103 protein-coding genes and 2 pseudogenes (1 of these 105 running past the window's edge) are annotated in these 113,165 nt (G+C 72.1%); 45 read left to right on the top strand and 60 right to left on the bottom strand.

What is annotated here, in order from left to right; all coding sequences use genetic code 11:
• The 12 genes and pseudogenes from DI005_RS07080 to DI005_RS07035 form a co-directional block, all read right to left on the bottom strand.
• Window positions 1–156: pseudogene (locus tag DI005_RS07080) on the bottom strand (GNAT family N-acetyltransferase); it reaches 448 nt to the left of the window's first position.
• Window positions 157–212: 56 nt separating this feature from the next.
• Window positions 213–713 (bottom strand): DUF5994 family protein, encoded by a 501-nt coding sequence (locus DI005_RS07075; RefSeq protein WP_113641608.1) that lies wholly within the window; start codon window positions 711–713, stop codon window positions 213–215.
• 180 nt (window positions 714–893) lie between these two features.
• Entirely contained in the window at window positions 894–1,193 is a 300-nt protein-coding gene (locus DI005_RS07070; protein WP_113641607.1) for a hypothetical protein, read from the bottom strand.
• Window positions 1,194–1,324: 131 nt separating this feature from the next.
• Entirely contained in the window at window positions 1,325–1,732 is a 408-nt protein-coding gene (locus tag DI005_RS07065; RefSeq protein WP_113641606.1) for a DUF6292 family protein, read from the bottom strand.
• Window positions 1,733–1,823: 91 nt separating this feature from the next.
• Entirely contained in the window at window positions 1,824–1,982 is a 159-nt protein-coding gene (locus tag DI005_RS38500; RefSeq protein WP_170200527.1) for a DUF6307 family protein, read from the bottom strand.
• A gap of 75 nt (window positions 1,983–2,057) precedes the next feature.
• Window positions 2,058–2,741 (bottom strand): DUF5994 family protein, encoded by a 684-nt coding sequence (locus DI005_RS38495; protein WP_199542595.1) that lies wholly within the window; start codon window positions 2,739–2,741, stop codon window positions 2,058–2,060.
• A gap of 191 nt (window positions 2,742–2,932) precedes the next feature.
• Complete coding sequence (locus DI005_RS39650) at window positions 2,933–3,130, bottom strand: RGCVC family protein (RefSeq protein ID WP_199542594.1); 198 nt, start codon at window positions 3,128–3,130, stop codon at window positions 2,933–2,935.
• A 332-nt stretch (window positions 3,131–3,462) separates the two neighbouring features.
• Window positions 3,463–3,909 (bottom strand): helix-turn-helix transcriptional regulator, encoded by a 447-nt coding sequence (locus tag DI005_RS07055; protein ID WP_233520021.1) that lies wholly within the window; start codon window positions 3,907–3,909, stop codon window positions 3,463–3,465.
• 87 nt (window positions 3,910–3,996) lie between these two features.
• Entirely contained in the window at window positions 3,997–4,623 is a 627-nt protein-coding gene (locus DI005_RS07050) for a glyoxalase (RefSeq protein WP_113641604.1), read from the bottom strand.
• 126 nt (window positions 4,624–4,749) lie between these two features.
• The gene (locus DI005_RS07045) at window positions 4,750–6,612 is read right to left on the bottom strand and encodes a calcineurin-like phosphoesterase family protein (protein ID WP_199542593.1); all 1,863 of its coding nucleotides are present in this window, start codon (window positions 6,610–6,612) and stop codon (window positions 4,750–4,752) included.
• 276 nt (window positions 6,613–6,888) lie between these two features.
• Window positions 6,889–7,311 (bottom strand): hypothetical protein, encoded by a 423-nt coding sequence (locus tag DI005_RS07040; RefSeq protein ID WP_199542592.1) that lies wholly within the window; start codon window positions 7,309–7,311, stop codon window positions 6,889–6,891.
• 232 nt (window positions 7,312–7,543) lie between these two features.
• On the bottom strand, window positions 7,544–10,588 hold the full coding sequence (locus DI005_RS07035; RefSeq protein ID WP_113641603.1) for a BTAD domain-containing putative transcriptional regulator: 3,045 nt from the start codon (window positions 10,586–10,588) through the stop codon (window positions 7,544–7,546).
• A 154-nt stretch (window positions 10,589–10,742) separates the two neighbouring features.
• Between DI005_RS07035 and DI005_RS07030 the strand changes: the two genes are divergently transcribed.
• On the top strand, window positions 10,743–11,216 hold the full coding sequence (locus DI005_RS07030; RefSeq protein ID WP_113641602.1) for a MarR family winged helix-turn-helix transcriptional regulator: 474 nt from the start codon (window positions 10,743–10,745) through the stop codon (window positions 11,214–11,216).
• Between the two features lie 38 nt (window positions 11,217–11,254).
• Here the strand turns inward: DI005_RS07030 and DI005_RS07025 are convergent, their stop codons facing one another.
• The 5 genes from DI005_RS07025 to DI005_RS07005 all read right to left on the bottom strand — a co-directional run bounded on the left by DI005_RS07025 (window position 11,255) and on the right by DI005_RS07005 (window position 15,653).
• Window positions 11,255–12,400 carry an SMP-30/gluconolactonase/LRE family protein gene (locus DI005_RS07025; protein WP_113641601.1) on the bottom strand — a complete coding sequence of 382 codons (1,146 nt, stop codon included), beginning with the start codon at window positions 12,398–12,400 and terminating at the stop codon, window positions 11,255–11,257.
• Complete coding sequence (locus tag DI005_RS07020; RefSeq protein WP_137094508.1) at window positions 12,397–12,756, bottom strand: hypothetical protein; 360 nt, start codon at window positions 12,754–12,756, stop codon at window positions 12,397–12,399. The genes DI005_RS07025 and DI005_RS07020 overlap by 4 nt, the downstream gene beginning before the upstream one ends.
• Window positions 12,753–13,184, bottom strand: a complete 432-nt coding sequence (locus DI005_RS07015) for a hypothetical protein (protein ID WP_112271451.1) — start codon at window positions 13,182–13,184, stop codon at window positions 12,753–12,755. Before DI005_RS07015 ends, DI005_RS07020 begins: the two co-directional genes overlap by 4 nt.
• A gap of 114 nt (window positions 13,185–13,298) precedes the next feature.
• Complete coding sequence (locus tag DI005_RS07010) at window positions 13,299–14,072, bottom strand: hypothetical protein (protein WP_113641600.1); 774 nt, start codon at window positions 14,070–14,072, stop codon at window positions 13,299–13,301.
• A gap of 420 nt (window positions 14,073–14,492) precedes the next feature.
• Window positions 14,493–15,653: a pyridoxal phosphate-dependent aminotransferase gene (locus DI005_RS07005; protein WP_113641599.1), complete on the bottom strand. Its 1,161-nt coding sequence runs from the start codon at window positions 15,651–15,653 to the stop codon at window positions 14,493–14,495.
• A gap of 58 nt (window positions 15,654–15,711) precedes the next feature.
• On the opposite strand from DI005_RS07005, the gene DI005_RS07000 reads away from it, so the two are divergent.
• A complete protein-coding gene (locus DI005_RS07000; RefSeq protein ID WP_113641629.1) occupies window positions 15,712–16,257 on the top strand; it encodes a helix-turn-helix domain-containing protein in 546 nt (181 codons plus the stop codon).
• Between the two features lie 146 nt (window positions 16,258–16,403).
• Complete coding sequence (locus DI005_RS06995; RefSeq protein ID WP_112271459.1) at window positions 16,404–17,867, top strand: aromatic amino acid ammonia-lyase; 1,464 nt, start codon at window positions 16,404–16,406, stop codon at window positions 17,865–17,867.
• Between the two features lie 45 nt (window positions 17,868–17,912).
• On the opposite strand, the gene DI005_RS06990 is transcribed toward DI005_RS06995, so the two are convergent.
• From DI005_RS06990 to DI005_RS06970, 5 genes are all read right to left on the bottom strand, one after another.
• Complete coding sequence (locus DI005_RS06990) at window positions 17,913–18,578, bottom strand: helix-turn-helix transcriptional regulator (RefSeq protein ID WP_112271461.1); 666 nt, start codon at window positions 18,576–18,578, stop codon at window positions 17,913–17,915.
• A gap of 168 nt (window positions 18,579–18,746) precedes the next feature.
• A complete protein-coding gene (locus DI005_RS06985; protein WP_113641598.1) occupies window positions 18,747–20,399 on the bottom strand; it encodes a right-handed parallel beta-helix repeat-containing protein in 1,653 nt (550 codons plus the stop codon).
• Entirely contained in the window at window positions 20,396–21,097 is a 702-nt protein-coding gene (locus DI005_RS06980) for a LuxR C-terminal-related transcriptional regulator (RefSeq protein WP_112271465.1), read from the bottom strand. Before DI005_RS06980 ends, DI005_RS06985 begins: the two co-directional genes overlap by 4 nt.
• Window positions 21,094–22,356 (bottom strand): type VII secretion protein EccE, encoded by a 1,263-nt coding sequence (locus DI005_RS06975; protein ID WP_158559779.1) that lies wholly within the window; start codon window positions 22,354–22,356, stop codon window positions 21,094–21,096. Before DI005_RS06975 ends, DI005_RS06980 begins: the two co-directional genes overlap by 4 nt.
• A gap of 11 nt (window positions 22,357–22,367) precedes the next feature.
• Entirely contained in the window at window positions 22,368–24,086 is a 1,719-nt protein-coding gene (locus DI005_RS06970) for a BTAD domain-containing putative transcriptional regulator (protein WP_113641597.1), read from the bottom strand.
• Window positions 24,087–24,121: 35 nt separating this feature from the next.
• Between DI005_RS06970 and DI005_RS06965 the strand changes: the two genes are divergently transcribed.
• From DI005_RS06965 to DI005_RS06940, 6 genes are all read left to right on the top strand, one after another.
• A complete protein-coding gene (locus tag DI005_RS06965) occupies window positions 24,122–24,808 on the top strand; it encodes a response regulator transcription factor (protein ID WP_199542589.1) in 687 nt (228 codons plus the stop codon).
• Window positions 24,805–26,058 carry a sensor histidine kinase KdpD gene (locus tag DI005_RS06960; protein ID WP_113641596.1) on the top strand — a complete coding sequence of 418 codons (1,254 nt, stop codon included), beginning with the start codon at window positions 24,805–24,807 and terminating at the stop codon, window positions 26,056–26,058. The genes DI005_RS06965 and DI005_RS06960 overlap by 4 nt, the downstream gene beginning before the upstream one ends.
• Before the next feature lie 75 nt (window positions 26,059–26,133).
• Entirely contained in the window at window positions 26,134–28,032 is a 1,899-nt protein-coding gene (locus DI005_RS39580) for a fibronectin type III domain-containing protein (protein ID WP_304481729.1), read from the top strand.
• Window positions 28,029–28,985, top strand: coding sequence for a MoxR family ATPase (locus tag DI005_RS06950; protein WP_112271473.1), 957 nt, complete (start codon window positions 28,029–28,031; stop codon window positions 28,983–28,985). Before DI005_RS39580 ends, DI005_RS06950 begins: the two co-directional genes overlap by 4 nt.
• 6 nt (window positions 28,986–28,991) lie before the next feature.
• On the top strand, window positions 28,992–30,128 hold the full coding sequence (locus tag DI005_RS06945; RefSeq protein ID WP_113641594.1) for a DUF58 domain-containing protein: 1,137 nt from the start codon (window positions 28,992–28,994) through the stop codon (window positions 30,126–30,128).
• A complete protein-coding gene (locus DI005_RS06940; protein ID WP_113641593.1) occupies window positions 30,125–32,257 on the top strand; it encodes a transglutaminase domain-containing protein in 2,133 nt (710 codons plus the stop codon). The genes DI005_RS06945 and DI005_RS06940 overlap by 4 nt, the downstream gene beginning before the upstream one ends.
• On the opposite strand, the gene DI005_RS38485 is transcribed toward DI005_RS06940, so the two are convergent.
• Complete coding sequence (locus tag DI005_RS38485) at window positions 32,254–33,645, bottom strand: protein kinase (protein ID WP_199542587.1); 1,392 nt, start codon at window positions 33,643–33,645, stop codon at window positions 32,254–32,256. The genes DI005_RS06940 and DI005_RS38485 overlap by 4 nt on opposite strands.
• Window positions 33,646–33,802: 157 nt before the next feature.
• Here DI005_RS38485 and eccD point away from each other — a divergent pair, with 157 nt between their 5' ends.
• Together eccD and eccB are read left to right on the top strand one after the other, a co-directional pair.
• A complete protein-coding gene (eccD, locus tag DI005_RS06925) occupies window positions 33,803–35,185 on the top strand; it encodes a type VII secretion integral membrane protein EccD (protein WP_113641591.1) in 1,383 nt (460 codons plus the stop codon).
• A 4-nt stretch (window positions 35,186–35,189) separates the two neighbouring features.
• Window positions 35,190–36,593 (top strand): type VII secretion protein EccB, encoded by a 1,404-nt coding sequence (eccB, locus tag DI005_RS06920; RefSeq protein WP_113641590.1) that lies wholly within the window; start codon window positions 35,190–35,192, stop codon window positions 36,591–36,593.
• Here eccB and DI005_RS06915 read toward each other — a convergent pair.
• Entirely contained in the window at window positions 36,583–36,786 is a 204-nt protein-coding gene (locus tag DI005_RS06915; protein WP_199542574.1) for a hypothetical protein, read from the bottom strand. The genes eccB and DI005_RS06915 overlap by 11 nt on opposite strands.
• Here DI005_RS06915 and DI005_RS38480 point away from each other — a divergent pair.
• The gene (locus tag DI005_RS38480; protein WP_199542572.1) at window positions 36,766–36,933 is read left to right on the top strand and encodes a hypothetical protein; all 168 of its coding nucleotides are present in this window, start codon (window positions 36,766–36,768) and stop codon (window positions 36,931–36,933) included. The genes DI005_RS06915 and DI005_RS38480 overlap by 21 nt on opposite strands.
• A gap of 149 nt (window positions 36,934–37,082) precedes the next feature.
• Here DI005_RS38480 and DI005_RS06905 read toward each other — a convergent pair whose 3' ends face one another.
• The 11 genes from DI005_RS06905 to DI005_RS38865 all read right to left on the bottom strand — a co-directional run bounded on the left by DI005_RS06905 (window position 37,083) and on the right by DI005_RS38865 (window position 47,080).
• Complete coding sequence (locus DI005_RS06905; protein WP_112271485.1) at window positions 37,083–37,433, bottom strand: GatB/YqeY domain-containing protein; 351 nt, start codon at window positions 37,431–37,433, stop codon at window positions 37,083–37,085.
• 50 nt (window positions 37,434–37,483) lie between these two features.
• Complete coding sequence (mycP, locus tag DI005_RS06900) at window positions 37,484–38,770, bottom strand: type VII secretion-associated serine protease mycosin (RefSeq protein ID WP_113641589.1); 1,287 nt, start codon at window positions 38,768–38,770, stop codon at window positions 37,484–37,486.
• Between the two features lie 4 nt (window positions 38,771–38,774).
• Window positions 38,775–39,113: a hypothetical protein gene (locus DI005_RS06895; RefSeq protein ID WP_112271489.1), complete on the bottom strand. Its 339-nt coding sequence runs from the start codon at window positions 39,111–39,113 to the stop codon at window positions 38,775–38,777.
• On the bottom strand, window positions 39,113–39,493 hold the full coding sequence (locus DI005_RS06890) for a YbaB/EbfC family nucleoid-associated protein (RefSeq protein WP_112271491.1): 381 nt from the start codon (window positions 39,491–39,493) through the stop codon (window positions 39,113–39,115). Before DI005_RS06890 ends, DI005_RS06895 begins: the two co-directional genes overlap by 1 nt.
• Window positions 39,494–39,522: 29 nt before the next feature.
• Window positions 39,523–40,059 (bottom strand): hypothetical protein, encoded by a 537-nt coding sequence (locus DI005_RS06885; protein WP_113641588.1) that lies wholly within the window; start codon window positions 40,057–40,059, stop codon window positions 39,523–39,525.
• A gap of 12 nt (window positions 40,060–40,071) precedes the next feature.
• Window positions 40,072–41,751: a hypothetical protein gene (locus DI005_RS38475; protein WP_199542569.1), complete on the bottom strand. Its 1,680-nt coding sequence runs from the start codon at window positions 41,749–41,751 to the stop codon at window positions 40,072–40,074.
• A 147-nt stretch (window positions 41,752–41,898) separates the two neighbouring features.
• Window positions 41,899–43,380 carry a hypothetical protein gene (locus DI005_RS06875; protein ID WP_113641587.1) on the bottom strand — a complete coding sequence of 494 codons (1,482 nt, stop codon included), beginning with the start codon at window positions 43,378–43,380 and terminating at the stop codon, window positions 41,899–41,901.
• A 19-nt stretch (window positions 43,381–43,399) separates the two neighbouring features.
• Entirely contained in the window at window positions 43,400–44,020 is a 621-nt protein-coding gene (locus DI005_RS06870; protein ID WP_112271498.1) for an SMI1/KNR4 family protein, read from the bottom strand.
• Window positions 44,017–45,966 (bottom strand): hypothetical protein, encoded by a 1,950-nt coding sequence (locus tag DI005_RS06865; RefSeq protein ID WP_113641586.1) that lies wholly within the window; start codon window positions 45,964–45,966, stop codon window positions 44,017–44,019. The genes DI005_RS06870 and DI005_RS06865 overlap by 4 nt, the downstream gene beginning before the upstream one ends.
• Before the next feature lie 147 nt (window positions 45,967–46,113).
• The gene (locus DI005_RS06860; RefSeq protein WP_110341746.1) at window positions 46,114–46,407 is read right to left on the bottom strand and encodes a hypothetical protein; all 294 of its coding nucleotides are present in this window, start codon (window positions 46,405–46,407) and stop codon (window positions 46,114–46,116) included.
• Window positions 46,408–46,429: 22 nt separating this feature from the next.
• On the bottom strand, window positions 46,430–47,080 hold the full coding sequence (locus DI005_RS38865; protein ID WP_233520020.1) for a hypothetical protein: 651 nt from the start codon (window positions 47,078–47,080) through the stop codon (window positions 46,430–46,432).
• A gap of 216 nt (window positions 47,081–47,296) precedes the next feature.
• Between DI005_RS38865 and eccCa the strand changes: the two genes are divergently transcribed.
• The 4 genes from eccCa (at window position 47,297) to DI005_RS06835 (ending at window position 53,067) form a co-directional block, all read left to right on the top strand.
• Window positions 47,297–51,271, top strand: coding sequence for a type VII secretion protein EccCa (gene eccCa / locus DI005_RS06850; RefSeq protein ID WP_113641585.1), 3,975 nt, complete (start codon window positions 47,297–47,299; stop codon window positions 51,269–51,271).
• Entirely contained in the window at window positions 51,268–51,603 is a 336-nt protein-coding gene (locus DI005_RS06845; RefSeq protein WP_233520019.1) for a hypothetical protein, read from the top strand. The genes eccCa and DI005_RS06845 overlap by 4 nt, the downstream gene beginning before the upstream one ends.
• A 2-nt stretch (window positions 51,604–51,605) precedes the next feature.
• Window positions 51,606–52,826: a hypothetical protein gene (locus DI005_RS06840; RefSeq protein WP_113641583.1), complete on the top strand. Its 1,221-nt coding sequence runs from the start codon at window positions 51,606–51,608 to the stop codon at window positions 52,824–52,826.
• 61 nt (window positions 52,827–52,887) lie between these two features.
• A complete protein-coding gene (locus tag DI005_RS06835; protein ID WP_113641582.1) occupies window positions 52,888–53,067 on the top strand; it encodes a hypothetical protein in 180 nt (59 codons plus the stop codon).
• 226 nt (window positions 53,068–53,293) lie between these two features.
• Here the strand turns inward: DI005_RS06835 and DI005_RS06830 are convergent, their stop codons facing one another.
• Window positions 53,294–54,094, bottom strand: coding sequence for an SRPBCC domain-containing protein (locus tag DI005_RS06830; RefSeq protein ID WP_113641581.1), 801 nt, complete (start codon window positions 54,092–54,094; stop codon window positions 53,294–53,296).
• 679 nt (window positions 54,095–54,773) lie between these two features.
• Between DI005_RS06830 and mdo the strand changes: the two genes are divergently transcribed.
• From mdo to mftM, 4 genes are all read left to right on the top strand, one after another.
• The gene (mdo, locus tag DI005_RS06820; protein ID WP_113641580.1) at window positions 54,774–56,066 is read left to right on the top strand and encodes an NDMA-dependent methanol dehydrogenase; all 1,293 of its coding nucleotides are present in this window, start codon (window positions 54,774–54,776) and stop codon (window positions 56,064–56,066) included.
• An 82-nt stretch (window positions 56,067–56,148) separates the two neighbouring features.
• The gene (locus DI005_RS06815; protein WP_199542566.1) at window positions 56,149–57,288 is read left to right on the top strand and encodes a MoxR family ATPase; all 1,140 of its coding nucleotides are present in this window, start codon (window positions 56,149–56,151) and stop codon (window positions 57,286–57,288) included.
• A gap of 8 nt (window positions 57,289–57,296) precedes the next feature.
• On the top strand, window positions 57,297–58,790 hold the full coding sequence (locus tag DI005_RS06810; RefSeq protein ID WP_113641578.1) for a VWA domain-containing protein: 1,494 nt from the start codon (window positions 57,297–57,299) through the stop codon (window positions 58,788–58,790).
• On the top strand, window positions 58,787–59,680 hold the full coding sequence (gene mftM / locus DI005_RS06805) for a mycofactocin oligosaccharide methyltransferase MftM (protein ID WP_113641577.1): 894 nt from the start codon (window positions 58,787–58,789) through the stop codon (window positions 59,678–59,680). The genes DI005_RS06810 and mftM overlap by 4 nt, the downstream gene beginning before the upstream one ends.
• On the opposite strand, the gene DI005_RS06800 is transcribed toward mftM, so the two are convergent.
• From DI005_RS06800 to DI005_RS06790, 3 genes are read right to left on the bottom strand one after another with little or no spacing between them, the layout of a single operon-like run.
• On the bottom strand, window positions 59,677–60,345 hold the full coding sequence (locus tag DI005_RS06800; protein WP_112271517.1) for a response regulator transcription factor: 669 nt from the start codon (window positions 60,343–60,345) through the stop codon (window positions 59,677–59,679). The genes mftM and DI005_RS06800 overlap by 4 nt on opposite strands.
• Entirely contained in the window at window positions 60,342–61,703 is a 1,362-nt protein-coding gene (locus DI005_RS06795) for a sensor histidine kinase (RefSeq protein ID WP_112271518.1), read from the bottom strand. The genes DI005_RS06800 and DI005_RS06795 overlap by 4 nt, the downstream gene beginning before the upstream one ends.
• Before the next feature lie 7 nt (window positions 61,704–61,710).
• Window positions 61,711–62,901, bottom strand: a complete 1,191-nt coding sequence (locus DI005_RS06790; RefSeq protein WP_228713861.1) for an iron-containing alcohol dehydrogenase — start codon at window positions 62,899–62,901, stop codon at window positions 61,711–61,713.
• Between the two features lie 297 nt (window positions 62,902–63,198).
• Here DI005_RS06790 and DI005_RS06785 point away from each other — a divergent pair, with 297 nt between their 5' ends.
• From DI005_RS06785 to DI005_RS06775, 3 genes are all read left to right on the top strand, one after another.
• Complete coding sequence (locus tag DI005_RS06785) at window positions 63,199–63,786, top strand: hypothetical protein (RefSeq protein WP_113641575.1); 588 nt, start codon at window positions 63,199–63,201, stop codon at window positions 63,784–63,786.
• 14 nt (window positions 63,787–63,800) lie between these two features.
• The gene (locus DI005_RS06780; RefSeq protein ID WP_112271522.1) at window positions 63,801–64,232 is read left to right on the top strand and encodes a protein phosphatase; all 432 of its coding nucleotides are present in this window, start codon (window positions 63,801–63,803) and stop codon (window positions 64,230–64,232) included.
• Between the two features lie 139 nt (window positions 64,233–64,371).
• On the top strand, window positions 64,372–64,917 hold the full coding sequence (locus DI005_RS06775) for a dihydrofolate reductase family protein (protein WP_113641574.1): 546 nt from the start codon (window positions 64,372–64,374) through the stop codon (window positions 64,915–64,917).
• A 97-nt stretch (window positions 64,918–65,014) separates the two neighbouring features.
• Here the strand turns inward: DI005_RS06775 and DI005_RS06770 are convergent, their stop codons facing one another.
• From DI005_RS06770 to DI005_RS06730, 9 genes are all read right to left on the bottom strand, one after another.
• A complete protein-coding gene (locus tag DI005_RS06770; RefSeq protein WP_113641573.1) occupies window positions 65,015–66,427 on the bottom strand; it encodes a serine/threonine-protein kinase in 1,413 nt (470 codons plus the stop codon).
• Between the two features lie 86 nt (window positions 66,428–66,513).
• Window positions 66,514–67,281, bottom strand: a complete 768-nt coding sequence (locus tag DI005_RS06765) for an SDR family NAD(P)-dependent oxidoreductase (protein ID WP_113641572.1) — start codon at window positions 67,279–67,281, stop codon at window positions 66,514–66,516.
• Window positions 67,278–67,703 carry an Ohr family peroxiredoxin gene (locus tag DI005_RS06760; protein ID WP_112271530.1) on the bottom strand — a complete coding sequence of 142 codons (426 nt, stop codon included), beginning with the start codon at window positions 67,701–67,703 and terminating at the stop codon, window positions 67,278–67,280. Before DI005_RS06760 ends, DI005_RS06765 begins: the two co-directional genes overlap by 4 nt.
• 9 nt (window positions 67,704–67,712) lie before the next feature.
• A complete protein-coding gene (locus DI005_RS06755) occupies window positions 67,713–69,713 on the bottom strand; it encodes an FAD-dependent oxidoreductase (protein WP_113641571.1) in 2,001 nt (666 codons plus the stop codon).
• Window positions 69,710–71,005, bottom strand: a complete 1,296-nt coding sequence (locus tag DI005_RS06750; protein WP_112271534.1) for an MFS transporter — start codon at window positions 71,003–71,005, stop codon at window positions 69,710–69,712. The genes DI005_RS06755 and DI005_RS06750 overlap by 4 nt, the downstream gene beginning before the upstream one ends.
• 27 nt (window positions 71,006–71,032) lie before the next feature.
• Entirely contained in the window at window positions 71,033–72,433 is a 1,401-nt protein-coding gene (locus tag DI005_RS06745; protein WP_112271536.1) for an MmgE/PrpD family protein, read from the bottom strand.
• Window positions 72,430–73,251: a cyclase family protein gene (locus tag DI005_RS06740; RefSeq protein WP_112271538.1), complete on the bottom strand. Its 822-nt coding sequence runs from the start codon at window positions 73,249–73,251 to the stop codon at window positions 72,430–72,432. The genes DI005_RS06745 and DI005_RS06740 overlap by 4 nt, the downstream gene beginning before the upstream one ends.
• Window positions 73,248–74,087 carry a CoA ester lyase gene (locus DI005_RS06735; RefSeq protein ID WP_112271540.1) on the bottom strand — a complete coding sequence of 280 codons (840 nt, stop codon included), beginning with the start codon at window positions 74,085–74,087 and terminating at the stop codon, window positions 73,248–73,250. The genes DI005_RS06740 and DI005_RS06735 overlap by 4 nt, the downstream gene beginning before the upstream one ends.
• Window positions 74,084–75,271: a CaiB/BaiF CoA-transferase family protein gene (locus tag DI005_RS06730; RefSeq protein WP_113641570.1), complete on the bottom strand. Its 1,188-nt coding sequence runs from the start codon at window positions 75,269–75,271 to the stop codon at window positions 74,084–74,086. The genes DI005_RS06735 and DI005_RS06730 overlap by 4 nt, the downstream gene beginning before the upstream one ends.
• A 222-nt stretch (window positions 75,272–75,493) precedes the next feature.
• Here DI005_RS06730 and DI005_RS06725 point away from each other — a divergent pair, with 222 nt between their 5' ends.
• The gene (locus DI005_RS06725; RefSeq protein ID WP_113641569.1) at window positions 75,494–76,870 is read left to right on the top strand and encodes an FAD-binding protein; all 1,377 of its coding nucleotides are present in this window, start codon (window positions 75,494–75,496) and stop codon (window positions 76,868–76,870) included.
• Window positions 76,871–76,879: 9 nt separating this feature from the next.
• Window positions 76,880–78,349, top strand: coding sequence for a dihydroorotase family protein (locus DI005_RS06720; RefSeq protein WP_113641568.1), 1,470 nt, complete (start codon window positions 76,880–76,882; stop codon window positions 78,347–78,349).
• Between the two features lie 86 nt (window positions 78,350–78,435).
• On the opposite strand, the gene DI005_RS06715 is transcribed toward DI005_RS06720, so the two are convergent.
• Window positions 78,436–79,239: an IclR family transcriptional regulator gene (locus DI005_RS06715; RefSeq protein ID WP_233520018.1), complete on the bottom strand. Its 804-nt coding sequence runs from the start codon at window positions 79,237–79,239 to the stop codon at window positions 78,436–78,438.
• 356 nt (window positions 79,240–79,595) lie between these two features.
• Here DI005_RS06715 and DI005_RS06710 point away from each other — a divergent pair, with 356 nt between their 5' ends.
• Together DI005_RS06710 and DI005_RS06705 are read left to right on the top strand one after the other, a co-directional pair.
• The gene (locus DI005_RS06710) at window positions 79,596–80,240 is read left to right on the top strand and encodes a class I SAM-dependent methyltransferase (protein WP_112271547.1); all 645 of its coding nucleotides are present in this window, start codon (window positions 79,596–79,598) and stop codon (window positions 80,238–80,240) included.
• A 158-nt stretch (window positions 80,241–80,398) separates the two neighbouring features.
• Window positions 80,399–81,715 (top strand): diacylglycerol kinase family protein, encoded by a 1,317-nt coding sequence (locus tag DI005_RS06705; protein ID WP_113641566.1) that lies wholly within the window; start codon window positions 80,399–80,401, stop codon window positions 81,713–81,715.
• A 7-nt stretch (window positions 81,716–81,722) separates the two neighbouring features.
• Here DI005_RS06705 and DI005_RS06700 read toward each other — a convergent pair whose 3' ends face one another.
• Window positions 81,723–82,013, bottom strand: a complete 291-nt coding sequence (locus DI005_RS06700; RefSeq protein WP_158559778.1) for an amphi-Trp domain-containing protein — start codon at window positions 82,011–82,013, stop codon at window positions 81,723–81,725.
• A gap of 113 nt (window positions 82,014–82,126) precedes the next feature.
• Between DI005_RS06700 and DI005_RS06695 the strand changes: the two genes are divergently transcribed.
• Genes DI005_RS06695 through DI005_RS06685 form a run of 3 tightly spaced genes read left to right on the top strand, consistent with a single transcriptional unit; the run spans window position 82,127 to window position 84,749 of the window.
• Window positions 82,127–83,545: a DUF2252 domain-containing protein gene (locus DI005_RS06695; protein ID WP_113641565.1), complete on the top strand. Its 1,419-nt coding sequence runs from the start codon at window positions 82,127–82,129 to the stop codon at window positions 83,543–83,545.
• 54 nt (window positions 83,546–83,599) lie between these two features.
• The gene (locus DI005_RS06690) at window positions 83,600–84,064 is read left to right on the top strand and encodes an archease (protein ID WP_158559777.1); all 465 of its coding nucleotides are present in this window, start codon (window positions 83,600–83,602) and stop codon (window positions 84,062–84,064) included.
• 46 nt (window positions 84,065–84,110) lie between these two features.
• Complete coding sequence (locus tag DI005_RS06685) at window positions 84,111–84,749, top strand: LysE family translocator (RefSeq protein WP_112271553.1); 639 nt, start codon at window positions 84,111–84,113, stop codon at window positions 84,747–84,749.
• Here DI005_RS06685 and DI005_RS06680 read toward each other — a convergent pair.
• Window positions 84,746–85,363: a LysE/ArgO family amino acid transporter gene (locus DI005_RS06680; protein WP_233520017.1), complete on the bottom strand. Its 618-nt coding sequence runs from the start codon at window positions 85,361–85,363 to the stop codon at window positions 84,746–84,748. The genes DI005_RS06685 and DI005_RS06680 overlap by 4 nt on opposite strands.
• 71 nt (window positions 85,364–85,434) lie before the next feature.
• Between DI005_RS06680 and DI005_RS06675 the strand changes: the two genes are divergently transcribed.
• Entirely contained in the window at window positions 85,435–86,316 is an 882-nt protein-coding gene (locus DI005_RS06675; RefSeq protein WP_113641628.1) for a LysR family transcriptional regulator ArgP, read from the top strand.
• A 535-nt stretch (window positions 86,317–86,851) separates the two neighbouring features.
• Here the strand turns inward: DI005_RS06675 and DI005_RS37890 are convergent.
• The 3 genes from DI005_RS37890 to DI005_RS06665 form a co-directional block, all read right to left on the bottom strand.
• On the bottom strand, window positions 86,852–87,136 hold the full coding sequence (locus tag DI005_RS37890) for a hypothetical protein (RefSeq protein ID WP_137094568.1): 285 nt from the start codon (window positions 87,134–87,136) through the stop codon (window positions 86,852–86,854).
• Window positions 87,137–87,147: 11 nt separating this feature from the next.
• Window positions 87,148–88,182 (bottom strand): acyl-CoA desaturase, encoded by a 1,035-nt coding sequence (locus tag DI005_RS06670; RefSeq protein WP_112271555.1) that lies wholly within the window; start codon window positions 88,180–88,182, stop codon window positions 87,148–87,150.
• A gap of 103 nt (window positions 88,183–88,285) precedes the next feature.
• A complete protein-coding gene (locus tag DI005_RS06665) occupies window positions 88,286–88,489 on the bottom strand; it encodes a cold-shock protein (protein ID WP_110341819.1) in 204 nt (67 codons plus the stop codon).
• Between the two features lie 366 nt (window positions 88,490–88,855).
• Here DI005_RS06665 and DI005_RS06660 point away from each other — a divergent pair, with 366 nt between their 5' ends.
• A complete protein-coding gene (locus tag DI005_RS06660) occupies window positions 88,856–89,473 on the top strand; it encodes a DUF6292 family protein (protein ID WP_112271557.1) in 618 nt (205 codons plus the stop codon).
• A gap of 9 nt (window positions 89,474–89,482) precedes the next feature.
• Here the strand turns inward: DI005_RS06660 and DI005_RS06655 are convergent, their stop codons facing one another.
• Both DI005_RS06655 and DI005_RS06650 read right to left on the bottom strand, forming a co-directional pair.
• Window positions 89,483–90,133 (bottom strand): FMN-binding negative transcriptional regulator, encoded by a 651-nt coding sequence (locus tag DI005_RS06655; protein WP_158303085.1) that lies wholly within the window; start codon window positions 90,131–90,133, stop codon window positions 89,483–89,485.
• A gap of 1 nt (window position 90,134) precedes the next feature.
• Complete coding sequence (locus DI005_RS06650) at window positions 90,135–92,063, bottom strand: primary-amine oxidase (protein ID WP_113641563.1); 1,929 nt, start codon at window positions 92,061–92,063, stop codon at window positions 90,135–90,137.
• 214 nt (window positions 92,064–92,277) lie between these two features.
• On the opposite strand from DI005_RS06650, the gene DI005_RS06645 reads away from it, so the two are divergent.
• From DI005_RS06645 to DI005_RS06615, 7 genes are read left to right on the top strand one after another with little or no spacing between them, the layout of a single operon-like run.
• Complete coding sequence (locus DI005_RS06645; protein WP_158303086.1) at window positions 92,278–93,885, top strand: ABC transporter substrate-binding protein; 1,608 nt, start codon at window positions 92,278–92,280, stop codon at window positions 93,883–93,885.
• Between the two features lie 18 nt (window positions 93,886–93,903).
• Window positions 93,904–94,878 (top strand): ABC transporter permease, encoded by a 975-nt coding sequence (locus DI005_RS06640; RefSeq protein ID WP_113641561.1) that lies wholly within the window; start codon window positions 93,904–93,906, stop codon window positions 94,876–94,878.
• Entirely contained in the window at window positions 94,875–95,705 is an 831-nt protein-coding gene (locus DI005_RS06635) for an ABC transporter permease (protein ID WP_113641560.1), read from the top strand. Before DI005_RS06640 ends, DI005_RS06635 begins: the two co-directional genes overlap by 4 nt.
• Window positions 95,702–96,664 carry an ABC transporter ATP-binding protein gene (locus DI005_RS06630; RefSeq protein ID WP_113641559.1) on the top strand — a complete coding sequence of 321 codons (963 nt, stop codon included), beginning with the start codon at window positions 95,702–95,704 and terminating at the stop codon, window positions 96,662–96,664. The genes DI005_RS06635 and DI005_RS06630 overlap by 4 nt, the downstream gene beginning before the upstream one ends.
• Window positions 96,661–97,410 carry an ABC transporter ATP-binding protein gene (locus DI005_RS06625; RefSeq protein WP_113641558.1) on the top strand — a complete coding sequence of 250 codons (750 nt, stop codon included), beginning with the start codon at window positions 96,661–96,663 and terminating at the stop codon, window positions 97,408–97,410. The genes DI005_RS06630 and DI005_RS06625 overlap by 4 nt, the downstream gene beginning before the upstream one ends.
• Window positions 97,407–98,411 (top strand): P1 family peptidase, encoded by a 1,005-nt coding sequence (locus tag DI005_RS06620; RefSeq protein ID WP_112271571.1) that lies wholly within the window; start codon window positions 97,407–97,409, stop codon window positions 98,409–98,411. The genes DI005_RS06625 and DI005_RS06620 overlap by 4 nt, the downstream gene beginning before the upstream one ends.
• Entirely contained in the window at window positions 98,408–99,511 is a 1,104-nt protein-coding gene (locus tag DI005_RS06615; protein WP_113641557.1) for a C45 family peptidase, read from the top strand. Before DI005_RS06620 ends, DI005_RS06615 begins: the two co-directional genes overlap by 4 nt.
• On the opposite strand, the gene DI005_RS06610 is transcribed toward DI005_RS06615, so the two are convergent.
• Window positions 99,477–100,475 (bottom strand): LacI family DNA-binding transcriptional regulator, encoded by a 999-nt coding sequence (locus tag DI005_RS06610; RefSeq protein ID WP_112271573.1) that lies wholly within the window; start codon window positions 100,473–100,475, stop codon window positions 99,477–99,479. The two genes, DI005_RS06615 and DI005_RS06610, sit on opposite strands and share 35 nt — an antisense overlap.
• 251 nt (window positions 100,476–100,726) lie before the next feature.
• Between DI005_RS06610 and DI005_RS06605 the strand changes: the two genes are divergently transcribed.
• Window positions 100,727–101,494: a putative protein N(5)-glutamine methyltransferase gene (locus DI005_RS06605; protein WP_113641556.1), complete on the top strand. Its 768-nt coding sequence runs from the start codon at window positions 100,727–100,729 to the stop codon at window positions 101,492–101,494.
• 10 nt (window positions 101,495–101,504) lie between these two features.
• On the opposite strand, the pseudogene DI005_RS06600 reads toward DI005_RS06605, so the two are convergent.
• A pseudogene (locus DI005_RS06600) lies at window positions 101,505–102,148 on the bottom strand (dihydrofolate reductase family protein).
• A 178-nt stretch (window positions 102,149–102,326) separates the two neighbouring features.
• On the opposite strand from DI005_RS06600, the gene DI005_RS06595 reads away from it, so the two are divergent.
• The 3 genes from DI005_RS06595 (at window position 102,327) to DI005_RS06585 (ending at window position 105,334) form a co-directional block, all read left to right on the top strand.
• Complete coding sequence (locus DI005_RS06595) at window positions 102,327–102,959, top strand: NAD(P)-dependent oxidoreductase (protein WP_112270444.1); 633 nt, start codon at window positions 102,327–102,329, stop codon at window positions 102,957–102,959.
• Between the two features lie 81 nt (window positions 102,960–103,040).
• Window positions 103,041–103,928, top strand: a complete 888-nt coding sequence (locus DI005_RS06590; RefSeq protein WP_113641555.1) for a MoxR family ATPase — start codon at window positions 103,041–103,043, stop codon at window positions 103,926–103,928.
• A complete protein-coding gene (locus DI005_RS06585; protein WP_113641554.1) occupies window positions 103,925–105,334 on the top strand; it encodes a VWA domain-containing protein in 1,410 nt (469 codons plus the stop codon). Before DI005_RS06590 ends, DI005_RS06585 begins: the two co-directional genes overlap by 4 nt.
• A gap of 224 nt (window positions 105,335–105,558) precedes the next feature.
• Here DI005_RS06585 and DI005_RS06580 read toward each other — a convergent pair whose 3' ends face one another.
• Window positions 105,559–106,431: an NAD(P)-dependent oxidoreductase gene (locus DI005_RS06580; RefSeq protein WP_112270450.1), complete on the bottom strand. Its 873-nt coding sequence runs from the start codon at window positions 106,429–106,431 to the stop codon at window positions 105,559–105,561.
• A complete protein-coding gene (locus tag DI005_RS06575) occupies window positions 106,428–107,315 on the bottom strand; it encodes an NAD(P)-dependent oxidoreductase (RefSeq protein ID WP_113641553.1) in 888 nt (295 codons plus the stop codon). The genes DI005_RS06580 and DI005_RS06575 overlap by 4 nt, the downstream gene beginning before the upstream one ends.
• A gap of 88 nt (window positions 107,316–107,403) precedes the next feature.
• Between DI005_RS06575 and DI005_RS06570 the strand changes: the two genes are divergently transcribed.
• Both DI005_RS06570 and DI005_RS06565 read left to right on the top strand, forming a co-directional pair.
• Window positions 107,404–110,643: a BTAD domain-containing putative transcriptional regulator gene (locus DI005_RS06570; protein WP_113641627.1), complete on the top strand. Its 3,240-nt coding sequence runs from the start codon at window positions 107,404–107,406 to the stop codon at window positions 110,641–110,643.
• 103 nt (window positions 110,644–110,746) lie between these two features.
• Window positions 110,747–113,068, top strand: coding sequence for an MFS transporter (locus tag DI005_RS06565; protein WP_113641552.1), 2,322 nt, complete (start codon window positions 110,747–110,749; stop codon window positions 113,066–113,068).
• Window positions 113,069–113,165 lie beyond the last annotated feature (97 nt).

The raw sequence follows: 113,165 nt of genomic DNA, 5'->3' as shown, positions 1-113,165 counted from the left end.
GGTGTCCATGGCCGGGGTCAGCCAGCGGGCCACGGCTGCGTGCCCGTAGACGGCCAGGGCCGCTGGCGCGTCCTCGATCTGCCAGCCCAGCAGGATCAGTCGCGTGGTGACCAAGGGAGGGCGCGGTGTCGTCGTGATGGATTCGCTAGTGGTCATCGCCAGACCTCTCTGGTCGTGCTGATCGTCCCGAGGTCCAAACCCGCCCGGCGCAGTCAACGGAGTCGGCTGCCCCCGTCGTTCTCCCAGCTTTCGGTGGCCGCAGGCATGGGCTCCGGGACCGCAGCATCCGCGCCGAGGTCAAGAGCGTGAAGCACGTCGGTGCTGTCGACGTTGTCTCGCCGCGACGCCGTCATGAGGGCGTGGTGCCCGGCCGAAGGGGTGGCTTCGGGTGGCACCACGAGCAGGGTCAGGCGCCGCCTGCCCCTGCCGGCCACGGTCACGGTGCCGGGGTGCTGCGAACGGAAGCCCTCCAACCGGACCACCCGGCCGTCCACCGTCAGCCGGCGGGTACCCGGCTCCCACCTGGTCAGGTTGTACGTCACCCGCTCGATCGAGCCTTGCCGAGCCGCGAGCACGGCGAGCAGCTCCGGCAGCTCGGTGGCCAGGTCCCAGGATCGTGGCCACCACGCGCCGTCGACGTACCCCGAGGCCGACCCGTCCGGCTTCATGCGCAAGCGCAGCGAGCCCCGAGATGGTGCGACGACCATCGGCATCGTGGAAGTGGCAACAAGTGTTTGTGAGCTCGACGTCACGTCGGCGCTCCCGCCTCGGCCGCGACAGCGGCCGGCGTTGGCTATCGTCGAGGACGACGCAGGCTTGGCCGCTCACGTACGAGATGCTCCCGACACCTCCAATACTACGCCTCGCGCAGCCACCCAGCGGCGGCGGTCTTCCTACCTGGTCGGCCAGGCGTCGATGGCCTGCCGCAGCGCGGAGGCCACCTGCCGGAACGGCTCACCGCTGTCGTACTGCTCGACAAGAGTTTCCGCGATTCCGGCCAGCGCTCGCGTTCCTCGTTCGGATGCCTTGACCAGGGCCACGGCGACGTTGCCGGGCAGCTGGGCCGACGCCTGGGTTCCCGATGTGGCCGATTGCGTGGCCTGCCAAGCCACGTCAACCCGGTCGAGGGCCGCCAGGAGGTCCCTCCACACGGCAAGCTGACTGGTGCTCTTCTCCGGTGTGTCGCTGGGCATGCAGTCGTCCTCCAGCGGGAGTGGGTGGGGTTGTCGCGCGGCGGGAGCACGGGCTCCACAGCGCCGATTCCGTTGCCGTTTCAGGCTAGGACAGATCGCCCACGGCCGCTGATGGGCGCCGTCGACGCACCCTAGATGTACCGGGCGAGCTCGTTGGCGAGCTGATCGCGGGCGGCCGTGGTCGGGAAGTCCGGTCTCCGGGCGGCGGTTCGGCGACCCGCGAGCACGTCCGTGACAAAGCGGGCGACGACGGCCGGGTCGGGGGCTACCTGGTCACTGGCCAGATAGCCGACCACGGTGGTCGGCTCGCCGGGTTCCGTCTCGACCGCCAGCGCCCAGCCGTGTCGCTCGTTCCATACCAGCATCAGGTCGTGCCGCGGCCGCTGGCCCCACCTTCGGGACAGACCGAGGTAGGCGGACACCGTGTCGCTGATCTCGAACGACGTTGCCTCGGCAGGCACCGCCAGCGCATCGGCCACCGCGCGCAGGTAACCCGCGAGGCCCCGGCGTAGCGACGCCGTCGTGGCGTCATCACTCATGCGCACAGCGTACGTGGCGGGAGGCCTCATTGTCGTCGGCACGCCGGTCACCGGCGGCCCCCTCGCGCCTTCGGCCGCGTCGTCACCAGTGTTACCGCACCTTCTCCGGGATCGTGTCAAGAGTGTGCAGCAGTTGGACCGCGATCTCGCGGCATTCCGCGTCGGTCAGCTTCGTGTGTTGCTTCAACACCTCCTGCGCGCGCGTCACGCGGCGGTCGTAGCGGGAGATGAAAGCCGTGCTCGAGGTCATCGTTGTCTCCTGGTTCGTGCGCATAAGGACCCGCCTTGCCGGGATCGGCGGCGGATTGGAGCGATCCGGTGTCTCTCAGCGTGGCCGGGCCGCGCCCGCACCGGTGCGGGCGACCGGCACTGTCACCTCGGCGAAGCCGGAATCGGCCCCACTGCGGAACAGGATCTGCGTGGCCTGTTCAGTGTTTCCCGGGTCGGCCGCCCGTTCCAACGCTGCCGCGGCAGCACGTTCGCTCGTCTCCGGTGGAATCACCAGCAACACCATGCGATGCCAGCCGTGCCCCGAAACCAGCACGGTGTGCTCGTCCAGCGAGCGGAAGCCCTCCAGCTCGACCGGCTGTCCGTCGACGACCAGGCGACGCGGCGCCTCGGCCCAGGCGTCCGCGTTGAACGCGATCCTCGCCGCACGTCCGAGCCGCCACTCGATGCCCGCGATCATCGCGGGAAACTCGGCCACCGGTTCCCATGATCGGGGCCACCAGGCGCCGTCGACCATTCCCATCGCCGCGGCCCTCGGTTTCAGGGCCAACCGCAAAGGCTGCCGTCCGGCACCGGCCCCGCCGGTTCGGCGTGCGCGGTGATCGTGCGAGCCCAACGGCATGTCGGCGCTCCCGTCTCCAGCCGGCGAACCGGCCGACGCTGTTGTCACCGGCAACGGCATCGACGAAGCTGACGATGCGCGAGAAACTCCCGGCACCACCAACACTACGCCGTTCCACCAGCATGAGCCGATCTTCGGCGTCGCGCCGGCCGCGAACACGGTCCGAACGCCCTTCGGTCCGAGCTCGTCTGGGGGCCGGACCGATCGCGGGCTGGTCCTGTTGTTCACCCGGGACCAGCGTCCGGGGCCGGACCGGATGCCGCACCGACCGGTGGCAGCGCCAGAAAGTCCACAAGCCACAGTCGGCTCAACCCCGCCACCAGGACTGGTCCCTGTCGCGACCGGCGTGACTAACCCGCGGAAGGCGTCCGTGGTTCGTTCGCGGCGCCGCCGACGCAGACGCATCCCCGGCTCAGCCCCTGCTCAGCTGTCGCGGAACAGAACCTGAGTCCGATCGCATCGTGCGCGTCCCATCGGTGCGAGCACGCCGCACAAGTGACACCGGCAACCGGTTCGGTCATGATGACATTCGCCTCTGTCGTCGGCATGGACGTTGACTCCTTCTCCTGCGCCGGTCGTTGCGTGACTGGGGCGCGCTCGTAGCTTCGACGGCACTGCGGGCAGACCAGGCGACGACTCGACCAACACTACGCTCCGCGGCAACGATGCCCGCGCACCGCACGGCACCAGCTACCCAATGTGGACTGTTTCGCTCCCCGCCAAGGACGTGCTGGACGAACTCGGGTCGCTCAGCGGGGGACAGTCCCTTCAGCGGACGTCCCGCGGCCTGCGCCTGGCCAAAGGCGCTGTCGAGGTCGGCGCTGGCCGGCGGGATCCAGCCGTAGCTGCCCTGGCCGTCCTCAGGGCGATGGTGCGGCGCTCATCCTGGATACCCGGCAACGCGGGCAGACCGGTTTCTGACCGGCCTTGTCAGCTGTTTCACCACGCATGACGGCATCCCCGGGGTGGCGGGCGTCGTCCGGCGCCGGTAGGTGCTGGGCGGCACACCGACCAGTTCCGTGAAGCGAGTGCTGAACGTGCCCAGCGACGAGCAGCCGACCGCGAAGCAGACCTCGGTTGCGCTGAGATCACCACGGCGGAGCAGCGCCGCCGCCCGCTCGGCACGCCGGGTCAGCAGATAGGCGTACGGAGACTCCCCGTAGGCGAGCCGGAACTGGCGGCTGAGCTGCCCGGCCGACAGGTGTTCGCCGCGGGCCAGCGCCTCGACATCCAGTGGCTGCGCGTATTCCCGGTCGATCCGGTCCCGGACGCGGCGCAGGCGCGTGAGGTCGCTCAGGCGCCGCGCCGCGGTGAGTGCGTGCGCCAACGAGGGGTGACACATCCGAGGCTCCTGTGATCGATGTCCGCGGGCACGTGGCTCTGCTGTCCGTCTTCGTCGGCTGTGGACAGCAACTCAGGACAGGGATGCCATGGAGGCTGGTTCCCACGCGAAGCCGTCCGGGTCGGTGAACGGCTCGGCCGCGCCGCCGACCGCGATCCGGTGCGACCCGGTGCCCTCGGGGTCGACGCCGGCGTCCTTGGCGAGGGCGCGGCGGCGGTAGAGTCCCAGCTTCACGGAGCCGGACCCTGCGGCGAACTCGACGTACATGCGGCCGAAGCTCTTGGCCACGGTGAAGCCCCGGTCCCGGTAGAACCGCTTGCTCGCGGCGACGTCGGCGACTCCCAGCAGGAGCACGATGTCGTCGATCCGCCGGGTGGCCGGGCCGGTGTCCTTCTTCGCCGGGGTGGCGATCTTCCAGATCGTCCCGTCCGGGGCTTGTACCACTCCGCCGTATCCCCACATCGATTTCGCGGCGGGCTTGAGCGTCGTGGCACCGGCGTCGAGCGCGGCACCGATCAGGACGTCGACATCGGCGGGCTGGGAAACGATCAGGGAAAGCGTGAACCCGCGGAAGCCGGTTGTCGGCTCCTGAGCGGCCCGCAGGTTCAGGCGGTGGCCCAGCCCGAACGCGGCGGCGTAGAAACGTTCGGCGGCCGCGACGTCGGCCACCTCGAGGGTGATGGTGTCGATGGAAGTCATGCCGGTAACGCTAGGCGCGGCCCGGTCACCGGGCTTCTTGATTCCTGACCACTCCCGACGTGCCCGCCGCGCACGGGTCGGGGGCCGCCACCGTGCGGTGACGGCCCCGGACCGGCGACGACGCGGTTATCGCTGTTCGACGACCTGGAAGTCGAGGACGTCGGTGAACTGGCGGCCGTAGGAGTCGGTGGCGGTGACCACGGCGCGGTGCGCGCCCGGCGCGAGGTCCGTGGGCAGCTGGAACCGCCACAGGTGCATGGTGCGGTCTGCCAGGCTGCCGCCGTTGACGAGTTGCTGTGCGGCAGCGTGCGGGTCCGACCACTCGGGGCCGACGAGCTGGTCTTCACCTCGGAGTTGCTGGGTGCGGACCGCGTGCTGGGCACGGGCTCCGTCGATGCTGACCTTGACCGTGGAGCCGGTCGAGCCCATCCAGAAGTTCGTGGTGATCCAGGTCCGCCCGTTCAGGTCGGCCCGGGTCACCACGTGGGGGTCTGCCAGTTGCGGCGCGGCCCCGTCGCGGGTGCGGTTCCAGGCCTGCCGTGCGACGTACCACTCGCGGTAGGTCGGGCTGTTGATGCCCAGCTGTGTCTGGACCTGGTCGCTCTGACCGGTGACCGTGTAGCGCTCCTTGAAGGAGTTGCCCTTGATGTCGAGCGTGAGCACCCCGGGCCGGCCACCGTCGCGGCCGACGGCGACGGGATAGCCGTCTTCCGTGAGCGAGCCGGAGTACCAGTCACCGGAGATCGCACCCGCCGTGATGTGAGGGAATGGGAGGCCCTTGATGCCGAAGAGATCGCGCCAGCCTTTGACGAGATCGCCGGTCTTCATGTTCTCGATCGAATGGCTGTGCCCGGCGACCGCGACGGCCTTGCGGCCCTTCACCAGTTCGTGCACTTCACGGACCTGGTCGACCTGGTGGATCGGGCTTCCTTCGTCCGCGAAGTTGAGCAGGCCGACGTGACTGGCGATGACCACGAGCTTGTTGTCGTCGACCTTGGCGAGATCGCGCTCCAGCCAGGCGAGCTGGTTCTCGTCGAGGCGGCCGTTGTATCGCGGCTGGTTCACCGGATCGTCGCAGGTGGGGCGCAGGCCGTCGGCGTTGTCGAGATCAGGCGTGCAGGGGTAGCGAACCGTGTTGAGTGCCACGACGTGCACGTTGCCGATGTCGTAGGAGTAGTACGCGGGCGCGAGCTGGGCTCGGAAGGTGTCGAACGAGTGCTCAGGCGTGGTGGCGTCGAAGTCGAGATCGTGGTTGCCGGGCAGGAACCGCGCCGGTCCGTTGGTCAGGCTGGTGAGCTCCTTCACGTCGGGGTAGAGCGAAAGGTCGTCGCCGACCACGTCGCCGATGAACAGGGTGCCGCAGCCCTGGTAGTCGGTGCGCCCGGCGAGGTCGTTGATCGCTCCCTTGCGGGCGTAGCCGACCTCCTCCTTGTCGTAGGTCTGCAGGTCGCCCGCGATCACGCAGTGCTGCTCCTGAGACTGCGTGAGCCGGCTCTTCACCACCGGGAAGTTCACCTCGGCGGGGAGGGGGCCGGTAGGCGCGATGCCGCCATAGCGCAGGTCCGGCGAACCCTCTGGCAGGTGGTTGTAGTGGAACTGCGCGACGTTGGACTCGTCCACCGGCACCTGGTAGCCCGACGGCTGGGTGATGAACACCGTCATGTTGTCGAAGGCGGGCAGCCGGTAGCGCCCGTGGGAGTCGGTGGTCACGACGTCTCGGCCGTTGGACACCAGTACCCCGCCAAGGCCGCGTTCCTGTGGACCGCTGACGCTGTCGCGGTTGCGGTCCACGAAGACCTTGCCGGTCAGTACGGAACGATCGGCCTGGCGACCCTGGTCGCGGATCACCTCGACGTGGCCGCGGTAGGCGGTCTCATTCCACGTGGCCGGCTTCGGGGCAGCCGCGAGCGCGCCGGGAGCGACGACGATCGCGGCAGTGGACCCCGCGACCGCGACGGTCGCGACGGCTGCCACGGCGATGCGGAGCATGCTGCGCTCTCGTGATGGGGACCTCAACTCTGCTGACCTCCGGTGAGTTTGCCGGGGAGATGCCGGCCTCGGTGGCCGGCAGGAAGCGACTTTTCCGGACAAACCTGAACAAAGAGAGGCCCCGAAGGAGAACGGTGGGCGTCCGTGATCCGGACCGCGGGTGACTCCCGTCGAGCGGCGACCAGCCGCCACCACGCCAGAGGCGTAGGCCGCGCGCGGCCGCACGGTGAAGGACCAGCACGGCCATCAACCGGCGCGCCGTGAGCGGCCGGGGCACTAGATCGCCAGCACCCCGGCCAACACCGCGAGCGCGCCGACCGCGGGCCCCCAGTACTGCATCGGCACGAAGAACAGCTTGTGCCGGCCGCCCAGCATCACCCGTTCACCCGTCCGCTCGTCGAAACCCGGCTTGGGACGGTTCAGCCGCCGGCCAACGAACCAGATCGCCACCGCGGCCGCGGCAAGTCCCAATGCCGTACCGAAGTTGGTGGGCTCCGCGACGACACCGACGGCCAATCCGGCGAGAGTGCCCACCATCGCGCCGAGCATGGCGAACACCAGCGCAAGGATTCCCCATCCAGACCAGACGATCACCGCTTCGATTCCTCCTGCAGTCCCGTTCACCGGAGAGCCTTCGCCGAACGCGAAGGCAACCTGAAGTTCGAGTGACGATTCGCGGACGGCCCCGACCGCCGGCACCACAGCCGGCGCAGGGGCCGGACATCGTCCCTCGGGGGATCAGCTTTGCCGAGAGGGCTTGCCGGCAGCGGCGTCGTCCCGGCCGAGCTGACGGCGCTGAACCGGCAGCTCAGGGGCACCGTCGGTCGACGAGCTCCCCAGTACTACTGTTCTCGTACTGTGCTCCGGCGAGGCGGGCGCAACGGCTCGGCACCACCGGATGGAAGGCACTGCCGCTGACGGGGCCGGGTGGTCAGGGGAGCGGCGCGTGAGAAACCGGCGCGTAGGCGTAGGGGCCCAGACCGTCCACGATGGCCTGTGCTTCGACCTCGCACTCCTTGACGCCGACCTCGTCGCCGATCTCGCGTAGTGCCGCCGCCAGCGTCGCCAGCGCCTCCAGCAGGAACGCGGTGCAGTTCTCCTGGCGGTAGATCGCGCACGCTCTCCGCAGCACCGCGATCGCCTCGTCGTGCTCGCCCGCGCTCAGCAACGCCTGGCCGAATCCGCCCAACGTCTGCGCGACGCCGACCGGATCGGCCGAGCAGTCGCGTCCCAGCGCGAGGGTCGCCCGGTACGTCCCGATCGCCTCCTCGTGCATGCCCGCCAGGGCCTGTGCGTGCGCCAGGTTGTTGAGCAGCCAGGCCTCGTTGTAGACGTCACCGACCTTGCGCGCCAGTGGCAGCACCTCACGCATGTGCCGGATGGCCCGGTGGAGGTCACCGGACATGGCCACCGCGACAGCGAGGTTCAGCAAGGGGCCCAGCCGCCGACGTTCGTCACCCAGCGCGGCACGCAGGTCGCACGCCCTGGTGAGCATGTCGACGGCCTCTTCCAGGTTGCCGATCTGGCTCAGCGCGCAGCCGAGGTCGTTGAGGGTTCTCGCCTCCGCGGTGCGGTCCTCGGCGAGCCGGGCCGCGGCGAGCGCGACCCTGGCCCCGCCGATCCAGTGATCCCACTCGCTGGCCCGCTCCCAGTAGTTCCGCAGTACCGCCGGCAGCTGCGACGCCGCTTCGAGCAGCCCGTACTCCCACGCCAGTGCGGTCGTGGCGGTGAGGGCGCCCTGCTCGGCGCGGAACCAGTCGAACGCCGATGCGCTGTCGGGGAAAGCGGGTAGCCCTGGCGGCTCGCGCGCACCGGACGGCAGGACCTCCTCCTCGTTGGGCTTCCTCAGCGGCTTGTTGGCGGCGTCCGCCGCGTGGAGGTACCAGTACACGACTCTCCGGACCGCCTCCCGGCACGCTCGCTCACCGTCTCGCTCGGCGAGGTCGCGTGCGTAGTCCCGGAGAAGGTCGTGCAGCCGGTACCGGCCGGCCGGGGCGGACGTGACGAGGTGCTCGTCGGCGAGCTGATCGAGGATTCTTTCGCCTACCGCGGGGCTCACGCCGGCGAGCGCCGCGGCCGACGCGGCGGCGAAGTCCTCGCCAGGGTGCAGACCCAACAGGCGGAACATTCGTCGCGTCTCCGGGTCGAGGGCTCGGTACGACAGGTCGAACACGGCTCGGACGCGCCTGCTGCCCGCTGCCAGCTCTCCCAGCCGGTCCCCGGCCGCACGCAGCCGGGCCGCGGCGTCGGCGAACCGCCACGCCGGCCTCGCCTGGAGCCTGCGGGCCGCGAGGGTCAGCGCCAACGGCAGCCGGCCACACAACTCCACCACCATCCTGGTGGCCGCCGGGTCGTCGGCAACCCGCTGCCCGACGATCCGCCTGAGCAGAGCCTCGGCATCGGGGAGGGGGAAGCCTTCCAGCGTCACGGTACGAGAGCCATCCAGCGCGAGCGTGCGCCTGCTCGTGACCATCGCCAGGTTGGTGGGTCCGGCCGGAAGCAGCGGAAGCACCTGTTCCTCGCTCGCGGCGTTGTCCAGCAACACCACGGAATGCCTGCCGTGCAGCAGACTGCGGTAGAGCGCGGAGCGCTCGTCGAGTGTGCGTGGCACGGACTCACCGGCCACCCCGAGCAGCCGGAGGAACGAGTCCAGAACGGTCGACGGGTCCGCCGGGGGCTGGTCAGCGTGTCCACGCAGGTCGACATAGAGCTGTACGTCGGCGTAGCGGCCTTCGGCGAGCAGTTGCCGGGCGAGGTGCACCGCCAGCCGCGTCTTGCCGACACCACCCATGCCCTGCAGCACGAGGATGCCCGCGGCGGTGTCGCCTCGTGCCGGAGCCGGCAGGCCGGCACGCAACTCCGACAACTCGGCCTCCCGTCCGGTGAACTCCAGGATGTCCGGCGGCAGCTGGCGGTGCGCCGTCACCGGGTCGGCGCCGGTCGGGTCGGCCCTGACCACGTCCTGCCGCAGCACGCGCTGGTGTGCCTCGGTCAGCTCGGGACCGGGGTCGGCGCCGAGCTCCTCCCGCAGCCGGCGCCGGACCTCGTCGAACGCGTTCAGCGCGGCCGCCTGTTGCCCGCTACCGGCCAGCGCGATCATGAGCCGCGCGGTGGCCACCTCGTGCAGCGGGTCGTCCCCGACGAGCCGCCGGAGCTCCGGCAGGACCTCGTCGTAGCAGCCGATCTGGGTCGCGGTCTCGGCGTAGTCCACGACCAGCGTCTTCCACTCCTCCACCAGTGCCGTCACCAGCGGCTGCACGCGAGTGGTCTCCAGGTTCGCCAGCGGTTCGCCCCGCCACAGACTCAGTGCCTTGCGGAACAGGACACACGCGCGAGCCGCGTCGCCCGCCTTGCGCGCCTGCCTCGCCTCAGCCGCCCGGTGCCGGAACTCGAGCAGGTCGAGCTGCTCGCGCGTGACGGTGAGCCGGTAGCGACCACGGCTAGCGGTCAGCACCTTCGCCCTGTCGCTTCCCGGCTGCTTCGGCACCAGCCGCTGCCGCAGCCGCGACATACTCGTCTGCACGAGGCTGACCGTGTTGCCGTGCCTCCGCTCGCCCCAGGCGGCCTCGATCAAGGCGTCGCGGCTGACCGGCACGTTGGGAGTCAACGCGAGCAGCCCCAGCAGCGCCTGTTGCCGAGCCGGGCCAGGGTCCACCTCGACGCCGTTCACGGTGACCGCGAGCGGGCCGAGCACCCGGATCCGGAAGTGCTGTTCGGCGGGCTGCCCTCGGCGGCTCAGCTCGACGAGATCCTCGGCTTCGTCGTGGGAGAGCCCCAAGGCAGCCGCCAGCCGGCGCAGGTTGGCCGGACGGGGTGTCACCACTCTGCCCTGCTCCACATCTCGCAGACCGGCGAGGCTCAAGCCCGCGAGATCAGCAAGCTGGCGCTGGGTGAGACCGGCACGAACGCGAAGTCCGGCGACGACCTCACCCAGGCGCCGGGGCGGGCCGTCGGTATCAGTCATCTCGGCTGTCATCGTCCTGTCCGTTCTGCCCGTGCAGTGGCGTCCCGCGACTGTGGACGCGCCGCACGGCGTTCTGGTTCCGCCACCTCGGCTGCGCGCTCGTCTGCGCCGCGATGGGGATCGCCGGCTCCGGGTTCGGCCTGGGCCGAGTCATTACACTTGCACCATGACCTCGCGGGCTCGCATCGAGCACATGGACGACCACACCGGGTACCTGATCATCAAGGTGGCCGGGATGGCCGTTCCCGCCTTCGAACGCGCGCTGGTTCCGTTGGGGCTCAACACCCGGCAGGTGCGCGTTCTCGGCTTCCTGCACGGCGAGTCGTTGTCCCAGGCCGAGCTGTGTGCGCGCACCGGCCTGGACCGCACCACCATGGTCGCTGTGCTGGACGAGCTCGAGCAGCTCGGCCACGCCACCCGTGAGCGTAGTAAGTCCGATCGGCGCAAGCACGTCGTACGGATAACCAGGAACGGCAAGGCCGCGTACGCCAAGGCGACGAAGAAGCTCTTGCGGGCACAGGAAGAGCTGCTCCAGCCGCTTGCTCCAGCCGAGCGAGCGCAGCTCCACACCTTGCTCAGCCGCTTGTTCGACACCAGCCAAGCCTGTGCGCCGGAACCTGCCGCCGAAGCGGTGTCGTGATTACTGGACACAGTGGACATCCGTGATCGCCGATTCCGTCATCGTCCACTGTGGCCCGGATCCGCGATCCATCGGATGGGCTGGCCGACCAATGAGCCGAGCAACCACCCCTGCTGGTAGGGAACGATGTTGGTAGGGGCCGGGTGGATCCCCGTGACCTGGCTCAGCACGCGACCGTCCTCGGAGAGCACCAGCACGCATCCGGACAGCGGTTCCTCGCCGACCAGCACGGAGGTCGGCATCCGCACCACCGCCTGTCGCATCAACCGGCTGGGCAGCACGTAACGGTCGAGCGACGGGATGCGCTCGTACATCGGCAACAGCAACCTGCCGTCGCCGGTGCTGGTGAAGCCGTCCGATATGCCCGGCAGCCCATCGACGAGAACGTCCGCCGCTCCCGCGCGCGAACCGGAGAGCCAGTATCTGGAGATGCGGTAACGCGTGGACTCCGCCACCAGCACGGCACGCCCGTCACCGGTGAGCACGACGCCGTTCGGGAAGTACAGGTCCGTAAGCAGTTCCGTCGTTAGCCTGCTCTGCGGGTCGTATTTCAGCAGCCTCCCGAGCGGACGGCCCTCGAGAAAGTCGTACAGGGAATACGAGGGCAGGCCACCCAGAGTGGCACTGTTGTACTTGGAGTTCGAATCCGAGAAGTAGACGATGCCGGCAGAGTCGATCACCAGGTCGTTGGCCGCCAGAATGGGTTCGCCGTTGGCGCGATCGGCCAGCAGGGTGACGTTCCCGCTTGGCGAGACGGATTGGAGGCCGACACCGTGGTTGGCCACCAGCAGCCGGCCATGGTGATCGAAGGCGAGCCCGAGCGGCCTGCCACCTACCTTCGCGAAGACCTCGGCGCGGTCTCGACCCGGTTCCGTGCGCATGATCAGGCCGTCGCGCGTGCCCGTATAGACGCGCTGGCTGCCGTCGACGGCGATGTCCTCCGGACCGTTGAACGACTGCCGTCCCAGAGGGCGCAGTGTCCCGGCTGTGGCGCTGTCGATCCGGCCGGAGTCGACGGAGAAGCCGTCCGGCGGATCCCACGCCACTGGTTCGAAGGGTTCCACGGGTGGGTTACGCACGAGGAAGAACGCGCCGATGGCGACCGCGAGGAGCAACACCACCGAACCGAGCGCGATCCCGGTCCGGCGCAGCACTGTGCCACGCCGGCCGCTCCACCAGTTCATGAGGCCGCGCCGCGCCAGGCCGGGAGCCGAGAGCGGCGCGCGAGCAGCGTCGCCATGACCACACACGCACACGCGACGACCACAGTGGGCAGACCTTCGTCGAGCGCCCCCCTGGCCACATAGGAGAACACCGCGGTGGTGATCACGCCCGCAGCGAAGCCGAACCCGAAGGTGAGCACCGGCTGCGCCGTGCGCGTCGGCAGCACAGCGCCGACCAGCAGGAGCGCGCACAGCACCAGATCCGGCACGAGGAAGAGGTTGTCCGCGCGAAAGCCGTCGTTGAGGAACAGAACGCCGAACGTCGGCACGCTGACGGCGACGGCAACGATCCTCGCCGAGGTGAGCAGTCCCATCACGCCGCCTCCTGGTGCGAGCCGAGGACGGGGCGGGCCCGCGACGTGGTGAACTGCCATACGCAGAGCGCGGCGAGCAACACGATGCACGCCAGGTCGAACACCGTGCTGAACGTGGCGAGGTCGGCACGCAAGCCCGGATCCGGGAGGATCAGTGACAGGAACGTCACCTTGCCCGCGATGGCACCGATCGCCGCGGGGATCCGGGCAGGCCGGAAGAAGGCCGCCCACACCAGCGCGCCACCCAGCAGCAACTGGAGCATGCCGCGATGCTGCAGCAGAGCCTGTGTCATCGCGTCCGGATCGGTGATTCCGTATGTCCATTCGAGGGTGTACGTGTCCAGCAGGGCCAACGCGGGGCTCGCGGTGATCACACCCATCGCCACGAGGCCCACGCGGACGGATGCTTCCGCACCCGAAGGAAGTTTCATCGGTTCCCCTAATCGTCAGTCTGGCTGACAATCTACAAAGCTGATGGATTTCGTTCGAGGTTAGCACTACCGCGCAGGAACGTGCACGTCTCGCCGGGGACCGCGCGCTTGCCGCTATGAGGACCAGCGCTCGGCAAGTACGTCGCGTGGCGTCCTTCCGTCGGCGTCGAAGTCGAGGACTCCCAGTACGAAAGTGATGACCGAGTCGGCGAAGAGGCTGATCTTGTCGTAACTGCTGGTGCGTGCGTACTCGAAGTCGTCCGGCTGCACCCGCTGGTGGATGACGAATCCGGTGATCATGGCCTGCAGCGTCAGCGTGACCCGCTCGGGTGTCCAGCCGGCACGGAGCGGCACTCCCGTCAGCTCCATGAGCTGGGCGTAGGCGTCGGTCCAGTGCCGCTGTTCCGCACGCAACCCTTCCGCGACGGTACCCCCGCCCTCCGGGTGATCCTTCAGGAGCGGGGCGAGATGTGCGATCAGGTAAGAGCGCGGATCGGCCACCAACTCGCCGAGCAGGGTGTCGGCGGTCCTGATCGCGGCGTCCACCGGACGCCTCGGGTCAACGCCGTCGGTCAGGCCGGTCGCCAGCCGGACGGGCAGTGGCTCGGAGGGCCGGTCGTTCCTTGCCAGTGCCCACACGGCGGCATCCGCGCGGAACGCGTCGATCGATCCCCACCGGCTTGTGATCATCCGGTTGTCGGGCGAGTAGCCCGCCTTCACCAGAATGGCGTTGGGGTCCAGGTGCCCGAGCACCTTCGGCAGCGGGGGCGTTCCTCCGGGATTCTCCCCGGCGAGGAACGCGTCGATCTCCCTGGTCGCGATGTTCAGCAGCAGGACGGCGACCTTGTCACGCCGGTCCGCCGCCGGCCGTCCCCGACGTCCAACCAACTCTCGACTCCCGTATTTTCTCGCGCCGACGACGGGAGAAAACCCGTACCGTTCGGCGGCTGAGCGCTAGATCCTGAAATCAGGTAAGGGGACATCACGAGGTTACGAAGGAGCAGCGATGTCGTGGACATGGGTCTTCGCCGCCCGAGAGGAGCCCGTCGGCGATCCGGAGGTGGCTCCGGTGGCAGCGCCCTGATCGACACGCCTGGGCGGGGTCGCCACGGGGAGCAGCCGCGGCCATACCCAGCCGGCCCAGGCCACCAAGCGCCGCTGCGCCGACGACGCCGACGACTCCGGTCCGGGAACGGCCGAACCCGTGACCCAGGCCCGGGCCGCCGTGATCCTCCTGTGCCGCCCTCTGCCTCTACTTTGGAGCTTGTGGATCGCCGTTCCACCTTCTGGTTCGTGCGCTCGCGATCATCAGCCGATCGCCGCCCGGAAACGCTCGCCCAGATCGGCCAGGCGGTCGGTCGGTTCGTTGGCGAACACGAGCCGCAGGTAGTGATCCCCGCTGGGGCCCCATCCGGTCATGGGCGTGGCGGCCACCTTGCCGTACCGCAGCAGCCGCTCCGACAGCTGCCCCGGCGTGATTCCCAGCGGCCTGGTGTCCACCAGCAGCGACCACCCGCCGTGCGGTCGCACCACCGGATAACCGGCCAGCTGGTCCACGATCTTCACCGCGCGGCGCCGCCATTCCGCGGTGGCCGCGGCGACATCGGCGTCCGCGTCCGGAGCGCTCAGCGCGGCCGCGACGGCCTGCTGCGCCAGGCCCACCTGGCACACCACGTTGGTCAACCCCACCAGGCGGATGTCGGCGAGGATGTCGGCAGGGCCGACCACCCAGCCCACCCGCCAGCCGATCATCCGCAGCTCCTTGGAGGCGGAGCCGATGGTGATCACCCGGTGGGCAAGCCCGTCGTGCGCTGCGGGGTGGTCGGGTGGCCGCCCGTCGAAACGGATGCGCTCCATGGCGGCGTCGTAGATCAACCACGTGTCATGCCGCTCGCACGCCGTGGCGAGCGCGGACCAGTGGCGGTCGTCGAGCACCAGGCCAGTGGGCATGGCCGGCCCCATCATGAGCGCCGCCGCGGTGTTGGGGCCGACGGCGGCGGCCAGGCGGTCCGGGTCGACCACCCAGCCGTCGGCGGAGGGCTCGGCGGGAACGAACCGCGGTATGCCGCCGGCCAGGCGAACGCGGTTGACCAGTCCCGCGTACACGGGGTCGCACAGCACGACCTCCTGGCCCGGCTCCACGGTGGCCAGAAGGGTGTTCAGCACACCGTTGAGCCCACCGGCCACGCTCACGCACTCGGTGTCCGGATCGTAGGCGCGGCCGGCGAGCCGCCCGACGTGCGCGGCGGCGGCCTCTCGCAGACCACGATGCCCCTGGAAGGGGAGGTAGCTGTTGGCGTCGTCATCGTCGACCGCGGTCCGGGTCGTCGCGACCGCGAGCCGCGGCGGCCGGATGTCGGTGTCCAGGTTCTCCAGCCGCAGCAGCTCCGGATCGGCCAGCGCGTCGGCCGCGTCACCGATGACGTCCACCCCGATGCCGGGGATCTCGCGCAGCCGGGTCACGGTCATGACGACACTCCTCACTGGTTCAGTTCACTGGTACGTGCTACCCACTATGCTGGTACGCATGGAACTGGCGCAAGCGGTGGGCGCGAACGTGCGCAGACTGCGTATACAGGCGGGGATCTCCCTTGCCGACCTGGCATCGGCCGCCGGCATGAGCAAGACCACTCTGCACGGCATCGAACTGGGCCAGGCCAACCCGACCCTGAGCACACTGTGGGCATTGGCCACCGCGTTGCGGGTGTCGCTCGGGGAGCTCTTGGACACCGGATCGCCCACTGTCGAGGTGGTCCGCGCCGACGACGACCGCCCGCACGTCCGAGGAGACGCGGTCAGCGCGCGGCTACTGCACCGCATCCGGCTGCGCGGCACCGTCGAGGTCTACGACATCGAGATCGACCAAGCGGTGCAGAACTCGGACGCCCACCTGGCCGGAGTGCACGAGTGCCTCGTGCTGTCCAGGGGACGGGTCACCACCGGCCCGGCCGAGTCCCCGATCGAACTGGCCGCGGGTGACTCAGTCCACTTCGACGCCGCCCACCCGCATACCTATCAGGGGCACCACCGGAACAACCGCGCCGTGCTGTTGATGCTGCACCCGGAGCAGTGACGCGAAGCCGCCCTGCGGGGATCAGCGAACGCTCACCAACCTGCGGTGGGGACCACGGGACCTCGGCCGTCTCCTGTCTCGGTGACCAGACGCTTTCCGGTCGCGGACCGGGTCCCAGCGGACACGGTTCCGGGTACAAACCGGGCATGGCTTTGGACACGACGACGCGGGATGTGGTGCTCGACGGCCGGTCGCTGACCGGTGACCAGGTGATCCAGGTGGCCAGGGGGCACGCCAGGGTGTTGATCGCCGACGCGGGAAGGCACGCGGCCGAGGTGGCGTGGTCCGCCGCCGAGCGGCTGGTCACTCGCGGGCCCGTCTACGGCCGCACCACGGGCGTCGGCGCCAACCGCGTGGAAGCCGTTGGGGCCGACGCCAAGAAGGGCCACGGTGTCCGGCTGCTGCGCAGCCACGCGGGCGGGGTCGGTGACCTGCTCGCCGAGGAGGAGGTGCGGGCGATGCTCGTCGTGCGCCTCAACCAGGTGCTCGCGGGCGGAGCCGGACTGCGTCCCGGTGTCGCCGACGCGCTCGCGGACGCGCTCAACTCGGGCAGCTATCCCGCGGTGCACGAGTTCGGCGCGATCGGCACGGGCGATCTCACCGCGCTCTCCGAGACCGGACTGGCACTGCTCGGCGAGCTGCCGTGGCTCGGGACGTCAGCAGGGCCGGAGCCGATCGCACTCGACTCCGGTGACGCGCTGGCGCTCATCAGCAGCAACGCCTTGACGATCGGGATCGCCGCGCTCGCCTGGCACGAGGCGCGGCGGCTGCTGGACGCAACCCACGCGGTGGCGGCACTGTCGTTCCTCGCTGTCGACGGCTCACGCGAGGCCTACGCCGAGCGCGTGCACGCGAGCAGGCCACACGCGGGGCAGGTCGAGGCCGCGGCGCGAATGCGAGCCCTGCTCGGTGCACCGGCGCGCCCACCCGCGCGCCTGCAGGACCCGTTCGGTTTCCGGTGCTTCCCACAGATCCACGGACCCGCTCTCGACGCCGCCGCACAACTGTCCACAGTGATCGGCGTCGAGATCAACGCGGCGGCGGAGAACCCGCTCATCTCCGCCGAAGACGACACCGCGTACCATCACGGCGGGTTCCACTGCGCGTACCTGCGGCACACGCTCGACGGCCTTCGCCTGGCGCTGCTGGACACCGCGCACCTGTCGACGGCCCGGCTGTCGGCGCTGCTGGACCCGCGGTTCACCGGGCTGCGGCCGTTCCTCGCTCACGGCGAGAGCGGCAGCTCCGGCGTGATGATCCTGGAGTACAGCGCCAACTCCGCGCTCGCGGAGGTGCGGGCGCTCGCCGCGCCCGCCGGGCTCGGCAACGCCGTGGTGTCGCGCGGACTCGAGGAGCACTCCAGCTTCGCGTTCCAGTCGGCGAGGCAGTCCCTGCGCTCACTGACGGCACTGCGACTCGTGCTCGCCTGCGAGCTGGTGACCGCGGTGCGGGCGCTACGTCAGCGCGACGTCGTCCCGTCGGCGGCGACTCCGCTGCGCACCGCCTACGACCTCGCCGCGGGGAAGCTGAGCGCCGAGATGAGCGATCGCAGGCTGAGCGCGGACGTGGAGCTCGCCGCGACGCTGCTGGAAGACCTCGCCGGGCTCTGAGGTGGGAACCGGTGTGGCTCGCGGGCACCGAACCCGTTCGGCCGTTCAGCAGGCCGGGTCCGCGAGCCAGCCCCGGTCGGCGGCCTTGGCGCCCGCCTGGAACCGGCTGCGCGCGCCGAGCCGGCTCATCAGGCCGGACACCAGGCGGCGCACCGTCCGTACCGAGACGCCGAGGCTCGCCGCGGCGGCCTCGTCGGTGTAGCCGGCCGAGAGCAGCGTCAGCATCGCCCGCTCCCGCTCGGTCAGCTCCGCCTCTTCCGGAAGGCCGCCGGGCACGAACGGGACCGCCGAGGGCCAGACCCGCTCGAACAGGGCGACGATCGTGTTCACCACGCTCGGCAGCCGGAACAGCGCGAGATCCGAGGGCTCACCGGGCAGCACGGCCAGCTCGCCGTCGATCACCACCGCGTCGGCGGGCGCGTCGGCCACCGTGCGCACGTCGGCCCCGGCCAGCGCGAGGGACCCCAGCCGCATGGCCATCGCGGGGATCGTGCGCGCCTCGTCAGGGACGAGCACTCGGTAGCGCACCCCCGGCCTCGGGCTGCCCTTGCCCAGCAGGGGAAGCCGGCCGCGAACGGTGTCGGTGAGGCTGGAGACGACCAGCACCTCGCGCTTCGCCGAGGCCAGCGTCGCCTCGACCCTGGCGCGGGTGGACAGCGGCGCCGAGTGGCGGTGCAGCACGGCGACCCTGGTCGGCTGGGTTGCGATCATGGCGGTTCCTCCCCGTCTGTGGCTCGCCTCCCACCTTCTCGCCACCCGCATGAGGATTCGATGACAAGCAAGTCTCGTGGCTCGGGCTCGGCCGCAGTGTTGGATTCGGCCGCAGTGAAGGCCACCTTGCCTGCGTTGAACGCAGTGAAGGTGGCCTTCACTGCGGTCTCAAGAGGACTGGATCGCGTTCAGCACGTCGTCGGCGCGCAGCTCCCTGAGCTCGGTCGCGTCCGGGATGCGGCCCAGCCTGCGCAGCCGTCCCGACTGGGCCTTGCGCATCACCTCGAACAGCCGCCGCGCGTCGCGGGCGTTGCCGAAGCCGGGGTCGGCCGAGATCCGCCGGAAGTACTCGGCGAGGGCGGGACCGGACTGCGGGTCCAGCTCGTAGTCGCCCGCCGTCACCATCCGGCCGATGATGCCCACCAGCTCCTCCGGCGTGTAGTTCTCGAACTCGATCGTCTTGGCGAACCGCGACGACAGGCCGGGGTTCGCGGCGAGAAACTGCCGCATCTCCGCGGTGTAGCCCGCGACGATCACCGCGATCTCCTCGCGGTGGTCCTCCATCAGCTTCACCAGGGTGTCGATGGCCTCCTGGCCGAAGTCGCCGCCGCTGCCCGACTGCCGGGACAGCGTGTAGGCCTCGTCGATGAACAGCACGCCGCCGAGGGACTCCTCGAACACCACCGCCGTCTTCTCAGCGGTGTGGCCGATGTACTGGCCGACCAGATCCCTTCGCGACACCTCGCGGAACCCGCCCTTCGGCAGCACACCGAGCTCGCGCAGGAGCTTGCCGTAGGTCCGCGCGACCGTGGTCTTACCGGTGCCCGGCGCGCCCGCGAAGATCAGATGATGGCTCAGCGCGCCGGTGGAAAGGCCCGCCCGCGAACGCCACGAGTTCACCTGGATCTCGTCGACCAGTGAACGCACCTCGGCCTTGACGCCGGGCAGCCCCACCATGCCGTCGAGGTCCGTGAGCAGGGCGTCCAGCGGGCTCGATCCACTGAGGACGCTCGTGGGCTCGGCCACGACCTCCGCGGTCGCCGCGGCGTCGAGCCGGATCGCGGGCTCGGCCGTGTTGTCGACGTCGCACGCCTCGATCAGGCCGCCGCAGTTCGGTCCCACGTCGATGCCCACGCCATGCGCGTCACGCACGGACGTCCGGCGCAGCACGGGTTCGCTGCGGTGGGCCACCACGATGCCGGCCTGGCCCGTGCGCGAGATCCGGCAGTTCTCCACGGTCGGCCGCGCGTGCTGGTAGACGTAGAGCCCGCGCTGCCCGCACCCGCTCACCGTGCACGAGCGCAGCACGGGGTCGGCGCCGAGCCCGACGATCAGCCCATCGGCGGCGACGTTGTCGATGGTGACGTTCTCCACCACGCCGGACGTGCCCTCCAGCACCAGCCCGTGCTCGGCCCCCGTGATGGTGACGTCCCTGATCGTCAGCGGGCCGGGGCCGCGCACCGTCACGGCGGGGCCCCGCTCCGCCGTCACGGTGGAGCCGGTCAGTGACAGCTCGGCGTTCTCGGCCTGCACGGCCGCCGTGTCCCCGGCGCGCACCGTGAGCCCGTGCACGGCGAGCCCGCCGCCGCGCGCGAGCAGCACCGGCACGTCGGCGCCGGTGCCGTCGAGCACCACCTCGGCGTCGTCGGCCGCGCGGAGGGTGAGCTCGCGGCCGACGAGCTCCAGCGTCTCCGCGTAGGTGCCGGCGGTGATCGAGACGCACGAGCCGTCGGGAGCGTCGAGCACGGCATCGCCGATGGTGGCGTAGGCGCCGTGCCTGCCCGGAGCCACGAGAACGGTGCGCCCGGTCGTGGTAGTCATCGGCTCGCCCCCTCGCTCAGCCAGCCGCGGTCGGCGGCCTTGACGCCCGCCTGGAACCGGCTGCGCGCGCCCAGGCGGTTCATGAGGCTCGACACCATGCGGCGCACGGTCCGCACGGACACGCCGAGCGCGGCCGCGGCCGACTCGTCGGTGCGGCCGTCGGCGAGCAGCGTGAGGAGCTCGCGGTCGCGGGCGGCCGGTCCGCCAGCCTGCGGTGGGTCGCCGGGGATCACCGGCACCGCCGAGGGCCAGAGGCGTTCGACCAGCTCCGTGACCGTCTCGACCACGCTCGGCAGCTGGAGCACGGCGAGGTCGTCGCCGCTCGGCAGTACGGCGACCGCGCGGTCCACCACCAGCGCCTCGATGGGCACCGCGGGCATCGTGCGGACCTCCGCGCCCGCCCGTGCGAGGTGTCCGAGCCGCCGCGCGGGTTCGGCCAGTGTGCGCGCGTGGTCGGGGAACAACACGCGGTAGCGCACCCCGCGCCGCAGGTTGGCGTGGTCGATCCGGCGGAACGTCGCGACCGGGTCGCCGGGCGTGCCGGACAGCGGGCTGACGACCAGCACCTCTCGCTGTGCCGAGGCCAGCTTCGCGGCCACCCGCGCGTGCCGCGACGCCAGCGGGCACGCCGACTGTCCACGGAGGACCGGAAGCCGGGGCGGCGCCTCACGACGGTCGAGCGGGGACTGGGTGATCATGGGTTCCCTCCGATCGGCAACGACGCGGCCACGGCCGGTGCGTGCTGGTTGTCCATTCGTTCGAGCCGCAGTCCTGGCAGGTGCATCCGCAGCAGCCGCTCGGCGGCCGCGTCGGCCGCGGCGTCGGTGGTGGCCGCGATCCGCAGCACGGCGGCGTGCTCGGGCGCGGTGATCGCGATCGTGCAGGCGGTGCCGGGCACTGCGGCCAGCAACCGGTGCAGCGCCTGGATCCTGGCCTGCACCGGGCGTGCTCCGAGGCCGGTCAGCCGGATGCCGACCTGTGTGATCGGCCCTGCCCGCCAGTGCCGCCGCTCCTCGCGGATCGTGCCCCTTCCCGGGCCGGTGTGGGTGAGCGCGACCAGCGTCGAGAGCAGCTCGGGCTCGGTCAGCGCGGTCGCGCCGAGCCCGGCCCTGCGGAGCTTGCGGTGCAGCCTGCGCACGGTGTTGTTGAGCGCGACGAGCAGCTCGGCGTCGTCGGCGAAGTTCGGTTCGCGCAGTGCCCGCACGGCCAGCCACGCGCGGGTGTGGTCGGTCTGTTGCGGACCGCGGTGCAGCACGAGCTGCAGGCGGATCGCGGGCAGCGCGGGGGAGGGCTCACCGGTGTCCGCGAGCAGTGCCCCGGACAGCGCAAGCTGGGCGAGCACGGCCGGGCCGGTGTCGACTGGGCGCAGCACGGCGACGAGCTCCCCGGTGCGGCTCACCACGCCCGAGGACGTCCCGGCGAGCTCGACGGTTCGCGCGGCCGAGCCGGGCGCGAGTGCCCGCAGCAGCAGGTGACCGGCCTCGGCGTCGGGCAGGTCGCGCTGACGCCGCCGGAGCAGCAACCGCGCCCGCTCGGTCAGCTCCTCGGAGAGCCAGCGGCCCCGGTACCGCAGCGCGGTCCACGACAGCAGTGTCGCCGAGGCCAGCAGCAGTGCCGTCACCATCGGCCATGGCCTGCCGATCGCGAGGAACGCCAGCACGAGCGCGAGCTGCCAGCACACGATGCGCAGCACGGGCAGGTCGAGGGACTCCCGCTGCCGAGGCCGTTCCCGCGGTGGTTCGGCGGGAAGTCCGGTGTGGACGGTCTCCGGTGTCGGGGAGTCGTTCCGGGTCTGGGGCCGCCGTTCGGTCTTCGGCTGTGGTGTGGAGGGGCGCGGTCGCGCCGCGACGGTCCGCGTGGCCGCCGCGACGGTCGCGACGGGCCGCGCGGCGGCACCCGGAGCGGCCACCGGCCGGGCCTCCGCGGCGACGGACTGCTGTTGCTGCTGCGCGGTCATGGCCGGTTCCCTCACGCCACCCGCACCGCGGGGGTGCCGAGACCGGCCGGTGCGCAGGTCCGGCAGCGTGCGTAGTGGCGAACGAACCGGTGACCGCGGTAGCGCTCACCCGGCAGCGCGTCGAGCAGGCTCACGTCCACGAGTGCCTCCAGGGTGGGTCGCACGGCTTCTGCCGTGCTGCCGAGCGCGCGGGCCGCGGTGGTCAGGCCGAACTCGTCGGGCAGCTCGCCGAGCGCGGACAGCGCCGCGCGCACGGCCGAGGGCAGCGCCGCGAGGACACCCGCCAGCGCGCGCCGGTAACCGCAGGCCAGCACCCGGCACGCGCCGCCGCGGAACTCGTGGGCGAGCGAGCTCGGTGTCCACTCGGGACGCGTGTGCAGCTTTGCCGCCACGTCCCGCAACGCCGCCGGTATCCCCCCGCACTGGCGGACGATCGACCCGACGGACCCGGTCACGTCGTCGCGGGCGAACCCCTCCGGTGCCGCCGCGTGGAAGAACGCCGCCGCGTCCTGCTCTCCGAACGGGCGCAGGCCGATCCGGACGGCGCCGTCGACGTGCCAGTCCCGGTGGCGGGTGGTGACGAGCGTCAGGCTGGAGCTGCCCGAGGGCAGCAGCGGTTCGACCTGGCCGCCGCCCTCGGCGTCGTCGAGCACCAGCAGCACCCGGCGTCCCGCCAGCTCCGAGCGCCACAGCGCGGCCAGCTCGCCCGGAGCGGCCCCGGTGCCGGGGGTGCCGATGCCGCGCAGCAGCCGGGCGAGCACGTCGGCCGGGTCCCGATACGCGCGCAGGTCCACGAAGAACTGACCGTCGGGAAACGCGTCGGCAAGGCCGTGTGCCGCGTGCACCGCGAGGGCGGTCTTGCCGACACCGGCAAGGCCGTCCACCAGCACCACACCGTCGCGTGTCCGGCGGATCGTGGCGAGTTCGGCCGCGCGGCCGGTGAAGTGTGCCGGGTCGCGGGGCAACTCCCGGCGCGGCCCGCAGGTCTCGCCGCTCGCGTCCCGGTACGCCGAGGCGAGCGCCCGGCCTGGACGCACCCCGAGCTCGGTGGCCAGCACGTGCCTGGCCCTGCCGTACGCGCGCAACGCCTCCGCGCGCCTGCCCAGCGCGTGCAGTGCGCGCACCAGGCTCGCCCATGGCCCTTCGCGCAACGGATCGTCCTCGGTGAGCGCCTTGAGGGTGTGCACGGCCTCGGCGGTGCGGCCGAGCGCGAGCTGCGCCTCGGCGAGCTCCTCACGCAGCTGGTGCCGCAGCTCGACGAGCCTGCCCACCTCGCAGTCGGCACCCGCGACGCCCTCGAAGGGCTGTCCTCGCCACAACGCGAGCGCCGCCTCGAACGCGCCGACCGCGGCCGTCAGCTCACCGGTCTCGGCCGCCGCCCTTGCCGCGGCGGCGTGCTCGGCGGCCCGGTGCGCGTCCACCTCTCCCTGCCGCAGGCGCAGCCGGTACCGGCCCGGCGCGCTCTCGATCCTCGGCTCGCCTTCGTCGGGGACGAGCACGGGCAGCAGCCGCCGCAGCCGCCACACGTACGTCTTCAGGTTCGCCTCGGCGGAGGCGGGCGGCGCGGCCGCTTCGTGCCATGTCGCGTCGATCAGCTCGGCGCTGCTGACCCACGCGTTAGGGTGCAGCAACAGCGTCGCCAGCACGGTCGCGGCCTTGCCGTGGCCGAGCCGGTGTACCTCGCCGTCGCGGCCGTGCACCTCCAACGGCCCCAGAACACGGAAGAGCATGGCAGCAACGATCGCGGCACGAACATGAGGTTCCGATGACAGCGACAGCACGAGTGCTGGTGGTCGAGGACAACGAGGACCTGCGCGTGGCGGTGACCACCGAGCTCGCGGCCCATGGCTTCCTGGTCGACGAGGCTGAGGACCTGGCGACGGCCGACGCCGTGCTCACCGGTGCCGACCACGACTGCGTGGTGTTCGACCGGATGCTGCCGGACGGTGACGCCGCCACGTACGTCTACCAGCGCAGGCAGCGGGGCTGGGCGGTGCCCGTGCTGTTCCTGACCGCGCGCGACACCGTCGCCGACCGCGTCGCGGGCTTCGAGCACGGCGGCGACGACTACCTGGTGAAACCGTTTGCGGTCGCCGAGATGACCGCCAGGGTCTCCGCGCTGTGCCGCCGTTCCGCGGACCGGCGGCCGCCGGTGCTGCACCACGCCGATCTCGAGCTCGACAGCGCACGCAGGCAGGTCCGCAGGGCGGGTGTCCTGCTCACGTTGAGCGACAAGGAGTTCGCCGTCCTGGAGTACCTGATGGCGCGCCCCGAACAGGCCGTCACCCGCACCGAGCTGATCGAGCACTGCTGGGACACCAGCGCCGACCCGATGTCCAACGTGGTCGACGTCGTGGTGCGCAGGCTAAGGGCGAAGCTACGGGAACCGGAGCTGATCCACACGGTGCGCGGCGTCGGGTACCGCCTCGACGGTCGGCGGAGTGGTTCATGAACGGCTCGGCCGCGGCTCGGCTGCGCCGGTTGCGCTGGCTGCTCACCGTCCTGTTCACGGTGCTCAACGCCGCCGGACTGATCGTGCTGGCGTGGCTGCTCGTCGACCAGGACAGGGAGCAGGGCGAGCTGCGCATGGACGCCTCCCTGAAGGAGGTCACCGCGGCGGTGTCCCGGCTGGTCCAGTCCAGCGGCGACGGCACCGTCGTCACGGCGTTCATCGGCCAGGACCAGATCGACACGAGCTGCCCCGAGTTCGCCGTGCTTCCGGCGGGGGCCGGTGAGTTCGACCCGCACTTCAGCAGGCGGGACTGCGCCCCGGTGGACCGCGGCTACCTGCACGGCCTGGCGGAGGACTCGACCGCGAGCGGGAGGGAGATCCAGGGGTACGTGCCCAGCACCGAGGACGGCCTCGTGCGCGTGGTCACCAAGCCGTTCCTCAACGCCGCGGGCCAGTACGCGGGCGCGATCGTCGCCGTGAGCGACCCGACGGAGGAGCTCGACCGGCACAGCGCCTTCGTGTGGTGGGTGATCGGCGGCTGCGCGCTGGCGGTGGCCGTGGTCGGTGTGGCAGGCCACCTGCTGTCCGGCCGCGCGATCCGGCCAGCCGCCGCGGCACTCGAACAGCAGGAGGTGCTGCTCGCCGAGACGGCGCACGACCTGCGCACGCCCGTCGCGGCACTGCGCGCGTTGGCGGAGACGGCGATGCGCAACCCGGCGGACCGGCCGGACCTGCTGCCGCGCACGGTGCGCCTCGCCGCGCGGATGGGCTCGATCATCGACGACCTGCTCGTGCGCGCCCGGCTCGCGGCAGGCGTGGAGACGCTCGCGATCCAGCCCGTGTGGCTGGACCAGCTCGTCACCGGTGTCGTGCAGGAGACCCCCGCGAACGGAGCGCAGGTCACCGTCACCACGGCCCCGTCCGCCGTGTACGCCGACCCGAACCTCGTGCAACGCGCGGTCGGCAACCTACTCGACAACGCGCTGCGCTACGGCCGCCAGCCGGGCTCACCGGCGATCGTGCACATCACCGTCGCGGGCGGCCGGGTGACGGTGGCCGACCACGGCCCCGGAATCGACGCCTCGGTGGCGGAGGAGAGCTTCGACCGGTTCACCAGCGGGGCCGGGTCCAGTGGGCTGGGCCTTTCGATCGTGCGCTGGACGGCGCAGGCACACGGCGGTTACCTGCGGGTTTACAACGCCGAGGAGGGCGGCGCGATCTTCGAACTGTCCTTCCCGCTCGCCCAGTAGCGGGGGCTGCGCCGTCCGGGTCCGTTGTACCTGATGTTGACCCGGCGTGTACCGGCGTGTCCTATGCTCCCCTCTGTGACTGGGAGGAAGCTGTGGCATCGCCTGCCGATGGCACTGCTGGTCGCCGCCTGCGCCGCCACCGTGACGATCGCGATCTCCGGGGCGGCCCAGTCACCGCGCGGTCTGGACTTCGCGCCCGCGGGGCACTGGGTCGTCAACCCCGAGCTGGACGTCGTCTTCCACGTCAACGGCGCGGCCAAGTCCGTGGACGCGCAGGCGAACATGCCGCTAGACCCCGGCGACCTCGTCTACCAGGGGGACACCAGCGCGTACGTCGTCGGGCAGGCGCGGATCAGGGAGTTCGGCAAGTCCACTCTGGAGGTCGAGCGCACCATCAACGCCCCGACGGGTGAGCAGCCGGTCGGCGTGGAGGCGCCCGGCGGTCCCTACCTCGTCTACCGCGAGGCGGGCACCGTGGTGCGGCTCGGCGAGCGGCCGGCCACGATCCGCGCGGGTGAGGGTCTCGGCGACCCTGTCGTGACGCCCGACGGCACGCTCTGGCTGCACCGGCAGGCCTCCGGGGTGCTGTGCAAGCTGCCCAGGGACGCCGACCAGGTGTCGTGCCCCACCGTGACGCCGCCGGGCCACAGCGGAGAGCTGACCGTCGTGGGCGAGCAGGTCGCGTTCGTGGACACCACCCAGGACACCGTGCGTGCGGTTTCGGACGGACGGCTCGGCGACCCCGTGAACGTCGGCGTTGACCTCCCCGGCACGGCCCAGGTCGCCACGGCGGACGCCGGCGGGCGCATTCCCATCCTCGACCCCGCCGAGGACAAGCTGCACCTCATGGACGGCCGCGGCCTCACCACGCCGGGGGCGGACACGAGGCCCGTGACGGTCGAGCTGCCCGACGGCGAGTACGCCGCCCCGGAGTCGAGCGGTTCCTCTGTGGTGCTGCTCGACCTCGAGGGCAACACCGTGCGGACCTACGGCAACGACGGCAGGCCGCAGGAGGTCACGCCCGTCGCGCCCGAGACGGGGGAGCCGAGGCTGACCCGGGGGCAGGACGCCCGTGTGTACGTCGACGGCGACAAGGGCGGGCACGTCATGGTCGTCGACGACGGCGGCTCGGTGAGCCAGGTGCCGCTGGTCGGGGAGGAGGACCGGGGCGACCGGCCGCCGCAGGGCCCGCCACCCGAGCGGACCCCCGAACCCCCACCCTCGCGGCCGGACCGGCCGAGCCCGCCGCCGTCCCAGCCAGCGACACCGGACCCGGGCCCGGTGCTGGCCGAGCCCGCTGACACCGTCGACCCGGTGCCGCAGGGCCGGCAGGTGGAACCGCCGCCCGCGCAGCCGCCGGCCCAGCCGCCACCCCCTCCACCGCCTCCGCCACCACCGCCGCCTCCGGCCCCGGCGACCCCGCCGGGCATCGCGCCGAACGTGGCGGCGACCCTGCAGGGCGACGCCGTGCAGGTCACGTGGGGAGCGGCCGCCGACAACGGCGCCCCCGTGACGGCGTACCACGTGTCGTGGCAGCCTGGCGCGGGCTCCCAGACGGTGCCGGATGGTGCGCGCTCGACCGTCCTCACCGGACTGCAGAAGGGCACGAGCTACACGATCACGGTCGCGGCCGAGAACAGCGCCGGGCGCGGGCCCGGTGCGAGCACGACGATCGCCATCCCCGGGCCGTCGATCACGATCTCGCGCGGCGAGCCCAGTGAGTACGACGGCTGCGGCCCGCCGTGCTACAAGATCAGGGTCGAGGCGACCGGGCTGGAGCCCAACACGTTCTACGACTTCGAGGTCGACTCCAACCATCCAACGTGGAACAACCCCGGCTCCGGCTGGGAAACCGACGAGAACGGCAACGCTGTGTTCGAAAACATCGACTTCGGTGAGCCCGGCTACGAGGTCTGGGTGTTCATCTCGGAGCTGAACGTCGTGTCCAACCGCCTGCTCTGGCCCGAAGGATGAGCGCACGGGCGGGAGAGGTCGCCAGGCTGATCACCGACAACGTGCAGCAGGTGATCCGCGGCAAGCCGGAGCTGGTGCGCCTGGCCGTGGCCGCGCTGCTGGCCGAGGGGCACCTGCTGATCGAGGACGTGCCCGGCCTCGGCAAGACCACGCTGGCTCGCTGCCTCGCCCGCAGCATCGGCGGTGAGTGGAACCGCATCCAGTTCACCCCCGACCTGCTGCCGGGCGACATCACCGGCGTCACGGTGTACCACCAGAAGGAAGAACAGTTCACGTTCCACCGCGGCGCGGTGTTCGCCAACATCGTGGTGGCGGACGAGGTCAACCGCGGTACGCCGAAGACGCAGTCGGCGCTGCTCGAGGTGATGTCGGAGCGGCAGGTGACCGTCGACGCCGTCACGCACGAGGTGCCGCGTCCGTTCCTGGTGGTCGCCACGCAGAACCCGATCGAGATGGAAGGCACCTACCGCCTGCCCGAGGCGCAGCTCGACCGGTTCCTGATGCGCCTGTCGGTGGGCTACCCGGACGTCGCGTCCGAGGTGCTGGTCGTGATGAGCGACTGCGCCGGCGTCAGGGCCGAGGACCTGCCCACGGTGGTCGACATGGCGACCCTGCGCACGGCCATCGAGGAGGTCCGCCGTTCGTACATCGACCGCGCGGTCGTCGAGTACGCGGCCCGGCTCGCCGCGGCGACGCGCGACCACGCGGCCGTGCGGTTCGGCGCGAGCCCCCGTGGCAGCATCGCGCTGGTCCGCACCGGGCAGGCGCTCGCCGCGATGGCCGGACGCGGGTTCGTCACCCCGGACGACATCAAGGACGTCGCCAAGCCGGTGCTCGCCCACCGCCTGATCCTGACCGCGGAGGCCGAGCTCAACCAGCGCGGCGCCGACGAGATCATCGACGAGGTGCTGGCGGCCACCCCCGCGCCCGCGATCAACGTCGCCGCCAGGTAGCAGCCCGTGCGTCCCACCCGGCGCGGAAGCGTGGTGTTCGTCCTCGCGGTGCTGCTGGTCGCGTTCGGACAGTGGGCCGGGCAGCCACTGCTGCGCGCGCTTGGCGGGATCCTGCTGGCCGCGGTGCTCGCCGCCGTCGCCGTGACCGCGCGACCCGTGCGGGTGGTGGTGACGCGCTCGGTCTATCCGGACCGGGTGGAGCGAGGCAGGCCCGTGCTGGCGCGGCTGCGCGTGCGCAACCCGGCGACGAGGCGGCAGTCGCCGTTCCTCGCCACGGACCGGGCTGGCGGCACGGCGCAGACCGTGCGGATCCGCGCGCTGCCGCCGTCGGCGGAGGCGACCTACCACTACGAGCTGACGATCTCCACGCGCGGCAAGGCCACCGTCGGACCGCTGCTGCTGCACCGGGCCGACCCGTTCGGGCTCGCCACCAACCGGCTGCCCACCGGGGAGACCGCGACGTTGTGGGTGCACCCCCGGCAGTACCCGGCGAGGGCGCTCGTGGGGGCGCACCCCAGGCACCACCACGAGGGCGCCATCACCGACGACCCGCTGCGCGGCTCGATGGACCTGCGCGACGTGCGCGAGTACGTACCAGGCGACGAGGTGCGGCACCTGCACTGGAAGGCCACCGCCCGCACGGGGCGGCTCATGGTGCGCGATCTGGCCGACCCGCAGCAGCCGAGGTTCACGGTGCTGCTGGACACGCGGGCGGGCTCGATGCCCCCGCCCGCGTTCGAGGAGGCCGTCGACCTCGCGGCGTCCCTGCTCGGTGCCTCTGCGAGGGAAGGCCAGCACAGCAGGCTCGTCACCTCCTCAGGGCTCGACGTGCCGACCCCCGGCGGCAGCCAGGCGGCCCGCACACTGCTCGACGAGCTGTGCCTGGTGCGCCCACACGGCGACGACGAGTCGCTGGTGCCCGCCGCGCTCGCCGCGAGCCGCGGGTTCGGCGGTTGCCTCGTGGTGGTCACGGCTGCGGACGCGGAGGTGACGTCGCTGGCGTGGCTGCGCAGCAGATACTCCACGATCTTCGTGTTCGCGATCGGCGCCGGAGGCGGGGCCGGGGCGGTCGCCGGGGCGCGCGTGCTCGTCGCCGAGGGCGCCGAGCACGCGGTGCGGCGGTGGAACGAGGTGATCGGATGACGGGGGAGCGGGTGCTGCCGACGGCCTGCGCGGTGTTGGCCGCAGTGGTCGCCGGGCTGTTGTTCGCGCCCGTCTTCGGTGTGCCCGCGCTGCTGTTGCCGCTGCTGGCCCCCGCCGCGGTGGTGCTCGCGGTCGCCGTGCTCGCCTCGCGCCGGGAGGGGCTGGTGCCGTGGCGGCCGGTGCTGACGCTGCTCGCGGGCCTGCTCGCGATCGTGGAGATCCTGTTGTTCCCCACCACGGCGGCGGGCATCCCGACCGGCGAGACGATCCGGGCGCTGTCCTCGGGTGCGACGGACTCGTGGCGGCTCGCGCTGCAGTCGACGTGGCCCGCACAGCCCGATCCCGCGCTCCTGCTGTTCGTGCCGCTGCTGACGCTGATCGCGTGCGTGCTCGGGGTCGAACTGCTGCACCGGTGGGGCGCGCTGCCCGCGCTGGTGCCGAGCTTCGCGGTGGTGGTGCTGAGCCAGTTCTACAGCGCGCTGAGCGGGATCGCGGCCACGGTCGCCGCGCTCACCTACGCCGCGGCGGCCGGGGCGCTGCTCGCCGCCACGCGGGCCGACCGCGTCGCCGACGACCGGCGCGGGCCCTCCGCGGTGCTGCTCGCCACTCCCGCGGTGACGCTCGCGATCGTCGGTGCGCTCGTCGGCGGCATGCTGCTGCCCTCGGGCGAGCCGAGGTACACGTTCCAGGACGAGGAGTTCGCCCCGCTCGCCGAGAGCAGCCTCACCAACCCGCTGGACGAGCTGTCCGACCGGCTGTCGCATCCGGACACCCCAGTGTTCACTGTGAACGGTGACGCGGGCGTGGACCGGTGGCCGGTGGTGGTGCTGTCCGAGTTCGACGGCGTCAACTGGACCCCTGGCAACCGGTACCGCAGGCTCGGCGAGACCCTCCCACCCGGCGACGAGATCACCGTGGACGTCGAGCGCAGGAGCGCCGAGATCCGCGACGTCCGGCTCGAAGGGCCGTGGCTGCCGAGCCAGTCGCTTCCCGCCGGGGTCGACGGCGTCGACCCGCTCGTGGAGGAGCGGCAGGGCTCGCTGCTGGTGCCGCGGACCGGGACGCCGGGGGAGTACTCGCTCAGCTGGTGGGAGCCGCGGGTCGCGCGGGACGCCTTCCGGGGCGCAGCCGTCGACCGGTCGCTGGCCGCCGAGCTCGGCGGGGTCGGGCAGGTGCCGCCGGGCATCGTCGAGCTGGCCGACCGGGCCGCCCCGGCGCGGCCGACGTTCCAGACCGCGCTGGCGCTGGAACGGTTCCTGCGCGAGGAGTACCGGCTGGCCACGGGGCAGAACCTGCCCACCGGTCACTCGTGGCCGCAGCTTGAGGAGTTCCTGCTGGAGACCCGGCGCGGCACCAGCGAGCAGTTCGCGGCCGCCTACGTCGCGCTGGCCCGCATCAAGGGCATTCCCGCACGGCTTGTCGTCGGTTTCCGGGCCCCCGCCGAGCGCGAGGCCGACGGGAGCTACACGGTGCGCAACGGTGACGCGCTGGCGTGGCCGGAGGTCGCCGTCGAGGGCGTGGGCTGGGTGCGGCTTGACCCGAGCGGCACGGCCGCCGCGCAGGGTGCCGGACCCAGCCGGGGAGTGGCGGCCGCCGCCGAGGAGGCGCGCGAGGAACTGCCGCCGTCGGACGAGCTGCGGGACGCACCGGTCGCGCCGGAACCGGCCGCGCTGGAGACCGGCACGGCGAGCGGCTGGTCGTCCTTCCCGTTCTGGACCCTGCTCGCGGTGCCCGCCCTCGCGGCGCTGCTGTGGGCGGTGGGCGTGCCGCTCGCGAAGGCGCTGCGCGCGCGGCGGCGCAGACGGCGGCCCGGCGCGGGTGCCGTGGTCGGTGCATGGGAGGAGGCGCGCGACCGGCTGCGTGCCTACGGCGTTCCCGTGTCCGCGGGGATGACGGTGCGCGATCTGACGAGCGCGGTCGCTGTCACCGACGGCGCGACGGTGGACGGCCTGCGCGCGCTGGGCGCCACGGTGGACTTCGCGCTGTGGTCGGGATCCGGCCCCGGCCCGGACAGCGGGCGGCACGCGTGGGCCGCGGTCAGGACCGTGCGCAAGGGGCTCGCCCGGCGTGGCCTGCGCGCACGCATCCGGGCGGCGCTGAACCCGCGCCCGTTACGGGCACCCCGTTAACCGGTGCAGGTGGCTTCCCGGATCGGTTTGGCCTGGGTCTCGTAGAAGCCTGCGCTGTTCGCGCCCTGGACCCGGAAGCAGTACTTGAGCACTGGGTCGATCTTCAGGCGGTACTCGGTCTGCCGCTGCACGAAGATCGTCTCGTTCGGCTGCCCCTCGGCGGCGACCACCACGGCGAAGTCGAGTGGCTCGCTGCTGCGCCAGGACAGCTCCACGTAGTCGCCCTTGTCCACGGGATCGTGGAGCTCGATGCGCACGGGCGGGGCGCTGGGCGCGGCGGGGGTGGTTCCCTCCGCGCGAGGGGGCGTTTCGGGCACGTCGAGCTTCGCCGGCTGGTTCAGCAGCAGGACCACCACGGCGACGGCGAGCACGGACAGCGCGCCCACGGCGGCGACGATCAGGCCCGCGCGCGGCTTGCCCTTCGGCCGGTCCTGCGGGCCGTACTGCACCAGCAGCTCACCCCTCGGCAACGGCGGAGGCGGCACGGGCGGCCGCGCGGGGGCGTAGGGCTGGGGCTCGGGGTACGGCTGGGGCTGCGGGGCGGGATTGGCCGGCACGGCGCCGCCGAAGTCGTCGAACACCGGCTGCGCCTGCGCGGGGCCGATCATGCCGCCGATGCGGGCTGCCACGGTCGCCGCGTCGAGGGGGCGGGCGTCGGGGTTCTTCGCCAGCAGCGCCGAGACGAGCTGCGCGAGCCCAGGCGGGAGGTCACCGCGTTCCAGCGGCGGCACCTCGCTGCTGAGCGCGCGCAGCAGCCGCTCGTCAACCTGCTCGCCGGGGCGCCCCTCGTGCGGCGACGAGCCCGACAGCGCGAAGTACAGCACCGCGCCGAGCCCGTACAGGTCGGTCCGCTCGTCCCTGGTGCCGTCCCGGACGGTCTCCGGCGCAAGGAAGCCGACTCCCGCGGTGACGTCGCCGGGGAACGCACGCCGCAACGTCAGGCCGAAATCGGCGAGCACCGGTTCCCCCGAGGGCCGGAAAAGCACGTTGCCGGGAGTGACGCCGCCGTGCACGAGCCCTGCCGCGTGCGCCACCGCGAGCGCGTTGGCGAGCGCGCCCCCGAGCGCGAGCGCGTCGGGGATGGTGAGTGGTCCGAACGAGGAGACGAGCTCGGGCAGCGACTGGGCGCACAGCTCCATCCGCAGCGCGGCGCGGCCGTCGGGCAGCTCCTCGACGCCGTCGGCGACGAGCACGTTCGCACTGGCGCGCAGCTCCCGCAGCTTGCGCAGCTCGGTGTCCAGCTCGCCGCGGGTGCGCCGGTCGATGGGTCCGGGGTAGGCCTTCAGCGCGAACGCGGCGCTGCCCTCCGGGTCGACCCCGGCCAGCACCGTGGCGACCGGACCCTCGCCGAGAGGAACCAGCTCGTCGTGTCCGGAAAGTGTCGTCATCGCGGTAGTCATTCTGACGCCATCCCGTCGTGTCCGGTAGCTGCCGGGTCCGTTCCCCTGTCTCGCTCGGGCGCTCATCGTAGGTAGCGACAGACCGGGAACGGGGCGCGACGGCCGCATGCTGCCGTCCACCGGGCAGGGCCGAAGGGACACGCGGATGACGACGACGAACCTCGTGCGGGTGACCATCGACGCACCGGCTCGCCGCATCGACCTCGCGCTGCCGGAGCGCTCATCGGTCGCCGAGATCCTGCCGGGGCTGCTGCGGCGCGCGGGCGAGAGCCTGCCCGACGACGGCGTCACCGAGGGCGGCTGGCTGCTGCGCCGCGCCGACGGCACGGCACTGGAGCTGGGGCGCTCGCTGGGCACGTACGGGATCAGGGACGGCGAGGTGCTGCACCTCGTGTCGCGCCGCCTGCATTGGCCCGAGCTGGAGTACGACGACCTCGCCGACACCATCGCGAAGGGCGCCGGGCGCACGGGCCGCCCGTGGGGTCCCGCGCACACGCGCGCCGCGGGGCTGCTGACCGGCGCGTTCGCCGCCCTGCTCGCGTTGCTGGCCGTGGTGCGGGCCGGTCCGCCGTGGACCACGCCGGCGTTGGCCGCTCTGGGGTTCTGCGCGCTGCTGCTCGCGGCAGGCACGGTGCTGGCCCGTGCGCTGGGCGACGCGGGCGCGGGGGCGGTGGTCGCGGCGCTGGCGCTGCCGTTCGGCTTCGCCGGTGGTGCGCTGCTGCTCGCGGACGGGCCGCCGCTCGCGGGGTTCGGCGCGCCGCACGTGCTCGCGGGCTCCTCGGCGCTGCTCGTGGCCTCGGCTTTCGGCTACCTCGGCGTCGTCGAGCGCGCCGAGGTGTTCATCGGCGGAGTCACCGCCGGCCTGCTGGGCACGCTCGCGTCGTGGCTCGCGACCATGGACTCGCTGGACGGCGTGGACGGCGCCGCGGTGGCGGTCGTGGTGGTGCTGCTGTTCTCGCCGCTGCTCGGCCCGCTGACGATCCGGCTCGGCCGGGTGCCGATGCCGGTGCTGCCGCGCAGCACCGCCGATCTCGTGCGCGACGACCCGCAGCCGCCACGGCACGCGGTCTACGCCGCCGTGCTGCGCGCGGACCAGTTGCTGACCGGCGTGATCGGCGGCGCGACGACGGTCGCCGTGCTCTGCCTCTTCCTCGTGGCGAGCGAGACGAGCACGTCGGTGATCGTGCTGCTGTCCGTGCTGGCGGCCGGTTTCTGCCTGCGGGCCCGGATCTACCCGGCGCTGCGGCACCGGGCGCCGTTGCTGCTCACCGGGGTGGCCAGCGCGGGCGCACTCGCCGTCGGCCCCGTGATGGCGAACGCGGGCGTGCTGCTCGCGATCACGGCACCCGCGCTGCTCGCCGTCGGCGGCCTGGCCGTGCTCGCCGGACTCGGTCACAGCAGGCGGTCGCCCAGCCCGTTCTTCGGCCGGGCCGCCGAGCTGCTGGAGGTGGCGATCGTGCTGGCGTGCGTGCCGGTGCTGTGCGCGGTGCTGGGTTTGTACGGGTTCGTGCGCGGACTCGGGGGCTGAGGCCGTGGCGTCCAAACGCGACCTGCTGCAGGCACACCAGTTCCTCGCCCAGCGGGCGATCTCGGCGCTGGTGACGAGGGAACCCGACCCCGAGCAGCCGCCGTTTCGCCGTCCCGGCGGAGCCGCGATCGGCAGCATCGTGGTGGCCGTGCTGGTGCTGGCCGGGTTCTGGGTGTACGGGCTGATCAACCCGGGCGGCAACACGTCGTGGCGGGACCGGCCCTCGGTGATCGTGGCGAAGGAGACCGGCACGCAGTACGTCTATCTGGACGGGGTGCTGCACCCGGTCGAGAACTACACCTCCGCGCTGCTCGCACTCGGCGAGCATGCCGAGACCGTGTCGGTGTCGAGCGACTCGCTGGCGGGCGTCCCCCGTGGACCACGTATCGGCATCGACGACGCGCCGGACACCCTCGTGGCGCGGGACAAGCTGCTCGCCGGAGGCTGGAGCCTGTGCTCCCGGCCCGTGCCCGACGCAGCCGGGTCCACTGTGGACGAGTCGGTGCTGCTGGTCGGCACGGGCGCGCGGGGCGGTACCCCGCTCACCGGTTCCGCTCTGCTCGTGGAGGTGCCTGCCAGCGGCGACCAGTACCTGATCGCGGACGGCCACCGGCACCTGATCCGGCAGTCGGACACGGTCGCCGTGGGCCTCGCGCTGCAGTCGGAGCCCAAGGCCAGGACGGGAATGCCGCTGGTGGACGTGCTGCCCTCGGGGGAGCCGATCGCGCCGATCCGGCTCGGTGACGTGGGCGCGCCGTCGTCCGCTGTGCCGGGGCGCGGCGACATCCGGGTGGGTCAGCTGCTCGTCATGGAGACCTCCGGGAGCAGCGAGCACTACCTCGCCGAGGCCGACCGGCTCCGGCCGATCTCCCCGCTGCAGTACGACATCCAGCGCGCCGACCCCGAGAGCAGGCGGGCGTACGGGGGCGAGCAGCCGGTCGGGGTCGCGCTCGGCCCGGCCGAGGTCGCCGAGGCCCGTGTGGCGCCGGCCGAGGAGCCCGGACCTGGTGCGGCGCCCGGCGAGCGGCCGCGCTTCGCCGAGGGGGGCACGATCTGCGCCATGTACGAACCGGGCGCGGCCGTGCCGGTGGTGCACGTGGATCCCCGGATCCCCGACCTGCCGACCGTGGCCACGCCTCGGCGCTCGGAGGCCGGGATGCCGCTGGCCGACCGCGTGCACGTCGAACCGGGCCGGGCGGCGCTGGTGGAGGTGATGCCGAGCGCCGAGGCGTACGCGGGCACGCTCGTGCTGGTGACCGACCAGGGCAGGGCGTACCCGCTCGCCGGTGCGGCGGTGCTGGACGTGCTGGGCTACGGCGGCGCGCAGCCCGTGCGGCTGCCCGCGGGGATCGTCAGCCGGGTGCCGATGGGCAGTGGTCTGGACCCGGCGACCGCGCTCAGCGGCTGACCGCCGATCGGAGCCGTTCGAGGTGCGCGCGGTGTGCGACCATCAGCTCGTCGAGCTTGTCCCGGGTCTCCATGAGCTCGGCGATGTGCGCGGAGAGCCGGTCGCGTTCCCTGGCCATGCGCTCCAGCGCGGCGTCGGAGTTCGTCTCACTCGGCGAATCGAGCTGGCCCGCTTGGACCTGGCCTACGTCCACCTCGAGGCCACCACGGACGAGGACGTGCTGCTGGGCCTGCGCCGGGCGTGGCCGGGAACCCTCGTCATGAGCCCGTCGCCGCCGATGGGTCCGAAGCAGACCGGACGGGCCGACGCGGACCATTGCTCGGGCTGGGCGCCGAGCTGATCAGCTTCGGCCGCGCGTTCCTCGCCAATCCGGACCTCGTCGAGCGGCTGCGCAACGCGCTCCCGCTCGCTCCCGTCGACGAGGCCACGTACTGCGTGGGCGGCGACGCGGGCTACCTGACCTACCCCGCCTACCAGTACAACAGTGCCCTAGTCGAGGTGCCGGTTGAGGACATCGGCCTCGGCGCGGAGCCGGTGCGCGTGGTCCGCGCGGCCGAGTTGCTCGTACTCGGCTGCGGCCGCCAGGCGTTCGCGCACCTCCCGCTCCAGGATCGCGCGCAGGTCGGCGGCGGTCAGCTCGCGGCGTCGCGCCTCGGCGGAGCCCAGCCCCGCGGTCGCTCCGGCGACGTGCTCGCTGCCGGCGACCGATGCGGAGGTCTCCCCGACGGGGAGCGCCTCGGCGTTGTCGATCGCCGCGAGTGCGGAGCGGAGCGCCGTGATGGCCGCCTTGTCCCTGGATTTGAGCGCTGCCTTGAGATCGGCACGCAAGCCTGCCCGCATGGGCGGGAAGCCTAGGCGGGGGCGGTGACGTGCGGCAACGGAGTTTCCCGTCAGGTTTCGGCAGGTGGGGGCGGCACCAGGAACATCTCGTCGGGCAGGTCGTCGCGGACGGGCTCGGCGGGCGGGAGCGCCGCGCGACGCGGCCGCCAGCGCGTGCGGCGGCCACGAACCAGCACCACCGCCGCCAGCGCGCCCAGCACCGCGGTCGTCACGGTGAGGATCGCGACCAGGCGCGCGTTGGAGGTGCTGTCCTCCCACCATGTGGCGAGCCGCATCTCGTCGGGGTCCGGCACGGGCCGCTGCACGGCAGGCAGGGCGGCGGGCTCCTCAGTGGACAGTCCGTCGGTCAGCGCCCGGTACGGGTTGACCATCCCGGCTCCGTAGGCGGCGCTGTCCCGGCCGCCCGGCGCCGGGGTCGCGGTGGCGAGGACGCGCCGCACGACCTCCTCGGCGGACAGGTCCGGCCACTTCGAGCGCACCAGCGCCGCGGTCGCCGACACGAACGGTGCCGCGTAGCTAGTGCCGTCCCGGTACCCGTGCCCGCCCGCTCGCATCGTGGAGAGCACGCCGCCGCCCGGCGCCACCAGGTCCACCTGCGGCCCGATCTGCGAGCTGGGCAGCCGGTTGCCCGCCATGTCCACGGCGCCGACGCCGAGCACCCCGTCGTAGCCCGCGGGGTAGGTGGGCCCGCCCGGCGCCGCGCCCTCCTGCGCGTTCCCGGCGGCGGCCACCACGACCACGTCCTTGTTCACGGCGTGCCGGATCGCGTCACGCACGTAGTGGTTGTCGAGTCCGCCCGCGACGGACAGGTTGATCACGTCTGCGCCGTGGTCGGCCGCGTACCAGATGCCCCTGGCGAGCACCTCGGGGTCGATGGCCTGCGCGGCGCCGTCGGTGGTGTCGCTCTCGCTGACGCGCACCGGCAGGATCGTCGCGTCCGGGGCTAGCCCGGCGAACCCGATGCCGGGAGTGGGCGCGGCGGCGATGATTCCGGCGACCCCCGTGCCGTGTGAGACGCAGTCGAAGCTGCCCGGCAGGTCGCCGACGAGGAAGAAGTCCTGGCCGCGCTGGACCTTCCCCGGCTGCCGCAGCTGCGGGTGGTCGGAGTCCACCCCGGAGTCGATCACGGCGACCACCACCCCGGCGCCGGTGCCGTGCCGCCGCACCGCCTGCGCGTCGAGCGTCCGCTGGGCCCACGGCAGCTCGGTGACCACGGGGCTCGCGGGCTCCGTCCTGCCGCACGCCCCCGGTGGTGGCGCGGCCGTGGCCATCCCGGGGTTCCCGCCGACGGCCGCCGCCGCGAGCGCGACGACCGCCGCGACCAACCTGGCTTTCATGGTGCTACGCGGAGGTTTCCCGGTGATCGGTGCCGGTCAGCCGGTTCACCGAGGTGGTGCCCTGACTCTCCGCGGCGACATAGTCGTTGACGCAGCCCATCGCGTCGTCGCACAGCCCGCCGTAAGCGCCGGGGATGGCGTCGGCCCTGGCGGTCAGCTGCTCCGCGAGCGGCAGGTAACGCTCCAGGAACGCCTGCGCCAGCGAGTCACCGCCGATCCCGGCCTGCCCCGCCTGGATGGCCCGCTTGTGGTTCTCCCACGCGCTGCCGAAGTCCTCGCCCGCTGCGCGTAGCCGGTTGATGCCCCGTGTCACGGCGTCCGGGTCCATGTCGTAGTCGGCCATCACAACTCTCCCTTGATCTTCCTGTCGAGCTGGTGCAAGAAGGGTCCGGTGTGGACGTCCGTCTCCTGGAACTTCGCGTTCGGTGGGAGGTACTGCTTCGTGATCTCGAACAGCTGTTCCTGCGACTGCGTCACCGCTTCCCTGATCGTGTCCACGATGGACGCGGCGAGCGCCTTCGAGTCGGTGGTCCGGTAGATCCTCGGGTCCAGGTACAGCTCGCTCAGCTCGCCGCGGCCCACCACCGTGGCGCTGATGAGCCCGTCAGGCGAGTCGGCGGTCGCCTCGATGTCCGCGATCCGCTGCCTGATCCGGAGCAGGTCGTCGCGCAGCCGTTCGTAGTCAGCCTTGCGCGCGGCTGGGTCGATCGTCGGCCGTACCATGTGGCCTCCTTGGTCTTTTCCGTGGTGACTCAGGTGTTCTCGCCAGGCGCCACCGCCCGGGTGTGCCGGGGGACCGGCCGCTCCTCCGGGCGCGGGGCGGGCTGCGCGGCCTCGCCGGTCGCCAGCCGGACCGTGCCGAGGAACCGCTGGAAGTCGCCCACCAGAGCCTCTACGTGGTCCCTGCTCGTGGTGAGCACGATCCGCAGTACCGCGCGCTTCCGGCTGTCCTCGACGTCGACCATCGCGAGGAACGCCTGGCACTGCACGGTTTCCGGCCCGACGAGCAGGATCTGTGCGAGCCCAGGTGAGTCCGGCGTGCCGACCTCCGTCCGGCTCAGCACCTCGACGTGGGCGCCGGACCGCCGCAGCATCGCGATGGCGTGGTCGGCGATCTCGGGCAGCCCGGTCTCGCCGGCCATCAGCTCGCCCGCGGCCGTGATGGTCGCGGCTTGCTCGGGGTGCACCGCGGCGACCACGCCGTCGGGCGTCTCGGCCTCCCGCGCACTCGGGGCCCGCCAGCCATCCGGTATCACGAACTCGATGGGAAAGGGCATTGTCGTGGTCATGACCGGTCTCCGTCAGAAGTAGTTGGCATAGGGCGACACGGGGCCGGGGTTGCGGAAGCCCTCGGCGATGGCCGAACCGACGTCCTTCAGGGTCTGGGTGGCCTTCTGCGGGTCGATCACGATCTGTCCCTCCAGCTTCCCGCCGATGCCGAGCGCGGCGCCGACCTTGCCGCCGATCACCCACTTGTCGCCCTGCTTGCCCGCGGTGAAGCCGCCGTCGAGCCCGATCCCGACCCGCGCCTCGGCCTTGCCGCCTGCGCCGATGCCGCCGTAGTCGGCGAAACCGCTCACGTTCGCCTTGGCTCCGGCGAAGGCGCCCGCCTCGGCACCGAAGAACCGCCCGCCGACGTCGAGTGACGCTTCGGCCTCGCCTCCTGCCAGCGCCTCCGCCCTGACTCGCGCCGAGGCGTCCCCGACATCGGTGCGCGTGGCCACCGAACCCCCGGCGCCCCAGGCCGCCTTGCCTTCGAACCGGCCTGCCTGCGGGGTCGGCGTGTCCAGCCACTCGGTGTACAGCGACCCGTCCTGCGGCAACCCCGTGCTGTGCCAGCCCGTGACCTCGGCCTCGAACTTGGCGGGCACGTCCTTGCCCGCGATCTCGAGCTCGCGCATCCCGGAGTCGACCTTGAACGACGCGTCCCGCACGGCGTCGTAGTTTCGCTCCAGTTGCCCGTCGCTCAGCCTGCTGCGGTCGATCTGGTCGCCCGTCTTGTTGGCGCCGAACAGTTTCTCGCCTGCCGGGCCGCGCAGCTGGCCCTTCTTGTCGCCCAGCTCGATGTCGAGCCGGTGGGGTATCTCCTGCGGCGGCTTCTCGTGCTGGACCGGGCTGACGTTCCAGCCCTCGAAGGCGCCGCGGACCTGTTCCTTCGCCTGCTCCGTCATCGCCTGGCCGCGGGCGACGAGGTCCCGCACCACCCGCTCCTCGGCGAAGGCGGCTTCACCGGGCGGCATCGTCCGGCTCAGGTCGAAGATCGGGCGGCCGTCCTCGATCTCGGCCAGCCGGCCATCCCTGAGCGCGTCCACGGTGTCGGCGCCCCTCGCGAGACCGTCACCGAGCTTGGTCATCTCCTCCCCGACGGCTCTGGTCCGCTCGGCCTCGGCGGTCGCCTGCTCGCCGAACTGCTGCCCCGGACGGCCACGCCAGTCGGGACCGGCGGCGTGGGCGACCTTCAGCGCCTCGTCGGCGGCCTGCTGTCCCTGGGTTCCGGTCTGCTTCAGCCCGTCGGCCGCGGCGCGGAGCGCCTTCGGGTCCGTCTCGGGCAGTGGGGCTTCGGCGAGCACACGGTCCTTGAGCTCGTCACCACTGGCCTGGTTCCCGTCCTGCGGCGCGGGCCGGCCCTGCTCGCCGGGCGCGGGTTGCTGACCGGGCGCCGCCGGTGGGCCGGGGTCCGTCTCTCCGGGTGCCTCGCCCGGTGCGGCGTCGGCCTCGCCGCCGTCCGGTGCGGGCTCCCCGGGTTCGGCGTCCGCCGGTGGGGTCTCGGCGGGAGGCTGCTCGGCGGACGGCTCCTCCGCCGGTGGCTGTTCGGCGGGCGGTTGTTCCGCGGGAGGCTCCTCTGCCGGTGGCTGTTCGGCGGGCGGTTGTTCCGCGGGAGGCTCCTCTGCCGGTGGCTGCTCCGCGGGAGCCGGTTCGGCGGGCGGCTCCTCCGCCGGTGGGGCCGGGGCGCCACCGGTGCCCCCTGCTTCCTCGGCCATCTCGGTACTCCCTGGGACAGTCGATCACCTGAGCCGAACCCCAGTGTTGTGGTGGCACGCGCGATGCGGCGGCCGGTGGCCTGTTCCGGCCAGCCGATCTCGGCCTTCACGTCATCGCGGGCAATCCGCCGAGGGTGCGGTGAACCGTCATCGCGGCACCGGGAAGTCCTCGGCGCCTCCGCTGGGCACGAGCCGGGTGTAGTCCCCGTTGAACACCACGAGCTTCCCCTCGCGCACGGCCCGCTCGATGACCCCGCGAAGCATGTCGTCCGGGGCATCGGGGCCCAGGCTTTCGGCGATCTGCCTGCCGATCTGGTTGTTGTACAGATCCATCGCCTCCGCCCGTGCCTCGAACATCGGGTCCTGCTCGGGGTCGTCGGGGCGCCGCTCGTGGCCGGTGCCGACCCTCGCGGCCGACGACTCGCCGAACGCGTTGGTCATCAGCGCGTTCCAGTAGGCGTGCCGGAACGCGTCGCGGTGGTTGTTGCCGGTGCCGCTCCGGCCGCCCAGCGGGCCCTCGTCGCCGTCCGGGTCGGGGAACACCCGCAGGGGAGCGTTGGAGGCCGTGTCCTCCATCAGCAGGTGCCGTGCCGGATCGCCGCCCTCCAGGCTCGCCAGCGCTTCGCTCCACGTGAACGTGTGGCCTCCGGCCTGGATCGGCGGAAGCCAGTCGTCCTCGACCTGGTAGTCGCGTAGCAGGTCCTCATCGGACGGTGGGGCCGGGAGGTTCGTGACGGGGTCGTCCTGCCCGGCCTTTTCCAAGGCGTTCTGGGCCTCGGTCAGGTTCCGCGCCGCCTGCTGAACGGTTCCGGAGGCCGCCTCGTAGAGGTCGGGCTTGCCGGGTTCGGCGGGCCCGTCCGGCTCGGTGACCCCTTCCCACGCCTGTCGGATACTCGCCTGCACGGCGGCGTGGTTCTGCCGGGTCGCCTCCGCGGTCGAGGCGGTGACCTGCGTTTCGGCGACCTCTCTTTCGCCGTTGGGCAACAACGTGCGCGCGAGCTGCCAGTCGCCCTCGCCCCGCGTGAGCAGGTCCTCGTCAGTGAGCCTTGCCTGGTCGGCGTGGTCCGCGCTCACCCTCGCCGCGTTGGCCACCGACTTGGCGAGCTCGCCCGTCGCCCTGCCGTTCGCGGTCAGCTCGGCCGCGCGGCGTCCCGCCTCGTCGGCCGGTGCGCCTCTCCAGCCCTGCTCGGTGGCCGCCCACGCGCGTGTGCCCTCCTCGGTGGCGGTGGTCACGCGCTCGTCCGCCTTGTCCAGCTCGTCGGCCACCGCGCGCATCCCCTCGCCCGACGCGACGGGCGGCTCCTGCGCGTGGACCGCCTCGCGGAACTCGCTGGGCGCCTCATCGGCTTGCGGTCCCGTGTGCTGCTCGGTGGGTTCGCCCTCGGTCCGTTCTTCGCCGGGTTGCCCGGCTTCGGCGGGTGGTGTCGCGGACCCGGCGGAACCTTCCCGCTCGGCCGATGCTTCCTGCTCTGCCGGAGTCTGTCCGGCTGGCGCGTCCTGCTCCGCGGGCGCCTCGGATGCGGGCTGCTCGGCGGGTGCGGACTGCTCTGCGGGCGCCTCGGGTGCGGGCTGCTCGGCGGGTGCGGACTCGGGCGCCGGTGCCTCGCCGCCGGGTGCTTCCTCGGCCATCTCGGTGCTCCTCGGGGACTCAACCGGTGGTGAACGAGATCGGCGTGCCGTCGGGCAGCTCGTGGAGCTGCCGGGCGATGGCTCCGCGGCTCCGCATGGCGGTCACCGCGTCGCGCGCGACGAGGTTGTCGAGCCCGTACGCGCCACCCAGCACGAACGGCGTGAGCGGCAGCAACCGCTCGTCGTGACCGAGCGCGCCGTGGGTGTCCTGCCACAACCTGGCGAGCGGACCGGCGCCACGCGGGCCGGGATCCTCCAGCAACCACGTGGCCCAGTCACCGAGCCCGGCGCCGATGGCGGTGCGCTCGCCGGTCTCGGGATCGAACGACACGACTCGCCGATCGTCCTCGATGGCGAACTGCACGCCGAGGAGGTCCTGCGCGAAGCACAGCAGCCCGTCGGCGACATCGCCGTAGGTGTCCTTCCAGGTGTCCTCGGCGTTCCACGCCGCGAGTTCCGGGCCGAGCCCGGACGGTCCGGCGTGGAAGACCTGGACGCCGTAGTCGAACAACGCGAACCCGTTCAACGTCGACAGCAGCTCGGCGAGCTGACGCGAAGGCCCGGCGCCGAGTTCGACGTCCACGGGTGAGCCGAGCGGGCCCCTGGCGCGCTCGAGGAGTTCTGTCAGCGCAGTGTTCATCGGAAGGTCCTCAGTTCGATCAGGTCGCCGTTGTCGACGCGACCGTCACCGAAGAACGGCAACCCGGTCCCGTCGAGCTGACGCTGGATGGACGCGTCGCGTCCGTTGATCTGGTTGCCCATCGACGAGCCCGCGCCGCGGTTGTCGGAGAACGGGACGTACTTGACGCTCTTGTCACCGGTCGTCTTCGCGACGGCGGGTGGGTACTCGTCGCGATCGAGTGTCGAACTCGGCGGAACCGCGCCGATGGCAGCCGCACGGCGGCCCGCCGCCCCTTCGCGATCGACCTCGAACACCCGTCCCATCGGGGGGCCTGTCTCGCGTTGGTGCCCTTGCCAGATGGTTCCGCTCTGTGCTTCGTCGATGTGCAGCGCGGAATGCTCGTGGAGCTTGTGGGAGATGTAGACGGTCCGTGCCCGGTCGGTTCCGTCCAGGCCCTGTGCGGCGTCGTAGACGGAGTTCCGGATCCCCGCGCCGGTCGCCAGCGCCTCCTGGCCGACGACATCGCCTGCCGCATCGGCGGCGCCTGCCACGGCGAGGCCCGCCTCCGCCTGTCCCAGAGCCGCGAGGCCGGCTCCGACGGCGGAGCCTGCGGCGTCGAGGACGTCGTCGGCGGCCTCGCCGAGGTGCAGTGCGGAATCCACGACGACGTCGCCCGCGTCGCGCAGCTGGTCCGTCGCGCTGTCGAGCTCACCGAACGCCTCGCCGATCTCGGCCCCGGCCTCGGCGAGATTCTCGGCGTCTTGGCCGACGCCTTCGCCGATCGCCGCGCCGATGTCGTTGCCGGTCTCCACCCAGTGTTCGACGTTCTCGGCGACACCTTCCCCGATCTCGGCCCCTACGTCTCCGGGTATCTGCCAGAGGTCTCCCTCGCGGATGCCGTCGCCGATCTCGTCGGACACCTCGCCGAGTGTCTCCATGCCGTTGCCAACGGTGCCGACGACGCCGTCCACGTACTCGCCGAGGAGTTCCCCGCCCGTCTCCAGTTCGCCGCCGATGGCGTCACCGACTCCCTCGCCGACCGCCCGCCCGACCGGCCCGCCGACCAGCTCACCCGCTGACTCGGCCACGTCGCTCACGAAGCTCCCCGCGTGCTCGCCTGCCTCGCTGATCACCTCGTCCGCCTTGTTGCCGAAGTCCTCGACCGCGTCCGAGGCGCTGCTCAAGAGGTCCCCGGCGCCGTCGTAGATCTCCTCCCAGGTGCTCCGGATGCCCGCCTCCGCGGCGGCGTGACGTTGCCGGGTCTCCGCCACGGTCGACGAGACGGTCTGCGCCTCGGCGACCTGTCGCTCGCCCTCCGGCAGCAACGCGCGGGCGGTCATCCAGTCGCCCTCGCCGGTAACGAGCGACTGCTCGTCGGCCCGCCTGGTCTCGGTGACCAGCTCCGCGCTCTTACCGGCCGCTTCGGACACCGAGTTCGCCAGCTCGCCCGTCGCCCGGTTGCTCTCGGCCAGCTCGGCCGCCCGTTTTCCGGCCTCCGCGGCAGCCGGGTCGTTCCACCCGCCCTCGGTCTCGGCCCAGGCGCGTTCGGCCTTGTCGGCGGCGGTGGAGGCCGTGTCGCGGACCTTGCTCGCCTCCTCGGCCACCGTTCGCATCCCGTCGGGCGGACCGACCGGCGGTTCCTGTTCGTGTACCGCGTCCCGGAACTCGTTCGGGGCCTCCTCGCCGTCCGGTTCCCGCTGGGCGGGTTCGGCGGGCCGCTGCGCCTCCTCGCCTCCGGGCTCCGGCTCGCTCGGCGGGGACTCGTCGGAGGGAGGCGCGTCCTCCGGCTGCGCCGACTGATCCTCGGCGGGCGCCTTCTCCGCCGCGGCCCCGGCTTCGGACGCCTTCTCGGCTTCGGGCGCCGGTTCGGGTGCGGACTCCTCGGCGGGTGCGGGGTCCGCGGGTGCCGACTCCTCGGCGGGTGCGGGATCTGCGGCGGGCTCGGCCGCCCCAGGATCGGCCATGACGGTCTCCTTCGCGCGTCACGCGAATCGCATGTGGACACCCACTGTGCCGGAGAGAACGGGCTCACCTTCGCCGTTGTCCCTTTCCGGCCAAGAAAAATGTCCCGGCACGCTCACGCGCACCGGGACATCTGGCGACCGCGGTCGTCACATGCTCGAACCGAGCCGCCCGCAGGATCGCTGCACCGCGGCCATGTTCTCGTGGTTGCAGGTCTGCACGCCCTGGTTCATGGCCTGCATCAGTTCCTGCCCCGCGGCCATCACCTGCTGGCACGCCCTGCTGATCTCGGCGAACTGGCCGCCGGCCTGGTCGAGCCAGTCGGCCTGGGTCATGCCCGATGCCTGACCCCAGTTGTCGATCGACTGCTGAACGCCGTTGACGCAGCCGTTCATGTTCATCGAAAGGCCGTCCAGCGCACCGAACATCGCGAGTTTACGCATGGTTCAACTCCTTTCCGTCATCTCAGGAAGTGCGAAGCACCCCGGCGAACGCGTACGTCGAACCCGAGGACGAGCCGCCGTCGTCGTCGCAGTGCTCGCCTGCCTCGCCGCCGCCCTTGCCGGACGCGCCGCCACCACCGGAGTCGCCGGAGTCGCCGTCGCCGGAGTCTCCGCCGTCGCCGCCTCCGGAGTCACCGCCGCCGAGGTCACCGAGGCCACCGCCGAGGTCGCCGGCGAGGCCGAGGTCACCCCCGAGCGCACCGCCGAAGCCGCCACCGCCACCGAAGCCGCCGCCGAACCCGGTGTCGCCACCACCGAATCCGCCGCCGAACCCGAAGCCACCGCCGAACCCGGAGGCACCACCGCCCTGTGCGCCGTTGAAGCACGCGGCGCCCTGCTGGTCGGTGTTGATGTAGTCGTTCATGGCGAACTGGGTGTCGCCGCCCAGCTTCTCCAGCTTCTGCAGGAGGTTGCGGATCGCCATGTCCCACTTCTTGTGCGCGACGAGCAGCGCCTGTGACTGCTCCATGTTCCACTGCGCGGGGATGACGGTGTTGACCTCACCCTCGAGCTTGCTGCGGTGACCCTCGATCTCCTGCACCACCACAGCCGCCATCTGGACCACTCGCGCGAGTGTGTCCGTGTTGGCGTCCATCAGACCGCTACCGGTCACAGGATTCTCCTTCCATCCTTCCGGCTCGCGCCGGTTGAGCGTCCCCGCGAGCCGCCTCACGGATCGACGTCGAACGGCACACGGGCACGAGCGGACGCTAGCCCGGCAGCGGCACTCGCCAGTGGCGCGCGGCACGTTCCTGCCAGGTCAGCCCACCGGGTACCGGACCGCGGCGAGAATCGCCGACATCAGTGCTCGGCCGGGAAGGGGATCGTGATGGCCACCGTCGTGGTGCGCAGGCCGGTTCGCAGGCCAGCGCCGGAGCAACCGTCCGGGGAGCTGATCCTGGATCCTCCGCCCGAGATCCCACAGCCGGGCGGTCGACAGTGGACACAGGTGCTCATGGTGATCCCGATGATCGCCATGATGGCCGCGATGATGCTGCTGTTCTCCAGCGGCTTCGGTCAGGGTTCCGGCGTGCTGCGGCTCGTCGTCTTCGGCCTGTTCGGCGTGGGCATGCTGGGAATGCTCGTGGTCTCGCTGATCAACTCCTCGGGACCGGGCAAGCGGGAGATGGGCCAGGAACGCCGCGGTTACCTCCGGCACCTCGGCAGGCACCGCCTTCGGCTCATCCGCGCGATCCACAAGCAGCGCGACGCCATGGTGTACCTGCATCCGGAGCCGGCCGCGCTGCTCTCCCTCGTCGCGAGCCACCGGCTGTGGGAACGCCGTCCCCTCGACGCCGACTTCGGTGTCGCCCGCATCGGAACGGGGCCGCAGCGTCCGGCGATGACGCTCGTCCCGCCGGAGGCGAAGCCGCTGGAACAGCTGGAGCCGCTGTCCGCGCTGGCGCTGCGCCGGTTCCTCACCACGTACACGGCGATTCCCGGGCTGCCGCTCGCCATGGCGGTCAACGGGTTCAGCCGCGTCTACGTGCGCGGCGACCGCGACCGGTCGGCCGCGCTGGTGCGGGCCGTGCTCGTTCAGCTCGCGTCGTTGCAGTCGCCCGACGACCTGCGCATCGCCGCCTGTCCCATGCGCGAGACCCAGGGAGAATGGGAATGGCTCAAGTGGCTGCCGCACGCCCTGCACCCGGAGCGGACCGACGCCGTGGGGCCGCTGCGGCTCGTGGCGGGCTCGATCGTCTCGATCGAGGCGATGATCGACGACCTCCTGGGTGAGCGCCGCAGGTTCGACCCAGCCGTGGACCACCGGGACTCCCTGCCGCACGTCGTCGTAGTGCTGGACGGCGGCTCCACCGCCGGTTCGGACACGCTCATGGTGGACGGCGGGCTCGAGGGCGTCACCGTGATCGACCTCCGCACCCCGCCGCCGCGCGCGCTCGACCCCGCGACGATCGTGCTCGACGTCGGCCCGGACGGCGCGCTCACCAGCGAGACCATCGAGGGCGCGGTGGAGCTGGGCTGGGCCGACGAGCTGGACGTGCCCTCGGCGGAAGGCATCGCCAGGCAGCTCGCACCGCTGCGGGCGACCGCGGGCAGGCGCGGCGAGCAACCGCTGAGCACCGATCTCGACCTCGCCGAGCTACTGGAGATCGGCGACCCGCGCACGTTCGACCCCGCCGAGACCTGGGTGCAGCGGCCGACGAAGGACCGGCTGCGGATCCGGTTCGGGATGCGGACCGACGGCACGCCCGCCGAGCTGGACCTCAAGGAGTCCGCGCAGGACGGAATGGGCCCGCACGGACTGCTGATCGGCGCAACCGGGTCCGGCAAGAGCGAGCTGCTGCGGACCATCGTGCTGGCACTGGCCGTCTCCCACCCGCCGAGCTCGCTGAACTTCGCGCTCGTCGACTTCAAGGGTGGCGCCACGTTCGCCACCCTCGACAAGCTCCCGCACACCAGCGCCGTCATCACCAACCTCGCCGACGAGCTGCCTCTGGTGGACCGCATGACCGACGCGATCAACGGTGAACTGTTGCGCAGGCAGGAACTGCTGCGCGCGGCGGGCAACTTCGCGTCGCTGCGCGAGTACGACCGGGCGCGCGCGACCGGTGCCCCGCTGCCCGAGGTGCCCACGCTCCTGGTGATCTGCGACGAGTTCAGCGAGCTGCTCTCGGCCAAACCCGACTTCATCGACATGTTCGTGCAGATCGGCCGTGTCGGCAGGTCGCTGGGCGTGCACCTGCTGCTGGCGAGCCAGCGCCTGGAGGAGGGCAGGCTGCGCGGGCTGGAGACCCATCTGTCGTACCGCATCGGCCTGCGCACGTTCTCGGAGATGGAGAGCCGGACCGTGCTCGGCGTCGGCGACGCGTTCAAGCTACCGCGCGCGCCGGGCCACGGGTTCCTCAAGACCGACAACGAGTCCATGCTCCGGTTCCGGTCGGCCTACGTCTCCGGCACCTACCACCTGCCCGACGTGCGCGGGGCCGAGCAGAGCGGTGACGGCGCCGTGGAGCTGCTGGAGTACTCGACGCGGTACGAGGCGCCCGCCGTCGAGGAGGACGGGGCGGTCACGGAGAAACCCGCCGACGAGGACACGGTGGGGGAGAGCCTGCTGGACATCATCGTCGACCGGATGAAGGGCCGTGGCACCCCGGCCCATCAGGTGTGGCTGCCTCCGCTGGCGGAGTCGCCAACGCTCGACTCGCTGCTGCCCGGCCTCACCCGCGACGACGAGCGCGGGTACGGCTGCACGGACGAACGGCTCGCCGGGGCGTTGCGCGCCGTGATCGGCGTCCTCGACCGGCCGCTGGACCAGCGCCGTGACCCGCTCGTGCTGGACCTGTCCGGCGGGGCGGGCCACGTGCTCGTGATCGGCGGCCCGCGCTCGGGCAAGAGCACCGCGCTGCGGTCGATCATCACCAGCCTCGCCCTGACCCACACGCCGAGGGAGGCGCAGTTCTACTGCCTCGACTTCGGCGGTGGCGCGCTCAGCTCCCTCCGGGGGCTGCCGCACGTCGGCGGCGTCGCGGGTAGGCAGAACGTCGGCGCGGTGCGCCGGACCATCGCCGAGCTGCGCACCCTGATCGCCAAGCGGGAAAGGGCGTTCGCGGAGCAGGAGGTCGACAGCATGCAGTCATACCGGCGGTTGCGGCGCGAGCAGCCGGACGGCGACCCGTGGGGCGACGTGTTCCTCGTGATCGACGGCTGGAGCACCCTGCGCAACGAGTTCGAGGACCTGGAGACGGTGGTCGCCGACATCGCCGCGCGCGGGCTCGCCTACGGCGTGCACGTGGTCGCGTCCGCGTCCCGCATGTTCGACCTGCGCATGAACATCAGGGACCTCTTCGGCAGCAAGCTGGAGCTGCGCATCGGCGACCCGATCGACAGCATGGTCGACCGCGCGTCGGCGATCAAGGTGCCCGAGGGCGCACCGGGCCGCGGCGTGACGATGAGCAAGCACCAGCTGCTCATCGCGCTGCCCCGGATCGACGGTGTCGACGACCCGGCCGACCTCGGGCGCGGGGTGCGCGAGCTGGTGGAAACGGTGTCCTCGGCGTGGGAGGGACAGCCCGCGCCCGCCGTGCGGCTGCTGCCGGCGAAGCTGCCGTACGCACAGCTGGCGCGCGCGCACGACTCCGCGTCGCACAAGCTGGCGGTGGGCATCGCCGAGCAGGACTTCGGCCCCGTGCGCCTGGACTTCACCTCGGACGCCCACCTCGTGCTGCTCGGCGACACCGAGGCGGGCAAGACGACGTTCCTCCGCACGGTCGCGCGCGGCATCACCGACAGCTACGAACCCCGGCAAGCGCGGCTGATCATCATCGACCACCGGCGTGGCCTGCTCGGCGACGTCCGGTCGGAGCACCTCATCGGGTACGGCACCGACCGCGAATCGACGACCCGGCTGATGCGGCAGGTGGCCGAGGAGATGAGGGCGCGCCTGCCGGGTCCGGACGTGACACCGGAACAGCTCCGCGAGCGCAGCTGGTGGCGCGGGCCCGAGCTGTTCATCCTCATCGACGACTACGACCTCGTGGTGAGCCAGATGGACAACCCGTTCCTGCCGATCCTCGACTTCCTGCCGCAGGGGCGTGACATCGGCATGCACGTGGTGCTGGCACGCCGGACCGGAGGCGCGAGCAGGGCGCTGTTCGAACCGTTCATCTCGCGGCTGCGCGACATCGGCTCGCCCGGCCTGCTGATGTCCGGCGACAAGGACGAGGGCCCCCTGCTCGGCGGGCTGAAACCGGAGCTGCTGCCACCGGGCAGGGCGTGGCTGGTCGGCAGGCGCAACGCTCCCCGGCTCGTCCAGCTCGCGTGGCTGCCGAAGGACGACAACGCGTGAACGGAGAAGCCATGTGCGAGGCACGCCAGGAGATGCACGGTGACCCGGATGCGATGCGGCGCTTCGCCGAACGGCTGCACGCGCCCGGGGTGGACGTCGAAGTCGTCGACGTACCCGCCTGCCAGGGCGGCACGCAGGCGTGCGCGGCGTTCACGACCGCAGACGCACTGTCCACTGTGGCGCTCGCCGATTTCCTCCGCGACACCACGCAGGCCATCGCGACCCTGAAGGCGGTGGCCTTCACCGCGGCCGAGGACTACGAGGCGACCGACCGGGCGGGTGCGCAGGCCGTGACGGGCACGGTGCTCGGCATCGTGCTCAGGGAGGTGTGAGCGTGGAGTACGGGAACCTGCCCGGCATGGTGCAGTTCGCGGTCGCGGACGTGGAGGCGCACGCCCACCTGCCGAGGGTCGAGCAGGCCGGCCGGATGTGGCGCGCGGTCGCCGACGAGCTGCGGCAGCTGTCCGACACGTTGCACCACGAGCTGGACTGCCTACGTCCACAGTGGAAGGACGCGACCGGCGCCGATTTCCTCCGGGAGGCCACGCGCCTCAAGGCCGAGGTCGACGAGCTGCTCACGCGGATCACCGAGCACAGGCCGTGGCAGGCCCTCGACGACCTCGCCAGGCAGCTGCTGCTCACCCGCGCCAGGGTGACGGACACGGTGGAGCGGGCGACCGACGAGAGCCCGCGGGAGGCGGCGGTCCACCTCACCGAGCTCGACCGGTACTTCCACGCCGCCGCCGAGGCGGTGCTCCTCGCCGCGGGCGGTGACTCGTCACCGGCTGCGGCGGGGGACTGTTGTGCGGGAGAAGGCGCTCCCGTGCTGGCGGGCGGGCCTGCCCTGGCGTCGGCGCCCGTCGTGGGCGGCGGTTCGGCGTTGCCGCCCGGCAGCGTCTCGATCCCGGGTCTCGTCGCCGTGCCGCCCGGCGCCGGGTACGTCCCGGGCGGGTTGCAGTCGCGAGGATCGCGCTCGCCGGGCGGCCGCTCGCTCGACCCGAGCGACATCGCCGGTGGTTCCCCCGGCGACGGCGGCGCGCGCCCCGCCGGATCCCTTCCGGAGTCCGGTGGCCCGGACACACCGTCCCGGATCGAACAGGCCGCGAACCCCGTGCCCATGACGGAGGACCGCGGAGTCCCCCAGCCGCCGCAGCCACCGGAGTCGCCCCGTGGCGCGGGGCCGGCGTCGCAGGGCACGGCTGGGCGCATGGTCCCGCCCATGATGATGATGCCGCCGATGATGCCCGGCGCCGGCCGTTCGACGTCGGGCAGACGCTCGGCGCGGTCGCTCGACGACGGCGAACGGCGCACGCGGACCCCGCAGGCCACGCCCGGTGTCCCGCCCCGGCTACGTGGACGCTCGGCGCTCGGCGACCCGGCAGGCAGCGGGTTCCGTCCGGTCGCGATGTCCGGGCGGACGGCGGCCAGACCGGAGCCCTCGGTGCCCGAGGCGCTGGACCACGAGGTGTGGCAGGTGCCGGACCCGGGCGCGGCGTCGCCGTTGAAGCCGGAGCCGGTCGAGGAACCGAAGCGGGTGCGCCGCCCCCGGCTTTGACGGCGGGCGTTTGCGGTGTGTCCGAGCGGGAATCCGGTCATGGTCGTCGAAGGAGCCGACAATGAAGCACCGTCAGAACGACTACGAAGGTACTGCGGCCGGTGTGCCCGAGCCCGATCCGCCCGAGGGCGGCCCGAACAAGGACGAGAGCACCATCGACCCGGCAGACGTCGCACCGGGGCTGGGAGGCACCGGGAAAACCAGGCCGACGAGCACCGACGAGGAGGAGCCTGACCGCTGAGGTCCGGCGCGCTCGGGTGGCCGGCTGCCTGCGCGGCTGCGGTGTGCCGGTCGCGCAGGATCGTGTGCCCTTCGATCAGGTCACCGTCGGCTGGCGTGGGCGGCGCGCGTCCCGGTAGGCCAGGTCAGTCTCGTCGGCACGGTCGAACGGACCTCGCGGCCAGGCCACGGTCCCGTCGCCGGCTCCCGGCAGCTCCCGGCCCGCCTGAGCATGGCGGGCCATCGGTTCAGGCCGCCGGTTCGGGCTCCGGCAGCGCTTCGCCGGTCTCCAGCAGGGTCTTGAGGCTCGCCAGCAGCGCGGGCCAGCCTTCGCTGATGCTCTCCAGCAGTGTGCTGCCCTGGTCGAAACCGTCGTGCACGACCGTCAGCTTCACCAGCGAGCCCTGCTGTTCGAGCTCGAAGGTCACCTTCGATCGGCGTTCGGCCGCCAGCGCGGCGACTTTCCCCTCGGACATGCCGACCGCCCCGGCGAACTCGGGCGTGAAGGTGTGCCACGCGTAGGACAGTCGCTCGTATGGCTTCGCCTCCAGCACCACCTGGGCGGCGTCGTCGCTGCGCCAGCCGTTCTGCTCCCACGCCATGGTGGAGCCCTCGCGCCAGTCGGTCTCGAAGGTGACTCCCCAGTAGCGGCGGGTGAAGGCAGGCTCGGTCAGGGCCTGCCACAGGCGTTCCGGCGTGGTGTTGATGTAGGTCGTGTAGACGAATTCCGGTTTGCTCATGGGTTCCGACTCCAATGCGGTCTTGAGGTCCGCGAGGGCCTGCACGCGCTCGCGGTCGAACCGGTTGATCCAGCGGTCGGCGATGGCGTTGATCGGCGCGGCGTTGAGGTAGTGGCACTTCTCGCGGCCGCGCCAGACCGTGGTGATCAGGTTGGCCGCCTCAAGGACGGCCAGGTGCTTGCTGACGGACTGGCGCGCCATCTCCAGCCCCGCGCACAGCTCGCGCAGGGTCTGCCCGTTGCGGGCGTTCAGGCTGTCCAGTAGCAGGCGGCGGCTGGGGTCGGCCAGTGCCTTGAATACCTCGTCCATCGCCGTCCTCGAATATGCAGCCGTTTGGCTGCCTGAATATAGGCAGCCAAACGGCTGCATGTCAACCGGGTCCGTCAGCGGGCGCCGACGCGCGTGCGCCGCGTCTGCGCCCGTGGCCGGTTCGGTATGCACGGCGCACGGCCCGCGAGTCCCCCGCTCCGGCCCGCGAGTCCCCCGCTCCGGCCCGCGAGTTGCCCGCTCCGGTTCGCGAGTTGCCCGCTCCGGCCCGCGAGTTGCCCGCTCCGGCCTGCGAGTCGTGCGTTCCCGGCTCGGGTCAGCGGCAGCGTTCGCCCAGGGTGGCGAGTCCCCCGCTCCGGTCCGCGAGTCCCCCGCTCTGGTCCACGAGTTGCCCGTTCGCGCAGCGGCGAGTGCGCAACTCGCCGTCCGGAACGCGGAACTCGCGCGCCGGAGCGGGGGACTCGCGCGCCGGAAGGGGGGACTCGCGCGCCGGAAGGGGGGACTCGCGCGCCGGACGGGGGGACTCGCGCGCCGGACGGGGGGACTCGCGCGCCGGAGCGGGGGACTCGCGCGCGGGCCTGTCCGGGTGGAGGGGGCGGGTGCCCTCCACCCGGCCGGACACCGGTTCCGGGCGAGGGGTTTCCGCTCGCGACCCTTGGAGCGCCGTGACGCCGGTCATACCTTCGGCTCCAGTACGTGCCATCACGGAAAGGGTCAGCCAATGCAGGTCGACGAACTACTCAAGCCGTTTCCCCTCAAGGAGTTCCACCCGATCCCGCGCGCGCTGCTCGGCCCGGGCTCCCACGAGATGATCGGCCCCGAGGCACTGAAGATCGGCATGCGACGTCCGCTGGTGATGACCTCGGGGCTGCGGGGCACCGAGATCGTGCACAAGATCGTCGAGTCGCTGAAGTACCACGGCCTCGAGCCCACCGTGTACGACAAGGTGGAGTCCAATCCGAAGGACTACAACGTCATGGACTCCGTCGCGCTCTACCAGGAGTCGGGCTGCGACGGCTTCGTCTCGATCGGCGGCGGTTCCTCGCACGACGCCTGCAAGGGCGCCCGCATCTCGGTGGCCCACGACGGGCGCAACGTCAACGAGTTCGAGGGCTTCAACAAGTCGGAGAACCCGAAGAACCCGCCGCACATCGCGGTTTCCACCACGGCGGGCACGGGTTCGGAGACGTCGTGGGCCTACGTCATCACCGACACCACCACCGACCCCGCCAACCCGCACAAGTACGTCGCGTTCGACGACCACTCGGTGGTGACGCTCGCGATCGACGACCCGGTGCTGTACTACGACTGCCCCTCGCATTTCACCGCCCAGTGCGGGTTCGACGTGCTCGCGCACGCCTCCGAGCCGTATGTGTCCAGGTTGGACTTCACCCCTTCGCTCGGCAGCGCCCTGTACTCGGCGGAGCTGGTGGGCGAGCACCTGCGCACCGCGACGTGGCACGGCGACAACCTGCGCGCCCGCGAAGGCATGATGTACGCGCAGTACACGGCGGCGCAGGCGTTCAACTCCGGCGGGCTCGGAGTGATCCACTCGATCTCGCACGCCGTGAGCGCGTTCTACGACACCCATCACGGCCTCAACAACGCGATCGCGCTGCCACGCGTGTGGGCGTGGAACCTGCCCGTGGCCTACAAGCGCTACGCGAAGCTCGCCGAGGCGCTGGGCGTGGACACCACCGGCATGACCGAGGTGCGCGCCGCCGACGCCGCCGTGGCCGCGGCGATCCGGCTGCTCCGCGACGTGGGCATCCCGGAGCGGTTCGTCGACGTCACCCAGGACACGCACCCGAAGAACCGGCTCGGCACGGGACCCACCGAGTTCTACGCCAGGGCCAAGACCATCAAGGGCGACAAGGCCGATGTCGACCGCGTGTCGAACCACGTGCTCGGCGACGCCTGCACGCCGGGCAACCCCAAGGAGACGACGTTCGAAACGGTGCGGCCGGTGGTGGACCACTGCTTCAACGGCGACCTCGACGACCTCATCTCCTGATTTCCCCCAGCCCGTGGGTGTTCCGCGGCGGGTCCGGCCGCCGCGGAACACCCACGTCCCACGACCGAAGGGATTGCCGCGCGTGAGCTCTCGAAACGGGCACCGCCCCCAGTCGTTCGCCTCCGTGGAGGAGGTCACGTCCCGGCTCGGCGACGTCGGCTATCTCGCCGACCGCGCGCTGGCCACCACGGTCTTCCTGCAGGCCCGGCTGGGCAAGCCGCTGCTGCTGGAGGGGCCCGCGGGGGTCGGCAAGACCGAGCTCGCCAAGGCGCTCGCCGCCGCGACGGGCAGGCCGCTGCTGCGCCTGCAGTGCTACGAGGGCCAGGACGAGACCAAGGCCCTCTACGAGTGGGACTACGGCAAGCAGATGCTCTACACGCAGATCCTGCGGGAGAAGATCGCCCAGATCGTGGCCGACGCGGACGACCTCGCCGGTGCGGTTGAGGCGATCGGCGCGCACGATTCGGTGTTCTTCTCCGAGCGCTTCCTCGCCGAGCGACCGCTGCTGCGCGCCATCCGCTCGCCGGAGCCCGTGGTGCTGCTCGTGGACGAGGTGGACCGCGCCGACGAAGCGCTGGAGGCGGTGTTGCTGGAGATGCTCGCCGAGTACCAGGTGTCGGTGCCCGAGCTCGGGACGTTCACGGCCCGGCACGTGCCGCTGGTGGTGCTGACGTCCAACAACACCAGGGATCTCTCGGCCGCACTCAAACGCCGCTGCCTGCACCTGTTCCTCGGCTACCCGTCGGCGGAACGGGAACTGGAGATCATCCGCTCGAAGAGCACCGGGCTGCCCGAGGCCGTCGCCGGGCACCTCGTCGACGTGGTGCGTGGCCTGCGGGAGCAGGGGCTGCGCAAGCCTCCCGGCATCTCAGAGGCGATCGACTGGGCTCGCACGCTCGCGCTGCTCGGCGCCACCGAGCCCGACACCGCGCTGCTGGAGGACACGATCTCGGTGGTGGCCAAGTACGAGCGCGACGTGGAGCGCGCCCTGCGCGTGCTGCCCGCGCTCGTGGAGGGGGAGCGGCCGGTGCCCGTACCCGAAACCGGTGGTGCCGACGACCCCGGAACGGGCGCGGCGCTGCGGGCCGCGCGGGACACGCCCGGCAGGCACGGCTCCGGTTACTACGGCGAGCGCACCGGCACGCAGGCGGCGCCGCGCCGGGTGAGCGGCAGCCAGGGGGAGCGCTCGTTCGTCGCCAACCACGGCCGTCGCACGCGGTAGGGGCGGCGATGCTGAGGAGCCTGCACCGGTTCGCGCGGTTGCTGCGGCACGCCGGGCTGCGGGTGTCGTCGCCCGAGGTGGTCGACGCCGCCCGGTGTGTCGCGGCGAAGGGGATCGTCGCCGACCGCGAGCTGTTTCGCGAGGGCCTGCGCTGCTCACTCGTGAAGGACCACCGCGACGGCGGGCTCTTCGACGAGCTGTTCGCCGCCTTCTTCGCACTGGTGCGCTTCGACAACGAGCAGTGGGAGGACTCGGAGGCGAGCGGCCCCGGCGGGAAGTTGCTGGAGGACTTCACGCTCGCCGAGGAGGTGGGCCAGCGCCCGCCGAGGGCCGACATGGAGAGCCCCGACGCGGAGCTGGGCGAGGCGTTCGAGAAGGAAAACCTCGTCGAGCGCTACAGCCCGCACCCCGAGCTGAACCCGATCGTGCTCGACAACGAGACCGAGGACGAGGTGGTGTTCTCCCAGCAGGACGTGTCCACGATGGACGGTTCCAACGAGGTGCTGCTCGAGATCGACCGCAGCCACGGCGTCGCGCCGGGGCAGCTGGGCAAGGCGCGCGGAACCCCGGTCGACGCGTCGCTGAGCCTCGCCGAGCAGGACGCGCTGCTGAGCTGGCTGGAGGGCTCGGGCGAGGACGACGGCGACGCGGGGGACGAGCGGGACGCACTCGCACTGGGCGGGAAGCTCGACGAACGGCTGCTGGAACGGCTGCCCGAAGCGTTGCGCAAGCACCTCGAACACCTGCTGTGGCTGGAGAACTCGGTCGAGCAGGGCGAGTGGCGGGGCGACGAGGCGGGGCACGAGGAGCTGGAGGAGGCGCTGCACCGCATCGTGGCCACGCTGCGCGGAGCGGTGACCCACCGCAAGCGGCCTGCCCCTCGCGGGCGCATCGACTCGGCGAGGACCATGCGCCGCAACCTGCGCTACGACGGCGTGCCCTTCCGCCCCGTCACGATCAGCCAGACCGAGGACAAGCCGAGGCTCGTGGTGCTCGCGGACGTGAGCCTGTCGGTGCGGGCGACGGCCGGGTTCACGTTGCGGCTGCTGTACGGGCTGCACGACCTGTTCGCCAAGGTCCGTTCCTACGCGTTCGTCGCCGAGATCGCCGAGATCAGTGGCCTGTTCGCGGGGCAGCGGATCGAGGACGCGCTCGGTGCGCTCTTCCGTGGTGAGGTGATCGACGTCGACGCCAACTCCGACTACGGCGCCGCGTTCGGCACGTTCCTCGCCGAGCACGCGGGCGCCGTGAACCGCAGGACCACCGTGCTGGTGCTCGGCGACGGGCGCGGCAACGGCAACGACCCGAACCTCGGCGCGTTCGCCGAGATCGCGCGCAGGGCCCGGGACGTGCTGTGGCTGACGCCGGAGCCGAGGCACTCGTGGGGTCTCGGCGCGTGTGACCTGCCCGCCTACTCCGAGCACTGCGGCCGCGTGCGCGTGGTGCGTGACCTGGCCGGTCTGGAGCGGGCCGCGCGGGATCTGCCGTTGGGGGCGCGATGACGAGTGTGCTGCCGGTGCTCGACCCGCTGGCACCGGGCGAGCCGGGGGAGTACCGCGACGAGCGGGTGCGTGTGGTGCGGCTCGGCGGGGGTGCGCCGCGGACGTCGCTGGGCCCGGTGCTCGCGGGTACCCGGCATTTCCGGTTGCACAAGGGGGGCTCGCGCGTGGAGGTGAGCCATGTGCTGCGCCGTGCCGACCTGGGCAACGACCTCACCGAGCTGCTCGCCGGCGAGCTGTTCCGGCCGGGCCTGCTCGCCGGGTCCGAGCTGTTCGAACGGATCTTCGTCGGCGTGGTGCGCTCGACCGTCCCCGGCGCGTTGCCGGCGTGGCGGGCGTTCTACGGCAACACCCTCGCCCGGCTGCGCGCACGGCCGCGCGGGCGCTCGTGGACCGCCGACCTCGCACCTGTCTACGACCGAGCGGCTGCGCTCGTGCCCCCGGGACGTGTGCTCGATCTGGGCTCGTGCTTCGGGTTCTTCCCCCTGCTGCTGGCCCGTCGCGACGGCTACGAGGTGACCGCGTCGGACCTCGTTGCCGGGAGCATGCGGCTGTTGTCGGCGGTCGCCGCGAGCGAGGGCGTGCCGCTGCGCACGATCACGTGCGACGCCGCCGCCGTGCCGCTGCCCGACGGCGCGGCCGACACGGTGACCGTGCTGCACCTGCTGGAGCATCTCGCGCCCGCCGACGGCGCGCTGGTGCTCGCCGAGGCGTTGCGGCTCGCCGCGCGGCGGGTGGTGGTGGCGGTGCCGTTCGAGGACGAGCCGAGCACGTGTTACGGCCACGTCCGCCGGTTCGGTCTCGCGGAGCTCACCGCGCTGGGCGCGAGCACCGGGCTGCCGTTCACGGTGAGCGAGCACCACGGCGGCTGGCTCACCGTCCACACCGGCTAGATCAGCCCCATCTTGCTGGCCTCGTACACGGCCTCGGCGCGGGTAGCGGCGCCGAGCTTGCGCATGATGTTGCGGACGTGGAACTTCACCGTGGTCTCGGAGATGAACAGCCGCTCGCCCACGACGCGGTTGCTCAGGCCCGTCGCCAGCAACTCGAGCACGCCCTGCTCCCGTTCGGTGAGCGCGGGCTCCTCGGGCGCGGTGCGGATCGAGCGTGCCATCACCGACGCCGAGCGGGAGTCGAACGCGCTCTCGTCGCGCGCGACCGTGCGGATCGCCGACACGAGCGCGCTCGTGTCCACGTCCTTGATCACGTAGCCCTTCGCGCCGCGATGCACGGCCTCCAGCACGTAGGCGTCGTCGAGGAACGTCGTCAGCACGAGCACGCCGATCTCCGGATGGTTCGCCGTGATCTCCGAGCACAGCTCGAGGCCCTCGGTGTCGGATCCGGTGCCCAGCTTCAGGTCCAGCAGCACGATGTCGGGCCGTAGCCGGTCGAGCACCGCCCTCGCCTCGGTCGCCGTGGTGGCCTCGCCGACCACGCGCATGTCGTCCTCGCGGTCGAGGATGGACCGCAGGCCCTGCCGCACGATCGCGTGGTCGTCCACCAGCACGATGCTCAGCTGCCCCTGCTCCGCGCGGGGGCGCGTCGCCTGTCGGTTCATGGTGCCGCCTTTCCGTTCCGCCGCAAGGGAAGGGGGATGTCGAGCAGGAGCATGATCCCGCCCAGCTCGGAGCGCCGGATCGACATCGTGCCGCCCAGCTCCTTTGCCCTGGCCTGCATGTTCGCCAGCCCCCGGTGCACGCCTGCCAGATCGGTGGAGGCGGTGAGCTTGAGCGTCTTGCGCAGCTGGGCCGGGTCGCCGTCGCCGTCGTCGGAGATCGCGAGCACGATCCGCTCCGGCCGGTAGCGCAGCCGCACGAGCGCCTGCTCCGCGGTGGTGTGCATGACCGTGTTGAACAGTGCCTCCCCGGCCAGCCGCAGCAACGAGTGCTCGACCTCGCCCGGCAGCGGCACCGGCGTGCCGACGACACGCACCCGCACCTTGAGGTCGCTCGGCAGGTGCACCGACGAGAGCCGTTCCAGCAGCACCGGCAGCGAACCCGGCGGCTCCTCCGACCCGTTGTGCAGCGCGTAGATCGCGGCCCGCAGCCGCTCGACCGCGTGCCTGGTGAGGTCCTTCGCCGCCGTCAGCTGGCCAACCACCTGGTCGTGCCCGCCCTCGGCGGCCAGCTCGGCCCGGCACACCTCCACCGTCATGCCCGCCGAGAGCACGTCCTGCGTGACGCTGTCGTGCAGCTCGCGCGCGATGCGGTGCCGCTCGTCGTCGAGCGCCTGCCGCTGCATGGCCTCGATCAGCCGCTGCTGGGTCTCGGCCAGCTCCCTCGCCTGCCGCTGTGCGGCCTCGGAAAGCATCTCGGTCTTGCCGCGCAACTTCGTCGCCGCGTGCAGCAGGAACGAGTTGTGCAGCGCCACCGCGGCCTGGTTGGCGAGCACCCGCAGGATCGCCAGGTCGGTGTCGGCCACGTCCACGCCGAAGCCCGGCAGCCCGGCGATGCCGCCCACCGGCTCTCCGTCCAGCGTCATCGACACCCGCACGATCGGGCCGATCGGGCCGCCGCCCGCGTCCTCGGCCTCCCACGGCCGCGACCGCAGCACGTGCAGGTGGGGCAGGGCCTCTGCGGGCAGCAGCCGCTCGTCGTCGATCAGCTCGGCACCGCGCAGCAGCAGGAACCTCGGCCGCGCGGCCTGCAGCGCGCCGTCGGCGACTGCGACCAGCAGCCAGTCGGCGTGCAGGTGCTCGGCGGCGGCGTGCACCACGGCCTCGACGAGCCCGCGAGGGCCCTCGGCCGTGCGCACGAGCGCGCGCGAGATCCGGTCCAGCGCCCGCACGGCGTTCTCCAGCCGCTCCGCCGAGCGCACGTACTCCGGGTAGAACGAGCGCTTGCCGGAGCGCACGCCGGTGAGCGCACCGAGATCGGCCTCGTCGCGGCCGAAGCCGGTGTGCGGTGAGGATGTCATGGGTTCCTCACAGTGCCTGCCGGAACAGCGCGGTCACGTCCTCGGCGTCGACCTCGCGCGGGTTGGTGGCCAGGCAGGCGTCGTCGAGCGTGGTGCGCGCGAGCGTGGGAATGTCGGCCTCGGTGACGCCGAGGTCCGACAGGCCACTCGGCACGCCCACGTCGTCGGCGAGCGTGCGGATGAACGAGGCCAGCTCGTCGGCCACCTCGTCGGCGGGACGGCCCGTCACGTCGATGCCGACGGCCGCCGCGAGCGGCACGTAGCGGTTCGGGTCCGCGGCGGCGTTGAACCGGATCGCGTGCGGCAGCAGCACCCCGTTGAGCACGCCGTGCGGCGCGTCGAGCAGGCCGCCGACCTGGTGGCTCATCGCGTGCGTGATGCCGAGGATGGCGTTGGTAAAGGCCATCCCCGCCTCGAGCGCGCCCTGTGCCATGCCGATCCTCGGCTCGGCCCGTCTCGGCTGCACGGTCGTGCTGCGCAGATTGCTGGTGATGAGGTGGGCCGCGTGCAGCGCGTGGTGGTCGGTGAGCCGGTTGTGCGCGCGGGAGACGTAGGCCTCTACGGCGTGGGTCAGCGCGTCGAGCCCGGTGGCCGCGTTCAGCTCCTCCGGCATGGTGGTGAGCAGGCGGGGGTCGATCACGGAGATGTCGGGCACGAGCGTGCGGCTGATGATGGTGATCTTGGTGTGCCGCGTGGTGTCGGTGATGACGGCGAACTGGGAGACGTCGGCGCCCGTTCCCGACGTCGAGGGCGCCATGACCAGGGGCGGGATGGGCTGCACGACCTTGTCGACGCCGGCGAAGCCGAGGATGGTGCCGCCGTTGCCGGACAGGATCGCGACGCCCTTGGCCGCGTCGATGCACGAGCCGCCGCCGACGGCGAGGATCACGTCGCCGCCGCTCTCGGCGTAGTGCTCGTAGGCCGCCGTGATCTCGTGGTCCTTGGGGTTGGGCGTGAGGTCGGAGAACACCACGGGCCGCAGCCCGGCGAGCCGTAGGTGACCCACCGCCTCGGCGGTCCAGCCCGCCTCGACGATCCCGGGGTCGGTGACCAGGAAGGGCCTGCGCGCGCCCACGCGCAGCGCGCAGTGCCCCAGCTCGGCCAGCGCGTGCGGGCCGAACACGATCTCGGGGACGTGGAACTTCGCGAGCCGGCCCGCGGTGTTCGAAGGGGCGGGTGCCGCGCCGGGGCCTTCCAGCTCGGCGCCGGTGTTCGGTCCCGTGTCCGGCAGCGCCGCCGCCTGCTGTGGCAGCCGGGCCCACTGCCCGAGGTCGTCAGCCAGCTCCGGTGCGGGTCGGGTCAGGTGCACGTGAACGCCTCCTCGCATCCAGCCACGCTGCTGAACGCAGACCAGGTTAGTGCCGTTCAGAGGGCGGGCACACCCTCCGACCGCGGTAGGGGTACCTGCCCGATCGGACAGGTACCGCGGGAGGGAACCTCCCCGGGGCGAGGGGCGTCGTAACGGGCCGAGATCAACTCCAGAAAGGCTTCTCCGATGACGTACCCACCGCAACCGGGTCAGCCCTACGGTCAGCAGCCGGGTCCCTACGGGCAGGGCGGCTACCCGCAGCAACAGGGCTTCCCGCCGGGTGGAGGCTTCCCACCGCAGCAGCCGTTCCCGCCGCAGGGCCCTCGGCCGCCGAAGCGGAAGACCGGGCTGTGGGTGGGCCTTTCGGCCGCGGTGGTCGTGGCCGCCGCGTTCGTGATCACGGCGTTCGTGGCGCCGGGCTTCCTCGTCGGCGACGACGGCGAGGAGAGTGCCGGTGGCGGCGTCGACGCCGGTTCCAGCCCGGCCGCCAACCTGGTCGAGCAGATTGCGCAGGGCTTCCAGAACAAGGACGAGGACGCGCTCAACCAGCTCGTCTGCTCCGGTTCGGAGGCCGCGATCGAGGGCTACACCCGCGAGGCGTCGATGGTCACGCGGTTCGACCTCACGGGCGCCGTCCAGGAGTCGGGCTCCAGCGCCACCGCGAAGGCGCACGTGGTGCTGGAGCACCAGGGCGAGCGCGTGGAGGGCGATGTGTCGCTCGAAGTCGCGCAGGTGAGCGGGTCGTGGTGCTGGCGGGGCATCGAGGAGCTCTAGCTAGGCTCGGATTCGTGACCGACACCTGGGAGCCCGAGACCGCGGGTGTGCTGCGGCTGCCCTCCGGCAGGCTGGTGCGGGGCCGGGGACTGCGCAAGCCGCTGCCCGCCGGGCCCCGTCCCGAGTACGGCGTGTACCTGCTCGGCAAGCCTCCGCCCGACCTCACGTGGGAGAGCCGCTGGCTGCGCTGGCCCGACTTCCGGCTGCCCAGCGACCGGGCGGCGGCCCGCGAGGTGCTGCGGGACGCGTGGGAGCGTGCCGCCACGGAGCGCGTCGAGCTGGCGTGTGCGGGCGGCAAGGGCCGCACCGGCACCGCGCTGGCGTGCCTCGCGGTGCTCGACGGCGTACCGGCCGCCGAGGCCGTCGCCTACGTGCGGGCGCACTACGACTCGCACGCCGTCGAGACCCCGTGGCAGAAGCGCTACGTGGCCCGCTTCACCCCCTGACCCCGACTGCAGTGAAGGCCACCATCACTGCGTTCAACGCAGTGATGGTGGCCTTCACTGCGTGGGGGCTGCCGGCGATGACTTCTCCGGGCGCCTGTGGTCTACCCGGCTACGGATCCACCACCTCGGAGGTAGGCACATGGCCAAGCTTCTGTACTCGGTGTCGATGTCGCTCGACGGGTTCATCGCCGGGCCCAAGGGGGACATGTCGTGGCTGACCGGGCACCTCGGCCCGAACCCGGAGATCGACGCGCTCGTCGGCGACATCGGCGCGCTGCTCGTGGGCAACCGGACGTTCGGCGGCGACGACCCGCACCGGGGCGACGCCGAGAAGGAGGGCAAGGCGTTCGGCGGCGGCTGGGACGGCCCCCAGTTCGTGCTCACCCACAACCCGCCCGCCGCCCCGGTGCCGGGCGTGACGTTCGTCGGCGACCTCGACAGCGCCGTGTCCCAGGCGAAGGAGGCCGCGGGCGAGAAGTACGTGAACGTGCTCGGCGCCGACGTCGCCAGGCAGTGCCTCGACGCGGGCGTGCTCGACGAGATCCTCACGATCATCGTGCCGGTGCTGCTCGGCGACGGCGTGCGCCTGTTCGACCGGCCGGGCGGCGACAACGTGCGGCTGGAGCAGATCCACCTCAGCGAGGTGCCGCACGCGACGAACCTGTGGCTACGCGTAGTGCACTGAGCCACCCCTTCCGCGACCGACGCCGCGTCGGCCAACTGCCCCCAAGGCCACCTTTGTTGCGTTCAACGCACCAAAGGTGGCCTTGGGGAGCGTCGACTCAGCTGGCTTGGCCGTCGATCGCCCACTGGCCGTTCTGGTCGACGAGGGTGTAGGTGTGCCGCTCGGTCGTGGTGCCGCCGTCCGCGTAGGTGTAGGTGATCGTCGCGGTGACGGCGTTACCACCTGCCGGGCTCAGGTTCGTGGCCTGCACGGAGCTCATCTGGTTCCAGAACGACGCGTAGTCGGCGAAGCTCGGCGAGCGCGTGCTCTTGAACCGGTCCGAGAGGCGGGCGTAGGCGGCCTCCAGGTTGCCCGGCAGCAGCGCGTAGTAGTCGCGCACGGCGGCCATCCGCTGCTCGTCGGGGTTGCCCTGAGGGGTGGGCGTCGGCGTGGGGGAGCTGGTGCTCGGCGGGGGCGACGCGGGGGTGGTCGTGGCCTCGGCCGACGTCGTGGGTCCCCGAGGCGCGGACGACGCCGGGGCCGAGGGGTCCGGCTGCGGGGTGTCGCCGCCGGCCCGCTGGTCGTCACCGCCGCCGAGCAGTAACCAGAGTCCGGCACCGAGCACCGCGACCACGATCAGCGCGGCAAGGCCGACCACGGCGAGGCGTCGTCGCCCCGGCTCGGGAGCCGTCGCCGGGGTGGCCGGACTCGCCGTGGCGACCGCTGCCAGCGCCTGCCCGGCCTCGGTCATGCCGGGCCTGGCATCGGGGTCGGGGTCCAGCAGCCGCAGCAGCACCGGCGTGAGCGGGCCCGCGTGCCGGGGCGGGTCGATCTCGCCCTGGGACACCCGGTGCAGCAGCGCGATCGCGTTGTCGTGCCTGCCGAACGGCGGATTGCCCTCCACCGCGTGGTAGAGCGTGGAGCCGAGGGAGAACACGTCGGAGCGCTCGTCGGCGTCGCTGCCCCTGGCCACCTCGGGCGCGAAGTAGGCGGGCGTGCCCGCGACGAGACCGGTCGCCGTGAGCGTCACGTCCCCGGCCGCGCGCGAGATGCCGAAGTCGGAGATCTTGGCGACGCCGTTGTCGGCGAGCAGCACGTTCGCGGGCTTGACGTCGCGGTGGATGATCCCGGAGCGGTGCGCGGCCGCCAGCGCCTCCGCGACCTGCCTGCCGATCTCGGCGACCTCGGCGGGCGGGAGGCTGCCGCGCGCGGCGAGCAGGTCGGCGAGGCTGGTGGAGGGCAGGTACTCCATCACCAGCCACGGGTAGCCCTCCTCCTCGACCACGTCGAAGATCGCGATCGCGTTGGGGTGCATGAGCCGCGCGGCGATGCGGCCCTCGCGCATCGCGCGGGCCCGCAGGTCCCCGGCGCCCGCCGCGTCGAGCGCCGTGCGCAGATGCAGCTGTTTGAGCGCGACCGTGCGGTTCAGGCGTTCGTCCTCGCCCTTCCACACCTCACCCATCGCGCCCGCACCGAGGCGTTCCGCCAACCGGTAACGGCCTGCGACCAGTCTTCTGTCGTCGTCACTCAAGGGGCTGCTCCACGCCTGTCTTCACCGGAGGGGGACGAGACCGCCCATCGTATGGCGCTAGATCGTCCCCGCTCCCTGCGGCCCATTCAGCCCAGCACGACTCCTCCGTCCACGAACAGCGTGTGCCCGGTGACCATCTTCGCGGCCGGGGAGGCGAGGAACGCGACGCCGTCGGCGACCTCCCCGGGTTCGACCATCCGGCCGAACGGGATCGACGCGAGCTTGTCCGTCAGGTACTCCGCGTCCGCGCGGACGTCGGCGTTCATCGCGGTCGGCACGATCGTCGGGCCGACGGCGTTGACGCGGATGCCGTTCGCGGCCCACTCCAGCGCGAGGACGCGCGTGAGGTGCAGGATCCCGGCCTTGCTCACCGCGTAGCCCGCGCAGCCGGGCACGGCGACCTGCCCCGCGGTGGAGGTGAGATTCACGATGCACGGCGCCGGCGACGCCGTGAGCAGCGGGTAGGCCGCCTGGCACATCCGGAACGTGCCAGAGAGGTTGACGTCGATCGGATCGTTCCAATCCTGTTCGGACAGTTCCTCGGCGGCCCCGCGCCCGTTCACGCCCGCGTTGTTGACCAGCACGTCGAGCCCGCCGAGCTTCGCCTCGACCTCCCGCACAAGCGCGCGGCAGCTTTCGGCCGAGCGCACGTCCACGCGGTGCGTGCTCGGCGCAGTGCCCGACTCGACCGACTCGCCCGCGGCGGCGACCTGGTCGCGGGTGGTGGTCCACGCCGCCGGGTCGGCGAGGTCGGCCATCGCCACGGTCATCCCCGCGAAGGCCAGCCGCTCGGCGATCGCGGCGCCGATGCCCTGCGCGGCCCCGGTGACCAGGGCGATCCGGCCGGTACTCACGCGATCTCGATCGTCACGGGCGCGCCCTCGCGCAGGGCGTTGGAGTAGGGGCACAGGGTGTCGGCGGTGGCGACCACCGTGCGCAGCCCGGCGGGGTCGCAGTCGGGCGCGGAGACCTCCAGGCGCACCGCGATGGCGTACCGGCCGTCGGGCTGTTCGCCGAGCGTCACCGACCCGGTCACCGTGCACGCGCCGAGCCGTACGCGTTCGCGCCGGGCCGCGACGGTCACGGCGCTCGCGAAGCACGCCGCGTAGCCCGCGGCGAACAGCTCCTCGGGGTCGGTTCCCGCGCCGGTGCCGCGCTCGGCGGGCCGGGCGAGGGTCAGCTCCAATGAGCCGGTGTGCGAGCGGGCGGTGCCCGCGCGGCCGCCGGTCGCCTCGACCGTCGCGGTGTAGAGGGGCTTCAGTGATATCGAGGACATGGTTCTCCTTCAGCGGGACAGTGCGAGCAGGACGGGTTCCGGGTCGGGCTCGGCGGCCAGTACGGCACCGGCGACCCGGCCCTCGTAGACGGCTTCGAGCGCGGTGCGCGGCGCGTTGGCGTCGCCCGCCACGTGTACGCGGGCCACGTCGGCCAGCTCGTGCAGCAGCGCGTCGGCGGAGGTGGCCGCGCCCGCGTCGACGACGGCGCCGACGCCGGTGATCGGCTCGGTGCCACCCGAGACCGGGTCGGTCAGCAGCACCGTGTCGCTGTCCTTCGGGCTCACGGTGCGCAGGAGGTGCACGCGCACGCCGTGGTCGGTGAACCGCTTCGTCAGCGCCAGCCGGGAGTAGGTGGTCACCTGCGCGCTGTACGACGCCGAGGGCGACACCAGGTGCACCCGCGCGCCCCGCGCCGCGAACGCCTCGGCGAGTGAGGCGGCGGCCCAGCTGCCGCAGTCGTCGCGGATCACCACGACGTTCGGCACCGCCTCCTCGCCGCACACGGTCTCCACCGCCTGCCACGTGTCCAGCACCGGTGGCCCGCCGGGCAGCTCGCGGCGGACGGGCACCGAGCCGGTGGCGAGCACGACGTCGTCGGCGCACTCGGCCCGCACCAGCCCGGCGTCGGCGCGCACGCCGGTGCGCACGGTGATCCCGGCCGCGCGCACGTCCCGTTCCAGCTCCCGGGTGAGCAGCCCGAACCGCTCCCGGCCCGGCACCCGGGCGGCGAGCGCGACCTGTCCGCCAAGCCGGTCGGCGGCCTCGACGAGCGTCACGCGCTTGCCCCTGCGGTGCGCCGCGAGCGCCGCCTCCAGCCCGGCCGGACCACCGCCCACGACGAGGACACTGCCCGCTCGCCGTCTACTGTGGACGCCCGCCCACACGCGCTCGGCCCCGACCTCCGGGTTCACCACGCACGAGATCGGCAGGTTCTGCTCCACCCGCCCGATGCAGCCCTGGTTGCACGCCACGCACGAGCGCGTCTCGTGCTCGCGGCCCTCGGCGGCCTTGCGCACCAGGTGCGGGTCGGCGATGTGTGGGCGCGCGAGCCCCACGAGGTCGGCCTCGCCGGAGGCGATCAGCTCGGCCGCCTCGCCCACGCTGTCGAGGCGGCACACCGCGAGCACGGGCAGCCCCGGCAGCGCGCGGCGGAACATCCCGGCGTGGTGGCGGAACGGCGCGTGCCCGAAGCTCATGTCCGCCATCTGCGTGGCCAGCGACCAGCTGCCGTGGTAGGCGGAATGGCTCACGTGCACGTAGGCGAGCGGGAACTCCTCGCGCAACGTCGACACGATCTCGATGACGTCGCCGGGTTCGAGTCCGCCGGGCAGGAACTCGTCGGCGCTCACCCGCAGGCCCACGGGCAGCTCCGGCGCCGCCACCCGCACGGCTGTGAGCACCTCGCGCGTGAGCCGCAGGCGGTTGGCCCCGCTGCCGCCGTAGCCGTCGGTGCGGTGGTTGGTGACGGGGGAGAGGAACTGCTGGAGCAGATGCCCGTGCCCGGCGTGCACCTCCAGTCCGTCGTAGCCCGCGCGCGACATCCGCGCCGCCGCCGCGCCGAACGCCCGCACCACCGTGCCGATGTCGCGGGTGCTCATGGCGTGCGGGGTGTGCGCGCCGGTCGCCCACGGCAGCGCCGACGCCGACCACGCCGCCGTGCGCGTCGCGTCCCCGTTCGCCTGCCTGCCCGCGTGCATGATCTGCGCGAAGATGGCCGCGCCCTCGGCGTGCACGGCGTCGGCGATGGCCGCGTACGCCGGGATGCTCGCGTCGTCGAAGCAGCCGAGGCTGATGTGCCTGCCCGCGCTGGTCGGGTGCACGCGGATGGCCTCGGTGATGATGAGGCCGACACCGCCGCGGGCGCGTTCGGCGTGGTAGTCGGCGTGCCTCGCGGTGGGCCGGTTCTCGTGGCCGAAGTTGGTGGTGTGGCCCGGCACGAAGACCCGGTTGCGCAGCGGCACCCCGCCCAGTTCCACCGGGGAGAGTGCCGCGCGCAGCGGGCCGGTCACGAGTGCTCCGCCGCCACGGCCGGTGCCGCCGGCTCGTTCCTGCGCGGATCGGTGGACACGAACAGCAACAGCAGTGCGCTCACCGCCACCAGGCAGCTCATCAGCACGAAGCCACTGGTGAACGTGCCCGTGCGGTCGACGACGAAGCCCATGATCGACGGCGCGATGATGCCGGCGAGCGCGAACGCCGCATCCACGAAACCGGCCGCGCTCGCGGGCTGGTTGGGCGCCGCGTCGATCGAGGCAACGAACCAGATGCCACCGGTGATGAACCCGCAGCCCACGCCGAGCGAGATGAAGATCAGCGCGACGGTGAGGCTCGTCGTGAGGAACACCGGCACCAGCGCGGCACCGGCCAGCAGCAGCGCGCAGCCGATGATCGTGAGCCTGGTGCGGGCGTTGCCGGTGCGCCGGTAGAGCCGGTCCACCAGCACACCACCCACCAGCGCGCCCACCACACCGGCCGCCCACGGTGCGATGGAGAACGCGCCGACGCTCTCGATGCTCAGGCCGTGTGCGCGCTGCAGGTACTCGGGCAGCCAGTACATGAAGCCCCAGAACATGAAGCCCCACGAGAAGAAGCCGATCGCGACGAGCCACAGGTTGCGGTTGGTGAACAGCCCCCGCCAGTCGACGGCGGCCTTGCTCGCGGGTGCCTCGTCGGCTGCGGTGTGGCCCTGGGCGATGTAGGCCTTCTCGGCGTCGTTGGGGTACGGGCTCTCGTCCGGCGTGTTGCGCAGCAACCACAGCGCGAGCACGGCCCACACCACGCCGACACCGGCCATCACCCAGAACATGCCGCGCCAGCCCGTGAGCCCGATCAGCTGCGTCAGCAGCGGGCTCGCGATCAGCAGGCTGCCCGACACGGCGACGCCGCCGATGAGCGCGAGCGCGATGCCCTGTTCCTTCTGGGGCAGCCACCGGCTCACCACCCGCGTCGCACCGGGGAACGCCGGAGACTCACCCGCGCCGAGGATGATGCGCACGAGCAGCAGCCCGGCGAACCCGCCCGCCAGCGGGATCAGCGCCGTGGCGAGCGAGAAGATCACGATCGCCGTCAGCAGCACGCGGCGTGGACCGAACCGGTCGACCAGGAATCCCGACAGGAACGTGAACACCATGTACCCGATGGCGAACGCGCTGGAGATCGCGCCGTACTGGGTTGCCGTGATGCCGAACTCGTCCTGCAGCGGGCGTACGGCGAAGGACACCGCGCTGCGATCGATGTAGTTGATGACGATCAGCGATACGACCAGGCCGATCGTGATCCAGCGGAATCGGGTGGTTGTCATGGGCTCACCTCGTTGTGGTCAGGGTTCTTACGCGCTCACGAGCTGGCCGGTCAGCGCCGAGACGTCCGCCAGTCCGGCGAGGCCGTAGGTCAGCTCGGTGATCCGCCGCGCCCGGTCCTCGCTGACCGCGCGCGTGGCGTTGAGCCGGAACTTGGTCGCCAGCTCGTCGGCGGACAGCGGGTTGCCGTTGCCGCCCCGGTTCTCGTCCACCCGCTCCTCGATCTCGGCGCCGTCGTGCAGGCGAACCCGCAGGACGGCGGGGAACTGGTGCGGGAAGATCTCGTCGCAGCGGGCGTCGGGCACGCACGTGACCTTGGCCGCGAGCGCGAGCCGCTCCGGGTCGGCCGCCGCCGCGTCGGTGAAGTCCTCGTGGAACACGCCGAGCCCGCCGCCGCCGAGCAGCGCCGCCGCGACGGTGTAGGGGCCGGAGAACGCCGCGTGGTAGCCGGACTTGGGCAGGATCTTCTCCTCGCGCGGCTCACCGATCGTGCGCAGCACGGCGGTGGGCGCGCCCAGCTCGATGCTCTCGATCTCGCCGGGCGTCACGCCCCGTTCCCGCAGCCGCAGCGCGGCGTCGATGCCGGCGTGCGTGAAGTGGTTGCAGGGGTATGGCTTGAAGAAGATGCCGGGCAGTTCCCAGCGCTCGCCGAGCGAGTCGGTGAGCGCGTCGAGGTCCACCTGGTCGCCGCAGAACGCCTGCAGCAGCCCGAACCGGCCCTCCAACACGGTTGGCGGCCCGGTGATCCCGGTGCGCGCGAGGCCGGCGGCGGTGACGGCCGCGTGTGCTGCCCAGCCGCAGTGCACGCGCTTGACCGTGCCGCCGGTGCGGTTGGCCTCCAGTAGCCCGGAGCCCATGCTCGCGGCGATGCCGAGCGCGTCGGCGATTCCCTCGGCGTCCACATCGGACAGCATCGCGGCGGCGACCGCGCCGCCGACCGCGCCGCAGATGGCCGTGGCGTGCAGGCCGCGCTCGAAGAACACGGAGTTGCCCAGTTCCCGGTCGTAGCCTGCCATGCCCACGCGCACGGCGACCTCCACGCCGACGCCGATGGCGTCGAGCAGTGCGGCGCCGCTCTTGCCGCGGGACTCGGCGACCGCGAGCGCCGCGGGCACCACGGAGGCCGAGGGGTGCAGCACCGAGGGCAGGTGCGTGTCGTCGAAGTCGAGCGAGTGCGCGAGCGTTCCGTTCAGCAGCGCGGCGCTCGGCTCGGGGAGCCTGCCGCCGCCGATCGCGGTCGCGCGGCCCTGCCCGCCCCATTCGGCGACGAGCGCGCCGACCGCCTTCGCCGGCGGCTCGGCGGTGGCGGCGAGGCTGTTGCCGAGCACGTCGAGCACCCGGCGCGCGGCGTCGTCGCGCAGCTCGGCGGGAAGTCCCTTGGCACGCACCGAGTCCGCCAGCTCGGCGAGGCGCTGGACGAGCGTCGTCATGCGCTCACCGCCGCGAGCGGGCGGATGGGCGAGCCGGTGCCGCCGGTGATGCGCAGGGGAGCGAGCAGGAACGTGAACTCGCCGAGGCCCGCCTCCGCGACGGCCTCCAGGTCGAGGTGCTCCATGATGAAGATCCCGGACTCCACGAGCAGCACCCGGTGCACGGGCAGCACGGCGTGTCCGGCGCCCGCGGGGATCTGCTCGTACGCCGTCGTGTCGGCTCCGGTCGCGACGATCTTGCGTTCGGCCAGCCACTCCGCGGCCTCCACGGTCGCGCCGGGAACGCCGGACTCCTTGCCCATGTACGTGGCCGGGTCGCCGAAGTTGCGCGCCCAGCCGGTGCGGATCAGCGCGACGTCACCCTCGCCGGGCTCGGCGTCGGCGAGCTTCGCGGCGGCCGCCAGGTCGTCGGCCGTCACGCCGTAGCCGGCGGGCAGCGTCGGCACGGCGTGCACGGCGGCGACGTCGAGCAGCACACCGCGCCGCAGCAGGCCGGGCAGGTTCTCGGCGCCGTGCGTGGTGAACACGCCGCCCCGCTGCGCCTCGGCGGCGTCGACCCCGCCGTGCAGCTCACCGCAGTGGCTCACGTGCGACAGCGCGTCGATGTGGGTGCCCACATGCCCGCCGGTGACGATGATCTCGTTGGCGGCCGAGCCGCCGTCGGGACGCTCCATGTCGCCGTGGCGGCGGATGAGCGTCATCCGGAACCCGGGGTGGTTCGGGGAGCACGGCATGCCGGTGAAGAACGGCTGGCCGAGCTCGATCAGCCGGACCCCGCCGGAGACGGCGGCGAGCAGCGGATCCTGGGTGCGTGTCATGACGGGTGGCCTTCCTTGACGTGCTGGTTCTCCCCCGCGATCGCGAGCAGCCACAGCGCCCGCTCCACGATCGCCTTGTCGACAAAGCGTCCGGACGCATCGATCCAGGCCGCCTCGTCGTTCTCGCTCACCGCGTCCACAAGGGACCGTGCCCACGCGACGTCCTCGGCGTCGGGGGCACAGGCCTCATGGACAACGGGAATCTGTGCCGGATGGATCACGGAGCGCCCGAAGAAGCCCGCGCGCCGCCCCTGCTCGGTGTCGGCGCGCAGGCCGTCGAGGTCGCGCACCGCCGTCCACACGCTCTGCACCGGGCTCGGCAGCCCGGCGGCGCGCGCGGCGACCACGACCCGCGAGCGTGGCCACGCGAGCCCTTCGCCGCCGGTCACCCGCAGGTCCGCGGCGAGGTCGGCCTCGCCGAGCGAGATCCCGGCGACGAGCGGGTGCGCCGTGGCCAGCGCGAAGGCGTTCTCGACGCCGAGTGCCGACTCCAGCACCGGGTAGACGGGCACGCCCAGCGTGTCGGCGACGCGACGCAGCTCGCCAGGGTCCTCACACTTGGGCAGTCGCACCCCGGCGAGGGCACCCGGCTCGGCGGCGAGCGCGGCGAGATCGGCCGTCCCGTGTGGACTGTTCGTGGCGTTCACCCGGACGTAGGCGCGCCGCCCCTCGGCGAGTGTCGCGACGACGGTGCGCCGTGCCTCGGCCTTCGCGGCAGGCGCGACAGCGTCCTCGAGGTCGAGGATCACGGCGTCGGCGTCGGACGCGAGCGCCTTGGCGATGCGCTCCGGCCGGTCGCCCGGCACGTAGAGCCAGCTCCTGGCGGGGGCCGTCACCGGATCACACCCTTCTGGCGCAGCTCGGCCAGCTGCTCGCCGGTGACGTCGTAGCGGCCGAGCACCTCTTCGGTGTGCGCGCCCAGCTTGGCGCCGGTGGAGGTGATGCGGCCGGGGGTCTCGGAAAGCCGGAACAGCACGTTCTGCATCTTCACCGGGCCCAGCTCGTCGTCCATCAGCGTCGCGATCGTGCCGAGCGCGTCGAACTGAGGGTCGACCATGATGTCGGCGGCCGTGTAGATCGGCGCGACGGCGGCCTGCGCCTCCTCGAACGCCTTGATCACCTCGTCGCGGTCGCGCTCGGCGATCCACGAGCCCACGGCCTCGTCGAGCACGTCGGCGTGCCGCGCGCGCTCGGCGCCGGTGGCGAACCACGGCTCCTCGATCAGCTCGGGCCGTCCGACCAGGCGCATCACGCGTTCGGCGATCGATTGCGCGCTCGTGGAGATCGCGACCCAGCCGCCGTCGCGCGTGCGGTAGGTGTTGCGCGGAGCGTTGTTGGTCGAGCGGTTGCCGGTGCGCTCCTGAAGCTCGCCCAGCTGGTCGTAGGCGATGATCTGCGGCCCGAGCAGCGTGAGGATCGGCTCGATGATGGCGAGGTCCACCACCTGGCCGTGGCCGGTGTGCTCCCTGGCGCGCAGTGCCGTCATCACGGCGAACGCCGTGGTCAGCGCCGCGATGCCGTCGGCGAGGCCGAACGGCGGCAGCGTCGGCGGCCCGTCCGGCTCTCCGGTGATGGCCGCGAAACCGCTCATCGCCTCGGCCAGCGTGCCGAAGCCGGGACGCTTCGAGTACGGGCCGATCTGCCCGAAGCCGGTGACCCGCGCGAGGACGATTCCGGGGTTGATCTTCCGCAGTTCGTCGTAGCCGAGCCCCCAGCGTTCCAGCGTGCCTGGCCGGAAGTTCTCGATCACCACGTCGGCGTCGGCGACCATCCTGCGGAAGATCTCCTGGCCCTCGGGCGAGCCGAGGTAGAGCGTGATCGCCTTCTTGCCCCGGCCGAGCATCTTCCACCAGAGGCCGACGCCGTCGCGTTGCGCGCCGTGGCTGCGTACCGGATCGCCCTTCGGGTGCTCGATCTTGATCACGTCGGCGCCGTAGTCGGCGAGCAGCGTCGCGGCGAGCGGACCGGCGAACAGCGTCGCGGTGTCGAGTACCCGGATCCCGGACAGCGCGTCCGTCATGGGGCGTACCTCCCGTTCCTGGTGTTTCTTCTAGGGGAACGACATTACCGTCGTGTTTCGCCCCTTCGCGCTGGCGCTGGTGTATCAAGTTCGCACTGCTCCCTGCCTCACGTCAAGAGAGCAGGGTCGTTGACTCCTCTGGGTACCGGATGCCACGATGGCCGCAAGCTTTCCGCTCGTTCCTGTGGGAGGAACGGAATTCAGAGAGGAAGTTCGCGGGGTATGAGCGAGGCGGTCGATCTGGTCGTCGCGGGTGCGGGCGGCGGGCTCGCCGGTGCGCTGCGCGCCGCCGGGCACGGACTGAGCGTGCTCGTGGTGGAGGCCAGCGAGCACTTCCGCCGGGGCAACAACACCTCGATGTCCACGGCGATGTTCCCCGGCGCGGGCTCCCGCTGGCAGGCCGAGGCCGGGGTCGAGGACTCCCCGGAACGGTTCGTCGCCGACATCATGGCCAAGACCCGCGGGCAGGCCGACGCGCGGCTCGCACGCACGCTCGCCGACGTGAGCGCTCCGCTCGTGGAGTGGCTGGCCGACTCCGTGGAGCTGCCGCTCACGCTCGTCACCGACTTCACCTATCCCGGTCACGCCGTGCCGCGCTGCCATTCCGTACCGGGACGGCACGGCTCGCTCGTCGTCGACCACCTGGCACGCCGGGTCACCGAGCACCCGGACATCGAGCTGCTCGCGCCCGCCCGGCTCGTCGAGGTGCCGACCGACGACGAAGGGCACGTCCGCGCCGCCGTCGTGCGCTACCCCGACGGCGCCGAGGAGGAGATCCCCACGCGCGCGGTGCTGCTCGCCACCAACGGCTTCGGGGCCGACCCGGAGCTCGTGCGCACGTACCTGCCGGAGATCGCCGACGCGCTGTACCAGGGCAGCGACCGGTCACTCGGCGACGCGCTGCGGATCGGCGAGAAGCTCGGCGCCGCAACGGGTTTCCTCGACGCCTACCAGGGCCACGGCGCGGTCGCCGCCGGTGCGGGCACGCTCGTCGGCTGGGCCACGATCGTGCACGGCGGGATCCTCGTCGACCTCGGCGGCCGCCGGTTCGGCAACGAGACGCGCGGCTACTCCGAGTACGCCGCCGAGCTGGCCGCGCGCCCCGGCGGCACCGGCTGGATCGTGCTCGACGAGGTGATCTTCGCCCAGTGCGAGCCCTTCCAGGACTTCCGCGACACCGTCGACTCGGGTGTGGTCGTGTGGGCCGACGACGCGCCCGCGCTCGCCCGCGCGACCGGACTGCCCGAGCGGGAACTGGCCGAGGAGCTGGCGAACGCCGCCGCGATCGCGCGGGGCGATTGGGCCGACGAGTTCGGCCGCACGAGCTGGGAGCGCCCCCTGACCCCGAGATACGCGGCCGTGCGCGTGGTGCCCGCGCTGTTCCACACACAGGGCGGGCTGCTCGTCGACGAGCACGCCGCCGTGGTGGACCACGCCGGCCGGCCCATCCCCGGGCTCTACGCGGCCGGCGGAGCGGCGGCCGGCATCTCCGGCCACGGCGCCGCGGGTTACCTTGCGGGCAACGGCCTGCTGCCCGCCTTCGGACTGTCCTACCTGGCCGCGGACGACGTGGCCCGCCGGCTGAAGAACACGCAGTGAGGAGCACGCATGGCGACGACTGAACTACTGGTCACCGACGTCCGGGTGGTGCGCCCGGACGACCCCGACAACGCGCGGCCCGAGCTCACCGACATCGCGGTGAACGACGGCAGGATCGTGCGCCTCGCACCGGGTCTGCCGCGCGACGACGCGGCCAGTGTCGTCGACGGTCGCGGGCTTCTTGCCTTCCCCGGTGTGGTGGACGCCCACCAGCACTGGGGCATCTACAACGAGCTCGCCACCGACACCGGTACGGAGAGCAGGGCGAGCGCACAGGGCGGCGTCACCACCGCGCTGACCTACATGCGCACCGGGCAGTACTACCTGAACAAGGGCGGCAGCTACCGCGAGTTCTTTCCCGAGGTGCTCTCCGCCGCCGAGGGCAACGCCTACATCGACTACGCGTTCCACCTCGCGCCCATGATGGCCCAGCACATCGAGGAGATCCCGTACCTCGTCGAGGAGCACGGGGTCACGTCGTTCAAGATCTTCATGTTCTACGGCAGCCACGGCCTGCACGGCCGCTCGGCGAGCCAGAGCGACTTCCTGATGATCCCGCCGGACGAGCGCTACGACCTCGCGCACTTCGAGTTCGTCATGCGCGGCGTGCAGAAGGCACGCGAGGTGCTCACCGAGTACGCGCCGTACCTCTCTCTGTCGCTGCATTGCGAGACCGCGGAGATCATGACCGCGTACACGAAGCTCGTGGAGCAGGACGGTTCACTCTCCGGCCTGCGCGCCTACAGCGCGTCGCGGCCACCGCACTCCGAGGGGCTCGCGGTGACCATCGCGTCGTACCTCGCGCACGAGACCGGGCTGCCGAACATCAACCTGCTGCACCTGTCGTCGGAGAAGGCGCTCGACGCGGCACTGCGCATGGCGAAGACGTTCCCGCACGTGGACTTCCGGCGCGAGGTCACCGTCGGGCACCTGCTGGCCGATGTGGACACCGCGAGCGGCATCGGCGGCAAGGTCAACCCGCCGCTGCGCGAGCGCGAGGACGTCGAGGCGCTGTGGCGGCACGTGCTCGCGGGCGAGGTCGACTGGATCGTCAGCGACCACGCGTGCTGCCGCGACGAGCTGAAGTTCGGCTCCGACCGCGACGACGTGTTCCTCGCCAAGTCCGGCTTCGGCGGCGCGGAGTACCTGCTGCCCGGCCTGGTCGGTGAGGGCGTGAAGCGGGGCCTGTCGCTGCAGAAGATCGCCAAGCTCACGTCGTGGAACCCCGCGCAGCGCTACGGCCTGCTGGGCAAGGGCACGATCGCGGAGGGCTACGACGCCGACTTCGCGCTCGTCGACCCGGACGCGTCGTGGACGGTGCGCGCGGCCGACTCGGAGTCCACTCAGGAGTACACGCCGTTCGAGGGCTTCGCGATGTCGGCGAAGGTCACCGACACCTTCGTGCGCGGCAACCACGTGTACGCCGACGGCAAGGTCCAGGGCGACCCGGTGGGCAAGTACCTCCACAGGGGCCGTTAGCCGGGTCCGCCCCATGCAGTGAAGGCCACCATGCCTGCGTTGAACGCAGTGAAGGTGGCCTTCACTGCGTGTGGGGGCGCGGGCCCTCAGCGGGTGGCTTCGGCGGCTTGCGGGCCTGCCCAGTTGCGGGCGATCTCCTCGGTAGCGTCGTGCACGAGGCGGCGGTAACGCTCGATCTTCTCGGGCGTGAACCGGTACTCCGGGCCGCAGATGCTGATCGCGCCGTGGACCTCGCCGTCGGGGCCGATGAGCGGGGCCGCGACCGAACCCGCGCCCGCCTGCCGCTCGCCGAGGGACACGGCGACGCCCTCGGCGGCGATCGTGGTCAGCTCGTCGCGCAGCGTGGCCACGTCGGTGATGGTCCGCTCGGTGAGCGCGGCCAGCTCGCCCGCGAGCACGGCGTCCCGCCGCCACGTCGGCAGGTTCGCGAGCATCGCCTTGCCCGACGACCCGGCGTGCAGCGGGAACCGCTTCCCGATGTCGACGGTCATCTTGATCTCGGCGCGGCTCTCGAACTGCTCCAGGTACACACGCTCGTCGCCGACCAGGCCGGAGAGCGTGGTGGTCTCGCCGGTCTCGTCGCGCAGGCGCCGCAGTACGGGAGCGGCGGCGGTCCTGGCGTCGAACCGGCGCAGCGCGCTCGCGCCCAGCGCGACCGCCGCGGGACCGAGCCGGTAGCCGACCACGCCGGGGTCGGTCGCGAGCACCTCGCGTGAGACGAGCGACTGGAGGATGCGGTACACGACGGCCTTGGAGAGCCCGAGTTCACGGCTGATGGTGCTGACGCCGAGGTACTCTGGCCCGCCAGTGAAGAGCAGGAGCACGTCGGCGACCCGCGCGGCCGCCTCGGTTCCGGTGCTGGCCGGCAGTGCGGTGGTCTTGTTCGGCACGGTAGGCGTTTCTGTCAAGGGAATGGGTACCGTCAGTGTTTCAGCTCGTGAGAAAGCCGGTCAAGCTGGCTCACCGGGCTTCCCGGGCACAATGTTCCTCTCGTCGGTACGAGGCCGGTGATTTTTTCCCGCCGGCGTGTAGTGGCGTACCTTGCCGGAGGCGCTCCGCGCCGCTGTGCTGATTCCACTGCAGTGAAGGCCACCATGCCTGCGCCCACCCGTCTCCCGCCGCCACCCAAACGGAGGCGCTCGGCGCCGCTGTGCTGACTCCACGCAGTGAAGGTGGCCTTCACCGCGTGGGCGCGGCTGTGAGGATCCGGCCGGTCCCGGAGCGTGCCGACGCTAGGGTCGCCCGTATGACCGAGTCCTCCCACCTCGACCGGACCAGGGCCTTCTACGACGCCCTCGCGGTGGACTACGCCGCGATGTTCAAGGAGGAGCTGGCGGCGAAGCCCTTCCTCAGGGCGATGCTCGGCGCGTTCGCCGAACTGGTGCTCGCCGGTGGTGGGGGACGGGTCGCCGACGTCGGCTGCGGGCCCGGTCGCAGCACCGCGCACCTGCACGGGCTCGGGCTCGACGTGTTCGGCCTCGACCTATCCCCGGAGATGATCGCCGTGGCCCGTGCGGAGAATCCGGGGCTGCGCTACGAGGTCGGCTCGATGACCGAACTGGACCTCGCCGACGGCTCGCTCGCCGGTGTCGTCGCCATGTACTCGCTCATCCACACGCCGCTGGAGCGGCTGCCCTCGGTCTTCGCCGAGTTCCACCGCGTGCTCGCGCCGCGAGGGCAGCTGCTGCTGGCGTTCCAGGTCGGCGACGACGTCCGGCTGCTGGAGCGCCCGTTCGGCCGGCCCGTGTCGCTGGGCTTCCAGCGCCTGCGCCCCGAACAGATCGCCGAGCTGCTCGGCGAGGCCGGGTTCGAGGTGCGCGCGCGTTTCCTGCGGGAGCCGGACGACGACGAGAAGAGTCCGCACGCCCACCTCCTCGCCCGTCGCGCCTGAGGCAGAGGCCGCGCGGCCTCGGCACGCGCCGGGCACCGGCTCGCGGCCAGGCTCACCGAGCTGCTCGCCGCGCCCGAGCTCGTCCGTCGCGGGTGAGGCGGCGCGGCCCCTGACCGGGCAGGGTTCGGTCACGGGCGGTGGCGAGGAGGCGAGCGGCGATGCGCGATGCTCGGCGGCCGTCCTGGAGGAGGCGGATCGCGGCGGCGGTCGCCCTGCTCGCCCTCGTCGCCGTCGTGGTGCTCCCGGTCGTCGCGCTGCTGGACCAGCCGTGGCAGCTCGTGGCCGCGGTCGCCCTGTTCGCGCTCACCGTCATGGCCGCCTGGGCCGCGCTCGTGCGCAGGGGAGTGGGCCGGGTGCTGGCCGCCTGCGTAGCCGTGCTCGCGCTGGTCGCCGCGGTGCTATTGCCGGACGCGTGGTCGTTCGTGCTGCTGGTGGTCGTCGCCGGGCTCGCGGTGCTCTCGACGGCCGCCGCGCGGGTCGCGATCGAGCCCGCCGGCGTGCGCGGCCTGCTCGTGCCCCCGGCCCGGCACGGGGTGCTGCTGATGAACCCGTGGTCCGGGGGCGGCAAAGTCGCGCGGTTCGCCCTCGAAGCCGAGGCGCGGCGACGCGGGGTCGTGCCCGTGCTCCTGCGGCGCAGCGACGACCTGAGGGAACTCGCCGAGCAGGCGGTTCGTGACGGCGCCGACGTGCTCGGCATGGCGGGTGGCGACGGGTCGCAGGCCCTCGTCGCCGACGTCGCGCGGCGGCACGGCCTGCCGTTCGTGTGCGTCCCCGCGGGCACCCGCAACCATTTCGCGCTCGACCTCGGGCTCGACCGCGACGACGTGGCGGGTGCGCTCGACGCCTTCGGCGCCGCCGTCGAGCGGCGGATCGATCTGGCGCTGATCGGCGACCGCGTGTTCGTCAACAACGCCTCGCTCGGCGTGTACGCGGCCGTGGTGCGCTCCGGTGAGTACCGCTCCGCCAAGCTCGGCACCGCGGCGCGGTTGTTGCCCGACCTGCTGGGACCCGGAAAGGAGCCGCCCGACCTGCGGTTCACGATGCCGGACGGGCGGCGGGCCCCGGCCGCGGACGTCGTGCTGGTGTCCAACGGTGCCTACCGCCTCGACCGGCTGGACGGCTTCGGCACCAGGGTCGGGCTCGACGGGGGCGTGCTCGGCGTCGTGACGCTGTCCGTCGACCGCGCGCGTGACCTTCCGGCGCTGTTCGCGGCCGAGGCCGCGGGGCGCCTCGGCGGCTTCCGCGGCTACCGGGCGTGGACGGTGCCCCGGTTCGACGTCGGCTCCGCTGAGCCGCTCGTCGACGTCGGCATCGACGGCGAGGCGGTGCGCCTGGCCCCGCCGCTGGTGTTCCGTTCGCTGCCGGGGGCACTGCGCGTCCGGGTTCCGCGCACCGCACACGGGACCGCCTCCGCGTCGTTGCCGGAGGGCTGGGGCTTCGTCACCGTGCTGGCGCGGATCCTGCTGGCCCGCTGAGCGGCTCTCACGTGCTCGCCGGTGCGGCCCTCTTGGCCCTGCCGCGAGCCGGTTTGTGCTCGGGCTCGGGGGAGGTGGACCACTTGAGCTCCACCTCCAGCTCCACCTCGTCGCCGTCGACCTCCACCTCCATCTCGCAGCGGATCTCGTCGGGGACGTGGATCTTGAGCTTGCTCACGCCGAGCGCAAGCTCGACGTGGCCGCCGCCGTTCTCCATCGCCTCAGCCAGCGCGGCGAGCCTGCGCGCGGCTTCCTGGCGCGTGAGCGATTCGGTGCGCTTGACTTCGACGTCCGACACTGGAGGCTCCGTTCGCCGGTGACTCGATCCGCCCAGTCTCGCCGTGCCCGCGCCGCGGCGCACCGCCCGCGAAGGGTGAGGCGTGCGCGCTCGCCAGGGGCGACCATGCCGGGATGACGACCACGACCACTTCCGCGCCGCAGGCGCCCACCCGGGCCGACCGGGCCGCCGAGGGCAAGGCCGCCCGCGCCGCGGCGCCGAGGTCGAGCCACGCCGAGTTCACCCGCGACCCGGTGCGCGTCGACCCGCTCGCCCTGCTGGCGCGCCAGGACGCCACGCGGGTGCCCGAGCTGGTGCCGATCCGGTACGGGCGCATGGCCGTGTCGCCGTTCACCTACTTCCGGGGGGCCGCGCTGCCGATGGCCGCCGACCTCGCCACGACCCCGCGCACCGGGCTGACCGTGCAGGCGTGCGGTGACGCGCACCTGCTCAACTTCGGCATGTTCGCCTCGCCGGAGCGGCGCATGGTGTTCGACATCAACGACTTCGACGAGACGCTGCCGGGGCCGTGGGAGTGGGACGTCAAACGCCTCGCCGCGAGCCTGGAGATCGCCGCGCGCGACAACGGTCACCCGCCGCGCAACCGCCGCGCCGTCGTGCTCGCCTGCGTCGCCGAGTACCGGCGGGCGACGCGCGAGTTCGCCGCGTCGACCGCCCTCGACGTCTGGTACGCCCACGCCGACGTCGAGTCCGTGCGCGCGGCGTACGCGGGCCGGCTCGGTGCCGCGCGTCGCCGCAAGCTCGCCCACAACGTCGCCAAGGCGCGCACAAGGACCAACCTCGGTGCGCTGCGGCGGTTCGCCGAAGCGCGGGACGGCGGGCTGCGTATCGTCCCGGACCCGCCGCTGATCGTCCCGATCGACGACGTGGCGGGCGAAGGGCAGCACCGCGAGGAGGTGCGCGGGCGGCTCGCCAGCGTGGTCAAGGCGTACCGGGCCACGCTCGAACCGGAACGGCGCGCCCTGCTCGACCGCTACCGCATGGTCGACATCGCCCGCAAGGTCGTCGGCGTCGGCAGCGTCGGCACCCGGTGCTGGATGGTGCTGCTGCTCGGCAACGACGAGCACGACCCGCTGTTCCTCCAGGCGAAGGAGGCGGGTGCGTCGGTGCTCGCGGAGTTCACCGCGCCGAGCAGGTTCGGCAACGAGGGACGCAGGGTCGTGGTCGGGCAACGCCTGATGCAGACCGTGAGCGACATCTTCCTCGGCTGGGTCAGGGTCGAGGGTTTCGACGGCAGGACGCGGGATTTCTACCTCCGGCAGCTGCGGGACTGGAAGGGCTCGGCCGAGACGGAGTCGATGAATCCCGCCGTGCTGCGGGTCTACGGCAGGCTGTGCGCGTGGACGCTGGCGAGGGCGCACGCGCGCACCGGCGACGCCATCGCCATCGGCGCCTACCTCGGTTCGGGTGCCACGTTCGACGAGGCCGTCGCCGACTTCGCCGCCGCCTACGCCGACCAGAACGAGCGGGATCACGCGGCGCTCGTGGCCGCGATCGCCAAAGGGAGGGTGGACGCCGTCGCCGGGCAGTGACCTCATCCCGCGCGGGTGGTGCGCCGCACGCGCGCGGCGCGCATGCTGGAGGGCGTGACCACGCGCGACACCGGCAGGGCCCACGAGCCGGGTCGCATCGTGCCGCGACAGCGCAGGCGCCGCCGGCCGTTGCACGCCGCCGATCTGCGCATCGAGGCATGGGCCCCGACGATGCACGCCTGTTTCGCGGGAGCCGTGGGCGCGCTGGCGGAGAGCGTCCTCGGCCCCGGCCGTCGCGCGGTGTCGGCGAGGGTTCGGTTCGACGTGCGCGGCGACAATCCGAGTGTGCTGCTCGACCTCGTGCTGCAGCGGGTCATCTCGTTCCTTCCCAAGTACAACGCGATCGCCACGACAGCCGACGTGGCGCGCACCGACACCGGGCTGCGCGTGCGCTGCGAGCTGGTCGACGCCGGGGCCGTGGTGCTGCCCGGTCCGATCCCGAAGGGCGTGACCCGGGGCAGCGTGCTCTGCGAGCGGACCGAGCACGGCTGGTGGTGCGCGGCGGGGATCGACATCTGAGGCGGGGTAACGGAAAACCGGTTGCCGTCGGTGTTTGGATGGTCGGATGGATATCTCGTTGCTGCTGGCCTTCGTCGCGGCCGCCGCGGTGGTCAGTCTGGTCCCCGGCCCGGACATGATGTTCATCGTCGCCCACGGGGTGGCGCGAGGGCCGCGTGCGGGCGTGGTGGCGGCGCTCGGGATGTCCACGGGGCTCGCGGTGCACACCGTGGCCGCGGCGGCGGGGCTGGGCGCGCTCCTGCAGGCGGCGCCCGCCGTCCTCGACGCCGTGCGCCTCGTGGGCGCGGCGTTCCTGCTGTACCTGGCGTGGTCGGCGATCCGCTCGTCCAGGCAGCCGCTGACCGAGACGACCGACGCGGTGGCCAACGGCCGCCCGCTGCGCAAGACCTACGTGATGGCGGTGCTGACCAACCTCGCCAACCCCAAGGTGATCCTGTTCTACCTCGCGTTCTTCCCGCAGTTCGTGGTGGCGGACGGCGGGTGGCCGGTGTGGGCGCAGTTCCTCGTGCTGGGCGCGGTGTTCATCGTCGTCGGGTTCGCCATCGACGGGTCCGTGGGGCTGGCGACGGGTACGCTCTCGGCGCTGCTGCTGCGGCGCCCCGCCGTGCGCCGATGGCTGGACCGGCTCTCGGCGGCCATTTTCGGCGGGCTCGCGGTGCGCCTGGTCACCGATCAGAGTCGCTAGCCGAGCAGGACCCGGAGGCCGACCGCGACCATCACCACGGCGATGAACGCGTCGAGGAATCGCCACGCCGTCGGCCGGGAGAACACCGGTGCGAGCAGGCGGGCGCCGAAGCCGAGCGCGAGGAACCACAGGACGCTGCCGAGCGCCGCGCCCACGCCGAACCACCAGGGGTAAGCGGACTGGGTGTTGGCGACAGAGCCGAGCAGGATCACGGTGTCCAGGTAGACGCCCGGGTTGAGCCACGTGAACGCGAGGCACGTGCTCACGACGGCGGTGCGGGACGCCGGTGGCGCGTCGGGACCGGCGCGCAGTGCGTTCGGCCGCATCGCGCGCAGCGCGGCGAGCAGGCCGTAGCCGAACAGGAACGCGGCTCCGCCGATGCGCACGAGCTGGATGAGCCAAGCGCGGTCCTCCAGCAGGAAGCCCGCGCCTGCCACCCCGGCACCGATGAGCAGGACGTCGGAAAGGGCGCAGATCAACACGACCGTGAGCACGTGTTCGCGGCGAAGGCCCTGCTGGAGGACGAAGGTGTTCTGCGCCCCGATCACGACGATCAGGGACAAACTGAAGACGAGGCCCGTGACGGCGGTGGTCACGGAGGCGGAGACGAGCACACCTCGAAGCTAGGTCGCCCGCGAGCTGTCTTCCAGCTAATGATTCTTCAGTAGCATTAGAATTGCTGATGATGCATCTGGATACCGCCCAGCTGAGGGCACTCGCGGCGGCCGTTTCGGAGGGCACGTTCGACGCGGCGGCCCGCACGCTGCACGTCACGCCGTCCGCGGTGAGCCAGCGCGTGAAGGCGCTGGAGACCGCGGTGGGCCGCGTGCTGCTCACCCGCACGAAGCCGGTGCGGCCCACGCCCTCGGGGGAGACGCTGCTGCGCCTGGCCCGCCAGATCCAGGCGGTGACCGACGACGTCGCGCGCGAACTCGGTGACGACGACGTGCCGTCGGGGCCGCAGGTGATCCCGCTGGCGGTGAACGCCGACAGCATGGCGACGTGGTTCCTGCCCGCGCTCGCCTCGCTCGGTGGGTCGCTGGTCTTCGACCTGCACCGCAGCGACCAGGACCGTACGGCGGATCTGTTGCGGCAGGGTGCGGTGATGGCGGCCGTCACGGCGTCGGCGGAGCCGGTGCCGGGGTGCGTGATCGAGCGGCTGGGCAGCATGCGCTACCGGCCGATGGCCTCGCCCGCGTTCGCGCGGCGGTGGTTTCCCGGCGGCACGACGCCGGCCGAGCTGGCACACGCACCCGTGGTGGTCTTCGACCGCGACGACGACCTGCAGCACGAGTACCTGCGCCGCCGCACGCGCAGGCGGCTCGACCCGCCGAGGCATTTCGTGCCCGGCTCCACCGACTTCTACGAGGCGGTGCGGCTCGGCCTTGGCTGGGGCATGCTGCCGGACCTGCAGACCGCGCACGCGGCCGATGGCGAGTTCACCGACCTGGACCCGCGTGGCCACATCGACGTCCGTCTCTACTGGCAGCAGTGGCGGCTCCGTTCGGCGAGCCTCGACGCGGTCACCGACGCCATTCGCGCCGCCGCGGCGACCGCCCTGCGCTGACTGCCCCCCCCAAGGCCACCTTCGGTGCGCCCACCGTTCTCCCGCCACCACCCGAACGGAGGCGCTGACGAGCTGCCGCGTTGAATCCACGCAACAAAGGTGGCCTTGGGGGCAGGCGAGCGACCGCGAGTGCGGTGGTGACGGGGCTGCCGAGTTCTAACTGGTCCGCAGTGGACGGTCGCCAGGCCGGGTGGCCGACGCCGCAAGGCGCGCCGGCGACCCGACTGACGGGGCCCCGGCTGCCAGGCCCGCGAACGTCACCCGCGATACCCCTGTCGGGGAGCCCGAGCCCTGGCCGCGAACGCGGTGTCAGCTGAGGCTGCCTCAGTGGCCGGAAAAGCCGTTGGGGTGGCGATGGTCGCGCGTGGACCCGACGTCGTGGTAGGCGCCCGTCCCGGCCGAACAACGGCCGACTGGTTACCTCGGGAACGAGGTGACTTCACCCGCCGGGTGAGAAAACGTCCCCGATACCGGAAACACTACGCGCTCCGCTTCGAAAGCGCTGCCGGTTCCGGCAAGTATTTTCCCAACACGATCACGAGCGGTCTCGACGAGGGCCACGTGCCGCCGTCGCCGGTCGCCTGCGACCGTTGTCGCGGTGGCGGTCAGGCCGCCGAGGCGGGCTCGCAGGGCGCGCCGGCTCGTCGTCCTGCTCGCTGCGCGCGCTCACCGGCGGGGCGCGGAAGAGGGAGCGCCGTTCGCCGTCCCCGTTCGGCCTGACGGGCGTGAGCTCGGGGTAGTCGACGGGCCGCTCCTGCGGCGTGTGGCTGAACACCACGGGATGGATGGGGTTTCCGTGCGGCAGCGATGCTGAGCTCACGGGAAGCCTCCTCAGGGTCTGGTCGCGGCACGCAGTGGCGCCCCGACGGCATGGAGATGCCGGAGTACATCGGCGTAGGAGCCGATGACGCTGGTCTGGCTGTAGGGAAGGCCGCGCTGTGCGCAGAACCGCTGCACCAGGGGTTGTGCGTGGCGCAGGTTGGCGCGCGGCATTCCGGGAAAGAGGTGGTGCTCGATCTGGTAGTTCAGCCCACCGAGAGCGAAGTCGACGATGCGCCCGCCGCGGACGTTGCGGGAAGTGAGGACCTGCTTGCGCAGGTGGTCCAGCCGCTCGCCCTCCGGCAGCAGCGGCATGCCCTTGTGGTTGGGGGCGAAGGAACAGCCGAGGTAGACGCCCCACAAACCCTGGTGGACGGCGAGGAAAGCCAGTGCCTGCAAGGGAGAGAGAACCAGGAACACCGCGGTCAGGTAGCCCACGACGTGTGCTGCGAGCAGTACCGCTTCCAGCCGGTGGGCCTTGACCTCGCGGCGCAGAACCGCTTGCACGCTCGACACGTGCAGGCTCATTCCCTCCAAAGTGAGCAAAGGGAGGAACAGGAAGGCCTGGTACTTGGTGGTCCAGCGCGTGAGGCCACGTTTGGCCTGCGCCTGCGTGCTGGAGAAGGAGAGCAGCGGGATGTCGAGGTCGGGGTCGTCGTCCTCGTGGTTGGGATTGGCGTGATGCCGGTTGTGCTTGCTGACCCACCACGCGAAGCTGAGTCCCACCAGTGCGCCGTGCACGTGGCCGACGACGTTGTTGGCGCGCCGGCTCCGGAAGATCTGCCGGTGGCCCGCGTCGTGGCCGACGAAGGAGAGCTGGGCGAACACGACGGCGAGGAACACCGCGGTCAGCAACTGCCACCAGGACGAACCCAGCAGGGCGAACGCGGTCCAGCCGCCGGCCAGTAGCAGTGCGTTGACCACGAACCTCACCACGTACCGGTGGGAGCGCCGCGTCAGCAACCCGCGCTGCTTGATGATCTCGGAAAGCTCTGCGAAGTCGCTGGGTGCACGCGCGGATCGCGGTGCCGTTTCGGCGAATGTCATCTGAACCAGCGGTTTCTGTCGTCGTGGTGGCCGCGGTTCTCGCCACGGGGGGCGAAGCCCGCCGCCGGGAAGCAACCCGGCGGCGGGCTCGCTACAGGTGCGCTCAGAGCGCGCGAACGCCGGTGGCCTGCGGGCCCTTGGCGCCCTGACCGACCTCGAAGGCCACGCGCTGGCCTTCCTGGAGCTCGCGGAAGCCGCGGCCGTCGATCTCGGAGTAGTGCACGAAGACGTCAGCGCCTCCGCCGTCCACCGCGATGAAGCCGAAGCCCTTTTCGCCGTTGAACCACTTCACGGTTCCCTCTGCCATGGGGTGTCTCCTTCCAGGAGCTGTTACACCCGGCGCTCGCACCGTGCGAGGCCGGAAGCCGCAGGCGGTAGACGGCCACCGCTCTAGCTCATGGCAAGACACGCGACACGCCCGCACCGAAATTCCGCGGAGCGTGGGAAAACACGAACAACGCAAAACTCGCGACTATGTAGTCAACACCGAACCCGGCCGAAATGTTCCGGACGGTGTCGACGTCGTTGCCAACTCTACGCTATCCGAAGTGTTCCGGGTAGACGGCCCGGCTTGGACCTGGCGCGCGCCCTGCTCGCAGGCCGTAGGCTGGTCTCGAGCCGCGTTCCGGTATCGCTGTCCGGCGCGCACGACGACCGATGGAGGCACACCCGCATGAACCAGCCGAGATCGGGAGGGCGCAGGGTGCCCGGCGAGTTCGACCGCGCACGGGCCGCCGCGGCCCACGCGGACATCGAGTCGCAGGTCCAGGCCGCACGCACGGTGGCGGGGCACGCGGTCGACGTCGAGGACTGCCGGGAGCTGCTCGCCATGCTGGGCCTGCGGGATCTCGACGGTGTCCGGCCTCGCCGGCCGGCCGTCGCTCAGACCGCTGCCGACGGCGCGACCGCACTCGGGAGCGGACTCGCGGGCTATCTCGGCGCGGTGGCGCGGGCGCTCGGCGTGTCGGCGGGAGACGCTTCGTTCGAGGTCAGCGACACGGCCACCGCCCACCTGGCGCTCGCGCGCAAGAGCGCCCGCGGGCCGGACCGGGACCTGATGCTGCTCTGGAGCGAGCAGCGCGGGTGGAGCGTCTCCATCGCGGCGCGCCCCGCGGACCCCGCTGTGCTCGCCCGTCTCGGCGGCGACCTCGTGCCCGCCCCGCACATGGTGGCGAGCTTCGTCCGTGCCGTGCTGGCCGGGCACGGCGCTCCGACCGTACGGACCATCGTGCCGATGCCGAGGGACCGGCACGAGCTGGCCGCCCGCATGCGTGCGCACGTCGCCGACTGAACCGCTCACTCAGCCCGTCGTCGCAGGAGGACCGTCGTAGCGGCGCATCATGGCCGCGAGCGCCTCGCCGCCCGGCGCGGTCTCGCTGACGTCGGCCCGCACGCGTTGCCGCACGTCGGCCGGCATGTCCTGGCTCAGCTTGAACACGCTGCGCGCCGTCCTCACCCGCACCCGGAAGGCCACGACGTGCTCGACGAGCGAGGCGAACTTCTCCCGCGACGACGTCAGGTCCCAGCTCGGGTCGCGCTGCGACTCCAGCGCCAGCACCGTCTGCTCCACCACGTCCAGCGTCCCTGCGGGGCCATCGACCAGCTCCACCGTGCCCGTGAGGTGCACGGCCGCGTAGTTCCACGTCGGCACCGCCGGGGTGTAGCCGTATGCGGTGGGGGAGACGTAGCCGTCCGGGCCCGAGAACACGAGCAGCACCTCCCGCCCGGCGAGGTCCCGCCACTGCGGGTTCGCCCTCGCCAGGTGGCCGAGCAGCGTTGCACCCTCCCAGCTTCCGGGCAGGGGCTGCCCCTGCGGGAAGACCACCGGCAGGTGCGTGGCGACCGGTGCCCCGGCAGTGGGGGCGCTCACCAGCAGCGCGAAGGGATGCCGCCGCACCAGCTCGATCTCGTCCGCAGTGGACGGTGCGGCGTACCGCGCGAACTCGTGCACGTCAGCCTCCATCGCCGTGGCAGTGACTCTCACAGTGGGAGCCGCCCGGCGCGGGCACGTCGAGCGTCGGGTTGCGGTCGAAGAACCCCGCGGGCCTGAGCGTGAAGCCGCAGCGGTCCACCGGCATCACCGGCCAGTCCTCCAGCCTCGGGAAGTGCGTCAGGCCGAACGTGTGCCACACCACCAGGTCGGCGCCGTCGAGGTCGCGATCGTCCTTCGTGTACTCGGGCAGGCCGAGGCCCGCCGGGCTCTGGTTCACGAGGTCGCCCGCGGGAAAGCGCTCGGCCTCGTCGTAGCGGGTCACCCACAGGTGCTTGGTCGCGAACGCCGCCCTGCCGTGGATCGCCGAGTCCTCCGCGGCCAGCAGCGTCGGCAGGCCCTGCGGGGTGAGCACGTAGCCGGTCTCCCCGCCGAGCCGGTTGCGGCGCCGCGGGTTCACGATGTGCCACACGCGCCCGCGCTCCGGCGCCGCCATGCGCTGTGCCTCCCGTTCGCTGGTGAGCCTGCGCGCGGAGCGGGTGAACGCGTTGCCGAACGGGTTGCCCTCGCCCATCGGCACCCGCGCGACCTCCACCTCCTCGACGGCGTTGACGTCGCCGTCGACGGACATGTCGAGCCGGACGTTGAACAGGTGCTGGTGGTACGGCGCCGCGAGACCGGGCGCGACCTGCGAGGCGTACGGCGCGATCCGCTCGTCGTAGTGGGCGGTGAATACGATGCCGGTGGCCTTGCACTCCAGCTCGATCGTGCCGTCGAGGTAGAGGTACCAGTAGAAGCCGTAGTCGTAGTTGCCGACGGTGACGAAGAACGACACCACGAGCCTGCGCTGGCGGCGGGTCTGCCTGCTGCCGTTGGACGGGTCGGTGTGCTTCCACAGCACGCCGGCGTCCTCCTCGTGGATACAGATCGCGTTGGTCATGGTCGTCGGCTCGCCACCGCCGTCGGCCACCACGGCGTCGACGTAGGTGATCTCGCCGAGGCAGTCGCAGCCCAGCTCCAGCGAGTTGGCGAGCCTGCCGAGCTGGTACTCGCCGGTGTCGAAGTAGTTCTGCCAGAACCGGATCGGGCCGGGGTCGGCGTAGGGCACCACCATCTCGGCCACCGAGGCGCGGTAGACGATGGGCCGCAGCTCGCCGCCGTCGGTGAAGCCGAGCTGGTGCAGCACGAGGCCCTCGCGCATGTCGTAGCCGAGCCGCACGGACCAGTTCTCCCAGCGCAGCACGCCGTCCTCCAGCGTGAAGCTCGGGCCCTCCGGCTGCGTGATCTCGATGGGACGCTGGGTGGTCCTCGGCGGTCCGGCCACGGCGGGGTCGTCGTAGTCGCCGGACTCCTCCGGGATCGGCACCGCCCCGGTGTCGACGATCTCCACCACCTCCCGTGCGATCAGGTCCACGTAGGCGACGAGCCCGTCGACGGGGTGTGCCCAGACCATTGTGGACGGATCGGGCCGCCAGTGGGCGAGCACCCGGACGAGCCGCCTGCCCTGGTCAGGAATGGACTCGAAGCGGCCCGCGGAGAGCGCGGCGAGGTATACGTGCGAAGGGTCCTCGATGCCGCGCTTGCGCAGCGCGGCATGCCAGCCCTCGTCGGCGGCCATGATCTCGCGGACCACGTCGTGCTCCTCGGCGAGCACCGGCACCTGGCCGTGCTCACCGCGGATGGGCGTGCGGGCCCGTACGGTGCGGTCGGTCAGGCACACGCGCACGTCCTCGGCCGCGCCGTCGGCGACGTCCAGCAGTAACACCCTGGCAACACGCTCGACTTCCGCGCCGTCGCGTTCGTACCGGGCGACGGCGGCCTTGGCGGGCTCGGCGAGTCCGACGTAGGAGAACCGCGTCGTCTCCCGCAGCACGTCGCCTGCTTCGAGGATCTTGCGCACGTCCGTGATCTCGTCCGCGGTCAACGGCGCGAGCGGGTGTGGTTCCGTCACGTGACTCTCCTGGGATCTCAGCGAGTGCCGGAACGTTCCGGCATCGGATCGGAAGGCTAGCCGCCGCAGTCCCGCCGGTCAATGATCGGCAAACAGGGGTTGACGGGGAAGGGCTACCGCCGTTTAATCTCTGCCCATGTCGGAACGTTCCGGCATCCACAGGGCGGCACTGTACCGCGATCACGCCACGTCACCGCCGGAAAGCAGAGGTCCAATGCGGATCCCCCGAATCTTGTGCGCCGTCGCGGCGACCGCCGTGCTCGCGAGCTGTTCAGCGGCGCCTGTCAGCGACAACGCCCCGACGTCCGAAGTGCCCGGCTACCTCGCGGTCGCCGACGAGGCCGTCACCTCGGGTGGCACGCTCGACCTGCAGATGACCGTCGACAACGGCGCCCCGACCGGGCTCGACCCGCAGCTCGCGGACGTCGCGACGTCGTGGCAGCTGATGTCACTCGTCTACGAGACGCTCGTGACGGTCGGCCCCGACTTCTCCATCGAGCCAGCGCTCGCGGAGAGCTGGGACAACCCGAGCCCCACCGAGTACGTCTTCAACCTGCGCGAGGGCGTCACGTTCTCCAACGGCAGGGCGATGACCGCCGACGACGTCGTTGGCAGCTTCGAGCGCCTGCTCGCCGGCCAGGGCGTATGGAAGACGCAGATCGGTCCCGTGGAGAAGGTGTCCAAAGTCGACGACCGCACCGTCTCGGTGACACTGTCGAGCCCGTATCAGCCGTTCCTCGCGTCGCTCGCGAACGTCCCCGCCGCCGTGCTGCCCATGCAGGAGATCGAGGACGGCTCCGTGGACATCACCAAGGAGATGCTCGGCACCGGGCCGTTCGTGGTGAAGTCCCACCGGCAGGACGTCTCGTGGCAGTTCACGCGCCGCGACGGCTACTGGGCGGAGGGCAAGCCGTCGGCCGACACCGTCAACATCACCATCGCCGGGCAGGAACAGGCCAGGATGGCCGCACTGCAGAACGGCAGCGCCGACCTGGTGATGCTCGGCAACGTCGACGCGCCAGAACTGCTGAACGGCGTGCGCGGCACGGCCGTGGGCACCCAGGCCACCACCGACTTCTACTACCTGATGCTCAACAGCAACGCGCCCGGCGGGAAGTTCGACGACCCCCGCGTGCGCCAGGCGATCAACATCGCCATGGACCGCGACGCGATCGCCGACTCCGCGCTCGGCGGGCTCGGGAAACCCACCGGCGTCACGCCTGCCGGACTGCCCGGCTCGTGCGACCCCGCGCTGCTGCCCTCTGCGCGGGCCGACCTGGACCGCGCGCGGCAGCTGCTCAAGGAGGCCGGGGCCGAGAACCTCACCTTCGAGCTGGCGGCCTACTCCACCGCACCCGCGCCGGCGGTCGCGCAGGTGATCCAGCAGAACCTGCAGCGCATCGGCATCACTGTGAACATCGAGCAGCTCGACGAGGGCAGCTGGTCGGGCAAGGTATACGGCGAGGTGCCCGCGACGTTCGACGCCGCGCTGTCGTGGTTCGCCGGATACGCCGACGCCGCCATGGTCGGCAAGTGGTGGAACCCCGAGCAGGCGGGGTTCAACCTCGGCTTCATGGAGCCGAACGCGGAGCTCAACACCGCGATCGACAAAGCCATCGCGACGCCTGCCGGGCCGGAACGCGACACCGCGCTGCAACAGCTGTGCGACGCCGTGGACACGGACGCCCAGATGATTCCTCTGGTGACCAGGCCCGCGCTGATCGGCTACCGGTCCGACGCGCTGAGTCCCACGCTGTACGCCACCGAGGGCTACGGCAACGTCTTCCGTGGCATCGCCGACTTCCGGCTGCTCACCAAGTAGCGGGGGAGGGCAAGGGCCGTGCGACTGTTCTCGTGGTGGCTGCGCCGGGCACTGAGTGCGGTCGTCACCCTGTTCCTCGTCTCGATCCTGATCTTCGCCGCGTCCCGGCTGATGCCCGGCGGGTTCGCCGAGGTGGTGCTGGGGCCGTTCGCGACCCCCGAGCAGAAGGCCGAGGTGGCGGCGAAGTACGGGCTGGACGAGAGCATCGTCGTCCAGTACTGGTTGTGGCTCACCACGGCGCTCACCGGTGACTTCGGGATCTCGATGATCAGCGGCGAGCCGGTGACCACGGAGTTCGGCCTGCGGTTGCCGGTCACCGCCGAACTGGCCCTGTTCGGCGTGGCGGCGGCGCTCCTGATCGGCGTCCCGCTGGGCGTCTGGACCGCGGTGCGCGCGGGCGGGCGCCGGGGCAGGGCGGCGCTGGGCAGGCTCGCCAGCGGGCTCGGGGTGAGCGTGCCCGAGTTCGTGCTCGGCAGCATCGTGGTGTTCCTGTTCTCGCGCTACGCGCTCGGGCTCACCGTCGGCGGCTACGTGCCGGTCGGCGAGGACCCCGTGGGGAACCTCCAGTCCATGCTGTTGCCCGCCGCGGTGCTTTCGGTGTTCGTGATCGCGGTGACCGCGCGGACCACACGGGACGCGGTGCTGGGTGTGCTGGTGGAGCCCTACATCACGGCGGCGATCGCGCGCGGCGAGAGCCCCGGGTTCATCGTCGTGCGGCACGTCCTGCGCAACGCCTCGATCCCCGTCGTCACGGTGCTCACCACGGTGACCGCCTACCTGCTGGGTGGCGCGGTGATCATCGAGTACCTGTTCAACCTGCCCGGCGTGGGCACCTACATCGTGCAGGCGGTCGGCAGGCGCGACTACGCGGTGGTGCAGGCGGGCGTGCTGCTGGCGGCCGTGGTGTTCATCGTGATGAACACGCTGACCGACGCCGCGGCCGGTGTGCTCGACCCGAGGTTCGGCTCGGCGGCGAAGGGGCGGAAACGATGACCTGGTGGCGGGAATCCGACTGGCTGACGCGCTCGGGCCTGGTGTGCCTGGCCGTGCTGGTGCTCGTCACGGTCGTGGGCACCGTCTTCGGCATCGGCGGCGACCCCGGCGCGATGGTGGGGCCCCGGCTCGCCCCGCCCGGTGGTGAGTACCTGCTCGGGACGGACCAACTCGGCCGCTCGATGCTGCCGAGACTGTTCGAGGGCATCGGCACCACCCTGCTGTTGTCGACCCTCGCCGTGCTGGTGACCGCCGTGCTGGCGACGCTGCTCGGCATCGCGGCCGGTTATTACGGCGGCTGGCTCGGCGAGGTGGTGATGCGCCTGGTGGAGGTGCTGTACTCGTTTCCGACGATCGTGCTGGCGATCCTCGTCGCCGCCGTGGTCGGGCCGGGCCAGGCGGCCACGATGTGCAGCATCATCCTCATCACCATCCCGCTGATGACGCGGGTCGTGCGGGCGTCGGCCGTGACCGTGGCCGAGCGCGACTACGTGACCTCGGCCGTGATCAGCGGGGCGGGCTGGCCGCGCATCCTGATGCGGCACCTGGTGCCCAACCTCTCCGGCACCATCGCCGTGCAGGGCACCTACGCGCTCTCGGTGGGGATTCTCGTGGAGGGCGGGCTCAGCTTCCTCGGCTTCGGCGTGCAGCCGCCGCAGTCGTCGCTGGGCGCGCTGATCCAGCAGGGCAGCACGTACCTGCTCACGGCGCCGTGGCTGGTCATCGTTCCCGGGATCGTGCTCATCGTGGCGATCCTGGCCATCAACGTGTTCGGCGACGGTCTGCGGGACGGTCTCGAACCGAGGGAGGCTCGGTCGCTGGTATGACACACCTTCTGCAGATCGACGACCTCGTCGTCGACTACGCCTCCGGTGGGCGCACCGTGCGTGCGCTCGACGGCGCGGCGCTCACCGTGGAGGCGGGCGAGACCGTCGGCATCGTCGGCGAGTCGGGTTCGGGCAAGTCCACACTGGGCTCGGCGATCGGCGGCCTGCTGCCCGGCGCGGCGAAGGTCGTGAACGGTGCCGTGCGGGTGGACGGCGACGACGTGAACGCGTTGGGGCCGAAGCGGTTGCGGGCGCTGCGCCGCGAGCGGCTCGGTTACGTCTTCCAGGAACCCATCGGCTCGCTCGACCCCACCATGCGGGTCGGCAAACAGGTCGAGCTCGCGCTGCGCGGCCGCGGCACCAAGGCCGACGTGCTGCCCCACCTCGACCGCGTGCGGCTCAAGGACCCCGAGCGGGTGGCGAGGTCCTACCCGCACCAGCTCTCGGGCGGCATGGCGCAGCGCGTCGCCATCGCGATGGCTATGGCGGGCGGGCCGGAGATCCTGATCGCCGACGAGCCGACGGCCGCGCTGGACAGCCAGATCCGCGAGGAGGTGCTGGGGGTCATCTTCTCGCTCGCGGCCGAGTCCGGGACCACGATCCTGTGGCTCAGTCACGACCTGCCGGCCGTGGCCAAGCGCTGCTCGAGGGTCGTGGTGATGTACGGCGGTCGGGTGGTGGAGTCGGGGTCGGCGAGCGAGGTGCTCGCCGCACCCCGGCACCCCTACACCGCCGCGCTCGTGCGGGCCGTGCCCGGCGAGCTCGCCGAGGGCGAGCGGTTGGTGCCGATCCCAGGCCAGCCGCCGGTGCTCGACGGCCCCTCACGGGGCTGCGCGTTCGCGCCCCGTTGTCCGGACACCCACGAGGCGTGCTCGGCGGACAGGCCACCGCTGGTGTCGGTGGCCGAGCGCGACGTACTGTGCCATCTGGCGGAGGAAACGGTGGGTGCGGGGCGATGATCCTGGAACTCGAAGACGTGGGCGTCACGTTCACCTCGGGGCCGCCCTGGGCTCGCAGGCGGGTGCACGCGATGAAGGGCGTGGCACTGAGCCTGGCCGAGGGCGAGATCCTCGGCCTGGTGGGCGAGTCCGGGTCAGGCAAGACCACCACGAGCATGGTCGCGCTCGGACTGCGCAAGCCCACGTCCGGCACGGCGCTGTTCGAGGGCAAGCCGTTTCCCAAGCGGCGCAAGGCGCTCGCGGGCCGGATGCAGGCCGTGCTGCAGCATCCACAGTGGTCGCTCAACCCGCGCATGCGCGTCGGGCAGTGCGTGGCCGAGCCGCTGGTGGTGCTCGGCGGCGCGACGAAGGACGAGGTCACCGAACGGGTTCTGGAGACCCTCGGCCAGGTGGGCCTCGACGAGTCGTTCGCGCGCCGCTACCCGCACCAGCTCTCCGGAGGGCAGCGTCAGCGCGTGTCGATCGCGCGGGCGCTGGTCACGCGGCCGCCGTTCGTCGTCTTCGACGAGGCGGTGAGCGCGCTGGACGTGTCGGTGCAGGCCCAGATCCTCAACCTCATCAAGGACCTGCGCGCGGAGTTCGCCTTCGCCGCGCTGTTCATCAGTCATGACGTCGGCGCGGTGCGCTACGTCGCCGACCGGGTCGCGGTGATGCGCTACGGCGAGGTGGTGGAGACCGCGCCCGCCGCCGTCTTCTTCGGCACCCCCGAACACGAGTATTCGAGGCAACTAGTGGAGGCTTTGTGAGCACGACCAACGGCGTCGCCAACCGGCTGGCCAAGCCGTCGGCGTACGCGGCGGGCGCGGTGACCAACGACGACCTGGCGCTGACCCCGCAGCCGAGCCCCGGCAGCGCGACGGTGTCGTTCGACCTGCCGGGCGTGTTCGTCGGCACCGCCGAGTACGCGGAGGGGCCAACGGGCTGCACGGTGATCCACGTGCCCCGGGGCGCACGCACCGCCGTCGACGCGCGCGGCGGCGCGGTCGGCATGTCCGGCGGGTACGACTTCCACCACGCGATCGTGCTCGCGGGAGGATCGGTGTACGGGCTGGAGGCCGCGGCGGGCGTGAGCACGGAGTTGCTGCATCGCGCGGAGAACCGCACGCACTGGGCCGCACTTCAGCACGTCTCCGGTGCCGTGATCTACGACTTCTCGACACGCGACACGGCGATCGCGCCCGACACCGCACTGGGCCGGGCCGCGCTGAACAACGCCGTGGAAGGCGAGTTCCCGGTCGGGCGCTGCGGCGCGGGGCGGTCCGCCTCCGTCGGCAAGATCGACTTCTCGCGGGCCGAGTTCGCGGGTCAGGGCGCGGCGTTCGGGCAGTACGGCGAGGCGAAGGTGCTCGTGGCGACAGTGGTCAACGCGGTGGGCGTGGTGGTCGACCGCGACGGCACCGTGGTGCGCGGCAACTACCACCCCGAGACCGGCGAACGCCACGTGCCCGCGGTCGACTACGCGGCCGCGACGGAGGGCGTTGGCGAGGCCCGCACGGCCTCGGGCAACACGACGTTGACCGTGGTGGTCACCAATGCCAAGCTCACCGACGTGGCGCTGAAGCAGTTCGCGACCCAGGTGCACAGCTCGATGCACCGGGCCATCCACCCGTTCCACACCGAGCTCGACGGCGACACCCTCTTCGCGCTCACCACCGACGAGGTGGAGCTGCGGGGCGTCAACCCGACCGGGTTCGGCGCGCTGGCCTCCGAGGTCGCGTGGGACGCCGTCCTGTCGAGCGTCCGATGAGCAAACCGCTCCCGCTGGTTCCGCACCACGTCAGCACCGAGACCGGTGCCCGCGCACGCGGCCGCGCACTCGGCGAGGCGTGCCGCGACGGGATCCACGAGACCTTCGCCGGGTACGCGAGCCTGTTCGCCGCGCACGGTCTGCACCCGCACCACGTCCGCGACCACGGTCGCAAGGCGCTCGCCGAGGTCGGCGCCTGGGCGCCGTACCTCGCCGACGAGATCGCGGGCATCGCGGAGGGCAGCGGCCTTTCGGCGTGGAAGGTCGGCGCGCTCAACGCCCGCACCGAGATCCTCGCCGCCGCCGACGTCACCGGCGAGGGCGAGTGCTCCACGTCGGTTGTGCTGCCCGGCGACGGCACGCCGCCACGCACGGTGCAGACGTGGGACTGGCACGACGTCCTGCGCGACGCGATGCTCGCGTGGACGCTCGAACCCGCGCCGGGGCGCAGGGTCGCGACGTTCACGGAGCACGGCGTGGTCGGCAAGATCGGCGTCAACGACGCGGGGCTGGGGGTGCACTTCAACGTGCTGCGCCACCGGTCCGACAGCGCCGACATCGGCGTTCCGGTGCACGCCGTGGCCAGGCGGGTGCTCGACGAGGGGACCACGGTGGCCGACGCGGTGCGCATCGCGCGCTCGGCCAGGCTGTCGGCGTCGACCGTGCTCACCGTGGTCACGCACGACGACGCGCGCTGCCTCGAACTGTCCCCGGCCGGCGTCGCCGAGGTCTACCCGGAGGACGGTTTCCTCACGCACGCCAACCATTTCCTCGACCCCGAGCTGGCCAGGGGAGAGCGCACGACGGCGGACGTGTCGAGCACGTTCGAGCGCGGCACGTGGCTGCGCGAACGCGCTGCCGCGCTGCGGGCCGACGACCTCACGGAGCGTGCGCACGCGTTGCGCGCCCACGGTGAGGACGGCGCGCCGGTGTGCGCGCACGCCGAGGAGACGTTGCCCGCGCATCAGCGCTGGGAGAGCCTGGCGACGATCAGCATCGACGTCACCGACCGGCGCCTGCACGTCCACCGCGGCGGGCCGTGCCAGGTCGGCGAGGAGTCGTGGCTCACCTGCTCCGCCGGGTTGACCGCCGTTCGTTGAGCTCGATGGGCTGCGCGCGCACCGTGCCGCGCGGCGCCTCACCGGTGAGGATGTCGAACAGCAGCCGCGCGCACGCCGCGCCGGCCTCGCGCGGGCGCAGGTCGATCGCCGTGATCGGCGGGTCGGTGTGGTTGAGCGCGGCACTGTCCACACAGGACGCCAGGAGCAGGTCGTCGCCGATGCGGCGGCCCGCGGCGCGGAGCACCGGCAGCACCGCCGACGCCGCGCCGTCGGGCGCGCACACCAGCGCGTCCACGGCCTCCTCGGCGTTGAGCAGCGCGCGCACGTTCTCCTGCATCACGGCGGTGGGCGACCCGAACGCCATCTCCCGCAGCCGTGCGCGCAGGCCGGCCCGCTCGCACCAGGCCAGGTATGCCCGTTGCAGGGTCCGGCCCCAGTCGGTGACCGTGCTCGACGCGAGGAACGCGATGTCGCGCGCGCCCTGCGCGTGGAGGTGGTCGAGCAGCTCGTCGAGCATCGTGGCGTGGTCGGAGAGCACCACTCCGGCCGGTTCCGCGTCGCCGGTGAACCGCTCGCACGTGACGACGGGAACCGAAGAATCGAGCAGCCCGCGCACCACCGTGTCGGTTTCCAGGGGGTCGCCGAGCACGACGCCGTCGACACGGTGGAACCGGCGGGACGGCAGGTGCTGTGCGGTGAGCAGCGTGACGTCGTAGTCCATCCGCGCGGCCTGGTCGACCACGCCGAAGACGAAGGACATGTAGTACTCGGAGCGCGTCAGCACCTCCGGCAGGTGCAGACCGATCGTGCCGGTGCTCGCCATGCGCAGCGAGCGGGCGACCGGGTTGGGCGAGTAGCCGAGCCGGTTGGCGACGGCGACCACGTGCTCGCGCGTCTTCTCCGAGACCCGGCCGGAGTTGCGCAACGCGTCCGATGCCGTCGTCTTCGACACGCCTGCGGCCTTCGCCACCGCGATGAGGTTCACCGGCTCCTGCTCGCGCACACTGGGAACGATAGCCGCTGAACGGCCTTCCAGCCTGGTCGGGGCGCGGATTCCGAACCCCCGTCCACAGTGGAAGCTCCACTCGCGCACCCCTGACGCCCCCCAAGGCCACCTTTGTTGCGTTCAACGCAACAAAGGTGGCCTTGGGGGGCCTCTCTCCCACCCACTCATAGAACGCCGATAAGCTACATTATGTTAAGTAGCTGAGTTGAGGGCTGCCCCGCTCCGCGCTCCGGTAGCGTTTCCAGGTAGTGAAGCTTCCCGCAGTCGTTGCCGCTCTCCGCGCCGCCGGATGTGTGTTCGCAGAGGACGAGGCCGAACTGCTCACGGCGGCCGCGCGGACGCCCGCGGAGCTCGCCGCGCTGGTTCGCAGGCGCAGTCATGGCGAACCGCTGGAGATCCTCGTCGGCTGGGCCGAGTTCTGCGGTCTGCGCATCGCGCTCGAGCCCGGCGTGTTCGTGCCCCGCAGGCGCACCGAGTTCCTCGCCAGGCAGGCGGCCGCCCACGCTCGCCCCGGCTCGGTCGTCGTGGACCTCTGCTGTGGTTCCGGCGCGGTCGGTGCTGCCATCGCCGCGGCTGCCGGGCCGATCTCGCTCACGGCCGCCGACGTCGACCCGGTCGCCGTCCGCTGTGCGCGTCGCAACGTTCCCGCAGGCGCACAGGTGCACGAGGGCGACCTCTACGAGGCATTGCCCACTCCCCTGCGCCGCAGTGTGGACGTCCTCGTCGCCAACGTCCCGTACGTGCCGACCGCGGCGGTGGCCCTGCTGCCACCCGAGGCGAGGTTGCACGAGCCGAGGGGCGCGCTCGACGGCGGCGCCGACGGCCTCGATGTCCTGCGCCGAGTCACCGCAGGTGCTCCCCCGTGGCTGGCACCCGGTGGTCACCTCCTGATCGAGACGAGTGTGCGGCAGGCGCCCGCGGCCGTCGAGGCGTTCGCGGCCGCGGGCCTGGCCCCGCGAGTGGTCACCTCCGACGGCACCGCCGTCGTGCTCGGCAGATGCGGCCGGCCGGGCTGAGGCCGTTGCGTCACCTTCGCCAGAACAGGTGGTGGGTGACGCCGCTCGGGCTGGGCACGACCTCGAGGTGGAACCGGTCAAGCAGCTCATCGGGTGACTCCCAGAGCCGGACTCCGGATCCGAGCTCCACCTGCGAGACCGCCACGTGCATGGTGTCGACGAGGTCTGCGTCGAGAAACCGCCGGATGGTGGTGGGCCCGCCGCCGAGCCGGACGTCCTTGCCCCCGCCGCCTCCCGTGCCAGATCGAGGACCGTGGCCGGATCGCCGTCGACGAAGTGGAATGTCGTGTCGGAGAGGGTGAACGAAGGACGCGTGTGGTGGGTCAGCACGAACACGGGGGTCCGGAACGGGGGCTCGTTGCCCCACCAGCCGCGCCATTCGTGATCGCGCCAGGGGCCGCGTTGCGGGCCGAACTTGTTGCGGCCCATGATCTCGGCGCCGATGTTGCGGGCGAAGTCTCGCGTGAAGTAGTCGTCGAGGCCGCGGCTGCCGCCGGGATCGGCGCGCATGGGCCAACTCGCCGTGGCACCGGCCCAGGCGAACATGTCGCCAGGGTCGGCGTGGCCGAACGGCTGCTCGAGGCTCTGGTGTTCACCGGCGCCGTATCCGTCCCGCGAGACGTTGAAGTTCTGGACTCTCAGCAGTTGATTCACGTGGCTCCTCCTGTGCTGTGTGCTGATGGGGAGACTTCGCGGGCCGGACAGACTCATCGGCAGAACTGACCGGTCAGCGAGACGCCGCTCACGCCAAGAGGGGCCGCGCCAGCCCTGCCCTGGCCGCGCGAACGGGCGCTACTCTGGTGAGTAAATACTCACCCACCTAGGAGCGGCGATGAAGCTGACGATCTTCGGCGCGACCGGCGGCACGGGAAAGCAGCTCGTGCGGCAGGCGCTCGACGCGGGCCACGCGGTCACGGCAGTGGTTCGCGATCCGGCCCGGCTGCCGATCAGCCACGCCTCACTGGAGGTCGTGACCGCGGACGTGACCGACGCCGGCGCGCTGCGGCCGCTGGTGGAGGGCCGCGACGCGGTGCTGTCCTCGCTCGGCGCCGGCAGTCGCAGCGGCGCCGGGATCGCCACGGCGGGGACCACCGCGATCCTCACCGCGATGGCGGAGTCGGGCGTCCGGCGGTTCGTGGCCGTGAGCGCGATGCCGGTGGGGCCCGTTCCACCCGGAGAAAGCCTCTTCTTCCGCGGTGTCCGGCGCGTGCTGCTGACGGCGCTGAAGGACGTCTACGCGGACCTCGCCCGCATGGAGGCCGAGATCGCCCGCAGCGACACCGACTGGACCGTGTTGTGGCCGCCGCAGCTCACCGACGGCCCCCTCACCGGCGCCTACGCTCGCGAGATCGGCGCCAACGTGGCGAAGAGGCACAAGATCTCGCGCGCCGACCTCGCCCACGCCATGCTGGCCGCCCTCGACGATCCGGCCACCGTCCGCAGGTCGGTCGGCGTCGGCAGCTGACGTGACTTGGGACACCAACAGGGCGCGGCGATCTCTTGGCGTGACGACAATGAGCGGATCCACTCGTCCCCGGGAGGACTCGTGCAAGATCCGTTGTTCGCCTCGGTCGACGAGGTCGTCGAGCGCCTGGCCGGGGCCGGCTACCTGGCTTCGACGGCTGTGGCCACCACCGTGTTCCTGGCCGACCGGCTCGGCAAGCCCCTGCTGGTCGAGGGGCCCGCGGGTGTCGGCAAGACCGAGCTGGCCCGCGCGCTCGCCACTGCCACGGGCAGCGAGCTGGTCCGGCTCCAGTGCTACGAGGGCATCGACGAGTCGAGGGCGCTGTACGAGTGGAACCACGCCAAGCAGCTGCTGCGCATCACCGCGGCGCGGGACGAAGGCTGGCAGGAGACCCGCGACCACGTGTTCAGCGAGGAGTTCCTCCTCCCCCGGCCCCTGCTCACGGCGATCCGCAACCCAGATCCGACGGTGCTGCTGATCGACGAGACCGACAAGGCCGACGTCGAGATGGAAGGCTTGCTGCTGGAGGTGCTCGGCGACTTCCAGGTCACGGTGCCGGAGCTGGGCACGATCACCGCGGCGCGCAGGCCGTTCGTGCTGCTGACGTCAAACGCCACCCGCGAGCTTTCGGAGGCGCTCAAGCGGCGCTGCCTGTTCCTGCACCTGGACTTCCCCACGCCGGAGCTCGAGCGGGACATCGTGACCATGCAGGTGCCCGGTCTCGACGCGACGCTCGCCGAGTCGCTCGTACGCGTCGTGGGCGCGTTGCGGGACATGGACCTGCGTAAGGCGCCGTCGATCGCGGAGTCCGTGGACTGGGCCCGGACGCTGCTCGCGCTCGGCGCCGACAGCCTCGACGAGCAGATCGTCGAGAGCAGCCTCGGCGTGATCCTCAAGTACCAGTCCGACCATCGCAAGGCGGCCGCCGAGCTGCGGCTCGACCAGTTGCTGGACCCGGCCTCGCCATGACCACCGAGGTGCTGCCGGCGCGGCTGGTCGACTTCGTCGGTGCGCTGCGCGAGCGTGGGGTCGAGGTGGGGCCCGGTGAGACCGTCGACGCGGCGGCCGCGGTGGGCGTGCTCGGGCTCGCCGACCGGGCGCGGCTGCGGGAGGCGCTTGCCTCGACGGTGCTGCGGCGGTCCGGGCAGCGGGGCGTGTTCGACGCGGTGTTCGACCTCTACTTCCCCGTGGCCGTCGGGTCCGCGGAGTCGGCCGCCGACCGACCGTCCGATGTGTACGAGCTGCGGGACGCCCTCGTCGCCGCGCTCGCGGAGGGAGACGAGGCGCGGCTGCGGGCGCTCGCGGCGGCCGGGGTGGAGGCCTTCGGACAGTACGGCGACGTGGGCAGCGGCGGTGAGGGAGCCAACGGCACCGGCTCGAAGCGGCTCAGCGGCTGGTCGGCCTACCAGACGCTCGGCGAGGTGCGACCGGAGGCGCTGCTCAGCCGGGTACTGGCGGCGATGCGGGCGGCCCGGCCCGGCGACGGAGACGCGGGGCTCGGTGCGGCGCTCGCCGAGCGCGAGGCCCGCTCGCGTCTCACGGCGTTCCGTGAGCACGTACAGGCGGAGGCTCGCCGCCGGACGGCCGAGCTGCGCGGCCGGGAGCGCATCGCGCGGCACGCCGTGGCGTCGCAGACCGATCTGGTGACGTTCACGAGCGCGACCAAGGACCAGCTCGCGGCGATGCGGCGCACGATCCAGCCGTTGTCGCGCAAGCTCGCGACGCGGCTCGCGGCACGCAGGCGGCGGGCCCGCCGAGGGCAGATCGACCTGCGCCGGACGCTACGGCGGTCGCTGGCGACGGGCGGGGTGCCGATGCGGCCGGTGCTGCGCGAGCGGCGGCCCGGCAGGCCCGAGCTGGTGGTGCTCTGCGACATGTCCGGGTCGGTGGCCGGGTTCGCGCAGTTCACGCTCTTGCTCACGCAGGCGCTGGCCGACCAGTTCAGCAAGATCCGCAGCTTCGCGTTCGTGGGCCTCACCGACGAGATCACCGATCTGGTGAGCGCGGGCCGCGACGAGCCGGAGGGGCTGGCCACGCGGATCCTGTCGCAGGCCAGGGTCACCAGGTGGGGCATGAGCAGCGACTACGGCGAGTCGCTCGGCAGCTTCGTCGAAAGGTTCGCCGACGCGCTCGGCCCGCGCACGAGCGTGCTGATCCTCGGTGACGGCCGCACCAACTACGGCGATCCCAACCTCGGCGCGCTGCGCCTGATCGCCGAGCGCGCGCGGCACGTGTACTGGCTCAACCCCGAGGGCGAGACGTTCTGGGGCACCGGGGACTCGGCCGCGCTGCGCTACGCGAAGGTGGTGCCGATGTACGAGTGCCGCAACATCCGCCAGCTGTCGCGGCTGGTGACGGAGCTGCTGCCCGGGTGAGCGCCCAGCCCCCGGTGCGCTCGCAGGCGAGGTGACCGCGGCGAGCTCGCGTGGTGTGCCGAACGCGAGCGCGCCGCGGTCATGGCCAGGATCTTCAACTGGCACGCCGCCCTCCACCAAAACAAGTGGCAGGCCCTCTCCACGCGGCCAAGAAGACCACGTCGCGCAGCGGACCTGCTCAGCGCGGAGGTGTTCCAGCGCGAGCCGGGCGGTCCCGCACGTGTTCAGCCCCGTGCCCTGACGACCTCCCACAGGCTCGTCCAGTTGTCGTTGCCGTGCCCGGCGGCGATGGCACGGTCGTAGTGCGACCTGATCGCCTCCGGCAGCGCGACGTCGACGCCGGCCTCCTTGCTCGCCGCGACGATGTGGTCGGCGGTCGCGCCCATCATGGTCGCCGTGCTGAGGTGACCCGGGTAGCTGCGCTTCTCCAGCTCCTCCACGGTCTCGGCCAGGAATGGGGAGATCGTGTCGAAGTTGTCCACCGCATAGCGCAGGAACTCCCGCGGTGGCACGCCTTCCGCCTCCATCAGCGCGGCGGCCTGCAGGTACGCCGACAGCGACGTGAGGAAGATCGTCAGCTGTGCCTGGTAGTAGAGCTGCGCGAGGATCGGGTCCTCGCCGAGGTAGTCGGGCCTGCCCAGCAGCCGCAGCACCGGCTCGTGGGTGGTGAAGACCTCTTTCGGGCCGCTGTAGAACACGTAGGCGTTCTCGGTGCCCACCAGCGGCGCGGGCACCATCACGCCACCGGCGATCAGGGCGGCGCCGTGCCCGGCCAGCCACGCCGATGCCTCCCGCGTCCTGGCCGGAGTGTCGGAGCTGAGGTTCACCACCACTCGCCCGGCGAGCGCGTCGGTCGCGGAGCCGAGGATGTCGTACATGGCCCGGTAGTCGGTCAGGCTCAGCACCACCAGTTCGCTCGCCGCGAGCGCCGCTGCCGGGCTGTCCGCGCGGACCGCTCCGGCGGCGACCACGTCGTCGGCCCGGTTCGCCGTGCGGTTCCAGACCGTCACGGAGTGGCCGTGCCGGAGGAAGGTGTGGACCATCGCCTGGCCCATCGGTCCCAGGCCGATCAGGGTCACGTCGGTTGTCGTGGTCATGCGGGGTTTCCTTTCCTGAGCAGTTCGATGACTCCGGTGATGTCCTCGCGCGCGTGGCCGGCCTCGGCGCGCCGCCGCAGGAGCGAGCCGAACGGGGCGAGCAGTTCGGGGCTGAGGCCCTGTTCTTCGGCGGTGCGGATCAGGTTGGCGAAGCCCGCCGCCTGCATGCCGAGGTTGGACACGACGCCGGCGGTGTAGTCGCCACTGTCGATCTGCCCTGCCGCGGCGTGCGCCCAGCCCCCCATCGCGCTCAGCCAGCGCGTGAGCAGTGGGGCGAACTCCGCTGCGGGCGTGCCCTCCGCGCGGACGACGGCGAACGCGTGGACGATTCCGGCGAACATGCCGTACATGCCGCTGAGCAGGGCGATGTCGTGCAGCGCGGCCAGTCCCGCCGCCTCACCGAGGTAGTGCGGCTCGCCGAGAACGGCGAGTGTGCCGCGGTGGGTGTCGAACGCCGCCCTGGATCCGCTGTAGAGCAGGAACGCTTCCGGGGTGGCGATCTGCGGTGGGACCGCCATGATGCCGCCGTCGAGGTAGTCGGCGCCGTGGCAGGCTGCCCACTCGGCGAACCTCCGCGCCTGCGCCGGGGTTCCGTTGGTGAGGTTGGCGAGCACGCGGCCGCGTAGCGCGTCACCGTGTTCGTCGAGAACCTCGTGCACGGAGGCGTAGTCGAGCAGGCAGGTGAGCACGAGCGAGCTGGCCGCGATCGCCTCGCCGGGGGTCGCCGCACGGGCCGCGCCGCGCTCCACGAGCGGGTCCGCCCTTGTCGCGGTTCGGTTCCACACCGTCACCGGGTGGCCCTCCGCCAGCAGCGCCTCGGCGAGCGCCGTGCCCATCGCGCCGAGCCCGAGCACGGTCACCGCCGGTCTGTCGGTTTCGGTCATGCTCCGACGGTGCCGGTCCCCGCGCACGATCGGCTGCGGGTTCGCGCACGGCCCGGTTTCGTCGGTGGCCTTGGCTAGTGTCGGTTTCGTGCGATTCGGCGTGCTGGGGCCGCTTGCGGTCTGGACCGACGACGGCACGGCCGTCCGCGTGCCCGAGGTGAAGGTCAGGGCGCTGCTGGCGAACCTGCTCGTGCACGAGGGGCGGCCCGTCTCGGTCGACCGGCTGGCCGACGACCTCTGGGGCGATCGGCTTCCCGGCAATCCGGGCAACACACTGCAGACCAAGGTGTCGCAGCTGCGCCGCGCACTGGAGGCGGCGGAGCCGGGCGCGAAGGCGCTGGTGGTCCGCCACGACGCCGGATATCGGCTCCGGCTCGACGGCGACCTGCTGGACGTTCAGCGGTTCCGCGCGCTGACCGGGCAGGCACGCCGGAGCGCCGACCCCAAGCAGAAGGCGTCCCTGCTCGCCGACGCGCTCGCGCTGTGGCGGGGTCCCGCGCTCGCCGAGTTCGCCGACGAGCCGTTCGCGGCTCCGGTGATCCAGCGCCTCGAACAGGAGCGGCTGGCGGCGCTGGAGGACCACGCCGACGCGCGGCTGGCCCTCGGCGAGCACGCGGCGCTGGCGGGCGAGCTGGGCGACGTGGTCGCGAGGCACCCGCTGCGCGAGCGGCTCAGGGCGCTGCACCTGCGTGCGCTCTACGGCGCTGGGCGGCAGAGCGAGGCACTGGAGAGCTACGCGGAGCTGCGGCGGCGCCTTGCCGGGGAGCTGGGCCTGGAACCGGGCCCCGAGCTGGTCGCGTTGCACCAGGCGATCCTGAATCAGGACCCCACGCTGCACCTCCCGCCGCCCGCCGTGCCGAGGGCCGCGTTGCCGGTGCCGCTGACCGAGCTGCTGGGCCGGGAGAACGCGGTACGTGACGTGCGGGCGGCGCTGGGCTCCGCGCGCCTGGTCACCCTCACCGGACCCGGCGGGGTCGGCAAGACCCGGCTCGCCCTCGAGACGGCCACCAGGATCGCGGAGTCCACTTCGGACGACGTCAGGTTCGTCGAGCTGGCCGGTCTGGACCGCCACCCCTGCCAGGGCGCGGGTGGCGGCGAGTGGGTGCCCGAGGCGGTCGCGGCGGTGCTCGGCGTCCGGCAGGACTCCGGCCCGGGCCCCGACCTCACCGGGAGGATCGCCGACGCGGTGCGGGACCGGGACGTCCTGCTCGTGCTCGACAACTGCGAGCTGCTCGTCGAGCCCGTCGCGGAGCTGGCGGCGCGCCTGCTGCGGGCCGCGCCCCGGCTGCGGATCCTCGCGACCAGCCAGCAGGCGCTCGGGGTGGGCGGTGAGGTGCTGTGGGCGGTTCCGCCACTCGGCATCCCCGCGAAGGGGCACCTCGACCCGGCTCGTCCTGCCGAGGAGGTGCTCCCGTCGGTGCGCGAGTTCAGCGCCGTGCGGCTGTTCGTCGACCGGGCCGCGGCCGGAGCACCCGGGTTCGCGCTCACCCCGGCGAACGTGCACGCGGTCGCCACCATCTGCCGCAGGCTCGACGGCCTGCCGCTCGCGCTGGAACTGGCCGCCACGCGCGTGCGCGCGCTTGGCGTGGACGAGCTGCTGGCAAGGCTCGACGACCGGTTCCGGCTCCTGTCCGGCGGCCCTCGCGACGCACCGGCCAGGCAGCGAACGCTGCGCGCGATGATCGACTGGAGCTGGGAGCTGCTCACCGAGCCGGAGCGGGTGGTGTTGCGCAGGCTCGCGGTGCACGCCGAAAGCTGCGGGCTCGACGCGGCCGAGGCGGTGTGCGCGGGCGACGGGGTGGAGCCGGGTTCGGTGCTCGACCTGCTGGCGAAGCTCGTCGAGAAGTCACTGGTGGTCGCCGAACAGGGCGTGGTGGGCCCCCGCTACCGGCTGCTCGAATCGGTGCTGGCGTACTGCCTCGACCGGCTGGACGACGCGGGCGAGGCCGACCGGGTACGGCTGCGGCACGCGCGGTTCCACGCCGCGCTGGCCGCGCGCGCCGATCCCCTGCTGCGGGGTCGTGACCAGCAGCGGTGGCTGCACCGGCTAGACGCCGAGTCGGCCAACCTCCGGGCCGCGCTCGACACGTTCGTCCGGCTCGGCGAGGCCGAGGCCGCGCTGCGGCTGGTGAACGCGATGACGTGGTACTGGTTCCTGCGCGGACGCATCGGCGAGGCGCGGCGGTCGCTGCGCATGACGCTGGCCCTGGCGGGCGGGGCCGATCACTCGTCGCGCGGCGGCGCGGCGGCCTGGGCGGCGGGACTGGCTGTGCTCGCGGGTGAGCGTGCGGACCAGGCGGCGTTCGCGGCGGCCGAGGCGATTCCCGACGCCGCGGTGCGGGCGCGGGCGCTCTGGTTCCTCGGCTATGTGCTGGGCACGGTGGGCGATCTGCACGCGGGCAGGCGTGGCAACCGAGCCGCTCTCGCGGGGTTTCGCGCGCTCGGGGACCGCTGGGGCACGGCGGCGGCGCTGGCCGACAGCGCGGGGCACCTGCTCTCGCTCGGCCACCTGGACGAGTCGGAGCGGGCTGCCCGGGAGTCCGCGGAGCTGTTCGGTGAGCTGGGCGAGCGCTGGGGCCGGTTGCAGGCGTCGTTCGCGCTCGGCGCGCTTGCGCAGATCCGCGGCGACTACGACGCGGCGCGGAGCCGGTTCCGCGAGAGCCTGCGCGACGCCGAGGAGCTCGGGCTGTGGCCCGAGTTGTCGTACCAGCTGTCGTGGCTGGGCCGGACGGCGCTGCTGACCGGGGACCTGCGGGAGGCCCGTGAGCTGCACGAGCGGGCAATGCGGCTGGCGGCGGAGCAGGGCTTCGCGCCGGGCGAGATGTACGCCAGGACCGGGCTCGCCCTCGGCGCCAGGAAGGCGGGCGATCTCGACGAGGCCGACCGGCACCTGCACGTCCTGCTGGACTGGCACCGGCTGGTGGAGTTCGAGCCCGGCAGCACGCTCGTGCTCGCGGAGCTGGGTTTCGTCGCCGAGCAGCGCGGTGACGTCGCGCTGGCCGGGTCGCGACACCGGGCCGCGCTGACGGTGGCCCGGCGGGTGGGCGATCCCCGAGCCATGGCGCTGGCGCTGGAGGGGCTGGCCGGTGCCGCCGTCCTCGGCGGGGAGCCCGCGCGCGCGGCGTCGCTGCTCGGCATGGCCGAGGCCGCGCGCACCTCGGTGGGCGCACCCCTGCCCGTTGCGGAGCGTCACGACGTCGACCGGATCAGGGCCTCGGCCACCGCCGCGCTCGGCGCGGAAGGGTTCGCCCGCAAGCACCGGCAGGGCGCTGAGCTGGGCTTGAGCGGAGTGGACGAGGTGCTGGACAGCGACGGGCCGAATATGTAGTTGCAGCACACAAGTTTTCTGAGTTACCCTCGAGAGAACCCCGAAGTCTCTCGACAAGGAGCTCACTACGTCCGCGCCCGCACACACCCCGGCCACCGAGCCGATGACACACCGGCAGATCCTGGAAGCCTTCACCGGTCTGCTGCTCGCCCTGCTGGTGGCGATCCTCTCCTCCACGATCGTCTCCAACGCGCTGCCGACGATCCTCGCCGATCTCGACGGCACCCAGAACCAGTACACGTGGGTCGTCACCGCGATGCTGCTGACCTCCACGGCCACCACGCCGATCTGGGGCAAGCTCTCCGACCTGTTCAGCAAGAAGCTGCTGTACCAGCTCGCCATCGTGATCTTCACCGTCGGTTCCGTGCTCGGCGGGTTCGCGCAGTCGATGCCCGAGCTGATCGCCTACCGCGCGCTGCAGGGCGTCGGCATGGGTGGCTTGCAGGCGCTCATCCAGGCCGTCATGGCCGCGATGATCGCGCCCCGTGACCGCGGCAAGTACTCCGGCTACATCGGCGGGGTGTTCGCGGTCGCCACCGTGTCGGGCCCACTGCTCGGCGGCGTGATCGTCGACTCTGCGCTCGGCTGGCGCTGGTGCTTCTGGGTGTGCGTGCCGATCGCGATCCTCGCGTTCATCGTCCTGGGCAGGACACTGCACCTGCCCGTCATCAAGCGCGACGTCAAGATCGACTGGCTGGGCGCGACCCTGATCGTCGGTGGCGTGGCACTGCTGCTGATCTGGGTGTCACTGGCGGGCAAGAACTTCGCGTGGTGGTCGCCGGAGACGCTGTGGTTCATCGGCGGCGCGGCGGTGGCGCTGGCGCTGGCCCTCGTCGTCGAGACGAAGGTCCGCGAGCCGGTGGTGCCCCTGCGGCTGTTCCGCGACAGCACCTTCTCGCTGTCGGTGCTGGGCACGCTCGCCGTGGGCACAGCGATGTTCGGCGGTGCGGTCTTCCTCGCGCAGTACTACCAGATCGCCCGCGGCTACTCCCCCACACACGCCGGCCTCATGACGTTGCCGATGGTGCTCGGGCTGTTCCTCTCCTCGACGATCAGCGGCCAGATCGTGTCCCGCATCGGACGGACCAAGCCGTTCCTGATCGGCGGCTCGGTGCTGCTCGTGACCGCCCTGTTCCTGCTGAGCACCATCGACCACACCACCAACCTCACCCTCATGGGCTGCTACCTCGCGCTGATGGGCATCGGCGTGGGCGCGCTCATGCAGAACCTCGTGCTCGTCGCGCAGAACACCGTGGGCATGCGCGACATGGGCTCCTCGACAGCGGTCGTGACGTTCTTCCGGACGCTGGGCGGCTCGGCCGGCGTGTCGGCGCTCGGAGCGGTGCTCGCCAACGAGGTCAGCGGCGGTAACGGCGGGGCAGGCGGAGGTTCGCTCGACCTCGCTTCCCTGCCTCCCGCGGCCAGGGAAGCGCTCCGTGCGGCCTACGGCGACGGCACCGGCACGATCTTCCTCATCTCCGCGATCGTCGCCGTGGTGACGCTGCTCGCGGTGCTGTTCCTCAAGGAGACCCCGCTGCGCAGCACCCTCGACACCGGCGCGGAACCCTCGCCGGAAGCGGAACCGGAAGCGGAAGCAGGGCGCGAACCTGCGCCGAGGTCCACCGTGCTCGCCGAGCGCGCGCCGCTCGCCATGTACGGCGTGGTCACCGCGGGCGGCGAGCCCGTCGACGGCGTGTCGCTCACGCTGACCGACGGCAGCGGCGCCCAGGTCGACCTCCAGCGCAGCGACCCCACCGGCAGCTACCTGGTCACCGCGCCAGCGCCGGGCCGCTACGTCCTCATCGCCGCCGCCGAGCACCTCCAGCCCGTGGCCCACACCGTCGAGCTGACCGGATCACCGGCGCGCCGGGACCTCGCCCTGTCCGGGGCCGGTGCCGTGAGCGGCCGGATCCGCGGTGCGGGTCACCGCGCGGTCGGAGGGGCGACCGTCGTGCTCACCGACGCACGCGGCGACGTTCTCAGCTCCGGGCTCAGCGGCGGCGACGGCTGGTACCAGTTCCCGGACGTCATCGGCGGCAGCTACACCCTCGCCGTCACCGCGCGGGGCTACCGGCCGCAGGCCGTGCCGGTCTCCCTCGTCGACGGCGATCAGCTCTCCCGTGACGTCGAGCTGGCCCCGGCGGGCCAGGTGCTCGGCACGGTCCGCTCCGGGCTGAGCGGGCAGGCCGTGGCCGAGGCGCAGGTGACCCTGCTCGACGTGGACGGCCAGGTGGTGGGCGTGACGCTCACCGACGCCGAGGGCGGCTACCGATTCGGTGACCTCGACGTCGGCGCGTACACGATCATCGCCACCGGCTACGCCCCCGCCACGGCGCAGCTGACCGTCGCGGGCGAGGGCAGTGAGCGGCACGACGTCGAACTCGGCTACACCACCGACTTCGACCGCCACGACACCGGACGCTAGTGCCCTCCGCCGGGAGTCTGTTGCTTGAGTCGGTGGATCCGGGTTTCCGCTGGCAAGGCGCCGGTTCGTCCTCGTACTGGGCTGTACTTGGGCGGAC

It is taken from the genome of Prauserella sp. PE36, from assembly GCF_003311655.1.
GTDB lineage: Bacteria > Actinomycetota > Actinomycetes > Mycobacteriales > Pseudonocardiaceae > Prauserella_A > Prauserella_A endophytica.
Note: the sequence above shows the minus strand (reverse complement) of the source record. Positions and strands in the feature narration are given on the sequence as shown.

What these genes read in the sequence shown, in the direction of transcription:
- DI005_RS07075 (WP_113641608.1), bottom strand. Translation starts at nt 713, where the DNA reads ATGCCGATGGTCGTCGCACCATCTCGGGGCTCGCTGCGCTTGCGCATG.
- DI005_RS07070 (WP_113641607.1), bottom strand. Translation starts at nt 1,193, where the DNA reads ATGCCCAGCGACACACCGGAGAAGAGCACCAGTCAGCTTGCCGTGTGG.
- DI005_RS07065 (WP_113641606.1), bottom strand. Translation starts at nt 1,732, where the DNA reads ATGAGTGATGACGCCACGACGGCGTCGCTACGCCGGGGCCTCGCGGGT.
- DI005_RS38500 (WP_170200527.1), bottom strand. Translation starts at nt 1,982, where the DNA reads ATGACCTCGAGCACGGCTTTCATCTCCCGCTACGACCGCCGCGTGACG.
- DI005_RS39650 (WP_199542594.1), bottom strand. Translation starts at nt 3,130, where the DNA reads ATGCCGACGACAGAGGCGAATGTCATCATGACCGAACCGGTTGCCGGT.
- DI005_RS07050 (WP_113641604.1), bottom strand. Translation starts at nt 4,623, where the DNA reads ATGACTTCCATCGACACCATCACCCTCGAGGTGGCCGACGTCGCGGCC.
- DI005_RS07045 (WP_199542593.1), bottom strand. Translation starts at nt 6,612, where the DNA reads ATGCTCCGCATCGCCGTGGCAGCCGTCGCGACCGTCGCGGTCGCGGGG.
- DI005_RS07035 (WP_113641603.1), bottom strand. Translation starts at nt 10,588, where the DNA reads ATGACAGCCGAGATGACTGATACCGACGGCCCGCCCCGGCGCCTGGGT.
- DI005_RS07030 (WP_113641602.1), top strand. Translation starts at nt 10,743, where the DNA reads ATGACCTCGCGGGCTCGCATCGAGCACATGGACGACCACACCGGGTAC.
- DI005_RS07025 (WP_113641601.1), bottom strand. Translation starts at nt 12,400, where the DNA reads ATGAACTGGTGGAGCGGCCGGCGTGGCACAGTGCTGCGCCGGACCGGG.
- DI005_RS07015 (WP_112271451.1), bottom strand. Translation starts at nt 13,184, where the DNA reads ATGAAACTTCCTTCGGGTGCGGAAGCATCCGTCCGCGTGGGCCTCGTG.
- DI005_RS07005 (WP_113641599.1), bottom strand. Translation starts at nt 15,653, where the DNA reads ATGACCGTGACCCGGCTGCGCGAGATCCCCGGCATCGGGGTGGACGTC.
- DI005_RS07000 (WP_113641629.1), top strand. Translation starts at nt 15,712, where the DNA reads ATGGAACTGGCGCAAGCGGTGGGCGCGAACGTGCGCAGACTGCGTATA.
- DI005_RS06995 (WP_112271459.1), top strand. Translation starts at nt 16,404, where the DNA reads ATGGCTTTGGACACGACGACGCGGGATGTGGTGCTCGACGGCCGGTCG.
- DI005_RS06990 (WP_112271461.1), bottom strand. Translation starts at nt 18,578, where the DNA reads ATGATCGCAACCCAGCCGACCAGGGTCGCCGTGCTGCACCGCCACTCG.
- DI005_RS06985 (WP_113641598.1), bottom strand. Translation starts at nt 20,399, where the DNA reads ATGACTACCACGACCGGGCGCACCGTTCTCGTGGCTCCGGGCAGGCAC.
- DI005_RS06980 (WP_112271465.1), bottom strand. Translation starts at nt 21,097, where the DNA reads ATGATCACCCAGTCCCCGCTCGACCGTCGTGAGGCGCCGCCCCGGCTT.
- DI005_RS06975 (WP_158559779.1), bottom strand. Translation starts at nt 22,356, where the DNA reads ATGACCGCGCAGCAGCAACAGCAGTCCGTCGCCGCGGAGGCCCGGCCG.
- DI005_RS06970 (WP_113641597.1), bottom strand. Translation starts at nt 24,086, where the DNA reads ATGCTCTTCCGTGTTCTGGGGCCGTTGGAGGTGCACGGCCGCGACGGC.
- DI005_RS06965 (WP_199542589.1), top strand. Translation starts at nt 24,122, where the DNA reads ATGACAGCGACAGCACGAGTGCTGGTGGTCGAGGACAACGAGGACCTG.
- DI005_RS06960 (WP_113641596.1), top strand. Translation starts at nt 24,805, where the DNA reads ATGAACGGCTCGGCCGCGGCTCGGCTGCGCCGGTTGCGCTGGCTGCTC.
- DI005_RS06950 (WP_112271473.1), top strand. Translation starts at nt 28,029, where the DNA reads ATGAGCGCACGGGCGGGAGAGGTCGCCAGGCTGATCACCGACAACGTG.
- DI005_RS06940 (WP_113641593.1), top strand. Translation starts at nt 30,125, where the DNA reads ATGACGGGGGAGCGGGTGCTGCCGACGGCCTGCGCGGTGTTGGCCGCA.
- DI005_RS38485 (WP_199542587.1), bottom strand. Translation starts at nt 33,645, where the DNA reads ATGACGACACTTTCCGGACACGACGAGCTGGTTCCTCTCGGCGAGGGT.
- eccD (WP_113641591.1), top strand. Translation starts at nt 33,803, where the DNA reads ATGACGACGACGAACCTCGTGCGGGTGACCATCGACGCACCGGCTCGC.
- DI005_RS06905 (WP_112271485.1), bottom strand. Translation starts at nt 37,433, where the DNA reads ATGCGGGCAGGCTTGCGTGCCGATCTCAAGGCAGCGCTCAAATCCAGG.
- mycP (WP_113641589.1), bottom strand. Translation starts at nt 38,770, where the DNA reads ATGAAAGCCAGGTTGGTCGCGGCGGTCGTCGCGCTCGCGGCGGCGGCC.
- DI005_RS06895 (WP_112271489.1), bottom strand. Translation starts at nt 39,113, where the DNA reads ATGGCCGACTACGACATGGACCCGGACGCCGTGACACGGGGCATCAAC.
- DI005_RS06890 (WP_112271491.1), bottom strand. Translation starts at nt 39,493, where the DNA reads ATGGTACGGCCGACGATCGACCCAGCCGCGCGCAAGGCTGACTACGAA.
- DI005_RS06885 (WP_113641588.1), bottom strand. Translation starts at nt 40,059, where the DNA reads ATGACCACGACAATGCCCTTTCCCATCGAGTTCGTGATACCGGATGGC.
- DI005_RS38475 (WP_199542569.1), bottom strand. Translation starts at nt 41,751, where the DNA reads ATGGCCGAGGAAGCAGGGGGCACCGGTGGCGCCCCGGCCCCACCGGCG.
- DI005_RS06875 (WP_113641587.1), bottom strand. Translation starts at nt 43,380, where the DNA reads ATGGCCGAGGAAGCACCCGGCGGCGAGGCACCGGCGCCCGAGTCCGCA.
- DI005_RS06870 (WP_112271498.1), bottom strand. Translation starts at nt 44,020, where the DNA reads ATGAACACTGCGCTGACAGAACTCCTCGAGCGCGCCAGGGGCCCGCTC.
- DI005_RS06865 (WP_113641586.1), bottom strand. Translation starts at nt 45,966, where the DNA reads ATGGCCGATCCTGGGGCGGCCGAGCCCGCCGCAGATCCCGCACCCGCC.
- DI005_RS06860 (WP_110341746.1), bottom strand. Translation starts at nt 46,407, where the DNA reads ATGCGTAAACTCGCGATGTTCGGTGCGCTGGACGGCCTTTCGATGAAC.
- eccCa (WP_113641585.1), top strand. Translation starts at nt 47,297, where the DNA reads ATGGCCACCGTCGTGGTGCGCAGGCCGGTTCGCAGGCCAGCGCCGGAG.
- DI005_RS06835 (WP_113641582.1), top strand. Translation starts at nt 52,888, where the DNA reads ATGAAGCACCGTCAGAACGACTACGAAGGTACTGCGGCCGGTGTGCCC.
- DI005_RS06830 (WP_113641581.1), bottom strand. Translation starts at nt 54,094, where the DNA reads ATGGACGAGGTATTCAAGGCACTGGCCGACCCCAGCCGCCGCCTGCTA.
- mdo (WP_113641580.1), top strand. Translation starts at nt 54,774, where the DNA reads ATGCAGGTCGACGAACTACTCAAGCCGTTTCCCCTCAAGGAGTTCCAC.
- DI005_RS06810 (WP_113641578.1), top strand. Translation starts at nt 57,297, where the DNA reads ATGCTGAGGAGCCTGCACCGGTTCGCGCGGTTGCTGCGGCACGCCGGG.
- mftM (WP_113641577.1), top strand. Translation starts at nt 58,787, where the DNA reads ATGACGAGTGTGCTGCCGGTGCTCGACCCGCTGGCACCGGGCGAGCCG.
- DI005_RS06800 (WP_112271517.1), bottom strand. Translation starts at nt 60,345, where the DNA reads ATGAACCGACAGGCGACGCGCCCCCGCGCGGAGCAGGGGCAGCTGAGC.
- DI005_RS06795 (WP_112271518.1), bottom strand. Translation starts at nt 61,703, where the DNA reads ATGACATCCTCACCGCACACCGGCTTCGGCCGCGACGAGGCCGATCTC.
- DI005_RS06785 (WP_113641575.1), top strand. Translation starts at nt 63,199, where the DNA reads ATGACGTACCCACCGCAACCGGGTCAGCCCTACGGTCAGCAGCCGGGT.
- DI005_RS06775 (WP_113641574.1), top strand. Translation starts at nt 64,372, where the DNA reads ATGGCCAAGCTTCTGTACTCGGTGTCGATGTCGCTCGACGGGTTCATC.
- DI005_RS06760 (WP_112271530.1), bottom strand. Translation starts at nt 67,703, where the DNA reads ATGTCCTCGATATCACTGAAGCCCCTCTACACCGCGACGGTCGAGGCG.
- DI005_RS06750 (WP_112271534.1), bottom strand. Translation starts at nt 71,005, where the DNA reads ATGACAACCACCCGATTCCGCTGGATCACGATCGGCCTGGTCGTATCG.
- DI005_RS06745 (WP_112271536.1), bottom strand. Translation starts at nt 72,433, where the DNA reads ATGACGACGCTCGTCCAGCGCCTCGCCGAGCTGGCGGACTCGGTGCGT.
- DI005_RS06740 (WP_112271538.1), bottom strand. Translation starts at nt 73,251, where the DNA reads ATGACACGCACCCAGGATCCGCTGCTCGCCGCCGTCTCCGGCGGGGTC.
- DI005_RS06730 (WP_113641570.1), bottom strand. Translation starts at nt 75,271, where the DNA reads ATGACGGACGCGCTGTCCGGGATCCGGGTACTCGACACCGCGACGCTG.
- DI005_RS06725 (WP_113641569.1), top strand. Translation starts at nt 75,494, where the DNA reads ATGAGCGAGGCGGTCGATCTGGTCGTCGCGGGTGCGGGCGGCGGGCTC.
- DI005_RS06720 (WP_113641568.1), top strand. Translation starts at nt 76,880, where the DNA reads ATGGCGACGACTGAACTACTGGTCACCGACGTCCGGGTGGTGCGCCCG.
- DI005_RS06710 (WP_112271547.1), top strand. Translation starts at nt 79,596, where the DNA reads ATGACCGAGTCCTCCCACCTCGACCGGACCAGGGCCTTCTACGACGCC.
- DI005_RS06705 (WP_113641566.1), top strand. Translation starts at nt 80,399, where the DNA reads ATGCGCGATGCTCGGCGGCCGTCCTGGAGGAGGCGGATCGCGGCGGCG.
- DI005_RS06695 (WP_113641565.1), top strand. Translation starts at nt 82,127, where the DNA reads ATGACGACCACGACCACTTCCGCGCCGCAGGCGCCCACCCGGGCCGAC.
- DI005_RS06685 (WP_112271553.1), top strand. Translation starts at nt 84,111, where the DNA reads ATGGATATCTCGTTGCTGCTGGCCTTCGTCGCGGCCGCCGCGGTGGTC.
- DI005_RS06675 (WP_113641628.1), top strand. Translation starts at nt 85,435, where the DNA reads ATGCATCTGGATACCGCCCAGCTGAGGGCACTCGCGGCGGCCGTTTCG.
- DI005_RS06670 (WP_112271555.1), bottom strand. Translation starts at nt 88,182, where the DNA reads ATGACATTCGCCGAAACGGCACCGCGATCCGCGCGTGCACCCAGCGAC.
- DI005_RS06665 (WP_110341819.1), bottom strand. Translation starts at nt 88,489, where the DNA reads ATGGCAGAGGGAACCGTGAAGTGGTTCAACGGCGAAAAGGGCTTCGGC.
- DI005_RS06660 (WP_112271557.1), top strand. Translation starts at nt 88,856, where the DNA reads ATGAACCAGCCGAGATCGGGAGGGCGCAGGGTGCCCGGCGAGTTCGAC.
- DI005_RS06645 (WP_158303086.1), top strand. Translation starts at nt 92,278, where the DNA reads ATGCGGATCCCCCGAATCTTGTGCGCCGTCGCGGCGACCGCCGTGCTC.
- DI005_RS06635 (WP_113641560.1), top strand. Translation starts at nt 94,875, where the DNA reads ATGACCTGGTGGCGGGAATCCGACTGGCTGACGCGCTCGGGCCTGGTG.
- DI005_RS06630 (WP_113641559.1), top strand. Translation starts at nt 95,702, where the DNA reads ATGACACACCTTCTGCAGATCGACGACCTCGTCGTCGACTACGCCTCC.
- DI005_RS06625 (WP_113641558.1), top strand. Translation starts at nt 96,661, where the DNA reads ATGATCCTGGAACTCGAAGACGTGGGCGTCACGTTCACCTCGGGGCCG.
- DI005_RS06615 (WP_113641557.1), top strand. Translation starts at nt 98,408, where the DNA reads ATGAGCAAACCGCTCCCGCTGGTTCCGCACCACGTCAGCACCGAGACC.
- DI005_RS06595 (WP_112270444.1), top strand. Translation starts at nt 102,327, where the DNA reads ATGAAGCTGACGATCTTCGGCGCGACCGGCGGCACGGGAAAGCAGCTC.
- DI005_RS06585 (WP_113641554.1), top strand. Translation starts at nt 103,925, where the DNA reads ATGACCACCGAGGTGCTGCCGGCGCGGCTGGTCGACTTCGTCGGTGCG.
- DI005_RS06580 (WP_112270450.1), bottom strand. Translation starts at nt 106,431, where the DNA reads ATGACCACGACAACCGACGTGACCCTGATCGGCCTGGGACCGATGGGC.
- DI005_RS06575 (WP_113641553.1), bottom strand. Translation starts at nt 107,315, where the DNA reads ATGACCGAAACCGACAGACCGGCGGTGACCGTGCTCGGGCTCGGCGCG.
- DI005_RS06565 (WP_113641552.1), top strand. Translation starts at nt 110,747, where the DNA reads ATGACACACCGGCAGATCCTGGAAGCCTTCACCGGTCTGCTGCTCGCC.